Genomic DNA, 115,343 nt, shown 5'->3' on the forward strand with positions numbered 1-115,343 from the left:
ATTGTGGCAGCGTGTGTACTGGGCGGTTGGTGTTGGTGTGGTAAGCGCCGTGCTGCTGTATGCAGGTGGTCTGAATGCACTGCAAACCATGACCATTGCCTCGGCGCTGCCCTTCGCGGTGGTGCTGATGATTGCGCTGTTTGGCTTACTTAAAGCATTGCGGGTGGAAGCGTATAAGCGCGAGAGCCTGCAAGTACTGGCCGGTTCACCGCAACACTCCGATATTGACAAAAACTGGCGGGATCGACTGGAAAATATCGTCAGCTTTCCCGACGAGGACGCGGTCTATCGGTTCATGCATAAAACTGCCCTTCCGGCATTGAACGAGGTGGCAGATGAATTTTCCAATCAGGGCTTTAGCACCAGCGTAGATGACGAAGACGGGATAGTCCGCTTAACCATTACCCTTGGCAGCGACCCAGACTTTGTGTTTGCGGTACACAGAACACAAGCCGACCACCCGGAATTCGTGTTTTCTGACAAAGACGGCGCGCCAGATAAACCGCCGGCGACCTACTATCGCGCAGAGGTCCACCTGTCAGAAGGCGGTCAGAACTATGACATTATGGGCTGGTCCAAAATATCAGTGATTAACGACGTTATTGATCACTATCATAAGCATCAGCATTTTATTCACCTGCTGAAATAGCGGTTCATAAAATACGTTGATAGACGGAAGTAAAATGGGAAAAGAAGAAGAACTTTTGGTAGCTCTGCGGCGCGTTATTCGCGCCGTAGACTTGCGCAGCAAGCAATTAAGCAAGCACTTTGGGTTAACCGGTCCGCAGTTGCTGGTGATGCAGAATATTCAGGAGAAGCCTGGTATTATGGTCAGAGAAATTGCTGATAACATTAATCTGAGTCCGGCTACAATTACCAATATTCTTGATCGCCTGGAAGCCCGCGATTTGGCCAAACGTATTCGCAGTACGACGGACAAACGTAAAGTTGGCGTATTTTTAACGGAACGTGGAAAGGCGGCGGTACAGGACTCGCCCCGCCCGCTGCAGGAGCACTTTGTGGATCGCTTTCATCAGTTAAAGGAATGGGAGCAAAGCCAGATGGTCGCTACCATGCAGCGTATTGCCACTATGATGGACGCTGAGGATATTGATGCCTCGCCGTTTTTGGAGCTTGGCAGTATTTCAGAGAAAAACTCGTAATCGCTATTGTTTTGTCGGCGGACTGACCCGGTTTGGGCGGCCGCCGGTTACTTTATCAGCCCTCCCCTCTTCTTTGGCTTTTTCAGCCCGGCGCTTTCTCACTTCTTTGGGATCGGCAATCAGCGGGCGATAAATTTCTACCCGGTCACCGTCTTTCAGCACATCAGTACGCTTTGCTGTGCGAGACCAGACGCCTACCTTCGCGTTGGCAATATCACTGTCGGGATACAGTTCTGCAATATTAGAGGCATCGATGGCTGATTCGACTGTCGCGCCTTCACGCAACATCACTTCCACTATCGATTGTCTGGTTGGCAGCGCAAATGCCACTTCAACCCGAATCATGCCTTTGCTCATGCGTAAACCTGTTTAGCCCGTTCGGTAAATGCCGCAACCATACTACTAGCCAGACTGCTGAAGACTTTGCCAAAGGCCATTTCTGCAAGCTTGCTGCTAAATTCAAACTCAAGCTTTAGCTCAATTTTACAGGCTGACTCAGATAAAGAGGAAAAGGTCCAGCCACCCTGTAGCTGGCGAAACGGCCCTTCAATTAACTGCATATCAATGCGTTTGCCGGTCGTCAGTTCATTATGGGTAGTAAACCATTGTTTAAGCCCAGCTTTAGCGACCAGCAGTGACGCCCGCATCGAGGTATCGTCCTGCTTCAGCACTTTGCTGTCTGCGCAGCCAGGCAAAAATTCTGGGTAGGCTTCAACATTGTTGACCAAATCAAACATGGCTTCGGCACTGTGCGCGACCAGCGCACTGCGTTGGATACTTGGCATTGATTTCCCGAACTATTTCTACGACAGCGGCGAGTGTACCACAGAAAAAGCGACGGGCTAATATTGCATGATGCGCTTGAAAGCGGGCTAAACAGCCTTATATCAGCCGGTAGACGTGATCTGCAATTGCATGAATACACTACGCAACTACAGACATTTTCTTAGGTATCAGTATAATAGCGGGCATGAAAAAAAATAAATCGTCAAAAGCATCGACCGGCACTATCGCGCTGAACAAAAAAGCACGCCACGACTACTTCCTTGAGGATAAGTACGAGGCAGGTATGGCGTTACAGGGCTGGGAAATCAAAAGTATCCGCGAAGGTAAGGTGAACATTACCGATGCCTACGTCATCATTCAAAATGGTGAAGCTCTGTTGGTAGGCAGTCGTATTTCACCATTAACGCAGGCGTCAACGCACGTAATAAGCGAGCCGGAACGGGCGCGCAAACTGCTGCTGAATAAGCGTGAAATCGACAGACTGATGGGGGCCCGTGATCGCCAGGGGTATTCCATTGTGGCTACTGCCATGTACTGGAAAAAGTGCTGGGTAAAACTAGAAATTCATCTGGCCAAAGGTAAGCTTACTCACGATAAACGCGATACAGTGAAGGATCGTGACTGGAAGCGCCAGAAAGAACGGGTAATGAAGCACAGCGTATAATTAACCGCTGTGCTGTTTCTGCCCTTGGGCAAGATAGCGTTTGGTCAGTTTTCTGCGCTGCAGCATATCCAGAATAAGACTCCACCATGATGTGGGGGCACGCAACGTAGTAAGATCATTACCCAATCGCCGCAACTGTCGCCTGACCGTTGCCATATTTGCCAGCCCAGCCAGGGTCTTGTCCCGCCACTGGCATGCCGGAATATAGCCCGCATAAGTCCAGTTTTTACGCCATTTTTGCGCCAAATCCGGCGTGGTGGCAAGTGCGCTGGCCAGGCCAACCATGGTACAGCCCTGTTCAATCACCTGCTCGGCAACATCAGCCCGGCGGATCCCACCCGTTGTCATTACCGGCATCTCTGTGTGTGCGACCATTTTGCGGGCAAATGATAAGAAATACGCTTCGCGGGCAAGGCGTGACTCGTCAGCCGTATTACCCTGCATCGCCGGTGACTCATAGCTGCCACCGGATAACTCGACCATGTCGACGCCAAGTGCCTGAAGGCGTTCAACAACGGCAAGTGCGTCACTGAACTCAAACCCGCCACGCTGAAAATCGGCGCTGTTCAGCTTCACCATGACAATAAAATCGCGCGGGCACACTGCCCGGATCTGACTGATTACGTTGATAAGCAATCGCGCCCGGTTCATCAGCGAACCGCCCCACTCGTCCTGTCGCTGATTAGTCAGCGGCGATAAAAACTGGGTGAGCAAATAACCATGCGCTGCGTGTATTTCCACGCCATCAAAGCCCGCCTGCATTGCCTGTTTTGCACTGGCAACAAAACGCTGACAGACATCGTGAATATCTTCGCAGGTCATCGCCTTTGGCGTTGCAAACAACTTGGAGTGACGGCCCATAGACAAGGGTACGGCGGACGGTGCCAGGGCCTTACCCTGCATCGCCTTAAACACCTGTCGGCCGGGATGATTAAGCTGCATAACAGCAAGTGCGCCTTGCGACTTGATAATGCTTGCCCAGCGCTTAAACGGTGCAAGCGGTGTGTTAGCTTCCAGCGCAACTCCGCCAGGTCCGGTCATGGCCTGTTTATCAATCATCACATTGCCGGTAATGATCATACCAAGCCCGCCATGCGCCCAGTACCGATAAAGGCTGTAAAGTGCCTCACCCGGCAACGCACCGTCGGCCGCCATATTTTCTTCCATGGCAGCCTTCACAATCCGGTTTACAGCAGTTTTTCCGCCAGCAAAACTAAATGGCGAATAAAGAACGGAATCTTCGTGCATAGTGTCCATACAGAAAAGCAAAAATACCGCGCTACTGTAATAGACCTTGATGACAAATTCATCCTCAGATTAGCCTTCCTGCAATCCAGGGCCAATCTTTATGCCTCATTCGCGCCAAACATTGACATCTTGCCACTTGCAGTCTCTGGTTTTTCGGCGGCATTTTCATATAGTCCTGCAATGTGGGCCCTGATAACGCTTACCAGTGAGGTGCTATCGCAATAATTCTCAAAATACCTGCAGACGGTCCTGGGCTATACGGTAGCTGTAATGCACGGTAATGAAATTAAGGCCATGTCATTATGAAACATTTCATTAGATGGCCCCTTGATATGTGGCAAAATAACCATATCTATTTGATTGGTAAAAAGTGACGCTTTGCCAGACGCTTCTAAACTGACTGACGTTGTTTATAAGCTTCGTGCCGTTCGTGACTATTTGTGCGTAGCAAAAAGCACGATGTAACAAGTGAGTCCGTAAAGAGGCAGATGATAACGTCCATTCCTTAAGCAACCGAAGTAATCGCTGGTTGTGTGGGATTTATTAAGCGAGTAGAATGGCTTAAGTAATTCGTCGCCGGTTAAGCATTATCAGGTGGCGCAACCTGGAAACAGGTTTCCTCGGGGCTGATTAGGATTCGACAGGATCTAGGAAGCTGGAGGTGCATGCAGAGGTGCGGATTGCCTCTTAAAAAATCCGCTTTAAATAGTCGCAAACGACGAAAACTACGCACTAGCCGCTTAAAAACCGGTATAGGCCCTTCCACCACAGCTTTGTTTGCTAGCGTGGATTCGGAAGGTCATATAAGCAAACTAGCGAGGGAAACTCTCCTGAGGTTGAACCGCGAAATAGTATCAGGACCGCTATTAGGAATCCTGTTTGCCGGAGTCCGAAATAGTTAAATAAAAGACAAACTAAGCATGTAGTACCAAAAGTAGACATTTTCTGGACGCGGGTTCAAATCCCGCCAGCTCCACCAAACAACATACCCTGTGCCGCAAGGCATGGGGTTTTCTTTTTTGTAAGTAGCTCTCCCCTAAGCAAAACACAGTTGTTCGTAGTTATCTGCCATGTTTAGTGCAGCAGGCGACACTGAAAAAACTACGCTTTAACCGAATCACAAATCATCGCTGTGCTGAAATGAGTTTATATTGCGTAAGGCTCATATAGAGCGCTGTCATCACATTATCCGCACCTTCCTTAACGAAAAACGCTTGAGAACTGCATCATTAACGAAGACGTCGACGTTATTTCTGGTATAACTATATGTTGAACAACATTGGCTTAGGGCACATGTATGAACTACGAGTTAGAGGACGTAATCGATAACCTGAAGTATAGCGATATTCGCCCGAGTGAAATTCATGGGAACGGACTATTCGCAACAGACTCCATCCCTGAGGATACAGAACTTGGTCAACTGGATGGTCAGCTCATCCCGGAGACGCTTCATCATAAAATGCAGTTAACGCTGGAATGGAATGCAATTGAAGAAAACGTATTACTCGTCAGGCCTTACAGAACGAAATACAGTTATATCAATCATTCCCGCACGCCAAACCTCAAACTTGTCGGCATTCCATTACGGGTAATCACTACACGAGCTGTGAAAAGTGGAGAAGAGTTTACACTTGATTACCGGGAAGAAAAGCTCTCGAAAGAATATATAGATACAAAAGGAAAGTACTATTTATGATTGCCAAACAATTTCTTTTATGCTCTGTAGACATAAAAGAGAAAGGAGTCTGGGCCGAACTAGTAAATAGCTCAGAATCAATGGAAGAAAAAGATGTAGCGACACAGGAATGGCATCTTCGGAAGCAACAAAACGTTAATTTCTGTAAGCATGTTGTGAAGGAGGAAATGCAGTACAGGGACGCATTAGAAAAATCAAGAAACCTGGATCTTTTATGGAACGAGAATGTCGAAACCTGCGTTGATTTAAACAAATCATTCGCTGGATTTGATATTGTGAAACGAGAAACATCGTTAGTTGTTGATTATCATGGTAACTTCCTGTTCGTAATTTGTTATACGATTTCTTATCAGGACCTTAGTGTAAAGGAACTCGCCAAAGAAATTTTTAAGAATAGAGAGATCACTACCAACCTGGGCGATTCAGAGTGGCTTTACGCCTTTCAAGACCTCGTTAAAGAGGAGGTCTGCAAGTATGTTCATGCGATAACAAAGCAAACTAAGCTTCACAGTGACAACGTAATTCTTAATAATGACGCTGCGTTCCCTTTGTTGTTTGCGGACAGCGTTCAGGATGAAGATTTATCAGAACTTTTTCGTAATGAGGAAAGCTCTGAGCAACTAGCGAAAGGAAATGCCTTATCTGCTGACTTTACCAATTCATTTTTTCACGTTGGATGGAACTATACGCTGGCAGTTAATTTTCCCTATGATGTTCAGGAAAATGTTTTCGCTTTAATGACGAAAATGCAAATGAGCTATTACAAGTTTCGTTATTACAAAGAATATTTTAATGAAGTCTTCACAGACATATTGAAAAACTCAGAGGCAATCGACTCTCAAAGAGTAGACTTTTTTGACAAATTAAAATTGAACTACAAGGTCTTTTTAGCTAATTACTTCAAGTTTAAGTATGGGCTTTATCCAAAATACTGCCAGGTTATGGAAGGTGTTGAAAGACTATGGAACATAGACAAGGATACAGAGCTTTTAGAGAAAACATTCGAAGCGCAATCTGAATTTGTTAACAAGAAATACTCTGAAGCAAACCAGCGGCTGAATGACAAACAGAATCAAGCTTTAAACATTATCGCGCTATTACAGGTAGCGGCTTTTGTGAGTGTAATTTATGATTCTTTGGCATTTGAAGAGAAGTGGCCAAATGAATTCTACACCGTCCTGTCACTCATAAGCATTTCTGTAATTGCTGTCATTTCTTTGTACGTAAGTTTTGGATTAATCAGAAAAAGTAGAAAGAAATAAAGTATAAAGCGGCATATATGCAGTATTCGAAAAGGCTGTTTAACAGGTCTTACAAAAGCTCATTCCCGAAGCAGTTCTGATAAATGACAGCAGGCGGTATGTTTCGTCCCTGACTCAATGAGCCTTTGCAGACTTTCTTTTTAATACCTATTTTGAACCCTGCCAACAAAAAAAAGCCGCTTACCTCGCGGTAAACGGCTTCAGTCATAAACTCACTGGCTGTTTATTTTTTACTGCGGCGACGAAGTGCCAGTGCACCAAAGCCCATAACGAACAGCAATGCTGAAGCAGGCGCCGGAACCTGAGAATAACCAATGGCAGCCGTTCCCTGAACCGGGCTTGAACTGTCATAAATACCCAGACGGTATGTACCCGCATCCAGCCATGAGAACAACATTTCTCCAGGTTCATAGGCAACGTTGGCATTCGACCCTGTTGCACCACTTAAGGAAATCAGATTGCAGCCGCCATTAGTGCCTGAGATTGCAGTTTGCGCACTATGGCAAAATGTCGTGTCATTGGTCAGTCGCGTGAAACTTGTTCCATCAATAATGTCCAGCGTGAACCCCGTGACATCAGAGGCGTTGCCGCTGCTCAGGAACGAGTCCAGCGAAAGAGAAAACTGAGAGTTACTGGTGAAAAGCACACTCAGTGTGACCGGCGTACCCTGCCAGTCAAAAATAAACTGATTCGCATCAAGCGTAACAGACGCATTAGTCGAACCATAATCTTCCATGGTTGACGATATAATCGCGCCCTGAGCCAGGCCAGACACACCCAGCATAAATAAAGCAAGTATTCGGAATGACATATACTTCATATAAATCCCTTTTTAAGTCTTTTATTACAACGAAACTGGCTTTGGTATAAAAAGCCATCTTTTATTATCCACCATGGCTTCATGCAAAAACCAACCCAACTTATATATACCCACAAATATCAAATACTTAACGAGAATCTTTCTATAAAATCATCCTTATTTGTAAAAAATACTGACAGTATGACGCGCACTTATCATGCGTAGCTGAAGAAAAAATAAACGACCAGGTAAGTCGGCGACATACGTCAAACACGTACTGGCAAACGTTCAGGTGTACTGACGAGCCGGCGTCTGAAAGCGCAGACGTTTTCGCTTGCTGGCACAGTGAAGCTTCAGTAAAACGCTGTCTGCGAATACTGTAAAGTGTTGTAGGAGTGCAGGTAACACTGTGGGTGCCCGTGAAACAGTGCGGGGTATACACGTCACCTTAGTCAGGCGTAAAGAGCGGTAATACCATGCCGCCCTCCCCGCAGACAGCGGCAATGACTCACCAGCTAAAGCTTTCCTTTCGTCTTAACAGCCCGCGATGTCGGTTTTTCAGCAACTGGCACTATCTGTGCTACTACTATCTGCGCTACAGAGAATCTGTGCAAAAACTCCTCAACAAATGCACAAGCAGACTTATATTGCGCTTAAAACTCATCTCTCACTTTATTCAGGAGGCTATGTATGGAATCGGTAAGTGGTATAGGCAGGTTTACGCAAATCGACCCTGTCAGAAAAAACGCGACGCCCGAGCCCAACAAGGTATTTGAACTGGACAAGCTTGCAAATAAGGTTGAACCGCAGACAATAACCAATGACAGCACCGCTCTGCAGCAACAGCCTGGTCCCACGGTTACACCAAATAATAGCAGCGACATTGCTAAAATCGTGAACTCACAGGCGTCGTCGGTTAACCAGACTTACGGCCCTGACGCAGATCAGCGCAACGCCACACCGGGGTCGATTTTTACAACCCGCGCATAGTAAAGACCGGTATTTTCGACTGTCAGAAGTATGCCCGGTGGAGTGCCAGAGTGCATACCTTCGATGGCAGTCGTAATACCAAAGCCAGCCTCGCCTGACGGTACAAAACTGTTTATTTTTCAACCGTCATCGCGTACGGTAAATATTACTCTTCCAACTCACTGCTCAGGGAATGCAGCGTGTTACGACCACTCTTTTTACTGTTATTGCTCGTCAGCGCCACGGCTAACGCGGGCGACTGTGACACGCCGCTGGTTGTTGCCTACAACGGAGACTGGGGGCCCTACTTTTACAGCTACGGTCACGAGCAGTACGACGGCACAGACTATGAGTTGCTGCGCGACGTTGCGAATGCAATGGGCTGTGATCTGGCGGTATTGCCCATGAATGAAGTCCGCTCGTCCATCGAGCTGGAAAAAGGCAGTTACGATGTTTCTCTGGGCGCCACTTATACCAAAGAACGGCAACAAAGCTTTCATTTTTCGACGCCGTACCGTGATGAGCAAATCGGGCTGGTAATTTCCGCTGAAGCTGGGCACACGCCGGAAACCACCCTTGCCGATATACTGAGCAAGGGTGGAAAAGTCGGCATCAATATGTCCGGCTATTTTGGCAGCACGGTAGCGTTGCTTAAGGAGCAGTATCCCTCACAGTTTATTCACGAGTTTTCGCTTACAAAACGTGTCAGTCTGCTTTCACAAAAGACCGTCGACGCTATTGTCGATGATCGCCTGGCGCTATGTCTGGAACTGAGAAACGTGCCTTCTTTTTCAGCCATGCAGGAACGACAGAGCAGCAGTCAGGCCATGATCCTGAGCAACGAAATTCTCCATCACGATGCTATTCACTTTATGTTTAGTAAGCACACCACCGCTGCGGCTTTTGTCACCAGATTTAATAAACACTTATCGCAACAGCTCCAACACCAGGCCTCGGCGCCCGTCTGCCCCTGGGATGCATCCTAATCAGAGCGCTTAAAAGCACTCTGCGCTCGATGCCTTAAAGTAACACTATAAACTTTATTTAATCTTCTGAGGTAGAAAGCAGCGAGCCGTTCACAGAAGTGGGAAGTGCGTGTGAAAGACAGTGTCAGTGAAATATTAGGTAACCTGGATAACGATATTCAGGGTGAAAAGCTGAGTTTTGGCGAGCTGGTTGGCAAGTTTGAGGATCGCGGGTTTGGCCCACTGCTCCTTATTCCGTCACTGCTTGCCTTCCTGCCAACCGGCGCCATCCCCGGTGTCCCGTCATTGTGTGGTATCACGATTTTTCTGATTTGTATTCAGGTTGCCGTGAATAAAGACCATCCCTGGCTTCCCAAACGGCTTAAGCAGCAGGCTATTTCCCGCGAAAAGATTTTAACCGGCGTCGACAAGGCGCAGCCTTACGTTTCAAAGGTCGAGCATTACCTTCGTCCACGTGCCAGATGGTTAAGTTCAGCGCCACTGAAAAACCTTATTGCCATCTATTGCGGAGCCGCTGCGCTGTGCATGATCCCCCTGGAACTGTTACCGTTTGCCGCTGCCCTGCCTAGTTTTGCGCTGGCCATTACCGCGATTGGTATGACCAACCGTGATGGCTTGTTTATTGGTATCGGCATTGTGCTGCAACTTGGCACCGTGTATCTGGTAATGCAAGCTATGAATAGCCTGTAAGGCGTGCTTTTATATTCGCGCGTACTAAAAATGACCGGCAGACAAAAACTATAAACTTTTTTTAATCAATACCGGTATCAAGCAACGTGTAGCGAAAACAGCAGAGTAATTCTTTGAGACAACGAATCAGCGCAATGCTCGACAACCTTGGCGAAGAACTGACCGAAGACGACTTGCGATTTGGAGATTTGGTCAGGCGCTTTGAAAACCGGGGCTTTGGGCCACTGTTGCTGGTACCTGCGCTGATTACGCTGCTCCCCACCGGGGCCATACCCGGCGTTGCCTCGATGTGTGCAGTCACGCTTTTTATTCTGTGTATTCAGGTGGCTCTGGGCCGTCACAGCCCGTGGATACCCAAACGTCTGCAAAACCAGTCCATCCCAAAAGAAAAGCTGCTGACAGGCGTCGGCCATGCCCAGCCGTATATTTACCGGATGGAAAAACTGTTCCGCCCTCGGGGGATCTTTTTATCCGTTTCACCGGGTAAAAACCTGGTCGCGGTGTACTGCGGTGTCGCTGCGCTATGTATGATACCGCTGGAATTCGTTCCGTTTGCCGTTACCCTGCCCAGTCTGGCACTGGCTATTACCGCCATTGGCATGGCCAATCATGACGGGTTATTTATTTTTATCGGTATGATGCTGCAACTAGGCACAGCCTACCTGGTTGTGACAACACTTATTCTGTAGTGCGTTTTGCTGCCTGTACCAGGCGCTGCCATTCGTTGTCATTCACCGGCATGACAGACAAGCGATGGCCTTTTTTAACAAGCCCTACTTCAACAATATCGGGCATGGCTTTGATGGTTTTAAGCGGTAAAACTTCAGCAAACTTTTCTACAAACTTCACATCAACACGGTACCAGCGCGGTGACGCTTCGGAGGCTTTAGGATCGTAGTACGGGCTGTTGCTGTCAAACTGTACCGGGTCTGGGTACCCTTCCCTGACGACCTCTGCTATACCCGCAATACCCACCTGTTTACAGCTTGAATGGTAAATAAATACCTTGTCGCCGACCTGCACCTCATCGCGTAGAAAATTGCGCGCCTGATAGTTGCGAACGCCTTCCCAGGGCTCGGTCTGTCCGGACCGCGCGCGTAAGTCATCAATACTGAAGGTGTCAGGCTCAGTTTTAAACAGCCAGTTAGCCACAGGCTTTTCTCCTTTTCGGCATCAGGCGTACAGTGTATCAAAGGCGCCCTGCTGAACAATTAATGTGAGCTATTTTCGAAGCTCTGCTACACTACGCGCGATTTCTCCGCTATGTGAATGTTATGCACGCCACTATCAAAGCCGAACGCGGCCTTTTTTCTTACCCAAAATACTGGCCCCACTGCCTGGGCACCGCCCCCTTTTTACCCATGTCCCGGGAGGAAATGAATCAACTGGGCTGGGACAGCTGCGATGTTATTCTGGTCACCGGTGATGCCTATGTGGATCACCCCAGTTTTGGCATGGCCGTAGTAGGCCGGGTACTTGAAGCACACGGCTTTCGCGTGGGGATCATCAGCCAGCCGGACTGGACCAGCAAAGACGATTTCATGAAGCTGGGTAAACCCAACCTGTACTTTGGTGTGACCGCCGGCAACATGGACTCCATGATCAACCGCTACACTGCAGACAAAAAACTTCGTCATGACGACGCCTACACTCCAGGCAATGTAGGCGGTAAACGGCCAGATCGCGCAGTCACCGTCTATTCACAACGTTGCCGTGAAGCGTTTAAGGGCGTGCCTGTGATCTTAGGCGGTATTGAAGCCAGTCTGCGACGCATTGCTCACTATGATTACTGGAGCGAAAAAGTCAGACGTTATGTGCTGTTTGACGCAAAAGCCGACCTTTTGATGTTTGGCAATGCCGAACGCCCATTAGTCGAAATCACGCACCGGCTGGCTGCGGGAGAGGACATCAAAGACATTCACGATGTTCGCGGCACAGCGCTTATTGTCAAACAGGCGCTGCCTGAATGGCAGGGTGTCGATTCGACTTCGCTGGACAGACCGGGAAAAATCGACCCAATCCCCAGTCCGTATCAGGAACAACCCGACTGCGACAAAGCGGATCAATCCGGCAACGCCGATGATGGCAAACCTCAAGCCATCGTGGTACAGCCTGATAGTCGACGTAAACCCTGGGAAAATGTGTATGTAAAACTGCCTGCATTTGAAACCGTACGCGATAACAAAATGCTGTACGCCCATACGTCGCGTATTTTACACCAGGAAACCAATCCGGGCTGTGCCCGGGCGCTGATGCAGCGTCATGGCGACCGTCACTTGTGGGTTAATCCGCCGGCAATGCCGCTGGAAACCGAAGAAATGGATGCCGTATTTGATCTGCCCTATCAGCGGGTACCGCACCCAGCCTATGGCGATGCCAAAATTCCTGCCTACGACATGATCCGCTTCAGTGTGAATATTATGCGAGGCTGTTACGGTGGCTGCACATTCTGCTCAATTACCGAGCATGAAGGCCGGATCATTCAAAGCCGGTCTGAAGACTCAATCATTCGCGAAATTGAACAAATTCGCGATACGGTGCCCGGCTTTACCGGTGTTATCTCTGACCTGGGTGGCCCAACCGCAAACATGTACCGGCTGCGTTGTCAGAGCAAAAAAGCCGAAGCGACCTGCCGTCGCCCATCCTGTGTGTACCCCAGCATTTGTGCGCATATGGATACCGATCATAAACCCACTATCGATTTGTATCGTCGCGCCCGTGAACTGCCTGGGATCAAAAAAATCCTGATTGCTTCGGGTGTACGCTACGATCTCGCGGTGGAAGATCCGGACTATGTAAAAGAACTAGCCCTGCATCACGTGGGGGGTTACCTGAAAATTGCCCCCGAACATACCGAAGACGGGCCCTTGTCAAAAATGCTTAAGCCCGGCATGGGCAGCTATTACCGGTTCAAGGAACTGTTTGACCAATATTCGCAGGAAGCCGGTAAGAAGCAATACCTTATTCCTTATTTCATTGCTTCGCACCCGGGCACGACCGATGAAGATATGCTGAACCTGGCGATCTGGCTGAAGGAAAATAAATTTAAACTGGATCAGGTACAGAATTTCTATCCGTCGCCAATGGCGACCGCGACAACCATGTACCATACCGAAGTCGACGCCACCCGAAAGGTGAAAAAAGACAGTGACAGTGTGCCCTCGGCGAAAGGTGAAATACACCGGCGCCTGCACAAAGCTATGCTGCGCTACCACGATCCGAAGAACTTTGCACAGATCCGCGAGGCGCTGAAAAAAATGGGGCGCGAGGATTTAATTGGTCGCGGGCCACACCATCTGGTGCCACCACAAAGCGCAGACGAAAAGCGCCAGCAGGCACGTAAGGCAAAAGGCGGCGAAAAAGCATTAAGCAAGCATACCGGGCTTCCGCCCAACTTTCAGCGTCGGGGCAAACAAAACAGTAAGCCTGGACGCTCGTCCGGCAAGCCGTCAGCGGTAAAGCCAACTGCCAAGCGATGACAATGTGTGGCCGTCTTGCGCGGCCCCTGCGTCACTTAGCGTCAGGCTTTGGCGGCACTGCATTATTTTTGCTGTGCCATTTAAACACAACAAATACCAAAGGGCTGTCACCGGTATTTTTGACACCATGCGCATCCCATGGCGCAGCGTACAGCATGTCTCCGGCACTGGCGCTGAACGTCTCGCCCTCGACACTCCACTCGCCCTGCCCCTGCGTAATAAGCAAATATTCTTCATCTGCATGCTGATGTGGCGGATGGATCTGCTGGCCGGGCTCGATCACTGCCATACCGGTCAGTGTTTTATCAACACCGTAGGACGAGCCGGTAAAATAGCTGTAAAAGGCCCAGCCATCGCCTTTCTCTACTTCAGCCTCCGCCTGAGAGATAACCCCAGTCTCGATTGTTTCAGCCTGCGCAGAAATGCTCAGCAACGCCAGGCATAGTGTGCTTACCTTTATTACTTGGCTCATGGTTTTCACCGTTGTCAGACAGATTACTTTGCGCCCCTGCCAGTAAACGTTGCAGGGGCGTATCAAGGCCCGTTCAGGGTGTGCTGTTTTGCGCCTGTATTGCCGCAAAACTTTGATAATCTCTGGCCTTCAGCGCCTTTCTGCAACTCCAGATAACAAACACCAGCAAGGGAATATTCACCTGCAGCGCAGCCAGCGTCAGACTGTCACTGGTGTGCAGTACACTATAGCTGATCAGCAGGACAAGTACACTGGCACCGGCGATGGCCAGCCATACCGGCTTAGACAATCCTCTGAGTGCCACAGCAAATACCAGATTGAGTATCATCAATCCCCAGAAGCAGGCAACAAGCGACACGTCACTGACCATGCCAGCCAGCGCAGTCAGCCCAAGCGCGCTGATGCTTCCCCATACCGTGGCATGCCACAGGCGCGTCAGAACGGGAGGAAAGGCTTTCTTCGCCAACCAGATGTCTATGCCACTGACACACAATACGGTCAGCATTACTCCCAGCACAAAATACAGCAGTTTACCGGGAATACCGGCAAAATCGCCGAAGTGCAGCCGGTACATCGAATAAATTAACTGTTTGCCCCAGTGACCGTCTTTGTAGCCGGCATTGCCCAGAAAATTTCCCTGCGTATCGAAGCGATAATTCTCGGAATAAATCATCTTACCGGGTACCTGGGTGTAAATTTCAATCAATTGAGCCGGGCTGTTAACGTCATGAACGGTAATAAATATAGGGGGCTGGTCAGGTGCCAGTGTCTCTAACTGAGCCACCGCTTTTTGCAGATTTGGCGTCGCTACCGGCTGCGTCAGTTCAGGCTCAGGCGTAAATACCGTTTCCACTGCTGCCTGCCTGTTACCATCAAAATACAGTTGTGACATTAGCAGGATGATGAGACCGGCCATACCAAAATACGTGCCGGTAACCCCGATCATAAGGTGAAACGGCGCAGCCCACAGCCCGAAGCGGTTATGCAGGTCAATCTTATACTGCTGACGGTTACCACCACGGCGCAGCGTGAAGGCATCTTTTTTAATGCGTTTATGCGCTATTATGCCGGTCACAACCAGTGTACAGATAATTGCCCCGAGTGCACTGACCAGGATCATGCCCCAGCTATGCGGCAGATTAAGATACAAGTGAAGATCAACCAGCATCTTAGTGAACGGCGAACGCTCTTTTTCAATCAGATTGCCGTCGCTGTCTGCAAAATAGGCGACATCATCGTTTTCAACCACCAAACGCGGGATCCCGGAGGTAGGAAAAACAACGAACTCATGCTCGGTGGCCTCAGGATGACGTGCGCGGAACGCGGCCATCGCCTTTTCCACGGTTGCCGGGTCTACCTGCTCCATTTCTTCAATACCAGGCTGTTCCCAGCGCTCAAATTCTTTATGAAACACAGCCAGCGTGCCAGACAGGCACACAAGAAACAGCAATATGCCTAAAAACACACCGACCCAGCTATGGGCATTAAGTGCCGCTTGTTTAGTTGCTTTCTCCATATTAATTCAGTCCTGGCAGGTACAGTAAAAGCAGTGTGCTTATCACACTTAAACTCAGATAGATCAGCAGCGCCTTGCCCTTCGCTCCTGTCGCAAAATAATGGTAAGCCAGCAAGCCCCAAAGCAGAGGCTGCAATACAACGCCGGTTGCCAGCTGTCCGGTATCAGCAAAAGGCAGACGCAGACTAAACGCCATTGCCGTCAGCAGGCTGGTGATCATTAACCCGGGCAGTGCCACCAGGGTATGGCCTAAATGAGTGGCGGTTTGCCTTGCCGTTACTTTTATCTGTCGGGGTGATGGCTGGTTTTTAGGTGCAGGCAGGCGGCTTTGGTTGAGGCCGATAAATGGCCATACCAGCAGACCGGGTAAACACAAGGCGTACACCAGACCGAACTCCCAGCCCTGACTGTATGACCAGAGTACACAGGAGACAATAAAAAGTGCGATGCTCAGATACAGAAACGCCGGCGCCTGCTGGCGCCAGCTTCTGTAAAGGCTCGCAATAGCCGCCAGGGATATCCCTGACGCAAGGAGAAGCGATACCATGTTTTACTCCGGTTAAAAAGCGTAGGTCACGCTGGCATTAACCGTACGGCTCAGGCCCGGGAAACAATCGCCTCGGGCCAGACAGGAAGTCAGGTACTCCTTGTCGGTCACATTACGTACGTTTAACTGCAAATCCAGGTTATCATTAAGCGTATACCCTACCATGATATCTCCCAGCGTATAGTCTGGCGTTTCATAGCGTACGGTGGCATTTTCAGATACACTTTCGCCCACATAACGCACACCGCCGCCCAGGCGCAGACCTGCAACCTGCCGCGGTGACCAGGTCAGCCACAGTGAAGCATTACTATCAGGTTGCGCTGACAGTCTGTAGCCATTGGGATCTTCAGCATCAATGGTAGATGCAGCAAACTGAGCGGTGACAGTACCCAGATCGACACGTCCCTCCAGTTCAAACCCGCTTAATGTGGATTTACCCTGTTGCTGTGCGGCTTCTGCAGGCAGGCTGTTTGGATTTGGCAGGTTGGAAATTTCAATATCATAATAGGCCAGCGTCAGGTAACCTGGCACCGCCTGCATTTCATATTTCAGACCCGCTTCGTACTGCCTGGCTTCTTCCGGATCAAGCTGCTCGCCCGTGCGGGTAACGCCCACCACAGTTTCAAAGGATTCAGCATAGCTGACATACGGTGAGAAGCCATTGCCCAGCTGATACAGCACGCCAGCTGAATACGAGGTCTGAGAGTCTTCCTGCGTACTGCTGCCATTATCATTGTCAACCCGATCATGGCGCAGACCCAGTGTGAATCGCCAGTTATCAATACTGATATGATCAGAAAGATACAGCCCGGTGTCCTTCACTGTTTGCTCAGGCTGGTCGTTGTACATAGCATCAAAGACGCTTTGCTCAGGTGCGCCGGGATACTGAGGATTGGCCAGATCCAACGCGTAGTCAAAGTCTCCGGAAAGGGCGCCACCACCAAAATAATAGGCGGAGTTGGCATCTGTATCGACATTCTGATATTGCGCGCCTGCCAACACTTCGTGTTCCAGTGCGCCAGTGGTGAAGGCTTTCATCAGGCGTACATCAAACGCATGCTGATTAAAGGTATTATCTGCCTGATAAAAGGTTCGGGGGGCTACCGTGTCTGAGGCAACGACCTGCTGGCCAATATAGGCATTTAAGTAACGTGAGCCACCGGTAAAGGTGGGCCAGGCCTGATGATAGTCCGCTTCGCCATCACGCCATAGTGCGGTGAATGACAGAGAGGTCGAGGCGTTGAAGATATGTTCACCCAGTACCGTGACCTGGTTTGACTGAGTATCAAACTTATTAAAGCCGGGTTCACCGGCATACACATTCTGATCCGGAAGATAGCTACCATCAGACAGCGGTTCGAGCGTCCCTTCAACGGGAATAAACTGTGCGGCGGTATCACTTTCTGTATCCTGAAACAAACCAATGACAGTGAGTGTTGTATTGTCCGTTGGCATGTATGTCATCGACGGCATCAGGACTTTGGTATCATCGGTTACATAGTCAACCTGGGTGTCGGCGTCACGGTAAACACCAACAAAGCGCCCCAGCACGCTGCCGTCTTCGCTCAGTGCACCGTTTATGTCGACATTCGCCTGAGCGCGGCTGAACGTCCCGTATTGCAGCATCACTTCACTGCCCTGTCCGGCTTTGGGCGTTTTAGACACGTAATTCATAATTCCGCCCGGAGACCCCTGCCCGTATAACACGGAAGCCGGACCTTTCAGCAGTTCGACCTGCTCCATCGTATACACTTCTGCACGGGTTGAATTATAGCTGCCAAACAATTCCTGAATAGAGTCGCGATAGCGGGGGATGCTCAAGCCTCGTGACGATACCGAATCGACACGCGTTGCAAACCCATAGGTTTCGCCTGTAACACCGGCCATATAGGTCGCAGTCTGAGACAGGTTGAGCGCACCCTTGGTACGAATATCCAGATCTGTTTCAATTGATAATGTTCGCGCCAGTTCAACAATAGGAGTATTGGTTTTAGTCGCCCCAAACGGGCTGCGTTTACCAACAATTTCTACTTTTTCAATGGCTTTTTCGTCGGCGTCCTTGTCAGATTGCGCGTTGGCAGGCAAAGCGATCGCAGCAGTAATGGCTGCACTTAACAGAGTTTTTCCGAAAGTCATAGTGTGCGTTTTTCGTTTGTTGTTGAGTCATCGCACTGTACTCTACCAAACACAAACACAATTGTTAATAGTAATTGTTATCATTTGCGCATCTTAATTGATGATTAATAACCTTTGTCATTTTTCTTAACGCACCCTAAGGCGATGCCTTGTACCTTTATATCAGGATGTACGCTTACGCTCTAAAGTTGATGATGTTGCCGTAAAATAACCCTGTTTATGGCAAGGTATTTTAAGACGGAGCGTCACCTACAAAAAAGCCAGCTCTAAACTGAGCTGGCTTTTTTCAGTCACCTTCGGATTCAGGCCGCCTGTGTTTCTTCCTCAGGCTCTGCCACTTCATGACTGAGCAGATATTCAAACGCTGCCAGGGAGGCTTTCGAGCCCTCACCCATCGACACAACAATCTGCTTGTACGGCACTGTTGTCACATCACCAGCGGCAAAAATTCCTGGCTCAGACGTATGACATTTCTCGTCAATAATAATTTCACCGTATTGCGACAGTTCAACCACGTCTTTCACGAACTGGCTGTTCGGCACCAGACCAATCTGAACAAAGACCCCTGCAACCTCGACGGTATGCTGTTTGTTGGTGGCCCTGTCCTGATACTCAATGGCGTTGACTTTACCGTCCTCTGCCAGGATCTGGCTGGTTGCGGCGTTTTTGATAATGGTAATATTATCACGCTTTTCAGCCTGCTCGATAAGGACCTTATCGGCTTTCAGGTCAGGCATAAACTCAAATACCGTAACCGACTTAACAATACCGGCAAGGTCAAGCGCCGCTTCAATACCTGAGTTACCGCCTCCGATTACGGCGACATCTTTGCCTTTAAAGAACGGCCCGTCACAGTGTGGACAATACGCCACCCCATTGCCGACGTTCTCTCTTTCACCGGGCACGCCCAGTTCCCGCCAGCGCGCACCCGTTGCCAGGATCACTGACCGGCTGCGGATCTCTTCGCCAGAGCTGAGCGTAATTGTTTTCACATTACCCTGTTCGATATTATCGACCCGAACGTGCTCTTTAAGCGTGATGTCATAATCGTTCATGTGTTCCATCAGATTGCCAACCAGTTCCGGTCCGGTCGTTTTTGGAACAGAAATCAGGTTTTCAATGCCCATCGTGTCTTTTACCTGACCGCCAAAGCGATCAGCAACTACTGTCACTTTAAGACCTTTACGGGCGCTGTAGATTGCCGACGCCACACCAGCAGGGCCGCCGCCAATGACCGTCACGTCCTGCATTGGCAGTGACTGGCCTTTGTTTGCTTCTTTAAGAGAAGGATCATGTTCAATCAGTTTATCAATCAGCATGGCCGCATCGACCTTGCCGTTAGCGAACAGCTCACCATTCAGGTAGACACTTGGTACACCCTGTATGTCCCGTTCTTCCACCACATTCTGATACAGTCCACCATCGATCATTTCGGTGGTGATGTTGGGATTCAGTAACGCAAACTGATTCAGCGCCTGCACAACATCCGGACAATTGTGGCAGCTTAAACTGATAAAGACTTCAAAGTTCAGCTCGTCTTTTACGCCTTCAACGATCCCGCGAAGACTTTCATCAATTTTCAGTTCGGTCCCTGACGCGTGCAATAATGCAAGCACCAGAGAGTTAAATTCATGTCCACCAGGAATGCCTGAGAATCGGATCCCGGTATCCTGTCCATCAGCTTCCAGCAGGAAGCTGACCGCACTGCGCAGCAGTCCGTCTGTGTCACGCTCCTCCACCTTAATTTTATCGCTGACACCTGCAATGTCGGACAGAAACGACACAAGCTCTTCACGCTTGCTATGCTCACCGGTCTGTACGACAAAGGTTACGGTTTTCTGCATCGATTCAGCATAGCCTTTCAATGCCTGTAATATTTCTTTAGTTAACACGGTTATTCTGCCTTTTCATCGAGATTCAGGAAAAGAGAGTGGCAGCTGCCACTCTCGGCGGATACAGCAACGTGTGATGCTTAAATTTTACCTACCAGGTCCAGTGAAGGTGCCAGTGTTTCTTCACCTTCTTTCCACTTCGCCGGGCATACTTCACCTGGGTGCTCCGCTACATATTGTGCAGCTTTAATTTTGCGTACCAGGTCATCTGCGTCACGGCCAATGCCTTCTGCAGTGATTTCCATGGCCTGTACAATGCCATCCGGGTCGACAACAAATGTTGCACGGTCGGCAAGTCCCATGTTTTCACGCATGCAGTCGAAGTTGCGGGTAATTTCGCCTGTTGGGTCACCAATCATCGCAAACTTGATTTTGCCGATTGTGTCAGACGTTTCATGCCATGCTGCGTGGGTGAAGTGTGTATCAGTAGACACTGAAAATACTTCTACGCCTCGTGACTGAAGCTCTTCATACTTATCCGCAATGTCACCCAGTTCGGTAGGACATACAAACGTAAAGTCAGCAGGATAGAATACGAATACTGACCACTTACCTTTAATGTCTTCATTGCTGACTTCGATGAACTCACCATCTTTGAAAGCCGTCGCTTTGAAGGGTTTAATTGCAGTGTTAATCAATGCCATGTTAGATCTCCATTTTGAAGTTTTCAGTGAGATTGACGGTGACCGTCAAACTCCCTTGGTTACGAAGAATGTTGCCAAGCGGTTTGCATTGGGTTAATTCGCCGCCTCTTGAAACTGGAATAATAATAACGAAGCACAGGCAGGTTGGATAATTGGTATTGTTGAATCATTTAATCACAAATACCAATCAATAATAATTGATCGAGCGACAAATATGATTAAAAGCGCAACATACCCTGCCATCGCCAGCCACTTTTACATCGAACCCGCTACACTTATCAGGGAAGGTACGAAAGGCGACGGCCATTGCCCGCGCAACCTGCCTAGCGACTACGCACTTCAGGATTCGCTGAGGGATAACAGACTTATTCGCATTTTCTCTGTTGAAGAGTAAAAACCAGGAGACCGACGCCCATGACAAACCGCGCCAGCTTGCTCAAACGTGTCATCAGCAGTACTGACGGTATTCCGCCTTCGGTAAAACTCAGTAAGCATCTGAAGATGGCAGGCAGTCCCTTCGTTTTTTTTCGTGGCACCGCCCCGCTGTATTATCAGGATCTGGCTGATGGCACACTTACCGTGCCAGATGGCTTATGCCGCCTGCCCTTAACCAGTATCATGGGCGATTGTCACGCCTCAAACTTTGGTTTTCTGACAGAAGAAGGGTCGCATGGCGATACCATTATTTTTGCGCCTAATGATTTTGATGATGCCTGTGTTGGCTATGCCCAGTGGGATTTAATCCGGTTTTTGGTGTCACTGTATCTGGTGCAGGACCATTGCCAGGGGGTGCAGGAACAACGCTACCCGCTGGACAGCCCTAACCCTGCCAAACCAGCAATTACCACCACGCAGACAGATGCAGCCATGCAGGCCTTCCTGTCTGCCTACAACACGGTTTGTAATGACGTTATCAGCGACCCGGCCACGCTATACCAGGCTCTCGACAAACCGGCGACGGGTAAGCTGGCCAAGCACTATAGAAAAGCGGTAAGACGGGCTGCAGGCGGGTCTGACTTCACCACCAAAAGTGCGCTGGCTAAAGCAGTACATATGCGCGAGGACGGCCTGTCATTTCGTCATATACCGGATAAACTTGTGCCGCTGCCGGCATCACAATATAAAGCGCTGCATGGCGCGTTTTCACCCTACATGGACGATGCCGTGGTCGATATAATCGCGCGCAAGCAGGCGGGTACGGGATCAGTTAATCTTGAACGCTATTATTTTCTGGTGGGTCCGGCAAAACCGCATAATGAAGACAGCTTTGCGCACTGTCATATTGTTGAGGTCAAGCAGCAGCGTGAAGCAGCCCCCCTGGCCTGTTTCTCAGACCTGAACCCGGTTAACCGGCTGAATCCTGCGCATCTTACAGCACGCTGCCAACGCCGCATGCAACGACGGCCCGATCTGCTTCTTGACGAAGTGGAATGGCAGGAAAAACACTGGTTAATCCGCTCCCGTCACCACGCCAAAGTCGGCCTGGATCCAGAGGATGTAGGGATTGGTAATAAAGCAGTCGATGGTGGCTTTGCCGCGTTTGCGACCTGGTGTGGACAGGCACTTGCGCTTGCCCACTGCCGTGGTGACAGACGCTCTACCCGTTTCGCTTCGCACGTGGCCGAATTATTACCTGATTGCCAGAGCCCATTAATTGAGACCGCCAGCACGTATGCGCAACAGGTCATTGATGATCATCAGTGGTTTGTTGAATCTTTGCGCAGCACTAAACCAGCTTAACTGCGCGGGTATCCTCGTCGTTGCTGGCCTCAATTTCCACACCCAGCATGCGCGTATACTGGTCCCGCTTCTCCGCCTGCAGGTCGGACAGTCTCGCATGGTGCAGGGTCGTTGCGGCTTTACTGGCATTGGAGAGCTGACTGGCACTTAAGGTGTCTTTTTCAGACAATTTAACCAGCACTTTCAACAGACTGAGCGCAATTTGCTTATCATCCGGGGCCAGGGTCAATGCCTGCTGCAGGTTGTTATAAGCAGGTACTACACGGTTCTCTTTATAATTGGCCGTCGCCATGGCCTTGAGCTCTTTGGTGGTGAACTGAATCTCTGTGCGCTCAATCGACTCCTGTTTCAGGTACTCGTCCACCACCTGTGAGGAGAACGTGTCGCCGGCAACCTGTTTACACAATTCATCAAGAATGCGGATACTATGCTCACGCATGCCCAGTTCATGGAAAGCCTTCATTTTGTCAAGGTTATCTTCCATTGACAGGCCGCCGACCACCGGCCGTTTGGCTTTCATTATGGCCTCGGCCCCTTTCTTATCTTCTTTAATACACAGTAGCCGGGCCCGGATAATGTCAAACTGTTCCCTAAGCTGCTTGTCGGTTCCTTTGCGGCTTTTCAGATCTTCGATTTCATACTCGGCACGCTTGACCAGTTTGGTCACATCGGCATCAGAGGAGGCCGTGGCCATATCGACCATCGAGCGGATCACGTTTAACGACAGTTCCGGCGAATCATGAATAGAGTTTTTGGCATATCTGGCCATGTTCTGAACGGCATTGAGCTGCCCCTGTTTATCATGATTCAGACGGGCCAGATCCCATAGACGCTTATTACGCTCTATGTTTCGCGGGGCCAGCTTACTGGCCTCTTTTACCTGCTCATAGGCAAGATCAAACTGCTCTTTTTCGATGTAATACTGCGCCAGCAAATCATAGGTAAGAAAGCGGGTATCGCTGCGCTGAAGCAAATCTTCAAGCAAAGACTCTGCCTCTTCCAGTTTATCCTGACGAAGCAATGACCGCGCCAGACCAATATGCACCCAGGCATGGTCCATCGACGCCAGCAATTCACTAAAGTACTTTTGAGCAGACTCGAATTCACGCAGGTTAAGCAGACAATCGCCAATAATGCGTTTGAAGCGGCCATGAAACTCACTCAGCGATTTATCCTGCAGCTTTCTCTCCGCCTGATAAATCGCAGCCGCATAATCGCGGTTAGCCACACAATGCTCCAGCTTGTGCAGCTGATGGCGCACTTCAATCATATAGTTAAGCCGATCTTCAATGCGCTTGCGATCCAGCGGTTTCACCCAGAAATCATGCGGCTGAAGCTCGACAATACAGTTAACCAGTTCGGCAGAGGTTTCCGCACTTAAAAAAATAACGGTGGTTTGCTCGGTAATGTGATTAAGGTGTTTTAACTCTTCAAGTAAATGAAAGCCATCGCGGTCATGACTGACGTTGAAAGCGATAAGCACAAAGTCAAACGTACGCGATTCACATAACCTCACCGCATGGTAAGCATTTAATGCGGAGCTTACATGTCGAATTCCAATTTCCTGCAGAGCTGCTCCCACGATTTCATGCACGAGCGCCTGATTGTCAATAACCAGCACATTGATGTCTTCGCGTGGTGTAGGGGCGGGAATACTGTCTACCATTATTAACTACCACTTCCTTATTTGCGCTTGTTTTAGCTTACATCCTTAACCCGTTGCGTAACGTCATATAACGTTACTCAGCCAGAATAACCGTATCATGGCGACAACTTACCGGAAATAATAGCATTAGACCGGCAGCCCATGCTACTAGCGCGGCGGATCCACCCTGCCCGGCCGGGTAGTATTCAGCCTGAACCAGGTCGCCACCGATTCCCGTGTCTTGCGGGCAGGTTTAACTTCGTGGGGAAAACGCTCGCTTAAAAAAATCACAAGCGTACCTCGTCGCGGTAGTACAGCTGTGCCCTCGCAATCAGCATCGTCAGCATACAGAACCAGTTCGCCACCATCTGCCAGTTGCCAGTCTGCATTGAGGTACGTCACCATCGACAGCACTCTGTTATCCTGACCACGAAAAGCATCATAGTGGCGCTTGTAAAAAGCCCCGCTTTCAAAACGGGCGAAATGGCTTTCTACGGAAAATAATCCCATGAACAGTTGCTGATTCAGAAAGTCCTTAAGTGACTCACAAAAACCAAGCCATTGCTGACCTTCCGGCATTGAGCCGTCAATCCAGCATATTTCATCACGGCGGATCCGCTGGTCGTGCTGAAAATCCTGTTTACGTCCTATGCCGGCCTGTTCAAATGCCGAGTCCAGCATGCTGTACTGACATCGCTCAAGGCTGTTGATAAGGCTGTCAGGCAATGCATCTGGCAGGATGGCATAGCCTTTATTTACCAGATCATCGGCAATTCGCGTGAATAAAAACGTCAGTGCACCATTGTCGTCACCTGCGCCTGACTGAATAGCAGTTCCCATAAAATTAAAGCTGGAGTAAACTTTTCGGTGGCGTTTTATACCCATGATAGGGTGACAGCGCAATATAAATTCGTCGTTTTAAACCAAAGTAGCATAAATGTCCCGGCCAGAGCGTGAGATGTGAATTCTGAGGGTGTCATACGAGACGACGTGACGTTTGTATAAACTGACGTTAAATTAGATCTTCTTTAAAACAAATCAGCCGGTTAGTTCGTATTAGGATAGACTAATTCGCATCTTCCCCTATTCCAATAAACGCATTGTGAGGTAGTGTTCTTCATGAGTCAGGATCAAACAGTTGTAGAAGAAACCGAACATCACCTGGAGCTTCGTAATCTGAGACTTGATGATTACGACGACGTAAAAGGCCTGATGGATCGGGTTTATGCTAATGTCGGCGGCGCCTGGCCCTATAAAAATTTCAAGGCACAGGTGGCCACGTTTTCCGACGGTCAAATCTGTATTGAAGACAAAGGCAAGGTGGTCGCCTTTGCGATATCGGTGATCGTTGACTACGAGCAGTTTGGAGACAAGCACAGTTACGATGAAATTACCGGCGACGCTTACCTCACCACCCACGATCCGAACGGAGACGTGCTGTATGGTGTTGAGGTGATTGTCTGCCCTGATTACCGGGGGCTTCGGTTAGGCAGACGCCTCTATGAAGCACGCAAAGAGTTGTGCCGCAACCTCAATCTGAAGTCAATTATGGCTGGCGGCCGCATTCCGAATTACGGCGATTATGCCGATAAATTAACGCCCTATGAATACATTGAGCAGGTGAAATCGAAGGATATCTATGACCCTATACTGACTTTCCAGCTGTCCAACGGCTTTGAAGTAAAGCAGGTCTTACATGCCTACCTGCCGGAGGATAAGGCTTCAAAAGGCTATGCAACGTTACTGCAATGGCACAACATCTATTACGAGCCAGGCAGCCCGTCTCTGATTAGCGGCAAGAAATCCAGTGCCCGAATTGGCTGTGTACAGTGGCAAATGCGTTATTTTAACAATGTGGAAGAACTGCTTCAGCAGGCCGAATACTTCGTTGATGCGCTGTCCGATTATAACTGTGACGTAGCACTGTTCCCTGAGTTCTTTAATGCCCCGCTGATGGGCCTCAGCCCCGAAGAGTCATCCATTGACGCAATCTGGCATCTGGCATCTTATACCGATGAGATCCTGACCGCGATGTCACACCTGGCGGTGTCGTACAACATCAATATCATTGCGGGTTCGATGCCAGTGGTAGAAGACGATGAGCTTTACAATGTCAGCTATATCTGTAAACGGGATGGCACCATTGAAAGCCAGTATAAACTTCACCCAACACCGCATGAGAAAAAAGACTGGATCATGAAAGGCGGACACAGCCTGAAAGCGTTTGATACCGACTTCGGAAAAATTGGCGTACTCATTTGTTATGACGTCGAGTTTCCTGAACTTTCCCGAATCCAGGCCGATCAGGAAATGCAAATTTTGTTTGTGCCGTTCTGGACAGATACCAAGAATGGCTACCTGCGGGTGCGTCGCTGTGCCCAGGCCCGGGCCATCGAAAATGAATGCTACGTTGCAATTGCCGGCAGTGTGGGTAACCTGCCGAAGGTTGACAATGTGGATATTCAGTACGGTCAGACGGCTGTATTTTCACCGTCAGACTTTGCCTTCCCACACGACGCCATCGTCTCAGAAACCACACCAAATACTGAGATGACGTTAATCGTTGATCTGGATTTGGATAAACTTACCCGGTTACAGAATGAAGGGTCGGTAAGAAACTATCTGGACAGACGACGCGACCTGTACCGTGTGGAATGGTTAGGCAATGACTAATGGCGCCAAGTGCTGATACCGGCAATGAATGCGATGGGTAGTGTTGGTATTCGCTTTCATTTAGCGGTAACATCGCATCAGAAGGTGTGCGCGGGTCACTGACCGGCGCTGGCAAAAGGCCTGGCCACCTTCTGGTGCGCTAAGCCAGACAAAACAGATAAGAGAGAATATGGCAGACAATCAAAACTCTGATGACCTTCCCACTATTAAGCTGGATGAGGAAGATCGTCGCGCTTATCAAAAAGCCAAACAACCGGCATCGGGTAAGAAAAACAAACCTGCATCAGACGACAATACAAAAACGTCATCAGGCGGCAAAGGTGCCTGGCTGTTTATCATTGCACTGCTGGCCGTTGCTGCATGCGGCGGATGCTACTACCTGTATACCCTGCTGCAACAACAGCAGGCCAGTGCTCAGCAGGCCGAGAAACGTATTGCACAGCTCGAGCGACGGTTATCCGCAACCGGTGAAGAAATTGGTGAGTCGACCGTCGCCCTGCAGGTCAAAGTTAACGATCTGGGCGCTAAAACAGAGGAACTGTGGGAGCAGATGGACAAGCTCTGGGCATCGGCCTGGCGACGTAACCAAAAAGAAATTGCCGACCTGGGTGACCGGGTAACCAGTGTTCAAAACAGCCTTAAAGGCAATATCAGTGAGGTATCACAGGATGTGTCAGCGCAGGCCAAGCAGCTTTCATCAGTTAAAAATCAGTTGGCCACTACCGCCGATGATTTACTTGGGCTAAATGTTCAGCTGGAACAGGCTCAGGCTGACAAACAAAGCAACGCGCGGACAGTGAAAAACCTTAATGATAAGATTTCAGTGCTGGAGCAGCGCAATAATGCACTATCCGGCCGTATCAGCAAGCTGGAACGTGAATTGCGGGAAATGGCTACCAAGGTCGTCAGTGGTTCTTCCTCGCCGGCAAATTCTTCGAGTCCGGCCCCCGACGCTGGTCAGGGCACCGGGCAGTAATATCTGTCAGAGGCACCGTGCAACGTCACCGTGCCTCTATTGAATGTCCTGTAGCGTTCAGAAAACCAGGCTTACCGCCAGTGCCAGTACAAAGGCGGTAGATCCAAGCAGGGTTTCCATTACGGTCCAGGTTTTTAACGTGGTTTTCTCATCCATTTCCAGTAACCGTGAAACCAGCCAGAAACCCGAATCATTAAAATGTGATAATACCGTCGCCCCACCGGCAATCGCAATTACGATACAGCAGATGTCCACTGGCGATAGTCCGGAGACAGATGAAACGACCGGCGCCATTAATGCTGCCGTAGTCGTTAGCGCTACCGTGGCCGAGCCCTGCGCTATCCGTAAGCAAACTGACATCACAAACGCAGCAACAATAACGGGGAGTCCGGTATCCATCAGCATTTGAGCGAATGCATCGCCAATCCCCGCAGCGCGTAATACGCCGCCAAACATGCCGCCGGCCCCGGTTACCAGGATCACCGCACAAAGAGGGCCCAGTGCGTCGTTACACAGTGTTTCGTAATCCTTACGGGAAAACTGGCTGCGCAGCAGAACAAACGCCAGCAGTAATGTCAGTAGCAGCGCTACAGGTGTTTTCCCTATTATCCTGACCATGGCCCAGGTGTCCGACTCGCTGCCAAGCAGACCCGCTACCTGCAGGGTATTCACTACCGTATCAAAGCAAATCAGCCCAAAGGGTAAAACCAACACCGCCAGCACCGTGCTAAAGGCGGGCGTTGCATGGTCTTCGTCGTCACTACGCTTATCGTCGGTAAACCATGCAGGCAATGATAAAAACCACTGTTTCCCGGCATACATACCATACAGATAACTGCCAATAAACCAGGTGGGCAGCGCTATCGCGCCGCCGATGAGCAACAGTAAACCAATGTCGGCACCCAGCAAATCTGCCGCGGCAACCGGACCTGGATGTGGCGGCACAAACGCGTGCATAACGGCGAACGCGCCGGCAGCAGGCAGAACTGTCAGCAGCGTTGACTGTTTCAGACGCCGCGCGACGCTTAGCAAGATAGGCATCATGACAATCAGTCCGGCATCAAAGAATATCGGAAACCCAAATAAGAGTGACGTTATACCCAGTGCCAGTGGCGCACGTCGTAAACCACAAAAGGCAATCATACGCTGCGCCAGCACATCGGCACCGCCACTGACCTCCAGTATTTTTCCAAGCATACCGCCAAGGCCAACCAGTAAGGCCACCGCGGCCAATGTGCTGCCAAACCCTTCAAGCATAACGTCCAGTACATTAGCTGGTGCGATTCCTGTCAGCAGTGCGGTAACGAGGCTGACGATGATAAGTGCAATTAACGCATGAATACGGACTGCGATGATGAGCACCATCAGCAACATGATCATGGCAAAGCCCGTCGACAAAAGCATTATCGGATCGGATTGCGTAGCAATTGTGTTCATATGATGTCGTTTTTAAACTGTTTATGTATCTGGCTATGCGTCAACGCAGAGCAGGTGTTTGACCGTTAGTCGCGATAGACGAGCCCTTAAGTACGCATTCGTTGCGTTAGCATTCCTGACTATGGCGGCGGATTGCCCGCGCAATCTGCCTTGCGACTACGCGCGTCATGGCTCAATGCGTGATGATAGACTTCTGCGCATCTTCACTATAATGTTATGCGTAACATTCAAAAGAACATCTTTTTACTGATAAGGCAAGTGACAACGTTCTATGGCACAGGAGAAAAAAGCAGCTCAGGCGAGGTGTATTATTGTCATGGGCGTAAGTGGCTCGGGTAAAAGTACTGTCGCACAACATCTGGCTGACAGCCTTGATGCACACTTTATTGATGGCGATGATCTGCACCCGGCTGACAATATAAGAAAAATGGCGGCGGGTGAGGCACTGACCGATCAGGACCGGGTACCCTGGCTGGCACGAATCCAGCAACACATTGGCCAGTCTCTGGCTTGCCAGCAATCCATTGTGGTCGTCTGTTCAGCGCTTAAAAAACAGTACAGGGATACCTTTCGCCAGCATACTGCAGCGCTTACCTTCGTTTTTCTGGACGGGAGTTTTGATGTGATTGCACAGCGAATGAGGGCCCGAGAAAATCATTTTATGAAAGTCGACATGCTGAACAGTCAGTTCGCTACCCTTGAGCGCCCAGATGCGTTCGAACAGGATGTTATTGCAATAGATGTACGCGAGCCCGTCAAGGTCATCGTGAAGCAGCTAGAAAGCCGTCTGGCTTTTTCGGCTGTCTGAGCTGCACTGACAACAAGCCTCCACTGAAAAAGAAAACCAGTATTAACAATGTTGTCGGTGACCGGCCTTTCTCCCGGTGGCGTTTACTGTTTAAACAAATTTCCGGCTCGCCGGCGCAACGCGCTATGACATACGAAACTATCAAAGCCCCCTTATTATTGGTCATTTAATCTATTTACTGTAAAACGCTATCCCTTGTATTACTCGTAAAATAGCTGGGGAAATCCGGGATTGGCAACGGGGCATTTGCAGGGCGTGTCACTACTGCCGGTTTAATTCAGCCCCGCGCATAGGCATTACATCTATATCGTCAAACACAGCTTCTATACGTAGTGCGTCATAGGTGGCTTTATCCCTGCCATCCAAACCAATCAGCAGCACGCTGGCATCACGTAGCCTGCGTCTGATTGCCTGTGCGGACAGACTGGGCGCACTGTCAGGGTAGCTAAGCACTCCGTCGCGGGTGAGGATCTGCAGGGTCAGCTTTCTTTCCTTCACCTGCACCTCGGCTTGTCGTATCTTGGTTAATAATTCAGACGCCTGCGACTGCGTGTCTGCCCGCACCAGCAACACACGGTACTGCCACTGATACTGACTCAGTGCCGCGTGAGCCTGCAAGCCCGGCACGCTGAACAGGATAAATAAACCTATAAATACGATACGCTTCATAGGGGCTTTATACGTTTACACGCCATACTGGATTGACCGGAGCTTAGATTTCGAACCATGGAACTACGACACTTAGTTATTTTTACCCTGCTATGCACGTCGATGTGCTGGCATGCACTGGCAAAAACCAGCGCAGACAGCTCAATCAGTGCGCCTCATATTCAGGTATCGCTGGTCAGCGAGGATTCCGCTCTGGTACCGGGAACCACACAGCTCGTGGGCGTGCGCATCGAGCCAGACCCTCACTGGCATACGTACTGGCAAAACCCGGGAGACAGTGGCGAGGCACCGAAAATCACATGGCAACAAACTGACGGAATGTCTTTTGGTGAGATCCAGTGGCCATTACCCCAGGCTATCCGTGTCGCTCATCTGGTCAATTACGGATACGCCGATGCACACTTGCTGATGGTGCCGGTCACAGTTGATAAGCAAATTCAGCCAGGTGGCGAGAGAACACTGACCGCAGACCTGTCCTACCTGGTGTGCAAGGAAAACTGCATTCCCGGCTGGGCAACACTGTCACTGACGTTGCCTGTTGCGTCTGACAGCGCGCCGTCAGCATCCGCCCAACTATTTACCAAGGCGCGGGAAGCGCTGCCTGCTGCAGACACCCTGCCAGCAGCATTTGAAGTAACAGACAGTCACATTGCCGTAAGCGTGAATGGTCTAAGCTCTGAAGACTGGACCCTGTTTCCTCTGCGATCGGACGTGGCCAGTCACAGCAGTAATCAGCAAATTCTGTATGAAAATGGTCAGCTACACGCGCTCATTCAGCAGTCGGACTATTTTACCGGTGCGCAAGATACGCTTGAGTTTCTTATCAGTGATGGAACGCAAGGCTATTACCTGAAGGCTCGGCCTGCTGCACCAATTGACAGCGTGACTGGCAGTGAAACGCTGGGTGTCTCCGACCTGGCTATTTATGCCGGTATGGCCCTGCTCGGCGGGCTGATCTTAAATATTATGCCCTGCGTGCTTCCTATACTTAGCATCAAAGCATTATCGCTGCAGCAGCACGCTAAGCCAGGTCATCACTGGGCCTATTTACTGGGAATTCTGGTCTGCTTTAACGCTTTTACGGTGACCATAATAAGCCTTCAGGTGTCAGGGCAGCAACTGGGCTGGGGCTTTCATTTACAGTCGCCGCTGGTCATTGCCGCGCTGGCGTTCTTATTTACTTTTATCGGGCTCAGCCTGCTTGATGTCGTGGCGGTGGGGCCGGGGCTTTCTGGTATGGGGCAAAGCCTGGTGAGCGGCAATAACCATCGCAGTCATTTCTTTACCGGCGTACTGGCCGTGATTGTTGCGAGCCCCTGCACGGCACCGTTTATGGCAGCGGCACTTGGCGTGGCACTGGTGCAGCCCCCGGTCATTGCACTTTTCATTTTTAATGCGCTGGCGGTTGGTTTCGCCTTACCTATGATGCTGCTGTTTATTTTTCCGTCGCTGCGTAAAAAACTACCCGCCCCAGGCCCCTGGATGAACGTATTTAAACAGGCCCTGGCCTTTCCGATGTTTGCCACCGCAGCCTGGCTGTGCTGGGTATATGCTGGCCAGGCGGGTACATCAGCGCAGTTTGTGCTTTTGTGTGCACTGCTCGGCTTTGCATTTTTACTGTGGCTGAAAGCAACGCTGCCTGACAAATTAACGGTAACCGTGCTCAGTGTGTCCGGCTGTCTGGCTATTTTCAGCCTAATCACTGTACTGTCATTACAGCCGCCCACAAAAGTAGATAAAGAGTCTGCAAGCAGCACGCCATACACTGCACAAACCCTGGCGTCACTGCGGGCAAAAGACCAGGTCGTACTGGTGAATATGACGGCCGACTGGTGCATTACCTGCAAGGTCAATGAGCAGGTCGCACTGAGTACCCGCAAAGTACAGGACGTGCTCGCCAGCGACAATATCCATTACCTGGTTGGCGACTGGACCAATAAAAACGATGAGATTTATACCTATCTCAAACAGTATGAACGCGCAGGCGTGCCGTTGTATGTGGTCTATGGCCCGGACAACTTCGTAAAAGTGTTACCCCAGGTATTAACCCCAGACATTGTCGTAACAGCAATTAATCAGGCTTTACAGGAGCAAAACCATGCATCGTAAACTCTTATCAGGACTCGCTGTGGCAGGTATTTTATCCACCCAGGCGGTGGCGGGCAGTGTAAATGAGCCGGCCCCCGCGTTCAGTTTGCAAAACTCCTACGGTGAGACAGTCTCGTTGTCGGAATTTGAAGGTAAGCACGTGATACTTGAATGGACGAATCACGAGTGCCCGTATGTTAAAAAGCATTATGGCGCAGACAATATGCAGGCGCTACAGCGCACCTACACCGACGAGGATGTGGTGTGGCTGACCATCATCTCATCGGCGCCCGGCAAACAGGGTCATGTCAGCGCTCAAACCGCAAATGAACTTACCGACTCGCGGGAGGCGGCGCCCACCCATGTGTTGTTTGATCCTGATGGCGACGTGGGCAGGATGTACAAAGCGAAAACCACGCCGCACATGTACATTGTCGATCCCAAGGGCACTCTGCAGTATGCCGGCGCCATCGACAGCATTAAGTCAGCAAACCCGGCGGATATTCCCAACGCCGTCAATTACGTAACCTCAGGCATGGACGCGCTGGCAGCAGGCAGCGATCCGAACCCTGAGCTGACCGCACCTTATGGCTGTTCGATAAAGTATAAAAGCTAACGACGCAGAGTTGGGCAGACGCACCTTTTCGTCGTCCCTGCCCTATCTTCGCGAAAGTCTGCAATTTACCTAAGACTTCTCTGACGTAATAAGCTTCAGCGCCGCTCGTCTTTACAGGATTCCATCACGACGAAGTATTTGTTTACAACTCATCAAGCTCTTCGAAATGTTCTTGCTCAGATGCTCAGACAATTGAAGCTAATGAAGATGTTGCGAATGTCTCAAACGGTGCTGGTGGTTCCGGTGGAGGCGAAGGTGTCAATGATGGGGATAGCGGCTCAACCTACATGCCCGGATCCGGCGGAGGTGGTAGCGGAACTGAGTGGTGCATAGTGGACGACAAAGGTACGATTCAGTCTAGTTGGATGGAGTGAATAAGAGGTATATTTTCATGAAAAAAGCCGTTGGTGTTACATTGATAATAGTAATGATTGCGTTGTTACTTTGGCCTGACCAGAAAAGTACTCAAAGTTATCTCATAAATTTTATTGAGCACGAAAATCACTTCTATGATTTACAAAACATTGCTTGTGAAAAGTATCTGAAAAAAAAGGGGTATTATAAGGAGGTGCCCGAAAACGTTCAGGATCCAAGCCTGCGAGGGGGTCTTGAAAAGATTGGCGCAAGGAATATTTTTGTCAAGCAAGTTGATCAAGGCTGCACTATTGAGTTGAAGATGGCGGGTACTGGATTTGCAGGGTCTGGGTATTCTTATCAATATAGATTTAACCCAGAGTCACGCAGCAATGGTATCTCCTCTGTTAATGCAGAAAGTTTCACCTCTGATGACTTTACATATGACATTAAGTTAAGTGGCAACTGGTATTTCACTTTCAAAAAAACGTAGAGTAACTTTTACGTAGTGCCTTTTCACTTTACTAGTCCTGAAATACGTTGACACTTACTTTCACTTAAAACGCTCGGTGAACTTCATCGGGCGTTTTGTATTTTAGTACTAAGTGAGGTCGCCTGCCTGTAAGTCATTTCGCCTTTTTCTACCTGCTCAACAACAGCCAGTTTGAAGGCGAGAGAATAATCCCGCTGAGTTCGCTTACTAATTGGTTCCATAACACTCACCTAATTAAATCGGAAAAGTGTAAACGCTGTTTACGGGCATAAAAAAAGCGCCCGATGGGCGCTTTTTTCGAAACCTGTATTGCTTAGCGACGGATACCAAGACGCTTGATAAGGTCAAGATAACGCTGAGCATTTTTGCCTTTCAGGTAGTCCAGCAGCTTACGACGCTGACTAACCATGCGCAGCAGACCACGACGAGAGTGGTGATCTTTCTTGTGATCAGAGAAGTGAGACTGCAGCTTGTTGATGTTAAACGTCAACAGGGCAATCTGTACTTCCGGTGAACCTGAATCACCTTCTTTTACGCCGAACTCAGAAATGACGTTCGCGGTTTCTTCTTTCGTTAGTGACATACTAATCTCCTTAAATAATTAGTCGCGCCGATCACTAATTCAGCCCGACTGGAAAGAGCGCGTATTATAACGACGCCACAGCATTTGACAAGGACAAACTTGGCCGCGGCTTGTTTAATAGACGACTCGCCGCTTTGGATTCAGAAATGGCCCGCGATCATGCCGCTCTGCCGGCTGATCTTTGGGTGTCTCGACAGCTTCCCCTACTCCCAAAAATACGGTTGAATCAGCATCAATTGTGTATACCCGGTAAGGGGCGCCGCATTTCAGTGTATTACCGTCGTCATCCAGCGTTTCCACGCTTTGACCGTTGTCGAAGCGTTGCCGCTGCGCGTCGTTTATGGTTACCCGTGGCAACCGGGTAACCGCGGTGTCCATGGGCAGTAACAGTTCGTCAAGGGCAGCGAAATCACCGTCCTCTGCCTGTTCCGACAGCGCAATAAGGCTATCAATGCTCACCATTTTGTCTGCCGGATAATCAGCCACCTGGGTACGGTGCAGTTTAGACACAAACGCGCCACAACCAAGTTGCTGACCGATATCATCCACCAGTGAACGTATATAGGTGCCCTTGCTGCAGTGCACACGCATGTCGACTTCCGGCAAGGCAATACGCGTAATTTCCAGCGCAAAAATGGTGATATCGCGTGCTTCACGCTCAACCTCAATCCCCTGACGTGCATAGAAATACAGCGGTTTTCCCTGATGTTTTAAGGCAGAAAACATTGACGGGACTTGCTTGCTGTCACCAATATAACTTTCACAGGCCTGCTTAACCTGTTCATCAGTCACGTCGACCTTTTCTTCAGCCACCACTTCACCGTCTGCATCAGAGGTAGTGGTTCTTACTCCCAGCGTTGCAGTGACGTCATAACTTTTGTCAGCATCCAGCAAAAACTGCGAGAACTTGGTGGCTTCACCCAGACATAAAGGCAACATGCCACTGGCCAGCGGATCCAATGCACCGGTGTGCCCGGCTTTTTGCGCCTTATATAACCAGCGCACCTTCTGCAGTAACTGATTGGATGAACCACCTAACGGTTTATCCAGCAACACAATGCCGTTAATTGCACGGCCTTTACGACGTCTCGCCATTTACTCCTGCTCGTCCGTATCGGTGTCGCCTCGTCGCTTTTCATCACGGGCAACGGTTTCTGAGACCAGGTTTGAAATGCGCATACCTTCTGAGATAGACGCGTCCTGAAAGAAGTGCAGGTGCGGCACCGCGCGCATACGAATGCGCTTAGCCAGCAGTCCGCGAATAAAGCCGTTATATTCTTCCAGCTTCTCGACTTCCTGTTTACCGATATCGTCATCTTCACCGTAAATGGTGACAAAGATTTTGGCATGGGCCAGATCCCGTGACACATCGACATCGGATACCGTAATAAGCGGAAGGCTTCCAACCCGGTGTTTGTATTCATTTTGCAGAATGCTCGCGACTTCTTTGTGAATTTGCTGAGCCACTCTGTCTGTACGTGAGAATTCACGTGCCATATTGTGCTCCTTACTGCCTGCTTCCTGTATACACAATGAAGCAGTGTCAGACAGACAAAAACGGGGGCGCGTGCCCCCGTTTGAAAATGTTTATATCGCCTTTTACGGCTGGTAAACGTTATGGTTCGAGCTGACGCTTAACCTCAACCACGTCAAAGACCTCGATCTGATCGCCGACCTTAACGTCATTATAGTTCTTAACGCCGATACCGCACTCCATGCCTTTCTTGACATCCTGTACGTCGTCTTTGTAACGGCGCAGTGATTCCAGCTCACCTTCGTAGATAACCACGTTATCACGCAGAACACGGATTGGCTTGCTGCGCTTAATGACACCTTCGGTGACCATACAGCCTGCAATCGCGCCCAGCTTCGGCGACTTAAAGACGTCACGGACTTCAGCCAGACCAATGATTTCCTGTTTAAATTCAGGTTCAAGCATACCACTCATGGCGGCACGTACTTCATCAATCAGGTTGTAGATAACGCTGTAATAACGCAGATCCACTTCTTCGGCTTCCAGTACGCGACGCGCTGACGCATCGGCACGGACGTTAAAGCCCAGCACGATAGCGCCGGATGCCGCTGCCAGTGTTGCGTCGGTTTCGGTAATTCCACCAACACCACTACCAATGATGTTAATTTTCACCTCATCGGTCGACAGCTTAGACAGTGATTCCGCAATCGCTTCCACAGAACCCTGAACGTCGGCTTTCAGAACAATGTTCAGTTCACTGACGTCACCGGCAGTCATGTCAGCAAACATGTTCTCCAGTTTCGCCTTCTGCTGACGGGCCAGTTTCAGTTCACGTTTTTTCTGATGACGCTTAGCAGCAACTTCACGGGCTTTACGCTCGTCTTTTACAACCGCAGCGTCTTCACCGGCAACCGGCACACCAGACAGGCCTAACACCTCGACCGGGGTTGACGGGCCAGCGGTTTTAATTTCCTTACCGGTTTCATCACGCATGGCACGGACACGGCCGTACTCTTCGCCACACAGCAGAATATCACCACTGTTAAGCTGCCCTTCCTGGACCAGTACCGAAGCAACCGGGCCACGGCCTTTGTCCAGACGTGACTCAATCACGATACCGCGCGCAGGACCTTCAGAAATCGCTTTTAAGTCAAGAACTTCAGCTTGCAGGTTGATAGCTTCCAGCAATTCATCAATGCCCATACCGGTTTTTGCCGAGACATTCACAAACTGGTGCTCACCGCCCCACTCTTCAGAGATAACTTCCATTTGCGATAATTCAGTTTTAACGCGTTCCGGATCAGCCGACTCTTTATCCATTTTGTTGACCGCAACAATCAGCGGTACACCGGCAGCACGGCTGTGCTGAATCGCTTCTTTGGTTTGCGGCATCACACCGTCATCGGCAGCCACTACCAGTACCACGATATCAGTGGCGTTAGCACCACGGGCCCGCATAGCGGTAAAGGCCGCGTGTCCCGGTGTATCTAAGAAGGTAACTTCTTCACCGCTTTCGGTAGACACCTTGTAGGCACCGATATGCTGGGTTATCCCACCTGCTTCACCGTCGGCAACTTTGGCCCGGCGAATATGATCCAGTAGCGATGTTTTACCATGGTCAACGTGACCCATGATGGTCACGACCGGTGCGCGGTCGGCTTTCTCACCGCTGGTGTTCTCAGCCAGCAGTTCGTCTTCCAGCGCGTTGTCGTTAACCAGTTCGTATTTGTGGCCCATTTCTTCTACCACGAGTACCGCGGTGTCCTGGTCCAGAACCTGGTTGATTGTCGCCATCTCACCCATTTTCATCATGGTTTTGATAACGGCGTTTGATTTTACTGCCATACGACTGGCAAGTTCACCAACCGTAATGGTTGCGCCAATTCTTACGACGCGCTCAACTGGCTGCGCCGGTTTCTTAAAGCTTTGCTTCAAATGTTCTCCCGCATTTTTCTTGGACTTCTTGCGCCGTCTTGAAGAGCGTTCGACCTGCATGTCTTCTTCATCTTCAGCTTCCTGCGCATAGCGATTTGAATGCAGGTGGACCTCTTCGGCCTCGGCCTTTTTGCGGCGCTCCTCTTCTTCTTTCCAGCGACGCTCATTTTCTTCTGCCAGTTTACGTGCTTCGTCCGCCGCTTTTTTGGCTTCCTCTTCCAGTTTCTTGTGCGCTTCCTGTTCCTGCGCCTTACGCAGTTTTTCCTCTTCCTGACGTGCCTTTTCCTGTTCCGCCCGCTCTTCTTCGGTCAGTTCAGGTTCATCAGCTTTTCGCGCCTCAGCTTCTTTTTTAGCCTGTTCAGCACGCTTCGCACGTTCTTCTTCAGCCGCTTTTCTGGCTTCCTCGGCTTTTCTGGCTTTTTCCTCGGCCGCACGTTTCGCTTCCTGTGCCGCCTTTTCTTCGGCTTCGCGCTTAGCCTGCGCCTCTTCTTCCAGACGCTTGGCTTCTTCCTCGGCGGCTTTCTGCTCTTCTATATCCGTACGTTTAACGTAGGTACGCTTCTTACGTACTTCAACCTTAACCGACTTAGACTTACCGACATTTAATGTGCTGGTTGTCTTGCGTTTCAGTGTCATACGCTTTGGCTCACCAGAGCCTGTGCTGCCATGCTGCTTACTTAAGTGATCCAGCAGTTGTTTTTTCTCGTCTTCACTGACGTTATCACTGGCCTGCTTGGTAATACCGGCATCTTTAAACTGGCCCAACAGCCGGTCAACGGTCGTTCCAATGTCACTGGCGAGCTTTTCAATCGATACTTCTGCCATTACGTGTATATCCCCCTGTTGACCTTATTCTTCGTTAAACCAGACAATGTTTCGGGCCGCCATGATCAGCGCGCCTGCTTTCTCTTCATCCAGTTCATCAATGTCACTAATATCATCGGTGCCCTGCTCTGCCAGCTCTTCCAGGTCTTTAATTCCCCGGCTTGCCAGCACGTAGGCAACGTGCTTGCTCATACCGTCAAGGTTGAGCAAGGCTTCTGAAGGCTCAGCGCCCTCCAGGCTCTCTTCTGTCGCCAGTGCGCGTGTGGTCAGGAAGTCACGGGCGCGGGTGCGCAGCTCTTCCACCATATCTTCGTCCAGGCCGTCAATCGCCAGCAGTTCGTTCACCGGCACATACGCCACTTCTTCCAGCGTTGAGAACCCTTCGTCGGCCAGCACTTCGGCAAATTCCTGATCGATGTCCAGGCCTTCCATAAACAGGCTAAGCACTTTAGACGTTTCTTCTTCATGCTTGGCGTTCAGATCATCGATGGTCATCACGTTCAGTTCCCAGCCGGTAAGCTGACTGGCAAGACGAACGTTCTGGCCATTACGGCCAATGGCCTGCGCCAGATTATCGGCTTCAACGGCGACATCCATCATGTGGCTGTCTTCGTCAACCACAATAGAGGCCACTTCAGCGGGTGCCATAGCGTTAATTACAAACTGCGCCGGGTTTTCATCCCACAACACAATATCTACACGCTCACCGCCCAGTTCACCGGATACCGCCTGTACCCGTGAGCCTCGCATGCCTACGCAGGCACCCACAGGATCGAGACGTTTATCGTTGGTTTTCACGGCAATTTTAGCCCGTGAGCCCGGGTCACGTGCCGCCGACTTAATTTCCAGTGTTTCCTCAGCAATTTCCGGCACTTCCAGGCGGAACAGTTCGACCAACATGTCCGGATGTGTACGGCTGACAAATAGCTGTGCACCCCGCGCTTCAGGACGAATTACATACAGCAGGCCGCGTACCCGGTCACCAGGACGGAACGTCTCGCGGGGTAACATATCATCACGATATATCACACCTTCAGCATTGTTCCCCAAATCGACAATAACGTTATCGCGGTTAACCTTTTTAACTGTTCCGGTCACCAGATCGCCAACGCGGTCTTCATACTCGGCAACCATTTGCGCACGTTCTGCTTCACGCACTTTCTGAACGATAACCTGCTTGGCCGTTTGCGTTGTGATGCGGTCAAAAGCGATCGACTCGATCTGCTCTTCTACATAATCACCGGCTTCAATTTCTGGCTCTTCAACCTGCGCTGCGGACAATGTCAGCTCAGCGTACGGGTTTTCCTGCTCTTGATCATCCGGGATGACCAGCCAGCGACGGAACGTATCAAAATCGCCCGTTGTTCTGTCGATGCTGACACGCACTTCGATGTCACCGACATTTTTCTTTTTGGTGGCACTGGCAATAGCGTATTCCAGCGCTTCAAAAATCTTCTCACGGGGCACTTGTTTTTCATTTGAAACGGCTTCCGCCACTAACAAAATTTCTTTATTCATCTCTGCCTCACTCAAGCTTTCAACGTTGAAAGCGTTGCTGTTCCATCAGTCAAATGTGGGAACAACGTTAGCTTTTTCGATATTCGCCACAGCTAACTGGAACTGCTGGCCATCCACTTCTACGCTGACGACGCCATCGTCGCACGCCAGCAAGGTTCCTTTATAATTACGCCGGTTATCCATTGGCATCGCCAGACGTATCTGTACCTCTTCGCCCACGGCTTTTTGGAAATGCGCTTCCTTAAAGAGTGGTCGGTCCATGCCCGGTGAGGACACTTCGAGGTTGTATTCAGTGCTTATCGGATCTTCTACGTCCAGAATCGCGCTGACCTGATGACTGACGTCGGCGCAGTCGTCCACGGAAATGCCATTTTCGTGATCAATGAACACCCGCAATATAGAATGTTTGCCCGCGCGAACATATTCTATGCCGACCAGCTCAAACCCCAGCGCTTCTACGCCCGGCTCAAGCATCTCGGTCAGTTTTTCTTCAAGTCTTGCCAATCCAAACCTCCAGAAACGAAAAAAGGGCCTCAAAGCCCAACAAAATGCCCTGATACAGACTGTGGCACAGCCATGCACAAGGACAACAAAAAGCCCCGTACTAGCGGGGCTTTTTGTAATAATCAGAACTCATCGTTGTCTCGCTTCGACAACGTGCAAACTACTGAGTAAAAAACCACCGGCTGGTGAGAGTCTGCAACCTGCAACGCGTTACTTTCCATTTCTTTAAGAGGGAGCCCGCATTGCGATATCGCGCATTATACTGTCTGCATGAACAATACGCAACTTACCCACGCAGGGAATTTTTCAGGACACTGTCCGCTCTCATGTTCCTTTGGTTACGATTAAGGCTCTTCCTGCCAGCGTTGCTTAATTGCAAGGATCTCTGCCAGATTTTCTTCCAGCAAGGTGATCAGCTTAGGTTCGAAGTGTTTGCCCTGCTGGTCTTTCATAAAGGCAATGGTCTCTTCCACAGACCAGGCTTCCTTATAGGGGCGCTTACTGGTTAACGCATCGAACACATCGGCCACGGCGACAATGCGGCCTTCAATGGGGATATCTTCGCCTGCCAGACCGTTTGGATAACCCGAGCCGTCCCATTTTTCATGGTGCGTCAGCGCCACAGACTTGGCGATTACCAATAGATCAGAGTCACACTCGCCAATAATTTCTGCACCGATATCCGGATGCGTTTTCATGATGGCAAATTCTTCTTCGGTCAGCTTTGCCGGCTTCAGCATGATGCTGTCCGGGATCCCGATTTTGCCAATATCATGCATGGGTGCGGCATGTAACAGAATGTCTGCCTGCTCTTCGCTAAAGCCATAAGCCAGCGCCAGAACTCTGGAATAATGGCTCATACGCAGCACATGCATACCGGTTTCGTTATCTTTATATTCAGCCGCACGACCCAGTCGCTGGACCACCTGCAGGCGGGTGCGTTTAAGCTCTTCCGACTGAACCAGAGACAAATGTGTTTTTACCCGCGCTTTTACGACTGCCGGTGAGATTGGCTTGGTAATATAATCCACGCCGCCAGCATTAAAGCCTTCAGCTTCCTCATGCTCATCGGTCAATGCGGTGATAAAAATTACCGGAATATGCCGGGTGGAGTCGGCTGACTTTAGTTTGCGACACGTTTCAAAACCTGTCATGCCGGGCATCATCACATCCAGTAATATCAAATCCGGGCTTTGTTCGTTGGCAAGGCGAATAGCCTCTTCGCCATTTTTTGCAAAAACCAGTTCGTAGTCACTCACCAGCAACTGACGTAATACCCGCAGATTCACCGGTTCGTCATCAACCAGTAACAGCGTTGGCGAGGAAAGTGTTCGTAACATATCTAATCCTGACTCGTAGCTAATTCATTCAGCAACGCTTCCAGCTTCGCAGTGGCTCGTTCAAATTCAAAGTCATCAATGTCCATGATGATAGCGGACACTTGCTGGCTGTATGCACCTGCCTGAACATCCGCCAGTGTCGCAATAATGTCGTCATCCAGGCGGTTGTCTCTTACACTTTTCTGCAGGGCAAGCAGCATCGCTGTCAGCTGCTTCCTGTCAGTCTGCTGCTCTGTCTTTGCGTTATCCTGATCGTCTGCTTCTATGTATTCTTTGATGTGAGTGATGGCGTGACTGATTTCATCCAGCCGGGATGACACGACTTCGCCGTTGTCGGCTTCTGACTCAATACGCCGCAGTACACGCATCAGCGCAGGCAGACAAAGATTTCCCGACACGCCTTTAAGACCATGGCTGAGTACACGAATTGTTTCAGTATCACTGTTGGCAAACGCGGCCTTTAGCTCATTCAGCTTCCCGGTCTGTTGAATAAAGCGCGCCACCTCCTGCTGGTACATCTGCTTACTGCCCCATAACAGCGCCCCTTTCTCTTCATCAATATGCTGACAAGCCCCCGTCTCACCACTCACATCGGCTTCCTGCTGTGCCAGCATGGACACATCCAGCTCTAACACCCGTGCGATTTCCCGGGTCAACAGGGCAAAGTCGACCGGTTTGTTGGCAAAGCCTTCCATGCCTGCATCTTCTGCCGCCTGCCGATCCTGCATCAGAACGCTTGCCGTCAGCGCAATAATTGGCAACGCAGGCAGATTGTGCTGAGCTTCATACTCGCGACGATGACGGGCGGCTTCCAGACCATCCATCGTCGGCATTTGCAGATCCATTAAAACAAGCTCTGCATCTGACTGACGCATCTCTTTCAGCGCTTCAACGCCGTCGCTGGCCGTGATCACAGTGTGTCCGTGTCGCGTTAACAGAATTTTCAGCAACTGCACATTTTGCTCAATATCATCGACAACCAGAATCGTCATGGGCGGCAGGCTGACAATCGTCGTTTGTTCTTCTTCCTGCGGTGCTTCGGTCACTTTCAGCGGTAGCCGGAAACTAAAGGTGCTGCCTTCTCCAATTTCACTACTGCAATAGATTTCGCCCCCCATCAGCTCCACCAGTTGCTTGGAAATGGTCGTTCCCAGGCCAGTGCCGCCAAATTTTCGGCTCATGGATGCGTCAGCCTGCGAGAACGCATCAAATACTTTCGCGCTTTGTTCTGACGTCATACCAATCCCGGTATCATTTACGTCAAACACCACATCGTTGCCATCGGGGTAGACATGCACGAATACCTTTCCTTCCGAGGTAAATTTCACCGCATTGCCAATTAAGTTATTGAGTACCTGGCGGATTCGCTCAGGCACGCCTCGGTAAGCCTGCGCTAACGACGCGTCCAGCGCCATTTCCAGATCGATGCCTTTGCGTTTTGCTTCCAGCCAGAACGTAGAAATCACCATATCGACTTCGTTACTTAGTACAAAATCGCGGTACTCCAGATCCAGCTTGCCTTTTTCAAGCTTGGCACTGTCAAGAATATCGTTAAGCAGATGCAACAGAGAACGGGCAGACCGGTTTATGGTATTGAGGTGTTCCTTCGTCTGAGGTGGTTGTGCTTCGGCCAGCAGCAGGTCACTAAAACCAATAATTGCATTCATCGGCGTTCTGATTTCATGGCTCATGTTTGCCAGGAAGGTAGAGCGTGCTGCCGCGGCATTTTCTGCCCGATCTTTCGCCTCTTTCAGCTCTTCTTCCATATCGCGGCGTTCACTGATATCCATCATAAACCCGTCCAGCCACTGAATGTCACCTTGCTCGTCTTTGGCGTAGGTCCCGTATTCGCGGATCCAGCGAACATTTTTCTGCCGGTCAATAATGCGGTATTCCAGAGTAAATGAATTACCGCTCTTGGCCCTTGCAGCCTGCTCAATTAAAGCAACATCTTCGGGGTGAAACAGATCCTCAAAACTGACGGTCGGATCAGGCAAACAGAAGTCACTGGCGGGATAGCCGGTAATGGCCTCCGTCGCGTCACTGATAAAAACCATGGGCCAGCCTTCCTCGTTCAGGCAACGATAGGCGATGCCAGGGATATTGCTGATAAAGGCGCGAAATTTCGCTTCACTCTCACGTATCGCTCTTTCCATTTCAATACGCTGACGAATATCGGCGATAAACACGACAAATAACGGCTCTTTGCCTGCAGCAGAGTATCCAACCCCCACCCGCACCGGGATATGGACGCCAGCTTTATTAATAACTTCTACGTCGCGGCTGGTCCCCACAACTTCCTTGAAGGCAGAATCAGAAGAACGCGAGAAAAAGGCCTTGCTGTAAATGTGATGCCGCTCTTCAGGAATGATGCTCAGCACACTCATCCCAATAAGCTCTTGTGAGGTGTATCCCAGTATACTGGCAACGGCAGGGTTGGCAGACACAATTTTTGCCCGGTTATTCACTGTAATAACGCCATCCACGGCAGTATCCATGATTGCCCGCTGGGTTTGTTCACTTTCCATAGCCCGTTGCGTCATATCTTTGTACTTGAACAGTAACGTCACGCCAAGCACCATCGCGATAATAATAACGGTAAATGCGGCCACGCCGATGGCCAGATAGGCTGAGATCTCTGCCGGTTGTGCGGAAAGTTCCAGCCCGGGGGGTTTAACAAATCGCGCAGCAGCCATACCGGTGTAATGCATCCCGGCAATGGCCAGCCCCATAACAATACTGGCGACAAGGTTAATCTGACGGGCGCTGGCACGCCCCAGGCTGGCCAGCCCAAACTTGATCCATAACGCAATCATCGCCAGCACCACGGCCACCACGATCGACAGCAAAAATAACGGAATGCTGTAACGTAACAGCGGCGCCATTTCCATAGCGGCCATGCCGGTATAGTGCATTGTGCCTATGCCTGCGCCCACCAGAATACCGCTAAAAAAAATGTCCAGGCCTGATGGTCTGGCTTTCGTTAGTTGGTAAAGTGCAACCCAGGCAGCGGCAATACCCGGTAGGGCAGACAGTGCAGTGATGCCAAAATCGTAGGTGACCGGCGTACACAGCGCGAATGCCAGCATGCCGAGAAAATGCATCGACCAAATGCCGCCACCTAAGGCCAGACCGCCAGCCGTTAACAACGTGCGCTTTCGAACCAGACTGGGCGTTGTTGACGCGAGACTGGCAACATTAAAGCCCATAAACGAGGCAAATATCGCAATAATTAATGATAAGGAAACAAGGAAGGGATCAAAATTACCTGTCATTAAAACAGCGGTGTCAGGGATATTAAAATAGTCTGATAGCATAGTTAGATATTGTAATTACTAAAAACGACGACCAAGGCCCCTGCTACTATCCATTCGCTGAATAACAAGATCCTGTAAAGCAGTTAACACCAGGTACAGTCACTCTGTAAGCGCTCTTTTTAAAGCGACTGACCTGCATTGGAATTCCACTTTGACCTAAAAGGCAGATAACTTCAAATACAATACTATAAAGAGCAGAATTTTCACGGTGGCGGCCATGATGATAATTTAACCACGAGGCCAGACCACCCGCCACGGTGATGCTGATGAGAATTATCAACAGACTTATCAACTATTTCTGTGGATAACTGATCCGGCCAGCCTCATACCAATCATGTTATAAACAGCACTACCTAAAGGGCGATGCGCTGAAACTCTGTCCACCACGATGACGGCCCTGAATTGCGCTGCATGCATTTTCGTAAGGTACCAGCCCGCCCACATACAGCTCCCACTCCTGATGAGTGAGCGGCTGGACAACTTTGTGACATATGCTTTTTTTCCAGTGCGACACATCCAAATCCCAGATCATGATCTTGCCATCTGCACTGCCACTCACCAGCGTATAGTCATGTGGAGAAAAAGACAGGCTTGTCACCCGTTCAGTATGCGCTGTCAGTTTGGGACCAATTTGACGGCGCGACTGAGTGTCTCTTAACGCTATACGCTTATCATTTCCACCGGTTGCGACAAGCGTACCATCCATGCTGAACGAAAGTGTATTTATCGCACCGTCATGACCCGTTATTGGTGCTCCTATGGGGGCTGAGCGCTCAGCGTCCCAGAACGTCAGGACGCCTTCCTCATTCCCGGAAACCAGAACATGACTGGCATTTGGGTTAAATGCAATTGCCGTTACTGGCGTCGAGTTCCCACGCAGAATACCTGACTTTTTTGCAGCCCCCTCATTGATATCCCACAAAAAGATTTGTGTATCCTCAGAGGCAGAGGCCAGCGTCTGACTGTCAGCGCTAAACGCCAGGTCGAGAATGGGTCCCTGATGACCCACTAATGTTGTAAGGTGCCTTGCGGGGTCACGTTGCCAGAGATGAACCTCTGCGTTTCTGTCGCCCACTGCGATAAATCGGTTGTCGGGGCTGTACGCCAGGCTGCTAATAACACTGGGATACATATTAATCGGTTCGGCAACCGGCGCCAGGGTCCCCACATCGTAGCGCACTATCTCGTGTTCACTTTTAAGAAAGGCCAGTTGCTGACCATCGCGGCTGAGCGCCAGATATTTACTCATGCTACCCGCTATCTGGTGTGGCTCAGTTTCATTATCGACACCACATACCATCACATCATTATTAATGCTGGCAGTGACGAGCATCGATCCATTCTGCGCAAAGCCAATACTGTTTATCGGGCTGTTCTGGCTGCAATAATGCTGCCTGTGCGGGTAGTCTGAATCGCTGACCCAGATGACAATCGAACCATCATGGCCGGCGGTACTGAATGTCTTGCCATCGGGCGCCATGGCGACATTTGTTACCTGCTCAGTATGACCCAGAAGTGGTTCCCCGAGCTTTTCTCCCGTTTTCACCAGCCACCGGTTAATTTTTCGATCCCAACCTCCAGTGATCAATACCCTGTCTTCAGGACCAAATATCGCTGACGTTATTCCCATCCCTGCTTCGGATGCAACATCATAGCGCAACGCTTTTTGCTCAAGATCCCATACCCGCAGGCTGCCGTCGCTGCCCGCTGAGGCTAGATAGCGCGAGTTGTGACTAAAACTCACATCTGTGACCCAGCCCTGGTGGCCCGTAAGAATGGGCCCTGAACGTGTGCGAGCGGCCACATCCCAAAGCTCCACTGCGCCATTTTCACGTCCTATCGCCAGCCAGGCTCCATTGGCACTAAATTCAACGCTTGACGCCCACCCGCCAGGAGCAAGAGGCAACTCAGTTAAGGGTTGCAGAGTAAAGGCGTCCCAAATGATCGCCCGACCATCCCAGCCAGAAGTCACAAATGACCTGCCATCGGGCGCAAAGTCGACCCCTACTACCCAGTCGTTATGCGCTGTTAACGACGCCGACGTTTGTGGCCCGTCCGGCGACGCCGAATGTAACGGCCAGACAATGACGGTATCATCTGTTCCCGCAGAAATAAGCAATCTGCCATCAGGGCTGAATGCAAGCGTCAAAACACTGCCCTCATGGCCAACAAGCGGGGCGCGAGCCTGTGTCATGGTAAGCAGGTCCCACAACAGTATTTCACCATTATCCAGTGCGGCAGCCAGCCAGGCTCCATCCTGACTGTATGCAATATTCATTACTGCAGACTCCGTCGCTAACACAGACTTTATTGACCGGGTTGCCAGTAATGTTGTCAACGTGGCACTGCTCGCTTCGACTGTTGGCGCAAAATTATGCGCCTGTACCCCGGCGAGCAACATGCTGACACGCAGGCTTTTATCACTGTCAAATAAGCTGCCTGCCTGCGTCGAAAGCTGTCTTGAAAGTGCCACTAGTGACAGGTCTTCTGCTTTTTTTTGCGCTTTCCACGCGGTAACTGCAATACTTGCAAAAGCCGTTACAAGTGCCACCATCAGCGCTGTCAGTAGTCTAAGCCGGTTAATACGTCGTTGGTGCTGGCGTTGTGTTAATTGAAAAAGATCAATGTCTATGAGCCCGGCAATAAGTTTTAACAACGCCAGATTTTTGCCATCTCTCCCCTCACGTACATCCGCTGCAATAGGCTCTGCCCGTTCTGATAATAACTGCCTGTCTGCGTCAACACAGTAGCGCACTGCCGGAGGAAAACATTCCTGGTCGGCATGTTTTTGCGCCGAATCCAGTGTGGATGTACGCGTTGTCTTTCGTTTTATCAATGCCTCACTGGTATCACTGGCGCGACGAAGGGGATGTGCTCCGCGCCCAGGACGTTGGTTGTGCGCTTCACTGACCGCGGGCTCTCCGTCGACAATCAGACATAAAACGCGGTCTTCCCGTCCCAGTGCTTTAAATATACACACTTCCTGGTTTACCCAATCCGACTGTGCCGCGTCTGGCGAGCAGATAACAATGAGGTAGCGTGACGCAGTGAGTGCCCGGGTAATATGATCGCCAAGCTTTGCGGCTGAGGGCAACTCTTCGCGATCTTTGAACACCGGAAAAAGCGTTTTTGGCAGAGTAAAATTTGTTTCTTTTCTGAGGCTTTTGGGAATAACAAACTTTTCCAGCGAACGATGCAGCCAGTCCGCCCAGCTGGAATCAGCATGACTGTAACTTATAAACGCATAGTATTTGTAATCGTCGGCGTTCATATACAAAAGTCGAAAAAGCAGACGTGATTTTAGTGTGCGTCAAATATGATTTTCACTGCATCATCGGCCGTTTTCTCATACATATAACCAATCGAATCGCTGCGTTCAGAAACCATACTTTTCACTGCACTTTCGTCAGACAGTCTTTTCGGTGGACGCCCTTTGCCCGTAAAGACAAGACGCGACCAGTGGGCTCTGAGCTGCGCAGGCGTCTTTTTTACTACTTTGGCGTAAAAATCATGCGTAATTGCCATGCCTTTTGGCAAATCCAGCGGCTTTACAGGTTCGCCCGATGGAAAGCGGCTTGTTCGTCCAAGGTAAATATCTCCGATCAGATCACTGGACAGGGAATCCGCCTTATTCTGGTTGTTAACAATAACCACGATTTTTTCAGAATACGCAGCAAAGGAACAAACGGTGAGCAGACTAAGTATCACTAGCAATGGTAAACGTTTTAACATAACGGGTCCTTAAATTAGTAAACAAAGCTGAGCGCAACACTGTACAGATTGATATGCTGCGGCACCGGTTGTCCGTTTTTCTGTAAATACAACGAGCCGCCAGGCTCAATTCTTTCAAACTGAGTTTTAATCGCGAGATTTTCCAGAATGTCATAACGCAGGCCAATACACCGCGTGCTGCCATCTGTCGCTATTGGACCAAATAAGCTGGTTAGCGTGGCAGTGAGTGGCGCAAGGGGACCGGCTGCAGGATAACCGGACAGAGGCAGTTCACTTTTGTTCTGACTGTCAGAATAAAACGCATAGGGCGTCCATTTTCCGAAATTATAACCGCCCAAAATGTAATAGGCGTCAGTATCAGATACATTCATATTGATGTTCCACCGTCTCTGAACATACTCTGCTGAGAACGAGAACCTATAGCCGGTATAGTGGACATCTACCGACCGGATAATTAATTTTCCGACATTGCTTATCTCATCTGCAAGCACTCCAAATTCGGGGTAAGTGCCTGCCACCGAACTCAGCGCATCTGCCAGTGCCAGCACGTCAGGCGCATCGACGCGCATTGTCCCTTGCAAATAGCCCGCTCCGCCGGACCATTCCCCACTCCTCCAGGAAAAGCGTAACCCATAGCTGTCTTTAAGCTCATACGCTGTGCGCTCGATGCCATTGTTATAAATGTTGAAGTCACGCTGTCCTGCTAGCGCCTGGATCGTTAAGTAGGTTTTGCCTGCATCCGTATTGAAAATCACATCAATGCCATCGAGGCCTGGGAACGGTACCAGCGAATAGACGTCATGTGGCATACGTACAGGTAAAAAGGCAAAGTCGACATTTGAATAGTCAGATGCTGTAAACGTAGGAAATACCGTTCTACCTAAACGAAATTTCAAATTTTCACGTGGTCTGTATGTGAGATAAGCCCATTCAATTGACGGCGAGTAGGTGTCATCGCTGTTCAGTTCAGCCAGCGCCTGAATGGTTGCTGAAAAGGTATCTGATGGCGCATAACTAAGCTGCGTTCCAATCTTGCTGTCATTTTCAAATGACCAGTTCTCACCAGCCCCTGTGGGCAGCGCAACTCTGCTGCGAAACAAGATCTCATCGCTTGAGCTTTTCGCCAGTCCCACGGTGCCAAAAAAAGAGGCTTCTACCGGCAGGTTTGCTATAGCGAAACTGTTGCATGTGAAAGTTAAAAGCCCGGCCCCACAGAAACACATTAGTTTTGTTAGCATACGCAGATGTACCATGCACAGAATTTTACGAAAGCCAGCTACACCCCTCGAAAATTCTCAGAGAGATCTATTTTTATTAGTAATCGCCAGAATTCTCTACGACATGACTACAACAATAAGGCTGTCTGAAAAACCTGAACATTTAATGCACCTTATATGACCAGACAGGTTAATAACAGACACGCCTCAATCAGCACAAGCGACTTAAACGCAATAAAAAACCAACGTCAGCGATGAGCCAACACAATAAAGGTGAATGTCGAATTGGCAGCCAATACCCTTGGCCAATTGATTCCCTGTTCAAAAAGTATACTAAGGACAAAAATCCGTCAATTTTATATCACGTAAACTTAGCCAGTTAATGACGAAACCGTTTACATGCCCATGTTCTTTGCACAGAGACAGACGCCATCGCCGCTTCTGCAATCAACAATGACAATAAATGCGTGACAGTTCATCCGTATGCTGAAATGGCCTGGGCTTGTGATGGATTGGTTAAACGTCTGACGTGCAGGACTGTGTCAAACAGAGACACGGTATTGAACAAAAAAAACCTCAGCGATTGCTGAGGTTTTTGGTGTGGTTGCGGGAGCTGGATTTGAACCAACGACCTTCGGGTTATGAGCCCGACGAGCTACCAGACTGCTCCATCCCGCGTCTGAACTGGTATTTTGCCTGATAAAATCAGACCATCTTAAATGTGGTTGCGGGAGCTGGATTTGAACCAACGACCTTCGGGTTATGAGCCCGACGAGCTACCAGACTGCTCCATCCCGCGTCTGAATTCTGTTTGAGAAAGCGGCTTCTGTGTGGCTGCCTCTCAATGTGGTGCGTATTATACATAGCAATTGCACCTTGGCAAGAGCCCAGAAGCGGTATATTTCACTTTTTTGACCGCTTGCTGGATTCTTGTCCAATCGTGTTTAATTTGACTGATATTTCTCCATTTTTTCAGCCAGTTTAAAGTCCAGTTCACTCAACCCGCCTACATCATGTGTGGTCAGGCTTACCTCTACCTTATTATAGACATTGAACCACTCTGGGTGGTGCTTTAATTTTTCTGCCCAAATGGCCATTTGTGACATCCAGCCAAACGCCCAGATAAAGCTCTTGAATTTAAAGGTTTTAGAAATTTTATCGCCTTCCCGTTGCCAGGCGACGCCATCTTCTACCATTTGATTAAGGGTGGTAAGCGCAGCCTCTACCTGCTCGTCTGTCATTTTCTCAGTCATTGTTATCCTCACTCTGAAGTGTATTGATTTATGCTGTACCAACCCTTTACGAATTGCCACCCTATGCAGATTACTGCCATTCGGGTCGCAGTAATCACACGTTTACAAAAAAGCCCGGCAAGTGCCGGGCTCGACTGTCTGATTGATAATGACTTAGAACTCAACAGCTAGCCGTGCATAGATCTGACGGCCGCGAGGATCATGCACTTTGGAGTCAAAGCCGCTGTTGGTGAAGACCTGAGGCGGCTCTTCATCGAACAAATTGATGCCCCCCAGGGTCAGGACATAGCTTTGCTGAGTGTCAAACAGGCTACCAAGATCAATATTGTATTGTGCATCCACAGTGACATAGCTGTCTATTTCCATAAACCCGTCTGGGCATCCCTCTTCATTCAGGGAGCCGTCCGCACAGTTCTGATCATCATCATAGGAGGAGATATAGCGCACAAACAGGTTAGCTGCGTGAATATCATTGTACCAGTTCAGCCCAAAATTCATGCGCAGCTCTGGCGACGACGTGCCAATATTATTGAAGTTGCGGCGTCCCGCGCCATCAATATCGCCAGCCTGTGGGTCCGCCAAATCGTATTTGGTAATGTAGGTACCCTGTAATGACGGTGTAAAGGTGCCCATACCGGTCTCAATTTTGTAGCTTGAGACAAAATCAATACCTGAGGTTTCCAGTGAGCTGGCATTCACAAAGGTATTGAATACCTGTACCAGCGGTCCGGTTTCGGGATCCCCTGCCCTCACAACGCGAGCAGGATCAGTTGGGTTCGCAGTCAACACGGCCTGCGCATTTTCCTGAATAATCAGATCCTCAAACTCAAAGTTCCAGTAGTCCAGTTCAATGGAAAAATCCCGAACCGGCTCATAGGACAAGCCAACGTTCCACGCTGTGGACTCTTCTGGCTTCAAATCGTCGTTACCACTGGTCCTGACCGCAGCGAAAGCAGTGGCCCGCTGAACAGGATCGGTTAATTCCTGCAAACTGGTTGAACCGCCCGAACTTAAGAATACCGTGGGGGCCCGGAAAGACGTGGAAACAGAACCACGCAACGAAAGCTCATCACTGACCTGATAGGTCATGGCCAGTTTTGGATCCAGCGTATTGCCAATGCTGCCGCCGTAGTCTTCAAAACGTGCCGCAATTTGTACATCCCAGTTTTCGGTCACAGGCAGCGCCAGCTCTGCAAACAGTGCCCAGACTTCAATTTCGCCACTGATATCCGGGTTGCCGATGACAAAGGTGAAGCTGTCCTGATTGGCCAGCGCATCATAATCCTGACTCAGCTCGTTTCTTCGGTACTGTGCACCAATAGCGAGCCCCGCGTATCCGGCATCCATTTCGAAGGCGTCAAACGAGGTCAGCGCTTCAATGACTTCCAGATCGGCTTTGGAGTCGATCACTTCCTCTGCGGTAAACGAGTCGACCACATACTGCGAGTTTGGCGCGGTCGTGTAAGAAGTAGCAAAGGGATTAAAATACTCACAGGCTCCCTCACCTGGCGTACCTGATACGGGATTACAGTCGGCACCACCTAAACCGTTCAGGGCCAGCTGAAACTCAGTATTCAGAACATCGGGTACCCGGAATAAGAAGTCGTTGGTGGCACGGGTGTAATTAACTTCCCAGAAACCCGCGTCCAGTTCACCAGTCAGGCTGGTACTGAAACGCACGGTATCAGACTCGGTGTTAGCCGGGTCTCCAGGGAACCCGTTACCCTCGGCTCTGCCAAAAAATGCTGCCGGCTGGCCAAAGGGGTTCTGCGGGTGTGTTGTCGGCACAATGGGTGAGGTCAGGATAGGAAAGCTCGGTGCCCCTCCCCGCTCAGCCCGGTTGCGGGCCATACCAAACTCGGCGCGCCAGGTGAGAGTATCTGACAACTCATACACGGCACTGGTAAACATGTTTAAGCGCGACTCATCAGGCACATAGGAATAAAAAGGGCCGAAGTCAAAGCCACACAACCCGACGTCAAGACCGGGAATGGTGCCACTGGGCGCCCGAATATCGGGATAGCCGCCAAACTGCTCACAGCCATAAGGGTCAATGATAGGAACACCCGGTAACGTCGGTAAGAAGTAGGTACCCGGATTGCCCAGCGCACTGGTGTCATCTTCAGGGCGGCTTAAGCGCCTATCGGATATGAATAAAGGCGATCGGTTAGTATAACTAACCGCCGCCATCACATTGCCGTTGTCGCCGGACATTCCCCACAGCCCCTGCAATACATATTCTTTATTATCCCCATGCGCACCGTCCTGGTAGTCCATGGTGATCATGGCCCCCTCGTAGTTACGCCTGGTAATAAAGTTAACCACGCCCGCCACTGCATCTGAGCCGTAAAGTGCTGACGCGCCATCTTTCACAACTTCCATGCGATCTATGGCAATCATAGGAACCAGTGAACTGGTATCGACAAAATTCAGTCCTTCATTGGTTTGCTGTGCCGTTACTACCTGGCGCCGGTTGTTGAGTAACACCAGTGTTGATGCCACTCCCAGGCCGCGCAGGTTGATGTTGGATGTACCGGCTGTGGCATTTTGAGTAAAGGCATCAGGATTATTCTCTGCCCCGGTATTAATGGTCAGTGTTTGCGTGATATCGGCTATGTTTTTTGCGCCTATGGCGTCAATGGCAACACTGTCAACCACCGCAAGTGGCGACGGAGAATCGAAGTTTTCACTTCGTCTGACAAAGCTACCGGTCACCAGAATAAGCTCAACATCCTGCGAGGACGGCTTGTCTTCATCGTCACTAGTCTGAGCAAAAACAGGGAGAGTCGTAGAGAACAAAACGGAACTGATTAGCGCAGCCAGCGCTTTTTTACGCGTTTTCATCATGTGTTTTCCAGTTGTGTACCCACCACCTTCATCACCTTATGCAAGGCTCTGAGCGTGGTCAGGCTGTGTGCATTATTTTTATGAGGCGACTACACCCTGCCTACCTAAAGAAGGCGATAAACATGTCCGCTACCTTCCCTAGGTAGTATGGCCGATTCCTTTTTTTTGTAAATTTTTTGTAAATAATATGTTTACATTAATTTTACACATGGTCTGACCAGTTCCGTTCTATGCCCGTGTGAAAACGGCGGCTGCCTGGAAGCAAGCGTAAGCACCAGTTTTTCAGTGCAAAAGTGCGCTGATAGCAAAAAAAGACCGTATAAGCGACGGAAACCTTTTTGCCCGGTCGACTGAAAGTGTTATGGAGGGACTATGGAGCTACCAAAACTAAATGAAGTATATGCGCTGATTTCGGACAAGCTGGAAACATGGCTGGAAACCGGTATCAAGCATTTACCGAACTTAGTGGTTGCATTCTTAATTGCCATTATCTTTGGCATTGCCGCCAAACTGGTGGGACATGCGGTACGCCGGGTAATGCGTCGTACATTCGAGTCAACGCAGATAGCTGATTTGCTTACATCCTTCATCAAAATCACTATCGTCATTGCCGGTATCTTTATCGCATTAGATTTTGTTGGCCTTCGTGGCACGGTTACCTCATTACTAGCTGGCGCGGGGATTGTCGGACTGGCCATCGGCTTTGCTTTTCAGGATATGACCGAAAACCTGATTGCCGGTATCGCCATGGGCATAAGAAAGCCATTTCAGATTGGCGATGTCATAGAGGCCGAGGGTGTATTTGGTAAAGTCGAAAGTATCAATCTCAGGAATACGCTGGTCGAAACATTTTTCGGGCAGCGGGAAATCATTCCTAATAAGATCCTGTTTCGTAACATCCTGACCAATTATTCCGCATTGGGCAAACGGCGGATAGAAGTACCGGTGGGCATTTCCTATGCCGATGATCCAGCAAAAGCGGCTGATGTGATCACCGAAGCAATAAACGAGAAGGACTATGTCATCAATAAGGACGACACATCCGTGTTTGCGGCCGGCTTCGGCGATTCGAGTGTTAATTTACTGGTATGGTTCTGGATTGACTACCCCGGTCAGCAGGGCTTTATGTCAGCCCGCCATGATGCGGTTCTTACAGTTAAAAAAGTGCTTGAAGAAAACGACATCCTTATTCCTTTTCCAATCAGAACTCTGGATTTTGCCGCCAAAGGCGGTGAAAAGCTCGATACCATGCTGTCTACGCTTAAAGGCAGTAGTAAAGAACGTAAAACGGAAAATACATCCGGCCAGAATAGCTCGGGCGACCAAAGTAGCGACAATTCCAGCGATTAGCATTGATACTGGTCGCAAACAATAACCTTCAAAGGAGAACATTATGCAATTTTTATTAAACTCTAAACTGATGCGCACATCTTTCGCCGCGCTTTTACTGGCCTTTTTCGCGTCTGTAGCGGGAGGCTGTGCCACTATGGAAGGCGCAGGCAAAGACATTCAGTCTGCGGGAGAAGCGTTAGAGGATGAAGCGGAAGAGGCCTCGAATTAAGCAGTAACAGCGCTTAGTAACACCACCAGGGCTGCCAAAGGCAGCCTTTTTTATGGGCATAAACCGTATTTGCTATACGCTGTCGTGGCTATTTAGGAATAACCAGCATTAAAAAGGTGCCGGCCATCGCCAGTTTTTCTGCATCACGTAATTCACATTCAGCGGCTATTTTATATAGGTGCCCTGCACGCTTCTGATGAATAGACGTTACCCTAAATGAAAAGCGAATCGCATCATTGCATCGAACCGGCTCCAGAAATCGCAGACTGTCTACCCCATAGTTGATGACCGAGGCTATCTGTGGCGAATCGGCCACCACGCTGTCAAAGGCTTTCGGCATTAGCGACGCAGTGAAAAAACCATGGGCAATAGTAGTACCGAACGGACTTTCCTGCTCACAGCGCTGCGGATCGGTGTGGATCCACTGATGATCGTTGGTCGCCTCCGCAAACTGGTCAATACTGTGTTGCGTGATGTCGTGCCACTCACGCTGCTGCAATTCATCACCTACTTCCAACTGCAGGAGTGTTTTCATAATTCCGGTCCTGTAACATTCTGATAATGACAAAGGTACTATTAGATGGTTGAATAATTCAATAAAGATTTAATAATATAAACTTATTGAAAAAGCGACATGTGTCGCACCAGTCATTAATGGGAATTACTATGAATCTCAACCGCATAGATTTAAATTTATTTGCAGTTTTCGATGCAATCTATACGGCGGGCAGCCTGACAAAAGCTGCTGATGTACTTTGTATCACGCAGCCCGCTGTCAGTAATTCTCTGGCCCGTTTGCGGGAAATGCTTAACGACCCTCTTTTTGTCAGAACAGGGCATTCAATGACGCCCACGCCGGTTGCTCAGAATATCATAGTCCCTGCACGTCAGGCGTTATCACTGCTACGCAAAAGTGTGCAGGAGAGCCAGAAGTTTGACCCCCTGTCAGCGGAAAAAGCATTTAACTTTGCCAGCCGCGATCTGCTGGAGGTGGTTATTCTTCCGCGCCTGATGGCAAAGCTGCAGACTAAAGCGCCCAATATTCAGTTAACTAACTATGAAATTGCCCGTAGTCAGGTGGTCTCTGCAATGGCAAGCGGCACTCTGGACTTTTTTGCCGATGCGTCAGCATTCACTGACCCACATTTGCGCAAAGAAAAAATCGCGCAGGACCGTTTGGTCGTTATGGCACGAAAAAATCATCCGGCACTCAAGCAAGGGCTGGATCTGCCCACCTTTTTGCAGCTGGGGCATATTAATGTGTCGCACCGCAAATCGGGGGCTGGCCCTATTGATATAGCGCTGGACAAGCTCGGCAAGAAACGAAAGGAAGTCATGCGGGGTCAGCACTTTCTCACTGTACCCAGTGCCATTGCCAAAACCGACCTGGTCGCCTGTTTACCTTATCACCTGGCCAAACATTACGACCTGGCTATCTACGAGCTACCATTCGACCTTCCCCCGGTAGAGTATTTCCTTTACTGGCATGTCAGTGCCGATCATGACAGCGCACACCGCTGGATGCGCGATTTAATTATGGAAGTCGCTCACGCTTACCGGCCTCACTAGCGAGGATATAAGTACTCCTTCCTAAGATATGAAAACGTATACTTAAGTATTATCACAAGGCTATTCCTCTCACGTTAGTTAGGGTTTAATGCATCTCGTTCAAAGACATCCAACTTAACTTTTGAGGAATTAACCATGTTGAAAATTGTTAAAACTTCTCTGCTTTTCGCTGCTCTGGGTATTTCTGGCGTAGCTAACGCAAACATCAATGAAGCACTTGCGAATATCTGTACTATCGTTCAGGCCGACGACAAAGGTGAACTGCGCAAGAAAATGCGTATGGTTCAGTCAGACTTCCGTCTGAAACTGCATGATTACTACAGCGGTATCTCATGTGACGGTAACAGCCTTATCCGTACTGCGGTACTGAATAACGCCGTGGAAACCGGCACACTGATGGTTAAGAAAATGCCAAGTCGTGATCTGCAGGCGCCAGAAGCAGACGGCAAAACGCTGCAAGCCTGGATTGCAGAGCAGGGCCAGCAAGGCAGCCCTATTGCTGCGGAACTTAAAGGCCGCATCTAACCCCAATTTTCACCATGTGAAACCTTTTTCAACATGGTTGCAGATACGCTCTGCACTCCAAAGGCGGCCTTCGGGTCGCCTTTCCTTTTGTCCAGCTTCTCACTGTCAACTGCGTCCCTCACCAATACAGACGATAACGAAGCTATTAAGCATTGTGCGACTGAAGCTGGCTACGTTTTCCACGCTTCAAAGCTTTGTCTGCCCCCCTCTTTGCGCCGAATTACGACACCGGTTCCTCACTTTTTTGTGCTGCAAACAGGACTACGCCAATAGCAGGTCGGGGCGTGCAGTTTTTCATGTCAACGCTTTTAAATTAGCGAATGCGGGCTCTGGTGGGCGATGATGCTCATCAGCAATATGCGTCCGCACACTCTGTGATATGCAGGCCTGAGCGACGCCTCCGATCACAAAATAATACGTGTAGGCGCTTAGGGTATAAATAAATATAACAGTGTATCGGGCAGCATGTTTTTTATACAAAAGTATTAGGCTTTAATAGTTCACAAGTTAACCAGTTCACTTAACCAGAAGGAAATTAACCATGTTGAAAATTGTTAAAACTTCTATTGCTGTAACGATTGCTTCTTTGTCTTTTGCTAACGTTGCTAATGCCGGAATCGAAGACGACCTGGCGAATATTTGTCACATCGTCCAGGCCGATGACAAAGGCGAGTTACGTAAGAAAATGCGTCGTGTACAAACCGATTACCGCCTCAAGCTGCACGATTACTACACAGGTATTTCTTGTGGCGGCAACAGCCTGATTCGTACCGCAGTACTGAGCAACGCAGTTGAAACCGGCACGCTACTGGTGAAAAAAATGCCTAGCCGCGACCTGGAGAAGCCAGAGTCTGACGGTAAAACACTGCAGGCATGGATTGCTGAGCAAGGGCACCAGAGCAGCCCTATCGCAGCGGAGTTAGACGACCGTATTTAAAAATAAAAATTCACCATGTGAACCTATTTCAACATGGTAGCGGAGCACGCTCCGCCCTCGTGGCTCCGAAAGGAGCCACACCCTTCCTCCCCCTTTCAGTATAGCTTTTTATACATCGCAGTAATCCAGAGCGTCGATCTGCCCTGTTAACGGGTGACTAATTCGCCACATTTGGCCTCATGGTGGGGACAAACACAGAAAGTAAGGTGTGTATACTGTCGCACGTTCGGTTTTGTCTTATTATTTGCTGCCAGGCAACAACCGCTCACACCAGTAATAGTGAAGCCCTTTTTAGATCACGTTAGTCGCTACTACCTATGTGCGTGAGCAGATGCTGCGCAACCCAGTCTGGCTGCTCCCGGTGTAACCAGTGCGTCGCATGACGATGTCTTATCACGGTCAGATCACTTACCCAGTCTTCCAGGCACGTGAGAACAGCTTCATCAAAAGCGTCATCCTGACAGCCCCATAACACCTGCACAGGCACTGTCAGCGTGAGCGATGGAATACGGATCGCATCTGCCTGAGCTTTTGTTACAGGAACACCCTGAGGCATGGCCCGGTAGTAGGCCAGCATCGCATCCAGCTTATCGGTATCTGACCAGTTACTGACAAGCCGTTTTGCGTAGGCGTCACCGTTAAGGTTAAGGCTATCGCCCATAATACGTTTAAGCAGCCTGAAATCTCTGCCAGCCAGTTCCTGTGCCATACCCGGCTGATTCAGCGTATTAATGTACAGGCTTTTTTGCTGCTGACGCGGATTGGTTTTAAGCTCCCGTACAAAGGTGCTGGGATGGGCAGCGTTGATGATGGTCAGCGTGCTGATGCTGTCACTATAAAACCCGGCCAGCGGCCAGGCCAGTGCGCCGCCCCAGTCATGGCCTACCAGGTGCACGGGCACTGTCGCAACCTTTTGAATAAACTTATTAAGCCGTGCGCACAGTGGCCCCACCTCATAGTCGCTGTCACTGGCAAGCGGCGCCGACTCACCAAAGCCAGGCAAGTCCGGGATCACAATGTGCAGGTTGTCTGGCAGATGGGATATAACCGGCAGCCAGGCCTGCGCGCATTCTGGAAAGCCATGCAGCAAGACAACGACCGGCGCGCCGGCGGTGGTGGCCTGACGCTGCAGATAGTGAATATTCTGTCCGTCAATCGTGCATGTTAATTCGTCGATACCCATCACCTGTTATACATAAAAACCAGCCATAACCGATGCTGGCCGGCTATGACTGGCTATTTCAGTACTTACTCTGGCGCGAACATGCTCTCAGACATGCCCATCAGATTATCTGAGCCAGACTGAATAGCTGATACCAGCGAGCGGGTGCGGGTCAGAATGCGATCAAAATAGAAGCCACAGGTTTGCAGCTTGGCATTGTAAAAATCACTTTCTGTTGCGCCGTTATCCAGCGCCTGCTGTGCTTTAACTGCCATTTTCAGCCAGAAATACGCCACGGTGACGTAGCCTGAGTACATCAGATAATCAACAGCCGCCGCACCAAGCTCTTCAGGGTTACCGGCTGCCGATTTACCAATATCCTGAGTTAGCTGCTGCCATTCATCCAGATGCGAATTCAGCGCATTAGTCCAGGCACTGAACTGTGGCTGACCACGTAATTGCTCGGTAAAGTCCCGGACCTCCTGCACAAACACATTCAGCAGTTCACCTTTCGAGCCCAGGACCTTGCGGGCCAGCAGATCAATGGCCTGGATCCCGGTAGTCCCCTCGTACATAGTACAAATGCGGGTATCTCTGGCAAGCTGCTCCATTCCCCATTCTTTAATGTAGCCATGTCCGCCGTATACCTGCATGCCGTAACTGGTGGTTTCCTGCGCTGTTTCGGTCAGAAAGGCTTTTACAATCGGCGTCAGCAATGCCAGCTTAGCGTCAGCGGTTTGTCTGGCCGCCTCATCCTGACTGTACAGCGTCACATCGACCTGCTGCATGCAGTAACAAGACAGTGCGCGGTTGCCTTCCGCAAACGCTTTCTGGGTGAGCAGCATACGCCTGACATCCGGATGAACAATAATGGGATCGGCCGGGCTGTCCGGCTTTTTCACGCCACTAAGTGAACGAAACTGTGTACGGTCTTTGGCATAGCGAAGCGCGCCCTGAAAGGCCGCTTCTGAGGCTGCCAGCCCTTCTACACCGGTACCAATCCGCGCTTTGTTCATAAAAGTGAACATGCAGTTCAGACCACGATTTGGCTCGCCAATCAAATAGCCTTTGGCGCCATCAAAGTTGATCACGCAGGTGGCGCTGGCCTTGATCCCCATCTTATGTTCGATACTGCCGCAGTGAACGGCATTGCGATCCTGGATTTCACCGGCTTCTGACACATTGAACTTAGGTACAACAAACAAAGAAATTCCCTTGGTGCCCTGCGGTGCATCCGGCAGGCGCGCCAGCACGATGTGGACAATATTATCTGATAAATCGTGCTCACCGGCAGAGATAAAGATCTTTGTGCCGGTCAGGCTGTAACTGCCATCATCATTAGGCTCTGCACGGCATTTCAGCATGCCTAAGTCCGAGCCGCAGTGCGCTTCGGTGAGACACATTGTGCCAGTCCAGGTGCCTTCGATAAGCTTTGGCAGAAACCGCTGTTGCTGTTCTTCACTGCCGTGTGCCAGCAATGTTGACATACAGCCCTGACTCAGCCCCGGGTACATCGCCCAGGAGTGATTGGCGCCGGAAAACCACTCTGCAATGCTTGACGCCAGCGAGTACGGCAACGCCTGGCCACCAAACTCTTCTGGCTGCGCCATGCCTGTCCAGCCACCCTCAACGTATTGCTGATAGGCTTCCTTAAAGCCGGCCGGCGTCGTAACCACACCGTCGTCCCACTTACACCCTTCTTCATCACCAGAAGCATTGATGGGCGCAAGACTGTTTTCAGCAAATTTTGCTGCTTCGGAAAAAATGGCGGTCACCAGATCTTCGGCTACCTCGTCGAAGCCCAGTGTCTGATAGTGAGCCTGATAGTCAAGCAACTCCTGGGTTACAAACAGAGTGTCGCGTTGTGGTGCTTTATAATCTTGCATACTCTTACCTATATCACTTCAAAGAGACCGGCGGCACCCATGCCACCACCGATACACATGGTACAAACAACGTATTTGGCGTTGCGTCGTTTGCCTTCAATCAGTGCGTGCCCGACCATGCGGGCGCCACTCATACCGTAAGGGTGGCCAATTGAAATTGCGCCGCCGTTTACATTCATTAACTCATTGGGGATCCCCAGTTTGTCGCGGCAATACAATACCTGTACGGCGAACGCTTCATTGAGCTCCCACAGACCAATATCCTCAATGCCCAGCCCGTGTTGTCTGAGCAATTTAGGAATAGCGAATACCGGTCCGATCCCCATTTCATCAGGTTCACAGCCCGCCACAGCGATACCCCGGTAGATCCCCAGTGGCTGACATGACTGACTGGCCGCCACATGACTGTCCATCAGAACGCAGGCGCTGGCACCATCGGATAACTGACTGGCATTGCCCGCCGTGATACAGCCACCTTCAATCACCGGGAACAGGCCCTTAAGCCCTTCCAGTGAGGTTTCCGGCCGGTTCCCTTCATCCTGACTTAACGTCACCGTTTGCTCGGTTTTTTCGCCGGAGGCCTTGTCGACGACAACTTTGACCGCCTCAATGGGTACAATCTCCTCATCAAAGCGTCCCGCCTGCTGCGCCGCAGCGGTGCGCATCTGGCTCTGATAGCCATAGTCATCCTGACTGTCACGGCTGATGTTATACCGGTTTGCTACCACTTCTGCGGTTTTAAGCATTGGCATGTAAATATCCGGATGACGGGCGACAAGGGCCGGATCAGTGGCCCGGTACATGTTCATATGTTCATTCTGGACCAAAGAGATGCAATCCAGGCCGCCGGCGACCATCACATCGGCTTCGCTGGTCTGAATATGTTTAGCTGCAGTAGCAATGGCATACATGCCTGAACTGCACTGGCGGTCAAGCGTCATACCCGCCACACTGACAGGCAGCCCGCCAGCAAGCGCAGCAAGGCGCCCGATATTCATACTGCCGGTGCCCTGTGTCAGGGCACAGCCCATGATCACGTCGTCAACGCTGTCAGGGTCTACGCCTGCCCGGCTGACCGCGTGTTTGATGGCATGCCCTCCCAGAGACGGCCCAGGCAGGTTATTCAGCGCCCCTTTGTAGGCACGGCCAATGGGTGTTCTTGCTGTGCTGACGATGACTGCATCACGCATGAGACTGCTCCTTCTGATAGGCGCCAAATGTCTTGTTTTCTGCCGCCAGTTTCTTCACCAGATCACTGGCGGTTAACCACATGCTGCCGTATTCGCCACATGCTTTCTGGTAATGTTCAAGCCGTTCAAGAAGCGTTGCAGGCCCGATTTCATCGGCATAGTGCATCGGCCCGCCCCGGTATACCGGGAAGCCATACCCATACACATAAATGACATCAATATCGCTGGGCTTGTCGGCAATACCCTCTTCCAGGATCTGCGCGCCTTCATTGATCAGGGTATACAGGCAGCGCACCAGAATTTCCTCATCAGAAATATCCTCTCGCTGCGCAATGCCCAGACGCTGCGCTTCTTCTCTGGCAATATCCAGCACGGCGGGATCAGGAATCGGTACGCGGCTTCCCTCCTCATACAGGTACACGCCTTTTCCGGCTTTAAGCCCTACCCGCCCCTGTTCAACCAGCCGGTCCGAGACCACGGCATAGCTGGGATCATGGGCAATCGCTTGTTGCCGTGACTGACGGACAAAGTAACCAATATCCAGGCCTGCCATATCACCCATAGTGAAGGGCCCCATTGGCATGCCAAAGTCAGTGATGACACGGTCAATGCGCTCCGGCGTAGCGCCTTCCAGAAGTAGCCGGTTTGCCTCACGGGCATAGGGCTCCAGCATCCGGTTGCCAACAAAGCCAAAGCACACGCCAACCAGTACCGGCACTTTTTTGATACGTTTAGCCATCTGCATACAGGATTTAATGACATCTGCACTGGTGTCACTGGTTTTCACCACTTCCAGCAGCTTCATTACATTCGCTGGCGAAAAGAAATGCAGACCAATGACATCGGAAGGCCTCGACGTTACTGCGGCAATCTGATTAATATCCAGTGTTGAGGTATTGGTCGCCAGAATCGCACCGCGCTTGCATACAGCATCCATTTGTTCAAATACCGCCTGCTTGACTTCCAGTTTTTCGAACACGGCCTCAATCACTAAATCAGCGTCATTGATGGCTGACATATCCGTCGCTGGCGACAGCATGGCCATACGCTGTTCTACATCCCCTTCGGAGATTCGTCCCTTACGCATAGAGCTTTCATAATTTTTACGGATCACCGACAGGCCTTTATCCAGCGCCGACTGCTCACGCTCGACCAGCGTCACCGGTATGCCGGCATTCGCAAAGTTCATGGCAATACCGCCGCCCATGGTACCGGCACCAATCACAGCAACACTTTTGATAGCGCGTGTCTCGGTTGTTTTATCGAAATCACTGACATGCGAGGCCGCGCGTTCCGCGAAGAAAAAGTGCTGTTGTGCCCGCGCCTGAGGGGTGTCCATGCAGGCCATAAATAGTTCCTGCTCGCGTTTCAGGCCTTGCGCAAATGGCAGTGTAAAAGCAGCCTTCACTGCCTCGATACATTGAGCAGGGGCAAAAAATCCTTTCATTTTCTTTTCTACGCCGGTCTGATACTGCTCAAACACCGCCTGAGTTTGCTGATCCATCGACAGTGAGTTTTCACAGGTAGGACGCACATCACTGGCTGACAACGTACCAATATAGTCACTGACGATATCGGCAAGGTGCTGCTGATTGTCAGCGAGTTTGTCAAACACCCCCTTCAGTTCTAGCACTGGCCGTGGTTTACCGGTCACGATCATCTCCAGCGCTGTCACTGCACTGGCCAGACGCGGCAGACGCTGTGTACCACCAGCACCAGGCAAAATCCCCAGGTTGACTTCCGGTAGCCCCACTTTATTGTCTGCCACCGAAATTCGGTAATGACAGGCCAGCGCAAGCTCCAGGCCGCCGCCAAAGGCAGGACCTGGAAGTACTGCCACCACTGGCTTTGGCGCCTGCTCGATGGCATTGAGCACATCCGGTAACATGGGCGACTGGGGCGCGTCGGAAAACTCACTGATATCCGCACCGGCACTGAACATCGGAAGTGCCGACGTGATCACTATTGCAGTAACAGACGCATCGTTTACCGCCTGTTCAAGGTTTTCCTGCAACTGTGTTCTGACGGCGAGGGATAAGGCATTGACCGGTGCATTATTCAGCGTAAAGGTGGCAATACCGTTTTCAACCCGATAACTAACCAGTACCTGTGATTCTGTCATTGTTCTGTTCCAATTTTGCACACTGACGATGATGTTAGGGCAGCCTTATGAATCAGCCAAGTTTATTGGCTTTATAGACACCCATTAAAATATTTGATACTTACCCACCCCCTTATCGATCCTGCGATGTACCGCCTTTGCTTCTCTGTAGCGCAGTTCACAATGTTGACAGCGTTTGAATTGAGTGCTTTTTTGACAACACTCCGTTGTCTGCGCTGCGTCTCTGGCGGGCAACCGGGACACTGCTGACGATATCCGTCTGCAAATTCGCATAACTATGAGGGCCCGACATGGACGCGTTACTTAACTTTCACAATCAGGTGGTTATTATTACTGGCGCCGCCAATGGCTTTGGCAGGCTGCTCGCCCATGAACTGGCGACCCGTGGTGCCAGACTGGTACTCAGTGACATCGACGAGGAAAACCTGAAACGCTGTAAAGACGAGCTTGCAACACACACGCAGGTGGTCTCTGTCAGTGGCAGTGTGGCCGATGAGGCATTAGCCCGGACACTGGTTGAAACTGCGCAGTCTCAGTTTGGCCAGCTGGATATCGCGGTCAATAATGCCGGTATTGCGCATACGCCCGGCCCAACGCACGAAATGACCGAAGACATTATTGATACGCAAATGGCGGTGAATCTCAAGGGGGTGATGTTTGGCATGAAGTATCAAATCCCTGCCATGCTGGCGAACGGCCGGGGGCATGTATTAAATGTCAGCTCACTGGCCGGACTGGGTGGTGCCCCCAAAGGCGCCGCCTATGCAGCCGCTAAACATGCGGTGGTTGGCGTAACACGCACAGCCGCGGTGGAATACGGCCGCAAAAATGTGCGCGTAAATGCCATCTGCCCGTTTTACAGTCCCACCAATATCCTGGATATGGACGGGTACACGTCTAAAGAAGCCCGTGACCAGCTGGCAGCTGGCTGCCCCATGAAACGTCTGGCACAGCCACAGGAAGTCGTCAATGCCATGGTATTGATGCTCTCTCCTTTAAACTCCTACATGAACGGTCAGAGCATCGCTGTGGATGGTGGCGTGACTGCGTGGTAACACTGAGGGCTGACGTGCCGTCACGGAAGCCTGTACTGAGGTCTGCTGCGTATAAAAAAATATACCCTTGTATAGGAAAGACTCTGGAAAATCGGGCTCAGCTTGTTTTAATAAAGATGAACAAACAAGCAAGCCGACTGAGGGAGCAGCATTGCTCCCGAGGTTTATTATGATGATAAAAACATTATTTCTTACCCTAACACTCAGTCTTACCGGCGCCGCGTTTGCAACCGAGCACCCGGTAACCGATGCTAAGCAGCAAAGCGTGCAGAAAAAACTGCGTCAGGGAAATGCCGCAACGTCTGTGATGACCCTGTCGGAACGCCGTCCTTCACAAGTACAGGACGTCGAAGTGAATACACTCGCGCACCGGGCATTGCCAAACACCCAGCACTAATCTGTCAGACACAACCAGCCCGAATGGCTGATATTGCCTCCGGGTCATGATTAATGTCACATTGTTTATGAAAAAAGTCGCTCAGGGGGTAAGCACCATTTTGCCTTTCACCTGGCGGTTCATGACTTTTTCCAGTGCCTGAGTTGCCTTAGCAAGCGGCAGCGCTTCATCTACCACCACTTTCACCTGGCCCTGCAAATACCAGGTAAATAGCTCTTTCATATTATCCGCAAACACTGCCGGTTCGTGTTTCGTGAAGGATCCCCAGAATACCCCAACCACTGAATAGCCCTTGACCAGCGCCAGGTTAACCGGAAACTTCGGTATTTCACCACTGGCAAAGCCGACCACCAGCAAACGACCTCCCCAGGCCATACTGCGACTGCAGGCCTCAAAGGCATCGCCGCCCACACATTCATACACCACATCTGCGCCACGCCCCTGCGTGATCTCTTTAAGGGTTTCCTTTAAGTCCTGCTGCTGATAGTTGATCAGAATGTCTGCCCCATGCTCCTTCGCCAGGTCCAGTTTTTCCTGTGTGGAGCACACGGCGATCACGTTAGCGCCCATCGCCTTACCGATTTGCACAGCCGCAAGACCCGTTCCGCCAGCAGCGCCGGTCACCACCAGCGTTTCGCCCTGCGCGAGTTTCGCACGCTGTTTTAACGCATGATGCGCAGTGGCATGCGCCGTCACAAGTGCAGCCGCTTCTGTGGCCGGGATACCATCTGGCAGCGGCATCACCTGTCTGGCAGAGACGCCCATCTTCTCGGCGTAGCCTCCCAGGCTATTTACCGCAATAACACGCTGACCTTCCTTCAGATGCGTGACCTCTTCACCAATCTCACTCACGGTACCGGCAACTTCGCTACCAGGAATAAAGGGGAAGTCCGGCTGCATCTGATATAAACCCTGAACCAGCAGGCCATCGGGAAAATTAACGCCCGATGCTTCAATATCAATGACTACCTCGCCTTTTTTCGCAGACGGGTCGGGCATATCGTCGTAAGTCAGCTGCGAGATTGGGCCAAATTCTTTACAAACTATTGCTTTCATTGCATCTCCGTAGCATTTAATTGCGTTTCAGACACGCCTGACACGCGCACCGGTGTTTAGCTTCGTCATATGCATGACACCGGCGCCTGCATCCTTATGGCTGCTCACTAATCAGGTCATTAGCCATCGCTGCCAGCGGTTTAACCATCGCCCCAAGCTCCATGGCTTTACTGCTGGACGCATTCCCATCATGCGCTCGCTTTACCACGCCCTGAAGGATCGCCGCCAGTCGGAAGAAACTGAACGCCAGATAGAATGTCCAGTTATCAATTTTTTCAATACCGCGACGTTTGCAGTAGGCTTCTACGTATGCCTGCTCAGATGGGATCCCCAACGATGCACGGTCAAGTCCGCCAAGACCTGGTGCCAGCGACAGCGTAGTGGGCAGTCGCAACTGCATGCACTGGTATGCCAGATCGGCATAGGGATGCCCCAGCGTCGACAGCTCCCAGTCGAGCACAGCAATGATCGAGGGCATCGACTCACTACTGAAAATCATATTGTCCAGACGAAAGTCGCCGTGCACCAGCGAGACCTGCCCGTCATCCTCAGGCAAATGCTCATCCAGAAACGTGATCAGTGTTTCTATTTCCTCAATGCGTTCAAGCTCCGACGCCCGGTATTGCTGTGTCCAGCGAGACAATTGCCGGGCAAAGTAATTACCACTCTTGCCATAGTCCGACAAACCAGCCTGTTCAATATCAACATTGTGCAGTGCGGCCAGCACCTGGTTCATCTGATCATACATGTGAGCCCGGACATCCGGACCAGCGACATTTGGCAAGGCACTTTTCCAGTAAATGTCACCCTCAACGTATTCCATGATGTAAAACATGCTGCCCAGCACATCTGTATCCTTACACAGGTGGATAACCCGGGGTACAGGCACGTCACTGCTTTTTAGTGCCGCCATCACCCGGTACTCGCGATCAACAGCATGGGCAGATTTCAACAGCTTGCCCGGAGGTTGTCGGCGCAGTACATACAGGCCATTGGTGGTGGTCAGCAGAAAAGTAGGATTCGACTGCCCGCCGCTAAACTTCTCTGCACCGGTGACATTACCCAGCTCCGGGCAGTGTTCACTCAGATAAGGCTGTAATGCGGTAATCTCCAGTTGGTGGGTGGTCACAGTGCCTCCTTCGTTGAATAAGTTTCAGCGATACGGTTTTTGCCCAGTTGCATCATATGCACCTGATCCGGGCCGTCGGCCAGCCGGACGGTTCTTGCATACGCATACATCGCCGCCAGCGGTGAGTCCTGACTGGTGCCGAGCGCGCCATGCATCTGAATGGCCTCATCAATGACCTGACAGGCCATGCGGGGCGCAACAATCTTGATTGCCGCAATCAAATCCCTGGCAATTTTATTACCGTAACGATCCATTCGGTCGGCTGCTTTAAGCGTAAGCAGGCGCGACTGTTCTATATCACAGTACATGTTAGCAATACTCTCACGGACCGACTGCTGTGCGCTCAGTGGCTTACCAAACGCCTCTCGATCAGCCACCCTACGACAGGCTAAATCCAGTGCACGCTGGGCACAGCCAATCAGACGCATGCAGTGATGGATGCGGCCTGGACCAAGGCGTCCCTGGGCAATTTCAAAACCGCGCCCTTCTCCCAGGATCAGATTGTCAGCCGGTACCCTGACATTATCAAATACCACTTCGGCGTGGCCCACCGGCTCGTCCAGATAGCCCATCGCCGCCATTGGCCTGACTACCGTCACACCATCTGTGTCCATGGGTACCAGGATCTGCGACTGCTGCTGATGGCGGGCCGCCGAGGGATCGGTTTTCCCCATCACAATCATAATCTTACAGTTTTCGTTCATGGCACCACTGGTATACCATTTACGGCCGTTGATGACATACTCATCGCCATCCCGCCGAATGGATGTTTCAATGTTGGTGGCATCACTGGACGCCACAGCGGGCTCCGTCATAGCAAACGCTGAGCGTATCTCACCATTTAGCAGCGGCTCCAGCCATTGCGCTTTTTGTTCTTCACTGCCATATTTTGCCAGTACTTCCATATTGCCGGTATCAGGCGCACTGCAATTAAAAATTTCAGCGCTGAAGGGAATTCGGCCCATCACTTCACAAAGCGGTGCGTATTCGAGGTTACTCAGCCCGGCACCGTAGGGTTTATATTCCTCCGGCAGAAACAGGTTCCATAGCCCCGCGTCACGCGCTTTCTGTTTCAGCGCCTCCATCATTTGCGGTGTTCGCCAGCGTGTGTCGCTGCTTGCCACGGCATCGGTGTAAGACTGTTCAATGGGGTACACTTCTTCCTGCATAAAGTCGTTTAAGCGTGACAATAATGCGTTGGTGGTTTCATTATATTCAAAGTTCATACAGGTTCCCTGTTAGCTGTAGGTAATGGCGTGTTGCCGATCGGGATGTTCAAAATGGGCGATGTTGTTGAAGCTGCTCAGGTAGTGCCCGCTTTTCGTGACCAGACATTCACTCACGCTGGCATTACGAATTTGCAAATTGATATTCACGACAGACTCGGCCGGATAGCCAAGAATATGTTTAAGCAGCATTGCGATAACGCCGCCAGATGTGACCACTAACACATGTTGCGCACCGCTATGACTGATGGCATGCAGGGCTTCCCCCACACGCGTTTCAAATGCCGCCCAGGATTCATTCGTGTCGTTTAGCACCAGCTCGTTGCTGGCCCAGGCCAGCATGCCGCGTTTGAGCAGCCGGTAATAGTCTTTTGCCGTTGCATTACTCCCCGGCGCAGCGTCTGGGTTGGCGTTGACATAGGCATTGACGACCGCCATAAAGTCAAACTCGTTGAGCTGGGGCAGCCGCTCTGCAGCCGGCAGGTTCGACAGCCTTGAACCGATCCCCTCAGCCGTTTCCCGGTGCCGTAGCAAGGTACCGGTTATCAGGCGATCCATCTTCAGACCGCGCTCTGCAAAATACTGGCCCAGGTATGCCGACTGCACCCCACCGAGCTCGCTCAGCTTATCGTAGTTGGCTTTGCCAAATGACGCCTGGCCATGCCGGACTAAATACAATGTTGTCATCGCAAACCTACATGTAAGTGAATTGTAAAAGGGTAGAGAATACCGCCAGATATGTTTAATTATTAATATGAATACAGGTAAATCATAAAAAACTATGTTGCTCTGATGCCCTGTGAACTGACGATAACGCGCAAAATCCTGCGACAAATGCATGCCGGACAGGTGCACAAATCCGTTGATTAAGGCACACTGCTACTGTCACACAGGACGTAAAAGAACAACAACAGGTATTGTTATGACACGCCAGATATTGCGCAGCGGCTTCACGTTAATGATTATTGGCGTAAGCCTGGGCGGTCAGGCTGATGAAACTTCTACCTCAGATGTGTCGCTTGAACATATTGAGGTGCGGGCTCAAAAATCTGTGCAGCCGCTGCAGTCTGTGCCACTTGCGGTGACAGCGCTGGACAGCGACTGGATTGACCGAACGGTCGCGCTGGATATTTTTGACACCACGGCTTACGTGCCTGGCTTTGCTGCCATGCAAAACCAGAGCGCAACTAACTCCAGTTTTTCTATTCGGGGTATTGGCACCACAGCGCAAAACTATGGCTTTGAATCTTCGGTTGGCCTGTATGTCAACGGTGTGTACCGGCGTCGTCAGAACGCTCTGATCAATGATTTTATCGACATCGCGCGCATTGAGATCCTCAAAGGCCCTCAGGCTACCTTGTTTGGCAAAAACACGCCCGCCGGTGCTGTTACTCTGGAATCCCGGCGGCCTGTGCATGGCGAACGCGACGGATTTGTCGCACTGACCACAGGTAGCGACGATCTGCTAAGACTGTCCGGCGCGGCCAGTCACACACTGATTGATGATGCTTTGAGTGTTAGGGCAGCCGGGTTTACTGCGCAGCGCGACGGCTATATTGATGAACAGCAATCCGGCGTTACCCTGAATAACCGCGACCGCTCAGGGGCTACCCTGCAACTCTATTACACGCCCACCAGCGATGTCTCTGTGCGTGTCATTGCCGACTATGCCGAACTGGATGAGCGCTGTTGTGGCGCACTGACCTGGCAGGATAACCGTCAGGCGCGGGATATTGAGGGGAAGCTGGGTACTGATGCGCTGTTAATGCAGCCGCCTTTTAATGCAACGCTGTATACCCGTGATGACTTTTATGACTATCGCACATCATTATCGCAGGCTCCCCGTTCGACACTTAAGGACAAAGGCCTGTCGGTGCAACTGGACTACACCTTCAGTCCGCTCTGGTCACTACGCAGTATCACTGCACACCGTTCTCTGGACGCATACGATCGCATTGATAGCGACTTTTCTGATGCAAGACTGCTTGAGGCCACGAATGATGCGCAGCAGCATGCGTTTTCTCAGGAACTGCAGTTTCATTATCAGACAGACAGCCACCGCGGCATTGTTGGCGCATTTTATTACTCACAAAATCTGGATTTAACCTTTGATACCACAACACAATCGCAGTTTCCGGCATTTTTCCGGGCCTCAGCCAGTGAACTGGTGCCACTGCCCGAGGCCATTAATACCCTGTCTGGCCTGAGTAACGGCATCATTGCACCGGCGGCACCCGCCACGCCCGCGGATACTGCGTTTAAACATACGGCACTGCAGCAGCAAGAAAGTCTGGCGCTGTTTGGACAAAATGACTGGTCTGTCACACCGGCACTCACACTCAGCACCGGTCTGCGGTACACCCGGGAAGACAAGTCGCTCACGGCCCGGTTTACGGAACAGGGGCCGGGTATTTCGGGGCTTACCGTTGATCGAGGTGCATGGCCAAATCCGCTTGCTGCCTCTCAGGGGCTGATACAAATCGCAGGCGCACTGGGCAGCGGGCAACCGCCGCCGTCAGACGCGTTACGTGACATAGCGCCCTTTCAGCGTGCGGGCTGGGGCTATTACTTTCTGGGCTCGGCGGCCGTGCTGCCACGGCCAGATCTTGACGAATCGATGCGTGATGAACAGCTCACGGGCAGCCTCAAGCTTGCCTATCAGACCAATCCTGATACGTTGCTGTATGCGTCACTGGCCACGGGCTATAAAGCCGGCGGAATCAATACCGACAGGATTGCGCCTCAGTTTGACCCTGTGTTTGACGCTGAAAAAGCGCGAACGCTGGAGCTTGGCATAAAACGCGACTGGCCATCCAATGCGCTACGCACCAATATTGCACTGTATCGTACCTGGGTGGATGACTTTCAGGCCACAACATTTACGGGCAGCGGCTTTAACCTCCAGAACGCCGGCAGCATCGATGTCAAAGGCGCCGAACTGGAACTCACCTGGCTGCCCTGGCAGCATACCGAGGTGCAGTTAGCGGCAGCGCGCGTGCTGGCGCAGTTTAGCTCGTTTGAGCGTGGCACCTGTCGCATCGACTATCAATGGCATACGGGCCTGCCCGACCCGGGTCAGTCAGTGTCCGGCCTGCCTTATTGTTCACGCAGTGGTGATCGTGTCGGTTTCGAGCCTGAAACCACGCTCAGCGTTACCGCTACACGCCACTTCGCACTTGGTAGATTTCCCGGCGCAGTCAGCCTGGATTATCAGTACAGCGGTGACGTTATGCTGGATGACACTAACGACCCCCTTAAACACGCACCGTCTTATAGCCTGGTCAATCTGCGCTTACACCTGAGCCTGCCAGAGTGGAATACCTACGTTACGCTGTGGGGGCGAAATATTTTTGATGAAGACTATGTAGCCCGCAGCGCCTTTTCGGTGCCAGTACAGACCGGCAAGATTATGGCGTACCCAGGCCGGCCTGTTTCCTACGGCATTGATATTCACAGTCGCTTCTAGGGAAGATAAACGAAAAAAAGGACTGGCCGGTCTGACGCCAGTTCGCGTGATCCGCTCAGAGCGCACGCACCCAGCGCGGCGCGCTACAAACCTCCACTAAGTGAGGCACCATTGCGTTTATACAGCACTGCATGACATTCGGCTATCACCGACAGGGCAATGCTTTCCGGCAGTTCACCGCCTATATTGAGGCCAGCCGGGCTGTACAGCCGCCCATCGACGTCCGCCTCTGATACACCGGCCAGGGCCAGTATTTCCCGTCGGCGATGTGGCGGGCCAAGCATCGCGATATACCTTACCGACGTATCTGCCAGCGCCGCCAGGGCGCTGGCATCAACATCACGATGATGGGACATCAGTACCGCGGCATGCACGCCCTGCCCGCGCACCCATTTTTTAAGGACGTCTGTATCGCGGCCCTCAACAAAGGTCACGCCGCTCAATGCTTTTGCGCTATGCTGTTTGCCAGGTCGCGGATCCCAGACACTAAGCTTCCAGCCAAGGTTTTGCGCACAATTCGCCACATCACCGGCATCCAGCCCGGCGCCTACGAGCAGCAGATGTACCACCGGCGCATAGCGACACACCAGCAGTCCGTCCTGTCCGGCTGTGCCACTGAACGTGGCCGGTGATAAGGCCAGCTCATCCGATTGAGGATACTGCAGCGCGGCCGAGACTGACCCGGTCAACGACAACTGCCAGTCGCAAACCTGCCCATCCTCCAGCGCCGCTAACAGCGCGTCGAGTTGCAGGTAGTGATTAGCCTGCGAGACTGGCAGCAGCGCGACATGGACTACCCCGCCACATCCCACACCAAGCTGAAAGGCAATGTCATGTTCATCCTCATCGTCATACGTGGCAAAACGTGGCGAGCCATCAGTCATCACACGCCGGGCTTTTTTATGGATATCCGTTTCCAGACAACCGCCGCTTAACACACCCAGTTGATCTTCGTTATCGCTGATAAGCATCATTGCACCGGCCTTGCGATAACAGGAACCTTCTGTTTTATAAATCACACCTAAGACCCATTGCCGGGTTTGCTTTAGCGGTTGCCACTGACGCAGCATATGTAACAAATGATTGTGCATGGCGATGTATTCTGACCTTGTTTACAGAAGTTATGGGGGTTGCCTGAACACATTCGTAGCGACCGGCGCGTATGATGATTCAGACCTTTCAGGTTGCGTGCTTTGCAGCACAGTGACAATTTCTTCGGCCCAAAGCCGGTAGCCCTTTACACCCGGGTGGAAGCCATCACTGGCCATCATGCTTGCAGTATCGTTGCCTGGTAAGGCTGCAACGGCGACCTTATCATGCCTGGCGGCAAAAGTGGTCAGTGCCGCATTCAGTTGTCTGGCATGGTCGCCAAGAAGCCGGTTTAAGGGGGACGGCAACGCCGGAAAGTCCTGCATTGGCGGCACCAGACTAAAAATAAGCTGCCTGACCCCGAAGCGCTTACCGGCCAGTTCATAAATCGTACTGACATCACGCAACCATTGCTTCACCGACCTGAATGCCACAACGTCATTAACGCCAACACTGCATACCATTACATCCACGTGTGACACGGGCAATTTACTAAGAGAATGCGCAACGTCGCTGGCGCAATACCCGGTGTGCGCATGGCACTGCCAGTCAACCTGATACTGTGTTGCTAACAATGCACTGAGCTGCCCGCTCAGTGCATCACGCTGGGATGCTACGCCTACCCCCGCGCCAGCTGAGTCACCGATTATCCACAATGACAACGGTGGCCCACTGCCGGCGATCCCCGAGCGCGGTCCTGCCGCCTCCGGAAGTTTTGGGGTATCTCTTCTTACCCGTCTTCCCTGCATCATCAGTAACGGAAACAACAATACCGCCATTAATCTGCTTCGCATTGCTTTTTCCTGATAAAAATTACCGACTCTTTGAACGAGATCAAGTTTCGCAAACCGGTTTTCCCTTACGCTTATCTCACAGACAGGATGAGATTCACTATGACACAGCCAGACTATTTCGCCACCTCGCTATTACGCAAATATAATATCAACGGGCCGCGGTATACTTCCTACCCTACTGCGCTTGAGTTTACCGGGAATTGTCCGCCAGACCTTCTGTCCCAGGCTGCGCAGGCATCAGGACGGGATTTATCACTGTACGTGCATCTGCCTTTCTGTCACTCACTATGCTACTACTGCGGCTGTTCAAAAATCATTACCCGGCATCAGGACAAAGCCGATGAATATCTGGATTATCTGACGAAGGAAGCGCGCCAGCAACGCCACATTGGGCAACACAGGCCAGTCCGACAATTGCACCTTGGCGGCGGCTCACCCAGCTTTCTGACGTCCGAACAGCACACCCGACTTATTGCAATATTGCAGGAGAATTTTACCTTCAGTGATGATGCGGTACTGAGTATTGAGCTGGACCCTCGTAACGTGACAAAGGCCTACATCAGGTGTCTGCAGAAGCTGGGGTATACCCGTGCGAGTTTTGGTGTGCAGGATGTTAACTATAATGTTCAGCAGGCTATAAACCGGGTCCAGAGCACGCAACATATCGCCGAGCTGACCGAACATGCGCGGGCAAGCGGCTTTACGTCGATTAATCTGGATCTGATTTACGGCCTGCCCCACCAAAACTGTGAAACATTCGCCACAACACTTGCTGCAGCAAAAGCCCTGCGGCCTGACAGAATATCACTGTTCAGCTATGCCCACCTGCCTGAGCGATTTGCCGCGCAGCGTAAAATAAAAGACGAGTGGCTGCCACCCGCACCACTGAAACTGGCGCTTATGAAACAAGCCATCAGTAGCCTGACGGACGCCGGCTACGTGATGATAGGCATGGACCACTTTGCCCTGCCCGAAGACGATCTCGCCATCGCACGTGACAAAGGCCAGTTACACCGTAACTTTCAGGGCTACACCACGGGGAATGAACTCGATTTGCTGGGCCTGGGTGTCACTGCCATCAGTGCAGTCGGCAATGCCTACGGACAAAATCCAAAACAGCTGAAAGACTACTACCTCGCCCTGGATCACGGCAAGCCGGTGATCAGTAAAGGGGTCGCACTTAGCAAGGATGATGAACTACGCCGTGCAATAATAATGTCACTGATGTGCAATTTGCATCTTGATATAGAAGAACTGGAAACACGCTTTAATGTCGACTTTTTCCGCTATTTTCAGGATGAGCTGCAGCAGTTTGACCGCTTTGTCAAAGACGGCATTGCCCGGATAGACCGGCACCAAATCACCATCAGCGAACACGCCCGCCTCATCATCCGGGTGATTTGCATGAGCTTTGATGCCTACCTTAGTCACACCCACAAAATGATGCGCTACTCGCGGGTTATTTAGGCAGGATGCGGATAGTGTATTGTTAGTCAGGCAGTCTGATAACGCGGCATTGTTCTGCTTTTACGTTATCCATTAACACAGTTTAAACCGGGCTGTTACGGCATCACCGGCTGTCAGCCCTAAACGATCCCGCGACAGGTGACTAATGATGGCATACAGCGTCGTGTCTCCCTGACGCAGGGTAACCCTCAGCTCGGCATCGCTTAACGTATCCATACTCACAATTTGGCAGGCGAACGCATTGACAAGCGTTGACTGATTGACATCCATTTTATCCAGGCTGACCTGACGGGCATCGACAACAAGCCGGACGTGCTCTTCGAAAGACGCGCGGCTGTGCGCATACAGTACCTGCCCTTCGCACAAAAAGCGGTGGTACGGATAGCGGGGATCGGGGTCTGTCGCCTTCCCCTCAAGCAGCGACAGGCATGGCACGAGTGATGTTTCTGTCGCATAGTGCCCGAGAACCCGCGCTACCTGACCGGCGCACACCAGGCTCCCCGCCTCAAGTAGCGCAAGCTCATCGGCGTACAGGGCCAAATCACTGATATCATGGGAGACCAGCACCACCTGCAACTGTGTTTTTGTCGCATACTGTTTTAACCCGCTAATAATGGCCCGTCGTGTCGCACTGTCAATGGCCCCCATGCCCTCGTCAATCAATAAGATATCCGGCTGACTGGCAAGCGCCCGGGCCAGCGCAACACGCTGAGCTTCGCCGCTGGATAACGACACAGCCGCCCTGCCAAGCAGGTGTTCACAATGGCAAAGCGCGGTATACGTGGTCAGCGAGGCACCAGAGTCAGCACTGTACTGACGCGCAAGAATAAGGTTTTCTTCAACACTAAGGTGGGGGAACAGACACGGCTCGCTGAATACCATCATGATCCGTGGTGATGACCGCCTATACGAGCTAACATTTACCTGTGCGCACTTCTCCAGACCAGCCAGAGCACGCAACAAAGTCGTCTTGCCGGCGCCGGAAGGACCGGTAAGACCTAGCAATACCGATTGCGCCGAAAATGCAGCCGTGGCCTCCAATGGCGGACGACCCTGTGTGTTTAACCTGACCTTGAATTCCACGCGTCACGTCCTTTTCGGTTTAGCCGGTAGAGCAGGCTCATCAGTATCAGTGAGAAGATCAGTAGCCCAATGGCCAGTTGGTGTGCCTGGCCGTAATTCAGTGACTCGACATGGTCGTACAATGAAATCGACAGCACCTGTGTTTCGCCGGGAATATTGCCTCCAATCATCAGCACGACACCGAACTCGCCTAACGTATGCGCAAAGGCAAGTCCCAGTGCAGTGATGATATGCGGCTTCACCATTGGCAAAATCACCCGGCGTATCTGCGCCGTACGCGATAATCCCAGCATACCCGCGGTTTCAAGATATTTAATATCTAGCTGCACGAAGCCTGCATATAGTGGCTGAACGGCAAAAGGCAGTGAATAAATGACCGAGCCAATCACCAGACCCGCAAACGAAAATGCGAGCTGGCCACCGGTAAGGCTTTCCCAGCCACTACCCAGCCAGCTCTGAGGAGAGAACGCCAGCAGCAGATAAAAGCCAAGCACAGTGGGTGGCAACACCAGTGGCAACGCAATCACCGCCTGTACTATCGGTTTCGCCGGATGTTGCCACTTCGCCAGCCACCAGGCCAGTGGCGTTGCTATGATCATCAGGATGAGGCTACTGATAACTGCCAGTTTGAGGGTCAGCCAGATAGCTGTCCAGTCGCCGCTCATTCGCGTGTCCCGGTGCGCTGATAGCCCCACTGGGGTAACTGCGTCTGCACCTCATCCGACAACAGGTAGTCTACAAACGCGTTCGCGGCGGCTTTATCTGCTCCGGTTGCCGTAATTGCAAGTTGCTGCACAATTGGCTGATGCAGTTCGTCTGACAACTGCACCGCTCCCGGCTCACCCTTAATCAGAGACCAGGCCAGCAAGGCGTGATCGACATTGCCCGACTGATAGAACTGGTACACCTGCAGCACGTTATTGCCATACACCAGCGCCCCGCTTACGTGCTGCCATAACACCAGTGACGTTAACGCCTGTCTGGCCGCCTCACCGTACGGAGCCAGCCTGGGGTTGGCAATCGCCAGACGTGTCGTGGGTGCAAGCGCAAATGTTTTTAACGTCTCCACATCAGGCGACGCATTGCTTCGCTGAATATACCCCAGTCGCCCGATGGCATAGGTAACGACATCTGATGCGTTTACCCGGCCATCCTCAAGAAGTTGCTGAGGCCGCGATGAATCAGCGGACAAAAACACATCGATATCCGCGCCATGATTAATTTGCGCATACAAGGTGCCGCTCGACGCTTTACTCACAATGACACGGTTACCGGTTTTCTCATTGTACGCTGTCGCAAATTGCTCAAGTGGCTTTGCAAAATTGGCCGCCACCGCCACTTTTAGCGTGTCTGCAAGACCTGCTGACGGTATCAGGAGAAACGACAAAAGAACGCTTAGCGAACAAAGACGATAGTTCATCGCAGTGTATCCAGTGTCAGGCAGATCATAGGTGTGGTGTTCCCAGCCCTGCGCTTCGCGCTAAAAAAGAAAAAGTAAAAAGTAAAAAGGTGGATGTTCATGGCAGCACGGGCAGTCATGGTTACTCACTGGTGCGCGTCCAGCGCATGGCGGCGGCTTCATCAAGGTGTTTTGCGGCCACCCATTTCCCTGTACCGCCGACAAGCTCTTTCTTCCACAGCGGCACCGACTGTTTCAGTATGTCCATCGTAAAGCAGGCACCATCAAAGGCGGCCTGCCGGTGTGCGGCAACGCATCCTACCCAGACAATCTGCTCGTGATTCAGAATACGACCTACGCGATGAACGATGCCTGCACTGATGAGGGAAAACCGGGACATTGCCTGACTGGCAAGCTCATCAAGTACCCGTTCGGTCATACCTGGGTAGTGTTCCAGTTCGATACCGCCAATGGCCCCGTCATCATTCATATCGCGAACCAGTCCGGTGAACGTGACAATAGCGCCAGCTTTACCCGCCGGCGCCTCCTGTCGCAGCCGGTCATACAACGCCTGATGAGAAAAGTCGCTGCGACAGATTGCCGTAAACATTCAGCCTCCGGTCACCGGTGGTAAAATCGCCACTTCATCATTGTCATTTAAGGTATGTGACGGGGTGACAATAGACTGGTTACACGCCATCAGCACGGGATCGGAAAAAATCTCCTGCCATTTGCTGTCCTGCTGCTTCAGCGATTCGCACAGTGACGCCATATCTGCGCCGTCATTAAGCGACACAGTAATGTCTTCATTTCCCATAATCTCACGAATTTGTGCAAAACTTTTTACGGTTACCTGCATTCAGTTCTCCTCTTGATTGCGTTTCCAGTGACCATGTTTACCGCCGTGCTTTTCCAGCACTCTGACGGCGTCTATACGCATGCCAGGATCGATGGCTTTACACATATCGAAAAGGGTTAGCAGTGCAATATTCACCCCGGTTAATGCTTCCATCTCTACACCGGTTTTGCCTGCCAGCTTACAGTAGCAGCGCACGCCAATGCGGCTGTTCTGCGTATCGGTATGAAAGCTGATGTCCACCTTCGATAAAGCCAGCGGATGACACAGCGGTATAAGCTCAGCACACCGTTTGGCGCCCTGGATCCCTGCTACCCTGGCAACCGCGTACACATCGCCTTTGGCGACATGGCCTTCACTGATTTTTTTGAGCACATCGGCAGAAACGACCAGATACCCTTCTGCCGTAGCCTCGCGCATCGTGACATCTTTGCCACTGACATCCACCATATTGGCGTTGCCCTTCTCATCAAGATGGCTAAAGTCGGCCATCAGGCTTTCTCCCCTGTCAGATGCGCAACAAAATTACAGGGGCGAAAATCTGCGTCCAGCTGACTGGCTATAATACGAGTCCATCCGGTCCGGCACGCACCGGTTGAGCCAGGCAGACAAAATATGACGGTATGATTGGCAAAGCCTGCCAGCGCTCGTGACTGAATGGTGGCGGTGCCGATTTCTTCATAACTCAGCTGCCGAAACAGCTCACCAAAGCCATCAACCTGTTTGTCAAACAATACGCCCAGCGCCTCTGGCGTTGAGTCTCGTCCGGTAAAGCCGGTTCCCCCGGTCACCAGCACGGCCTGTACTGCCGGGTCGGCGATCCATGACGACACAATGGCGCGTTGTTCATAGATATCGTCTTTCGCTATTTTCCGATCAACTAAGCGGTGTCCGGCTTCCTGCAATGCATCGGCAAGATAGTCTCCCGACTTGTCGGTTTCTCGCGTGCGTGTATCAGACACTGTTAACACGGCAACGCCCAGTGGCGCACTGACCTTACTCATACTTTTCCTTCTGCTTATGCTTAGTTATTGATCGTCAGGGCTGTTACCCGCCCCCCGATATGTTACAAACAAAGACACCCATACACTTGCTTACTTTGTTAAAGTACTGATATCCGTGCATCTGTCAACGTCCCTGAGGATTGGGACGTCACAGTAAGAAATCAAGGAACGCGCCGTTGAACACGTCTACGCTCAGCCATTCACAGCTTATGCGCTATAACCGTCATATCGTCCTGCCGCAGGTTGACTTGGACGGTCAGGAACTGATTGCCAGAGCGCGAATAGCCGTGGTTGGTGTCGGCGGTCTTGGCAATGCCGCGGCGATGTCTCTTACGGGAAGTGGCGTGGGTCATCTTACCTTGATTGATAACGATTGCGTTGAAGACACAAACCTGCCCCGGCAGCTCTTGTTTTCGCAGCAAAGCGTGGGAGAAAACAAGGCCACGGCGGCACGTGATGCACTGCGCCCCCTTAATCCTGACGCACAGTTCACCTGTATCGATGGCGCACTGACGGGTGATGATGCGCTTTCTCTGCTGGCCGGGCATGATGTGGTGCTCGACTGCACCGATAACAAGGCGACCCGTCTGGCAGTCAATGCGGCCTGTGTCAGGCACCAGACGCCGCTGGTAAGTGGCGCGGCCATTCGTTTTGAAGGCCAGCTGTTTGTTGGCCACCCTGTTTGCCCGCCCTGCTACCACTGCCTGGGCGAATTATTTTCAGAGCAGCAGCTTAGCTGTACAGAGGCCGGCATTTTTTCGCCGGTGGCAGGCATTATTGGCACCTATCAGGCCATGCTGGCCCTGCAAATCATTATTGGCACAGGCGACATTCCTTATGGAAAGCTGATGTGTTTCGATGCCTTAGAGCATCAGTGGCAGTCATTCAGCGTGCCACGGTCGCCAGCCTGCCCGCTCTGCACAAATCGATAACGAGGCACCTGGGGCTGTTGACCTTTGCGGTGCACTTTTGCAGCAGTCTGTGTATCATTTAGGCAAGGCGACTGTTTGCAGGTCTAGTGGGCCTAAATCAAAAACAGTCAACGCAGTATAAATGATACACAGGCGCTGCCCGAAGGGGTCGTCATGAAAGCATTTTTACTCTTTGTCTCAGCCCTTTGACTTAGTACCACCAGATCCCCAGTGCTGTTTCGCGATTAAAAATGCTTTCATAGAAACCAAATGTGTACAGCAAAGGTCAACAGGCCCATACTATGAGTAAAATCCATTCTCTGCGAAAGACACACCTGCCCGTTGCGCAAAACGCCTCGGGACGCAACCTTAACGTCCCTGTTTACCACATCAAAGGCAGCCAACCCGGTCCTCGCGTTTATATTCAAAGCTCCATTCATGGTGCGGAAGTACAGGGTAATGTGGTTATTTACCACCTGTTACAACAATTACAGGACCAGGCTATTTGCGGTGAGATAGTGCTGGTACCCAACTGCAACCCGGTGGGCACCAACATAAAAGCCGGTGAATACACACTGGGCCGCTTCGATCCGGTCAACGGGACGAACTGGAACCGAGGCTACTACTATGATGAGCAGGCGGTACACCGTTTCGCAGATACCGTGTCGGCTGATGACAGTACTGACGCCATCAAAACGGCATTCCGGCAGTATCAGGCTGACCATATCGCCGAAAAGCTGGCCAACCCGTGGGGGCTGGGGCTGGCCCAGCAATTAAACCTCAGGCTTCAGCAGATGGCGGTTGACGCTGATATCGTGCTGGATCTGCACAACGGGCCTGTGTCTACCCGACACATTTATATTCCTGACTATGCCCGGCATGCGGCCATGGACTTTAACATCCCCCACTGTATCTTTATTCCTAATGTATTTGCCGGTGCACTGGATGAAGCCTGTTTTTGTCCGTGGTGGACACTCACCGATGCACTGCGCGACCGTCTCGGCGTGGAGCACAATTTTTCTGTCGAGGCCTTTACCCTTGAAATGGGCAGCCAGGAAGTGATTCATTTCGGGGAAGGACGCATTGATGCGCACAGTATTCTGGCCTACCTGAACCGGCGCGGCGTACTTGCCGACTGCGAGATTACGCCTGACTCGATGACACGTGTGGGTGTCTCACTGAGTGACTATAAAACCCTGTACACTGACTGGGGCGGCATGGTCGAATACCTGGCCAGGCCTGGCGACGTTGTGCAAAAAGGTCAGCCGCTGGCGAATATCCTGAATATTGATGAGCTGGACAATGCACGCGGCCATCAGCAACTTCTGGCGCCCTGCGATCTGATCCCGATCCTGCATTTTCCTTCTGCTTCGGTATTAAGTGGTACGCAGCTGTACAAAGTCTTTACCCACTACCACACGCTCAGCGAATAGGCAGCCCGGAAGGGCTGCCTGTGTGGCCTCATGTCTTATTTAAATTGGCGAGCCCGGTGGCAGCAGTTTAATACTGAACCCGCCTTTCCACTCGCCGGTTTCCAGATAGGCGTCCAGCCAGTCTTCCAGTGTACGATGACCGTTGATGTCGTCGTTATCGTCCAGCCAGTCGGCAAAGTGGCGGATTTCAGTGTTCAGCGCTAACTGCACCTCCGGCGCCAGTGCCGGATCCTGTGCCGCCTGAATAAGCCCGGTCAGTGCCACCAGTTGCAGACGCGCGGTCAGACTGTCCTGTTGATCATTGCGATACCAGTGGGTGTCCATGATGGCGCGTGCCAGTTGCCCGACATCAGGCAGATCGCTAATTCTGTCACTTTGCCACTGCAGACGGTTCAGCCGCTCAGGGATCAGCAGTAAAGATAACGCATGACCGGCAGCCGCTTCTGCCATACTCAGCGGATCCAGCACCCTACTCATACGACCATTGAAATGTTCCCGCGTGACATCGTTGCCAAACGCCGTTGGGGGAATAAGCGAAAACAAGGCATCCGGCAAAGACAGGTAGGCCGGTGTGGTAGCCCGGATAAGCTGCTGCATGGCACGCTGCTGGCGGTCGGCGCTAACCGGAGCCTGTCCACGGGGCGTGGCATAATCCCCTTTGCGCTCGTAGTGGTAGTTCACGCCCCCTACTTGTTTGGCTACTGCTTCTAACTGATAGCGATGCAGCAGGTAAACCGGAACCAGCGCATCTTCCAGCGAAGACAGCGCAGTGCCGGATGGCAATGTATTCATCCCCAGATTATTCAGTGCCAGTTCGCGCACACTGCTTAAATGCGCAAACTCATCAAGAGGGTCACTGCCGTTATCCCACATATGCCCGCTTGCCGACGCATGATGGGCCGAGCGGGTATCACTGTCGGTTTTGAATTTAAGCCCCTCTTGCCGGGCGCGGGTAATAATTTTCGTCAGACCTTCGCGCTCCTCAGCCTCACTTGCAAACTGCTGATAGCCGTAGGCAATGGCATGCTTATCCCAGGCGCCCATGCCGGTGTCATAGGCGTCGTTCAGGCGTATTTTGCCATTTTCAATAGTCAGTTTAGGGTGCGGATAATCCATTACCGACGCCCGGCCGTTCTCGCTGGCCGCAAAATTATGGGCAATACCCAGTGTGTGGCCGACTTCATGGGCGGACAACTGACGAATACGGGCCAGAGCCATGGCCTTTTGTTCACTGGTCTGCGCGTTATCCTCTGAAAACGGGCTGGTCAGCCCGAGTGCAATCAGATAGTCCTGCCGGACCCGCAGTGAGCCTAGCGTTACATGGCCTTTAATGATTTCGCCGGTACGCGGATCGACCACAGATGCCCCGTAAGACCAGCCACGGGTCGCGCGGTGTACCCACTGTATGACGTTATAGCGCACGTCCATCGGATCAGCGCCTTGTGGCAGCACTTTTACCTGAAAGGCATTGTCATAACCAATCGCTGAAAATGCGTCGTTCCACCAGCTCGCCCCGTCTTTCAGGGCACTGAACACCGGCTCCGGAATACCCGGATCCAGATAATAAATAATCGGCTCTACCGCCTCACTCGAAGGTGCCGAGGGAGAGACTTTGCTTAACCGGTGGCGCATGATGTAACGCTGTTCTGTTGCTGCATCAATCGCCGTTGCGTAATCAAAATAGCGAAACTTCCAAAACCCGGAGTACGGGTGAAACTGACGCTGCTCATAACCTGGCTCTGGCAGCGCCACAAAAGAATGGTGCAGGTGAACTGTCAGTGAAGCGGGATCCGGGGTTACCTGGCGGACGAAGGAACCTGGGTTACTGCCACGAAAGGTCACCATGGCCTCCAGCTCGGTATTTTTCTCAAACCCGCGCGAACGTTTTAAAAAGACCCCGCTGCGCGATGGATCGGCGGCATAGTCCCCCTGCTCCGTATCACTTAAACGCCCTGCAATGTCATGAATGTCACTGAATAAGAAGTCTGTGTAATTGATAAGCACACTGTCCTCACTTTCAGCCACAATCTCAAAGCCGGCAATCACCGAATCGGCAAACGCTTCATCCAGGCTCTGACGTTCCGCCAGATTGTCCGTCTCTGCGCGGTAGGTGGTATTGTGCTGCGTCAGCATGATTTTGTTACCAAACCGTTCAAAGCTTACCAGCCGGGTGTCGCCCAGTTGCCCCCGGTCGAGGCCAATATCATTTGATCCCACGCCATACGGCAGGCTGCTTTGAAACAACATCTTCTGCCCGGTGTTGTTGATCTGCAAATACAGACTGTCGCCGGATTTATCATAATAAAAGGGAACAAAACCGTCTGTTTCTGACATGGTCTCAGTGAAGGTTTTAATATCTGGCAGGGTGGCCCAGGCCTGGGTGGCCAGCAAAAGCAATACCCATAGGCAGTGTCGCATTAGATCAGTCCTTATCAGTAAATCATAACCCTGCTTACGCTACCCAATAGCAGACACAAAGGAAAGCATCCTGTTTATTTCCGCTGTACACCACCAGGAGTCGCCGCTGAGTCTGCTTGATCTGCATCAACGCGCCTGACAGCGAACCTGTTACGCTTAACGAACAGACGAAATACAAGCCCCAACAAGCTGGCCGCAAAGGAGATTTTTGTGTGACACTACCTGCGCTTTATCAGGTGCCTGCTTCCCATGTTAAGACACCCATTTTTAAGACCCGCTTGCCGGTGTTTCGGATCGAGATACGCCGCGCGGCAAACCTTGCGATAGCTGAACGGCCGGTTTTTGGCTGTCAGCTCACGCTGTCCTCGCGCTGGCCTGTACAAACTGAATTTATCCTCACGCCCGGCCATACACTGGGCTGGCTGGATCATAACCGGCTGGACCACCTGCGCGTGAAAGCCCATGCTGCTGAAAAGTGCCTGTCCCTGCCGCCGCTATCGTCATTGCTGCATGCAGATGATGGTTGTCTGCAGGCGCGGATACCACTGGGTGTTTATCTGTTAAGTGACGATATTTCGTTAATGAAGCAGCAAGGCGTGGCCCTGCTTCGCCCGCTGTAACGGCGCTACGGCGCTGACACTTCGCTGCCATGAATTCGCTGTCTGAGCCCTGAAAAGCGCGCATCCTGGCTGGTCACCATTTTCACAAATGCGGCCTGATGCGCCAGGATCAGACACTGCTCTTTGGCCCGGGTCAGCCCCGTATACAATAGTCCACGGTGATAGAGCGCTGCGGCCTGTTCTGAGTCAGTCGTTGCCAGCACCATGATTACCCGCGCAAACTCAGATCCCTGTGACTTATGAATGGTCATGGCAAACGCGGTGTCTACATCCGGCAGGCGGGACAGGTTGAAAGCGCGAAGTCCCCCCTCTGCCCGCTCAAACCAGGCTTTCAACTGCCCGCGACCGTCCGGCCAGATTACCCCTACATCGCCATTAAACAGGTTTTGCGCGTAATGGTTTCGCGTCACCATCACCGCCCTGCCCTGATAATGCGGCCCAACACGGTGTGACGCCCTGTTGCTAACCACCGACTCCAGCAGCGCATTGAGTTGCCCTACGCCATAGGGCCCCCGCCTGACCGGGGTCAGCCAGCGACAGTGATTAATCGCGGCCAGCGCCTGCTGCGGTGACTGCGCTGAAAAAACCGGACTGAGACTGTCTCTGGCCAGTGCAGTGAGTGTCGTTAATGCCGTGAGCGGTGCCACGCTAACCGCCTGCTCAGGAAATACCTCAGGCGGCGTATCCAGCTGTGCCATTTGTTGCCAGGCATCATCAGCTTCACCAGCCTGTACGGCGCGCGCGGTTGCGGCCAGTTTACCGCCAAAGCGCTGACTCACATGCAGACTGTGTACCCACTTCACAGCCTTAGGATCGGTGGCAAGCAGGGGTAAATGCGGGCACAACCGGGCAATGCCTGCACGACTGTCAGGGTGCACCCCGGCCGTGTCATTGTGTGTCTGTGACGCTGCGTGGATAAGCGCGTCAAGCACATTACCGGATTCCACTGCGGGCAACTGATCCGCATCGCCGACCAGGTACAGCCGGGCATGCTCAGGCAGCGCTCTTAACAGCCTCGCCATCATTGCCAGGTCGATCATGGATGCTTCATCCACAATCAGTACGTCCAGCGCCAGCGTATTCTCTTCATGATAGCGGGTTTGCACACCATACTGGTTTACCCCCAGCAGGCGGTGCAGCGTGGCAGCTTCATCAGGCACATGTGTTTTAAGCTGCCCCAGTCGCGTATCTTCCATGCCCGCCAGCGTATTTGCCACCGACTCTTTGAGGCGCTGCGCGGCTTTGCCGGTCGGTGCCGCCAGCTGAATGGTCAGCGGCGTCTCACTCATCGCCTGCAAGGCCAGCATAAGCCGGGTCACCGTATAGGTTTTACCGGTTCCCGGTCCGCCGTTGATAATACAGAATGGCTGGCTAAGACTGCCAGCCACTGCTACCTGCTGCCAGTCCTGCACGGTGTGCGGTGTACAGTCAAACAGTGCTGGCCATACCGACTGACAGCGCGCCAGCGCCTGCTCACTGAGAGGCTGAGCATGGCTTCGGGCGCGGACCGCACTCACTACATCCTGCTCAAAGGTATAGTAACGCTGCATATACAGCAGGCCCTGTTCAAACACCAGAGCCTCGCTCGTACGCATGTCGCCCAGCGCTTTCTCGGTCAGTTCGGTTAACGCAGACACATCGGGAAAACGCCAGTCGTCGTTGTCCTCCCACACTGGCCTGCGATTCGCGATCATCGCAAGATCCAGACAAGTATGCCCCTGACGAACAAACAGTGACAACGACATCAGCACCTGCTTCCAGATTGTTGCCTCATTCTCGCTCAGGCTATCCACCCTGAAGGCGTTAGCAAAATACCCATCAATGGCTTCGGTCCCCGGACGTAGCGACAGATTACCGTTCATGTCGTGGCCTCCTGCTGTTCTGTGCTGGCAAAAAGCCCATCCAGCGTCGCCAACATGTCCGCTGAAATAGATGTATAGAACACGCCTTCCAGGTTATCGTTTGACGCGGCCATGCCACGCAGATACAGGTAGTAAACCCCGCCAAAATGATGTTCAGGGTCATACTCTGGCAATGTTTGCTGCAGGTAGCGGTGCAGCGCCAGGGAATAAATCAGGTACTGCAAGTCGTAAAGGTGTTGCTGATTATTCTGACACAATGACGCTGGCAAATAGTCAGCATAGGTATCGCCCAGCCAGGTTGACTTATAATCGGCGACGTAATACCGCCCTTCGGACTCAAAAATAAGATCGATAAAGCCATGCATCATGCCTTCCAGCGCGCGTTGCCCGACGTCCGTCACCGGCACGGGGTCACACAGTGAAGCCAGGCTACTACGGTGACTGGCCAGCAGCGCATGCAGACGGCGCTGTGAGAGCCCTTCAACCGGAAAATAAAATTCGGCTTCTCGCAGCGTAGCCTGTTCCGGCAGTGACTTAAGCGTCAGGCTGCCAGTCGAGGTCAGCGGCGCGGCAAGTACATCGTCCAGCCACTGATTAAGCGGTGCAAACGCTTCATCTGACAGCCCGAAGCGGGTTGCAGGGCCCGCCATTGCAGTCTGCCAGTCAGGCTGCTGAAAATCTGCCAGCTCCAGAATATCATGCAACAGGTTCCCGGCCCGTGCGCCTTTTTCAAAGGTAAACCGAAACGCGGGCGTTGAATCATGATCGGTTGCCGATGGCACCAGCAATGGCGCATCCAGCGCCTCGGCATCACGTACAGTTTGTTTACCGCCGGTTTGCTGGCGTGCCAGCATTGAGAAGGAATACAGGCGCCAGGCATCATCCACTGAGCCGCCAAATGTTGACAACGCAGGCTGCTGTGTCTGATGCGGGGTAATGCGACCACGCACAGTGGCGTCACTGGCGCTGAATGTGATTTGCGCAGAATGGTGATGCCCTTCAGCAACCATGTTTGCTACCGCATCCTGCATGTCGTCTGCGCCTGAACCCGTGTAGCCAAGGGCGCGTGCCAGCGGGCTGCGCTGGTGTTCAGAAAAGGGCGCCATACCGATATAGCAGCGGTGCGCAGCACGTGTTACCGCGACATACAACAGGCGCATTGCCTCTGCATCTCCCTCTGCCTGAACCCGGGATACTGCATCGAAGCTGCGGCCAAGCTGAAGGACTAGTTCGCCTTTATCGTGATCAAAATACTGAAACTGTTGCGCGGCTTTGTTACCTGCCTTGGCAGGATCCCGGTAGTCATTTCCAAAAGGAATAAACACAATCGGATATTCAAGCCCTTTGGAGCCATGTTGTGTGACTATCTGAATCAATGTGTCATCACTTTCCAGGCGCTGAATTAACTCATCCGCCTGCTGGGGTTCAGCGAGCTGACGATGCAGCCACAGCAGCAGCTGATCCGGGCGTGCATGTGCCGCTGCCTCACGCCCTAACACCTCTGCCAGGTGCAGATAGTTGGTCAGTTCGCGCTCCACGTCCTTGCTGCCCGGCTGATAACGATGCTGCATCAGATACAAAATGACACTCATACAGCCACGCTGCAGCCACATCTGTCGAAGCAGGGCGACAAGCTCCATCAGCTCATCCCACAGAATATCGTCATCCTGGTGCAGCAGGTCCACAACCTGCTGGTGCGTAAAGCCCAGCAGCGGACTTGCCAGACAGGCGTTAAGTGTAGATGCAGAATCTGCATGCCAGATCCCGTCCAGCACCCGGAAGCAGTCCTCGGCCTGCATCGAGCCAAACAAACTGCGCTTATTACTTAAAAACACGGCCCCCAATCCGACATCCTGCAGTGCCCGCTGCATGATCCCGGCCTCGGTGGCACTGCGCACCAGAATGGCGATATCACTGGGCAACACTGCACGCTCGCCAAGTTTCGCGTCCTGAAACAACCGATGTATTTCCTGACCCACCCAGCAACTGAGCATTTGCTGCATCTGCGCTTTGGTTATGTCATCTTCCGGAATAAGCTGCAGGTAGGTCATGGCTGCACGGTCATTATCGCTATCGCTAAGCGGTGTGGCCGCGGCCTTCGCCCCGGACGTGGCTTTGACCTGCTGATAATCAATCCCATAGCCAAACACATCGGCGGCAGGCTCTGAGACCGGGGCGCCGTGAAAGAGCCGGTTATAGGCAGATACCATATCGGCCACTGACCGCCAGTTGGTGTCCATAACCCAGCGATGATCCGCCTCCCGCCCTGCTTTTAAGTAGGTAAAGATATCGCCGCCCCTGAACCCGTAAATCGCCTGTTTAGGGTCGCCAATCATCATCAGCACTTCGCGGCCTTCGCCTTTTGGGTAAACAGCATCGACAATGGCATATTGCGCAGCATCGGTGTCCTGAAATTCATCAATCAGCGCCGCAGGGAAACGCTGCCGCAAGGTCTCTGCGACAACCGAGTCGGCGTTCGTGGCCTGCTCTGCTAGCTGGCGGATAAGATCATCAAAGTCAATCAGGTTTCGCTGCGTTTTGTGGCGCTGCACGTGCGCGCGTATGTAACTGAATGCATCGGCAATCAGAGTCATCGCCGGGCCCTGTTCCAGAGCTTCATCGCGGGCCTTGAGTATTTTTCCGTGTGCCTTGCTGACATCTTCAAAAAGTTCTTTAAGCGGGGCAAACAGGGCTTTAATTTCATCCTTGCCGCGGTAACGGTTACCATTTATAAACTGCTTTGCTGCTGGTGGAGGCGTGATAGCGACCGCCTCTGACAAATAGTTGATGAGGATTGCCCATTCTTCACTGCGCACCGCCTGGTCTTTATGGTTTGTCACCAGCGTTGTCAGGATCGTCGCTTCGTTATCCAGTAATGCGGTGCGCAGGTTGTGAAAACGCTCAGCAAACTGCGCCGACAGGCTGTCCTGCTGTCTGCTGGCATCCTGTTCAATGGTAGCGGGGTCCGGCACCTGCGGCGTGAGATGGCCGCGCATAGCATGACCAAAAGTATCCAGCAGTTGCGAGGGCACATGCCAGCCCTGCGCCGCTAACAGCGCATAGGCATTATCGTCATGCGACACCGCGCGGATCCAGTCCTGTGCGGCCTGCCGGTAGAGTTCTGCCGTATCGGTTTCAAGGGTTAACTGCATGGCCGCGCCGGACTCAAAGGACAACAGGTTCAGCACATGCTGACAAAACCCGTGAATAGTAAAAACAGCCGCTTCATCCATTTCCAGTTGTGCGGCTTTAAGCATGGTCAGTGAACGTGCCGGATCGCCAGAGGCATAGAGCGCACTGTAAACCGGATCCTGCTCTTCGGGTGTGCCACCATCCAGCCGCGTCTCCCAGTAGGCCACTGCGTCACTCAGGGTGACGGCCAGACGGCCGCGTATCTCTTCGGTGGCCGCCTTGGTGAAGGTCATTACCAGAATTTGCTGCACGCTGAGTGACTTTTCCAGCATCAGCCGCAGATAGAGACGCGTAATGTTGAAGGTTTTTCCGGTGCCGGCGCTGGCCTCAATAAGGTGGCGCCCCCACAGCGGCAGTTCGGCAACATTGAGGTGTGAAGTCTGCGTCATACTTTTTTATCCTTAACGGCAAAGGCTAATGGACGCAATGCACCGTCCAGTTTTGCCAGCGGCACGTCGTTCAGGGTCAGGCCCTGCGGAAAGAACCAGCGTAAATAGGTGTCGTTATCCATGGCAGATGACAGCGGCGAACTGGCCAGCAACCAGTCCGAGAACGCGTTTTCCATTGCCATCGTGTCCGCTGCCTCACTCAGCGACATATCACCCGCTGCTTTAGTCAGCTTTACAGCGAGAGAGGCGAACGCTGGCGTGGGCGAGCGCAGGCAGGTTAGCGCCAGATCTTCCAGTGCCAGTAATATTTGTTGTGCCTGGTCGTGACTGAACGGATGCCAGGCGGCTTGTCTTATCTGATGTTTACCCTGCTGCCAGCGCGGATAGAAGCAATGCAGAGGCCGCGCATCATCGTTCACTGCCAGACACAGCGCCGTAACAAACTGCGTGACCTGACGCCGCGCGTTCTGGCTGCCCACATGGCTTAATACCCAGGCGTGGCTACCTTCGAAGACCTGCGCACTAAAACGCAATTGCTGCCCCTGCCACTCAAACGTCTGCGGTTCTGCATCATGCACACCCATGGCGCTTTTCAGGTCGCCCGCCGCCGCCTGCCAGTCTTCCAGCAACGGCTCTGTCAGTGGTGTGAGTGGCAGCTCACCGCTTAGCCTGGCCTGCTGTAACAGAGTATCGCGCTCATGTTCACTGACATCTGGAGCGGACAGGGCTGACATCAGCTGGTAACGGGTAAGTGCAGATTCAGTAAAGGGCTCGTTATTATCCAGGGTTGTTTCTGTCTGCTCCAAATACACGCCCAGTGTGCGGGTAGAAAATGCTTTAAGCGGATGCTCCAGCCAGCGCGCCAGCTGTTCGGCGGTGAGGGTATCGTCATTGACTGAATCAAGCACCGGCAATGCCGGTTGTTGCTGCACGGAACGTTGCTCTGAAATAGCCTGAGATAACCGGAACCAGCCTGCCTCATAACTGTTTGACGGGGCTGTAAAACCAGCCTGACTGAAGGGGTGCAGCGCCGCTGTACAGTGCAGTGAATTCAGGGGCACACCATACTGCCCGGTCAGAGTCTGCATGAACTCCCGCAGTACCAGTGACGGCTGGCGCTCACTGTTATCTTTGTCACTATTACCCTGATAACTCAGATACAGGTTTTCCCTGGCCGAAATCAGGGCTTCCAGAAACAGGTAGCGATCTTCGAGTCGCCGCGATCGATCGCCACGACGATGTACACCCTGCCCCATTAAATCGATACTCATGGGCACCGACTGACGGGGAAACTCTCCGTCGTTTAGCCCCAGAATACACACCTTACCGAAAGGAATACTACGCATAGGGAGCATGGAACAGAACGTCACCTGACCGGTCATAAAATGGTTACCGGCATCAGGGGAGGAAAACTGACGCACCAGAATATCCCGTACCTGCGCCAGTGTCAGTTGTGCCTCATAGCCTGCTTCTGAACAATGTTCCTGCAGCTGCGCCGTTGCCCGGCCCAGGCTCTCCCACACATCCTGTTGCTCCGAATCGGGCGCAAAGCAGCTTTCTTTTAAAGTCGTCAGATAGGTATGCCACTGCGCCGCCGTGCGCGGCGCCGACAACGCCTGCGTATGCTGACTGAGCGTATCAATGACCCAGATAAGTTTACCCAGCACCACCCCATGCTGACCTTCAACATCCGGCACAGTCAGAATGTCATTGTGGATCACCGCTTCGTCACGACATACCATACCTATTAATAGTCGCCGCAGGCCCCACCACCAGCTGAACTCCTGACGATCGGTCGCGTCATCTGTCATTGCACGTTTATGATCACCACTAAGTCCCCAGTGAACATGCGCCTGTTCCAGCCAGAAACTCATCAGTTCGACATCTTCGTGGGACAGCGAGAAACGACGCTGCATTGCATCAAGGCGCAGGTAATCAAGGATCTCCACCACCCCGAAGCGACTGTCCGGTAATGACAACAGGCTGATAAAGGCCGCCACCAGTGGCTGCGCATCAAGTGGACTTCTGTCGGCAATCGAACAGGGGATCCGTGGTGGCTGTGTACTGCCAGGCGATGCTGTGCCAACCCGGTGAAACACCGCATCAATGAGCGGTGCATATTTCTCAATGGCCGGGCACATCACCACAATGTCAGACGGCCGGCGACGGCTGTCTTCACTGAGCCATGCCAGCAAATTGTCATGCAGCACCTGGACTTCTCTTAGTCCGTTATGGCTACTGACAATTTCAATACTGTTGTCGCTGGCGCTAGGCGAATAGGCACGGGGTGGCGTGGCGTCAAGAATGTCTGCCTGTACAGCCTGCAACAACGATGAAGGTGGTGTCGCCTGCATGGGTTCAGCAACATCAAAGGCACTGATCTCAAAGGTATCAAGGGTCGTCAGAAGATTGAAGAAATCCCGGCCTTGCTGACCCAGATTCCCCAGAAACGGATTTCCCTGTTCGTCTTCAAGCCAGGCATCTATACCCTGCTGTCGCAGGGCACGTGCCTGCGCCTTATCACTTTGCGCATCTCCCCAGTAATTGACACTGGGGTTTAAGTGAAACACGTGCACGTCGGTATGCACCGACAGCGCATCGATGAAGCTGATCAGTTGTGGCGCCATGGTGTTAATTGCAAAAACAATAATGCGATCAGGCAGGTTATGCAGCCCTTCCCCCTGCTGCAGGGCGGTAACAGCTCGCTGGTGCAGTGACGCGGGATGATCAGGGACCTGCTTCACCAGCTCTCGCCACAACTGTGCCTGCCAGCGCTCCATATCAAACCCGGTTTGTTGATCGTTTCCTTTTTCCCAGCCGGCCAGCCAGTCAGGGCGATACAACAGATATTGCTCGAACACATCGGCCAGAGCCGTGGCCAGTTGCAGGCGCTGTACGGACTGTTCCGACTCAGTGCCACGGACCGACACGTAGGCACGCAGCGGTTTAGCCGTCTCTGAGTCAATAAACGACGGGGCTTGCAGCAAGGCATCGATTCGCCATACCAGCACCTCGCGGCGATAAGGTGACTGGGCGGGAATGGCGTCATCCCCCAGGATCAACCGTGCCGTATTCCACATAAACCGCACGGGCAGTGGAAAGGCAAGATTCATAGCAATGCCCTGCTCCTGGGCCAGTGCCATACTCAGCCAGTGCTGCATCCCCGGACTTTCGACCAGTATCGTATCAGCATGGAAGACGGGGGCAGGCTGCTGCCTGAGCAATGCACAAAGTAAGAAGCTCAGGTGCTCGAGCTTGTTGGACGGATACAGTGCAAGCAAGCTGGAATTTCCCTATACATATAACGTGATAAGTTATGGTAAGGGATTTTGACGCTGAGGTGCAAAGTAAGCAGAAGAAAAAAACCCATACAGAACCTCAGGACACGAAAAATCTGTATGGGTAAAGTTAAGTACGAGTCGTTAACAACATCAGCCTGGCGTTGCCTGGCACCGGACTGTGTTAGCGCTAGCGATTCGTGCAGTTAACACAGTCTGGATAGCAGCTTCAGTGCCAACATTTAAAGTCTTTTAAATTCATACAGATAGAGTTATTGGGATAAGCCAGCGAGCAGTCATCCGTGGCAACGTTGGTGCAGTTGCACCATTGCGTGGCGCGCCCGCACGCACACAACATTGACCGCTAGCCGTGCGCCGCATACCTTTCCCGCTTTTCGCCATTCCGGTACACTTAGCGGTTATCAACCGCTCTGTACAACGTTAGGAATTCTGATGCTGAACCAACAACAGCTGGCGACCATGCTGGCTCTCCAGAACAAAATGAACAGCAAAGTCAATGAAAGCTGGCTGACAGCAGGCTATGGCTTTTTACGCGCCGCCATGGTTGAGTCAGTCGAAGCGATAGAACATCATGGCTGGAAATGGTGGAAAGCGCAGAATAAAGATCTGGCCCAGTTACAGATGGAACTGGTGGATATATGGCACTTTGCATTGTCGGCCAGCATTATCGATTACAAGGGCGATGTGTCTGCCGCCGCCAGTGCAATAGCTGCGCAACTTGCCCAGTCACAGACGCACGTGGTCTTTGACGGGGTAGATTACTATCCCGGCAAACAAACGCTGCTTGATAACCTCGAACTGATGGCAGGACTTTGTGCGGCCAAGCGCTTTAGCGTGCCGTTATTCATGCTGATTGTTGAACAGTGTGAGATGAGCACTGACGAATTATTTCGTCAGTACGTCGGTAAAAATGTACTTAATTTCTTCAGGCAGGACCACGGCTATAAGTCAGGCAGCTACCTGAAAGTCTGGCAGGGTCGTGAAGACAACGAGCACCTGGTTGAGGTGCTTGAAAGTCTCAGCAGCGACGATGCAAATTACAGTGATGCCGTTTATGCCGGGTTAAAAGCACGCTATCCCACACAGTAAATACCGATAGCGTACCCGGGATCAGTCACGGGTTGTCGTATTTACTCGCCATTTCTTCGTACTCGCGACAAGCGGGGGTTGATGCGCTGGAGTCCAGTGCGTCGCAACCCTGCTCAGTCATCGACCGCATGCAGGCTGCGGCACTGTCTCTGATGTCCTCGTACCCGTCAACCTCAAATTGACGGGTCATTTTTTTGCACATGCCTTTTACCATGCCTTCAATCATTTGCTGCATATTGGCATCGGTGTTTTCAGCCTCCATTGATGCCAGCGTACATTCTTTTAGATGCTGACACAGCCCCTGCGCAGCCTCATCAAATGCGTCATCAGCGTTCGCGCAGTTTGCATACATCAGCGCCCCGGCCGCCAGTACGCTTACGGTGTACCATCGTCGCATTACTGCCTCCTTTCTTGTTTACCTGAACAGGTTGTCGGCACAGCCTTAACAGGTTCCCGCCTCGTCACTGTTACGCGTTTACCCACACGATACGGTCAGAATAAGATCCCTGAATCACGTCATTGAACCGCTCTTCAAGTATATGCCGCTTCACTTTAAGCGTAGGCGTTAATAAATCATTTTCAATGCTCCACTCGCTATCCATAATAATTACCCTGTCGAGCACCTGATGACTTTCCAGGCGGGCATTGATAGTCTCGTACGTGCGAAGCAGGCTCTTTTCAACCGATTGCTTGTCCTGCTTTGCAGCGTCCTCGCTAAGGACCAGCAGTGCGATAGGCTGCGGGAGGTTATTACCGGTCACACAAACCTGCTCAACCATGGGATTTTCCATGAACTTAGCCTCAATGGGAGCGGGGGCCACGTATTTGCCTTTGGCCGTTTTAAAGATGTCCTTCAAACGGCCCGTGATTTTAATGTAGCCTTCACTGTCCTTTTCGCCCTTATCACCCGTGCGTAAGTAGCCGTCATCGGTAAACACTTCTTGTGTTTTCTCCGGCTCCAGATAATACTCCTTCATATTACACGGCGCTTTTACCTGAATTTCGCCTTCCTCAGAAGTGCGTATGTCTACACCATCATAGGCTTTACCAATGTAGCCAATTTTATCTTCACGGAACGGCACACTTGCGGTGCCGTAAGCGGAGTTTTCGGTCATTCCCCAGCCTTCAGAGATATTGATGCCAATGCGGTGGAACCATTCAATGACAGCAGGCGCCAGCGGCGCTGAGCCACTGGCCCAAAGCCGGGCATTATTGAGCCCCAGCCCTTCACGGATCTTTTTGCTGACAAGTCCCCGGACAATCGGAATTTTAAGCAGCGTATCGAGCTTTTTCTGCGGCATTTTGGCCAGTATGCCCATCTGGAACTTGGTCCACAGTCGCGGCACCGAAATAAACAGCGTCGGCTGACAGGCTTTAACATCCCGCTGAAAGGTGTCCAGCGATTCCACAAAATAGATTTGACCACCGCCATAAAAGCTTGCCAGCTCAACCAGCACTCGTTCAGTGATATGCGCCAGAGGCAGATAGCTCAGAACCCGGTCACTGGCGTCGACTTTAAGCTGATTGAGAGAGCGTTGCGCTGCCCAGCAAATTGAATAATAGGTGTGCACCACGCCTTTTGGCTTGCCGGTACTGCCTGAGGTATAAATGATGGTCATTGTCCCGTCCATCGACGGTACAGGCGAGTCGGCCAGAGGCTCACAGTCGATGAATTGTTGCCACTGCTGCGTCGTTTCAATGCCCGGATAGGGAAATGCAACCGTGTGATAGTGATCTGGGACCGCCTCGACCTGCTCTTTGGTGTTGTCGAGCTTACCAATAAACAGAACCTTAACGTCTGCATGCTGCAGGACATACTGGATCGTATCGGCACCGGCCGTTGCAAAAATAGGGACGCTGACATGCCCTGCCATCATGATCCCTAAATCTGTAATAAACCACTCTGCACAGTTTTTGGAGAGAATACCGATGCGGCTGCCCGCTTCCAGATCCATTGACTTAAGACGGGCCGCGACCTGCCGCGCCTGCCGACCAACGTCAGCCCAGGTAAACGGGCGATATTCACCATCGATGGGCTGAGTCAGGTATACATCATCCGGACGTGACTGTTCCCACTTGTACAGCATTGAAAGCGGGGATTGAATGTCTTGATTAGCTTGGCTCATGTCTCGCGGCATATTGGTCTCGTGTTTGATTACTGTAGCGTATATTTACAAGTAATTCACAGTCTTATAATAACTCGAAGAAGCTTGTCAACTTGGCAGTTATGTAAATACCGGACAACACCTTAAAGTCGCCGCGTGTTGCGGTGTGAGCCGCTATTCATTTTGCTTATAAGTATGGCTCATTAAACCTGATAGCTGCGCTTGTTATGCTGGTAAAATCTTCCAATTGGGCTTATACCTAGGAAGATACTTGCGCACAGCAGAGGGTACATGGTGTGATAAACAGGGTGACAACAGCACAAACAGGCAGCAACCAATGAAACTAAAAATTAATGGCAAAACCCACGAGTTCAGCGGCGATACAGCAATGCCGTTGCTGTGGTTTTTACGTGACGAGCTACAATTGACCGGTACTAAATACGGATGCGGCATGGCGCTGTGTGGCGCCTGTACCGTTCATGTCGACGGCGAGCCCATGCGCGCCTGTCAGCTACCCATATCAGCCACTGAGGGCAAATCGGTAACGACCATCGAAGGGCTGGATACTCAGCACGAACATCCGTTGCAAGTGGCGTGGGCCGAGCACAATGTGCCTCAGTGTGGTTACTGTCAGAGTGGTCAGATAATGCAGGCGGCATCATTACTGGCAAAAAACGCCGCCCCCACGGATGAGGAAATCGATAATCACATGTCGGGGAATATATGTCGGTGTGGCACCTACCCGCGTATTCGAAATGCAATCAAGTCGGCAGCAAAGGGAGAGTAGCCATGAAGCAGTCGATTAACAGCGCACGCCGCGACTTCCTGAAAAAATCCTCCGTATCAGCCGGATTTGGACTCAGTGTTTCTCTGCTTGGCTTTCCCGCTCTGGTCGCAGCAGATAATTCGAGCCCAGCCGGGTTGTCACCCAATGTGTTTGTTGAGTTTGATAGCGACGGGACGTTAATAGTCACCTGCCATCGCTCCGAAATGGGGCAGCAAATCCGTACAGCCATCGCGCAAATCGTTGCCGACGAACTGGATGCTGACTGGTCCCGTGTCAGTGTGACACAGGCCAAAGGCGACCCAAAATATGGCAGCCAGAATACAGACGGGTCGCGCAGTGTCCGGCGTAATTTCGACCGCTTACGTGAAGCGGGTGCCACGGCTGCGCTGATGCTAAAGCAAGCCGCTGCACGAGGCTGGAATGTCAGCGTCGATGACTGTATCTGTAAAGACCATGGCGTTGTGCATACCGTCAGTAATAACCGGGTCGACTTTGCAGAGTTACTTGGCGTTGCCGCAACATTACCGGTGCCGGATGCCGATACACTGACACTAAAACCACGATCGCGCTGGAAGTACATCGGCAAAGGCACGCAGAGTGTAGACATGCACAAAGTGGTAAGCGGTAATACCACCTTTGGTCAGGATGTACAGCTTGATGGCATGCTTGTTGCGATTATTCAGCGTCCGCCCGTGATGTTTACCACACCTGATTCGGTCGATGAGAGCGCAGCCCGCAAAGTGAGTGGCGTGGTGGATGTCATCCGCATGCCCGATGCCTCGGCGCCCGCAATGTTTAATCCGCTCGGCGGTGTGGCTGTTGTGGCAAACAACACCTGGGCAGCCATGCAGGGTACAAAGGCACTGAACATCACCTGGACAAGCAACGAACACAGCAGCTATGACTCAGAAAGTTATAAAGCGTCGCTTATCACCACAGCTGAAAAACCCGGCGAGACAGTGCGAACGCGCGGCCAGGCAGAAAAAGTTATTCGTGAAGCCGACAACGTAATATCGGCGACCTATTACGCACCATTGCTCTCACAGGCGCCGATGGAACCGCCCGCTGCCACTGCACGGATTGACGGCGATAACGTTGAGGTTTGGGCATGTACGCAAACGCCCCAGTCTACCCGACAGAACGTGGCCGCCGCGCTAAAGGTCCCCGAAGAAAATGTGACCGTACATGTGACCTTGCTGGGCGGCGGATTTGGCCGAAAATCAAAACCTGACTTTTCTGTCGAAGCTGCCATACTCGCGCAAAAAACCGGTAAGCCGGTTAAAGTGGTGTGGCGTCGTGAAGACGACATTCAGCACGGTTACTATCATAGTGTCAGCGCCCAGCACATACAGGCAGTACAGTCTGAGTCAGGGAAAACCCTTGCCTGGCGGCACAATACTGTATTTCCGACGATTTCATCTACCTTCAGTGATAAAGCCAACAAACCCAGCAATGGCGAGTTGCGTTTAGGCTTTATTGATAACCCATTCGATATTGAACATATGCTGCTGGAACGTGGAGAAGCACAAAACCATGTAAGAATCGGCTGGCTTCGCAGTGTTGCCAATGTCTACCATGCGTTTGCTATCCATAGCTTTGCCGACGAACTGGCCCACGCTGCCGGTCAGGACAGCCGTGATTACCTGCTGTCTCTGATTGGTGAATCAAGGCATATCGATCTGGCAAAAGAGGGGGCAGAATATGACAATTATGGCGATCCTCTGGATAAATACCCGATTGACACAGCAAGACTGAAAAATGTCATCAACCGTGTCACTGATATGGCTGACTGGGACGCCCGCAAGAAGCAAAAGCGGATGTTGGGACTGGCAGCGCATCGCTCCTTTTTAAGCTACGCGGCCATCGTCGTAGAAGTGGTCGTGAATGACAGTGGCGAATGGCATATTCCCAATGCTTACATCAGTCTGGATGCAGGAACGGTGGTAAATCCTGAGCATGTGCGCGCGCAGTGCGAAGGCGGCATGATCTATGGGTTGAGTTGTGCAATCGGTGAGATTACCGCAAGTGAAGGGGCAATTAATCAAACCAACTTTCACAACTATCAGGTTGCCCGCATACAACATGCGCCGCACAATATTGAAGTGGATATTGTTGACAGCGAAGCGCCCCCAGCAGGCGTGGGTGAACCCCCTACCCCGCCGTTTGCGCCAGCGCTGGCCAATGCCCTTTTTGCTGCAACAGGAAAGCGGCTGCGGTCGCTGCCCATTCCTTTAACCCTGCCCAGCGAACAGGCATAACATAACAGCTGACACGGCGCATTTGCGCCGTGTTGTGCGCTACCAGTGTTTTTTCAGCAATGCCGGAACTTGCGCTGCAGGCACTGGACGCGAGTAATGGTAACCCTGATGCAAATAGCAGCCACGACTTTTCAGGTAGTCCACATGCTCTGAATACTCCACGCCTTCAGCCACACTGTCCATGTTGAGATTTTTAGCCAGATTAATGGTGGTTTCCACCAGCGCATCATTGGCGTTTCCTGGCGCTACATCCTGAACAAAGCTCTTATCAATCTTCAGCACTGATAACGGATAACGCTTGAGGTAACTCAGCGACGAATAGCCGGTGCCAAAATCATCCAGTGCCAGCACAAAGCCTGCATCGACAAACCGGCGAATCTGACGATAGGCGTTGTCAGTATCGCCCATCAGTACGCCTTCAGTGATTTCAAATCGAATTGCCCGTTTGGGCAGGTTATACTCTTTTAACAGAGCGATCAGGGCATCAATATCAAACTCTGTATTGAAGTGCAGCGGAGACAGGTTAATCGACACATAGCCGGTATAGCCGTCGGCATACCAGGTACACATATCATTGATGGCACGCAAAAAAGCATCGCGGGTAACAGCAACGATATGCTTAAGCTCTTCCAGAATAGGGATAAAGCTGTCGGGATAAATGGCTTCGCCATTAAATTCACAGCGTAACAGCAGTTCTACGCCCTCAGTCCTGCCTGTCTGTGTATTCACAATGGGCTGATAGTGATTGAAAAACGCATTCTCTGCAAACGCTTGTTTAACTTTGTTTTCAAGCATCAGACGATGACGCGCTCTGGCATTCATATCATCGGTAAAGTACGTAAAGCTGTTTTGCACATCACTTTTTGCAGCGTACATTGCAACGTCTGCGTGCTTTATCAGCTCTCCCGGCTCGCTGCCGTTATCGGGGTAATACGCGATGCCGATGCTGCATGAGACACGCAATGTCTCATTTCCTAATGCAATCGGCGTTTCAACTGCCTCCACCAGAGACGCGGCAAATCGCCCTAATTCATCAGACGCACCGGCATCCTCAATCACAATGACAAACTCATCACCGCCAAGGCGGGCAACCGTGCCGGTATCCGGTGTTAAATTCTGCATGCGGTTGGCGACTACACGTAACAGACGGTCACCAAAATCATGGCCGAGTGTATCGTTAATCCCTTTGAACCGGTCAAGATCGACAAACAGCACCGCAACCCTGGACCTGTGCGACCGTGCAGAGACTATGGCATGCTCCAGCCGATCCAGCAGTAAGCTGCGGTTCACAAGCCCTGTCAGGCTGTCGTAATTAGCAACTTTTCTCAGTTTCTGCTCTGCACTTTTTTGCTCGGAAATATCAGATACTACCAGCAGGTAGTGATCAATCCTGTCACTGTCGCCAATCGCCGTGATATCGATCAGGACATTGTATTCGCGGCCGTCACGTCCCTCAACAACCCCCTCATCTTTCCAGAACTCCCCTGCCCTGATCTCACTTAAGCGCCCTGAGAGCATGTTGACGAGCTTAGGATAGCGGGCATACAAGCGTCGTATCTGACGCACCAGACTTTCTGTTTTATTAACACCAAAAATACGCTCGAATGCCGGGTTAGCGGCTACAGGACGTTTGTTCTTATCAAAAATGATGACCCAGTCACGAGTATGCTGAAACGCATCATAAAACAGGGTTACCTGCTCTTTGGCACGCTTGAGCCGGTTAATGTATTGCTGACGCGAGTAAAAGTAGATGGCTAAAACAATCAGAAAAATCGTTGCATAGACTGTATAGGCTAATGGCGAGCGCAGCGGCGCATATGGCATTTTCAGTGTAATCTCAGCGGGCAGCATACTGAATGGAAGCCCCTGACCTGCAGGAGCGACAACAAACCGATAATCGCCAGGTTGCAGCGTACCAAAAGTAATGCGGGGGTTGGTGGTCACACCTTTGGTGACCACCTGACCATTCCGATACAGGGTGTATTCAAAACTAAGGCTCTTATTTGCACCAGTCAGCAATGGCGTAAAGTATATCGACAGGCCGTAGTCATCATGCTGAAGTGCAATATGCTCACCGCTCAGGCTGCGTTTTGGCAGCGACAGTGTTCGGCTGTCCAGGGAAATATCAGTGATTGCCATTTCCCTCGTGACCAGACTGTTGGCATCGTTTTCCCGTTTTAGTGCTTCTGGCTCAAAAATAATTAACCCCTGTGTTGAGCCATACGCCAGTCGTCCGTCGGACAGCGCTTCTTCTGAGGCCTCATTGAACTCCGTTACTGACAACTCCCGTCCGTACGAATAATTTCGCATCGTCTTTTGGCTCGGCGAATAGCTGTGCAGGCCCTTATGTGAGCTAAACCAGAGATCACCGTCACGGTCGAGCTGCAAACTGTAGAGGATATTGGTCGACAGCAGATTTTGATCATGCAGATGGTAAAGCGGCTCAAAGGAATCGGCATTCAATCCGACAACGCCATAGCCCGGAAAAGAAAGCCATAACGTGCCCTGTTTATCAACTACCCAGGCCGAAATAGACGCCTGTGACCGGCGCTGCGTCTCAGAAAACCGGTATACCAGGGTGTGTTCCATGGTTTCAGTATCAAACAGCCACAGACCGCCAAGCATAGCCAGAAACATCTGATTGTCGTGATAAGGCGAGACGCCAAGGAATGCAGACGAAAATGCCGGGTCAAAGACTTTTTCACTCAGAGGAAGCGGTGTCACTGAGGCATCGCGTGGATCATACCGGTAGAATGCATCCGAAATAAAGTACAGCCGGCCTTTGTCATCAAGCGCAGAGCCCGCGTTCCATGCCGTAAATACATCGGCATTAGTGCCTTCGTTAACAGGTGGCACACGCAGCTTTCCGGTTTGCATATCAAACTGACGGATCCCGGCATAGGTTTGCAAATACAGTGTTTCAGCAGGGCCCGGCAAAATATACTCGATAACCGCCTCATTCTCCGAAATGCGCTTATCGTCAGTCGTGATATATGATGTCGTCGTTTTCTCACTCAGGTTATAGCGGTTTAAGCCGTTTTCCGTGCCTACCCAGAGTGTCTCGGGATCACTCTGGTGCGTCGAATACACCACCTCATTACTGAGGCTGGAAGCCCGATCAGTTCTGCTGCGCTGTACCATTTCTATCAATGCACTCTTAACACCAAAGTACAGCGCCCCACCATAAACACTGCTAAGCCACAGGTTACCCAGCGCATCAGCTTCCAGTGCATAAATAGTTTTATTGGAGAGCGTGGTCCTGCCATTATTTGGCTCAAGAATGTGAACATCCTGCCACTCTCCATCCGTACCCTGTTCAAGCTGAACCAGACCTTTGTTAGTACCCAGCCAGAAACCATCAGGGGAAACCTGTTCCATTTCCCAGACATTGCGCTGCGCAACAATACGTTTTATGGGTGAGTCGCCACCGTTTTTCAGGTAGTCAAGGAGTGCTGCTTTGGGGCTCATAAACAGGCCATTTACGGTGCCAATCCAAATGCGCTCCTGCACATCTTCCAGGAGAAATTTTACGTTTACATTGTCGATATCGGCGTCAATATCGACTAAGTGATCCACCTTTTGCGACGGAAAGCCTGGCGATGTCTGATCAACGGCCAGCAAGCCATGAGTTGTTGCCACGAGCACATAGTCGCCAGTCTGGATGGCATAGCGTATTCCTGTTGCTTTGCCTATCATCTCCTTTGGTAGCGAAAACAACACCTGCTGCTCAAGTGAATCAGAATGGATCTTCACGATCTGTTGATACAGTGCTACGTACATCCAGCCATCGTCTCCTAGCTGAAGGCTGTTGGCATACTGGATCCAGTTTTTGTCATCAAAGTATGGGGTACTGATTACCTGCTGACTTTTTGCGGTCTCAAAGTCATAGCGAAATATCCCATTGGCATAGGTGCTGATCCAAAGGCTATCGCCCTCAACGACATGCAGACTTATAATGCTGGAGTTTAAAAACAGGTCATCCGGCCCGGCTACCTCCATAACGCGATAACCATCCCACCGCGCAAGCCCGCCATCTGTTGCTATCCACACAAACCCGTCACCATCAATGGCGATGTCATTGACGATGTCCTGCGGCAAGCCGTTTTGTGTGGAAACAGACTGGAATATCGGGTTAGCCAGCTGTGGCGCGGCGGTTGCCAAATGCCCACACAGCACAAAAATCAGCACAGTAAGAGATCGAAAAATATTCATTGTTATTTTAGTTATTACTACCGCTTTATTGACGCGCTTCTCCTAAAGCACGCCACTATACCTTATCAGTGGTCCGGATCCATTTTACCAACCTCATCTATGCCTAACATATCAGTAAATTTGCGTGTCCGAGTGTTTTTTCCGGACAAAACCGACCAGTTCCAGAATTAAATAACAAACCAGCATCAGCACGACAATATTGTTCAGATTAATGATGGCAGCACGGTAGAAAGCGCCAAGTATGTTAGTTTCCAATAACATTCTGTCTATGTAGCGGCTTAGCTGGATAAGTGCGTACATTGCGTACGACCCCGCCACAGCCTTAACCAGCCAGTCTGCACGTAGTTTAAACAACCTGATTAATCTGAATAAGACAAATATGATAAGGATATCGGTAACGGCAAAGCTCATATACCAGAAAAAATTTATAAGGTGAGCAGGTAGCGTGCCGTCTATCTCTCCAACATATAGTTCAATCCCCTGATGGAGCATTTCCATAAAAAACTGGACAAAAAGCACTACGCTGAACACGGTCACTTTCTGAGCAAACAGGGAGTAGACGACCAGAACAACCATCAGGGTAAATGCTGAGACAGGTATAAATTCAAATATCATAATCCAATTGCCTCCTAGCGCTTTGGCTTTTCGCTGCCCGGTGCAGGCCTTATAGCAGGAAACAGGGCCATTGCGGCGACCTGATTGATGCACCACGCCACTGTTGCTGACAAACAGATAAACACCAGAGCTACATTGAGTCCCCGCAAAGACAGCGAATATACGTCAGCCATCATATCGCTTTATATTGCAATGCTGTCGATATACCGAACTGCCTGAATGACTGAAAAAGCACTGGGGTGGAGCATATTCATCCTTACCGTGTCAGATTCAGGCGCTTGTCTGCCAGGCACATGACCGCTACTGCGAACATATTTGTGAGAGCGAAAATAACATACCGGAACAGATTATGTGCGAAGGTAAATGCTTCTGAACGGAAAGGTCGGGCAACAGAGAGACGATGGCCCTCAGCGCAAACAGCATGATAAAGTCGGAACTTAAGTCAACACCATTCTCATAGCCTGCCGCCGCAGACTTAAAGTGCCCGGAAGTTTGAAACCACACTTTCAATGACTGTTTTAAACACATATCCGAACAGCAGTATTGCTATTACAATATTGGCAAAGGGGATCCCTTCGCGGTAAATAATTGCCATCAATTCAGAGTCAATGGTAAGACGCTCTACAAGTCTTACGATCTGTAGCACCCCCAAAGAAAAGTATATCCCAATCAATGCCTTACTGACAATTTCCAACTGAATATTAGTTTGTTTACTCCAGAACAGAATCATACCGACGAAGATAAAATCAGTCAGCCCAAACGTTAGATACCATGCATAGTATGTGAAACTAGCAAGCTGAGGTGTGTTAAACAAACTTACAAAAAGGTACTCAACCCCGAGGTGAACTGCATTAAGTGCGAATATTGCGACAAAAACAAAAGAAAACGATGTGAATTTCTTTACACAGAACAAATAAATAGCCAACGCTGCAGTATAAAGCAGCGTTGGCATAGGAATGGAGTTAAGTACTTCTGCCATTAATCCTCTTTTTTCGACTTAGGCTTCTCTGGTTCAAAGCCACCACCGTTTTCATGCGTACTCACCATACAAACAAGAGGAGCAAATGCACAAACTTCGTCAATAAACGATGTTGACGACACTTTCTCTGCTTCCGAAGCAACGGTTGAGCCAGATAGTACAGTTATAGCACTGAAGAGGGCAAGTTTGATACCTTTTTTCATGATGATTCCTTTTATTCGGGTTAAAAAACTGTCCTTTAGAACAGGTTAATTTCCCTATCGGCACATCTGTCAGGTGCTGAAGTAAAAAAGGAATAAAATTACATTTCATTGACCGGCACTCTGCCGGTGATTACTGTATTTCGCTTTATACTAGGCTGCGGCGCCAGCCGATAAAGGTCGCCGTTCAGCCCCACGTAATGTTTTACCACGCCGGTCTCTCTGGCAATAAGCGCATGGGCCTGCAAATGCTCGGGCTCACCATGAACAGGAATTGCGATTTCAGGTTTCACCCATTGATACATCAGCTTTAATTCTTCGGCGCACGGATGGCCACTGGCATGCAGTGGCAAGGCTGAGTCCTCACTCTGAATTACCTCGATATTGCGTGCCGAGAGCGCCTTTACCAGTTTTTCCACGTCTGCTTCATTCCCTGGTATTATGATTGACGAAAAGATGACACAGTCCCCCTTATCAAGGGTAAGCTGTGGGTGAGTATCATGGGCTATTCTGGCGAGAGCGGCGCGCGATTCGCCCTGGCTTCCGGTTACTACTGCCAGTACTTCCCCGGCAGGCAGGTAGCCAATATGCGAGGGCTCTACCAGTGTCAGTTCGTTTGGCCAGTAACCTTGCTGACGCGCGATGCTTACCATATTCTGTAATGAGCGCCCATACAGTGCCATATACCGTCCTGTTTTTTGGGCTATTCGCGCAAGACTTATCAAGCGGGCAATATTGCTGCCAAAGCAGGTAACCACTACCCTGCCCTGTTTAGACCGGATGGTTGAGAGTAGCCCGTCAAAACAATTTCGCTCAGAGACTGAAAACCCCGGACGCGTTGCATTCGTCGAATCGCCCACCAGCGCCAGGATATTGGCTTCGCCCAGAGAGCGGTATAGCTGCGCATCGAAAGGCTTTCCGGTTACCGGACTCGCATCAATTTTCCAGTCTGCGGTATGCAGCACGTTGCCGACAGGTGTTTTAACCAACAGCGCGTTAGGCTCTGGAATAGAATGCGTGATTGCCAGCCAGGTCACGCTGAATGCGCCAATCTGACAGCTATCACCGGGGCTAATTTCAATCACAGGCACCTTGTTTATCAGGCCTTTTTGTACCAGTTTCCGCCGCAGCACTTCTGCAGTAAACGGGGTGGTATATACCGGGCAGCGTAGCCGTTGCCACAGGTAAGGCACGGCGCCTATGTGATCCTCGTGGGCATGGGTGATGATCATGCCGCACAAATGCTCTTTTTGCTGGGCAATAAAATCCGGACTCGCGGCAACAACAGAATAGCGGTGCGCTGATGATGTTTCAGCAGGCTGCCGGTAGGCGGGAGTCAAAGGCTCATCAAATGAAACGCCGCAATCTACCATCAGCCAGCAACCATCATGCCCGTATAAATTCATATTCATACCAATCTCACCAGTCCCCCCTAACGGAAGAAACCAGAGATCCTGTGGGCCGGGAATGAGTGAGGTAATACGCAACTCCTTTCAGTGCAAAATTAAACTAACAAACAGCATGCGCTGACCTTCTCACAAACATGATGAATGTTTATAGTATATTTAACCCTGAAAACATGACGTTGCCCACAGCAATTTAAAAAAAATATTGATGCAGATCATTAGGGAAGAGCTAACGCAGCGAATGCGTGCTTCAGGACTCGATGAGTGATGATAGACGTATTCGCATCTTCCCTTAAGTGGTCCCGGTTTAATCCCCCAGCCAGAGGAAGGGTTTATGACACACTCGCTTTCAGATCAGGAATGCCGGCTCATTGGTGTACTAATGGAAAAGTCAGTAACCACACCAGAACAATATCCTCTCACGGTGAATGCACTGACCACCGGGTGTAATCAAAAAAGTAACCGTAATCCGGTCACTGCATTCAGTGAAGAAACCGTACGTAACCTCATCGCAACCCTGGAAAAGAAGCGGTTAATCACCTTGTCTTCAGGTTTCGGAAGCCGGGTAGATAAGATCTCTCACCGTTTTTGTAACACAGAGTTCAGTGATCTAAAATTCAGTGAACGCCAGTTCGCAGTCGTCACAGAGCTGCTGTTACGTGGTCCGCAGACGCAGGGGGAATTACGTGGGCGCTGCCAGAGACTCGCAGACTTCGATAGCGTGGCAGACGTAGAAAAAACCATGCAGGATTTGCTGAGCTGGGAGCCCTATCCGCTCATCGCGCCACTGCCGCGCGAAGCAGGCAAACGGGAAACGCGCTATACCCATTGTTTTTCAACAGGCTCACACGCTTCCTTAACAGAACCAGAAGAAGAGCGACCGGCCCCTCCTCCGGCACAAGCAGATGCGCAAACCGAGCTTGACGCTCTCAAAGCCACTGTTATGGCATTGGAAAAGCGAATTGAAGCACTCGAAGCCAGGCAGTCCTAATCACCGGGCTGTCTGCATCAGTCGTGATGCAGCTGTGCGTTAAGCTGATCAATCACCTCGGCCCACTCCGCATCATCATCCAGGGCACTTTGCAGAAACGTCTTTTGCGACTCGTTCCAAAATGGCGCCTGCTCAATATGCCGCGAAGGGTTCATGCCCCGATGCTCCTCAATAAAGGCATCAATTGCAGCGTCAGAGTTGTCCAGTCCCAACTGACCAAAGAGGTCCTGCATGGTAGGTTGTTCGGTAAACATCGTTGTTTCTCCTGCGACGGGCCCTAAGCAACAGGCTATAGGGAATTTGCGAATAGATGTTTAGGTTTAACGCGGTGCCCGACGACTAAGATCATCAACCACCCGTTCGTGCACAGTGCTAACGCGGATTTTCAGTCCTCAGACATGCATCGCGAGTCTGACGCAGGGGCTGGCAGAAGATGCTCAGCCCCACTGAGTGCGTACGCGCCTGTGCACTAAGAAACGACGCTGCCGGCCTATGCCTTGGTGAGCTGCTGTGCAAAATCTTCTGGGTCCAGCACTTCGCCGTCTTCACCTGGCAAAGGACAAACCATAACCATCAGATCATCCTGCAACATGCCGCCTGTCCATTTTTCCAGCCAGTCTTTCAGGCTAATCGCAAGCGGCTCACAATGCGCCCATTCGTCGGTTGCCCACAATGCTGCCAGATCGCCCTGAGGCCAGACCGGTACGCCTTCTTCGTCTTCTGTTGTCAGCATTACACAGCCATGTTCGTCGGTGAGGATCCACACCGACTGTTGTTCGCGAATGCGGGCAAGGGATTTATCAACGCGGGACTGTGCAGTCCCGCTGAGCCATTGTTCATCAACCATTATTCATCCTCTTTGGTTACCACTGGTAAGGCGTTCACCTGTTTGAGCTCTTCTTCAAGCAAGGCCGGATCGCCCACCACTACCAGCGACATTGTACTGAGATCGAGATAGTCTGACGCGACTTTTGACACCGACGCTGCATCAACGTCATTCACCATCGAGATATAGTTAGTCAGGCGACTACGCGGGAGTCCATTAACATCAAGGCTGATTAACTGAGAAATCAGCCCTGTACGAGACGAGTTACGCAATACAAACAGGCCTGACATATAATTTTTAACGCCATCCAGCTCCCATGCAGGCGGTGGCGTCTGTTGCACTCCCCTGATTTCAGAAATAATTTCATTTAACGCTTCCCCAGTACTCGGCGCGTCAATATCCGCAGCTTCAAACCACACAGATACGCCCTTATAGCTGTACAGCGAGCTTCTTGGTGAGTAGGTATAACCTTTGTCTTCCCGAATATTCTGCGTTATGCGGCTGGAAAACATGCCGCCCAGCAAGGTGTTAGTCACCTGTAGCGGAATGTAGTCTTCATCTGACATTGGTATCGTGCGTTGCCCAAGTCTTACTGTCGTCTGCACCGCTCCGGGCCGCTCTACCTTCAGTAGCGCGGGGACCGGCACAGCAGGCATCGGCAGCGTGTTTTTATCGGTATCACCGGCAATCATGACACTAAAATCATCCTCAATTTTTGACTTCAGTGCGTTGGCATCAAAGCGTCCGGCCACGTACAGGTGCGCGTTTCCGGCCACTAACTGACTGCGGGCGAATTTTATGATGTCTTCCTGCGTGATTTTTTGCAGCGCAGACTGTGTGGGGTACACCACCCCATACGGGTGATCCGGGTACATGTGCGTATAAAAAGCCTGCATAGACTGGCCTTGTGGGCGTGACTGAGAAACCTGAATTTCCCGCCAGTGATTCGCAACCGCCCGCTCAAGCGATGCTTTCGGAAATGTCGACGTCGTCACCAGCTCCGCCATTAACTGTGCCGCCGGCTGCGCAAATTCAGACAGGACATCCATTGACAGGTAACTTGAATTCATACTGACAGACGTTTCAATTTGCCCGCCCATTGACGAGGCACGCCGTGCCAGTTCTCCCGCCGAGGCGGCTTTTGTTCCCTGACTGAGTAACTCAAAGGTTAAATCTGAAATATGTGGCGTCTCGCCGTCATCGGCGTTACCTGTGGCAAATTGCAATACCAGTGTCGTTTTAGGTGTACTTCCGTACGGAATAAATGTCACTGACAGACCGTTGTCCAGTTGAAATGTCTGCGTATCCGGCAAGGTAAAGTTCTTTGCCTGAGCAGGCTTTGGCGGCGTAGACGGAAACGAAGCCGCTGTAGCCACACCAGGTGCGCTTAACGTAAACAGCAGTGCTGCAAACAAACCGCCTTTTACTCGCGTGTTAAATGACCCTCTCATTGTGCTTCTCCCTGCGTGTTTTCCGTTGAACGTTGTGAATCAGTCAGAACAGTAAACAGAGTCCGCTTTTCAGGGACCAGGTAGGTGTTTGCCGTTTGCTGGATCATTGCCGGTGTTATTCGTTCAAAGGCAGCCTCAATGTCATTTATTCGCGACGGCGCGTCATCAAACAGCGCAAATGTCGCTAATAAATCCAGTTTGCCGACGCCATAAAAACCATCAATTGTGTCGTACAATGAAGAACGCAATTTGGTTTTCGCTCGTGCAAGCGTCGCTGGCGATACGGGCTTATTCTGTAATACCGATACCGCGTCATCTATCACCCGTGTAATGGCTTTTTCATCGACGGATTCCTCATGAATTAAGCTCGCCGACCACAACATTGGTCCATTGTAGTTAAACATATTCCCAAGCAGGTTGATGCCACCTGACACGTTACTGGTAATGCCCTGCTCCTCCACCAGCGCCTGATGAAGCAGACTGTCATCACCTTGCAACAGGATCTGATCAATCAGGCCCATGGCATAATAGGCGTCGCTATTTTTCGGGGGCATTCGGTAGGCAACCGAATACGCTGGCTTTGGCGCCAGTGGGTCGACTCTGGATGCTTTTCGCTGCGCTGTCTGAGGTTGTTCACTAATATCCGGCAACGCTGGCACATCGCCACGCGGAATATCACCAAAGTACTTGCGAACCCAGTCCATGGTCTGTGCAACATCCAGGTCGCCTACCACAACAAACACGGCATTATTCGGTGTGTAGTAGCGATCGAAAAATGCGTCTACATCGTCCAGTGTCGCGGCATCAAGATCATCCAGTTCGCCGTAAAAATTGTGCGAGTTATACCAGTTGTCAAACGCGTGTTGTGGCAAATCCAGCCACGGGAAGCCGCCATAGGGCTGATTGAGTACATTAACTTTTACTTCATTTTTTACCACGCCCTGCTGATTGGTTAGCTCAGCCTGTGTGATATTCAACCCGCGCATACGATCGGCTTCTACCCATACAAACGTTTCCAGTACATGAGAAGGCAGAATTTCGAAGTAATTGGTGAAATCAAATCGCGTGGAACCGTTATTGATGCCGCCATTACCGTTTACCAGTTTATCAAACTCCCCTTTTGGCAGATTCTGAGAGCCCTGAAACATCATATGTTCAAACAGGTGCGCAAAACCGGTACGGTCTTTTGGCTCGATACGAAAGCCGATATTATAATATACGCCCACTGCAACGATTGGCGCTGTGTCATCCGGCGACAACACCACCTTTAGTCCGTTATCGAGAGTTTCGTAATGTACCGGCACATTCAGACTCATCGCCGCCGGCGCCTCTTTCTGTGTTTCATCCTTTGTGGTGCTGGCATCGTTGGCTGACTGACACCCTGTCAGCAGCACCAGTGCACTCACCAATCCGTAAACTACCTTCATTCGCTAATTTCCTTTTTACTTTTTACTTTTTTACTTTATTAAGGTACGCACTGTACGTACATCATATTATATAGTTTAAGTTGGTTAACGGGGCGTAGCCTGCTGAGCAATAAAGCTGTCGATAATGCTTTTCAGACTTTCTCGCCTTACTGACTTCATGGTATGCAAATAAACGTTGATCACTGCGTCTTCCAGTGTACAAATATGCCTGAGATCGTCGCTCCCGTCAGAATGCGCCTTACACGCTTCCGGCAGCACGACAAAGCCGCCTTCTTTACGCAGCGTCGCCAGCGCCAGATGCAACGAATTCGTTCTGAGTTTGGCTTCCTTTAACTGAGGCTGGTTTGTTAGCAACACATCTCTGGCCCGGGCGCCCCAGTCAATTGCAATGAATTCGTCGCTGGTAGCCTCCCCATTGCGGTCAACCGCATACAGCGCAAGGGGGGAAGAAAGCACAACATGGCTGTCTACTTCTTCTGATTTAAGCGGCTCACTGGAAAAGGCCAGATCAATAACACGCTCATGCAGTTGACGTGATAACGCCTCCAGCGTCAGGACTTCGGCTTTGACTGACCAGTCCGGAAAGTGCTGATGAAGATGGGTCAGTGAATCAGAAAGCAACAATTCACTGGCGACCTGTGTCGCGCCAACCATGACCTGCTCTGATGAGGTGTCAAGCAGTTCCTGGCGAGCCAGTTGCAGGGTAGAACACAACTGCTTTGCGAAAGGTAACAGCTTTTCGCCGGATTGCGTGAGCTGAATGCTATTACGCTGACGAACGAATAACGTAGTGTGAAAGTATTCTTCGAGCAACTTAATGCGGGCACTTACCGCGGACTGCGTAAGATAGAGGTTCTCAGCCGCTTTGCCGAAATGTCGGGTATTAACGACTTCAATAAAGGTAGTT

General features: G+C 51.2%; 97 protein-coding genes, 2 tRNA genes and 1 other RNA gene (2 of these 100 cut by a window edge). 35 read left to right on the top strand and 65 right to left on the bottom strand.

The genetic code is table 11. The features are described 5' to 3' along the window. Together IE054_RS12215 and IE054_RS12220 are read left to right on the top strand one after the other, a co-directional pair. Positions 1–649: the final stretch of a BCCT family transporter gene (locus IE054_RS12215; RefSeq protein ID WP_189406748.1), read on the top strand. 1,322 nt of this gene lie to the left of the window's left edge; 649 of the gene's 1,971 nt are visible here — the last part of the coding sequence; its start codon lies off the left edge, out of view; its stop codon occupies positions 647–649. Positions 650–683: 34 nt separating this feature from the next. Next, entirely contained in the window at positions 684–1,163 is a 480-nt protein-coding gene (locus IE054_RS12220) for a MarR family winged helix-turn-helix transcriptional regulator (RefSeq protein ID WP_189406749.1), read from the top strand. Between the two features lie 3 nt (positions 1,164–1,166). On the opposite strand, the gene IE054_RS12225 is transcribed toward IE054_RS12220, so the two are convergent. Both IE054_RS12225 and IE054_RS12230 read right to left on the bottom strand, forming a co-directional pair. Continuing rightward, positions 1,167–1,520, bottom strand: a complete 354-nt coding sequence (locus tag IE054_RS12225) for an RnfH family protein (protein WP_189406750.1) — start codon at positions 1,518–1,520, stop codon at positions 1,167–1,169. After that, the gene (locus tag IE054_RS12230) at positions 1,517–1,948 is read right to left on the bottom strand and encodes a type II toxin-antitoxin system RatA family toxin (RefSeq protein ID WP_189406752.1); all 432 of its coding nucleotides are present in this window, start codon (positions 1,946–1,948) and stop codon (positions 1,517–1,519) included. Before IE054_RS12230 ends, IE054_RS12225 begins: the two co-directional genes overlap by 4 nt. 185 nt (positions 1,949–2,133) lie before the next feature. Here IE054_RS12230 and smpB point away from each other — a divergent pair, with 185 nt between their 5' ends. Next, on the top strand, positions 2,134–2,613 hold the full coding sequence (smpB, locus tag IE054_RS12235) for an SsrA-binding protein SmpB (protein WP_189406753.1): 480 nt from the start codon (positions 2,134–2,136) through the stop codon (positions 2,611–2,613). On the opposite strand, the gene IE054_RS12240 is transcribed toward smpB, so the two are convergent. Next, positions 2,614–3,861, bottom strand: coding sequence for an NADH:flavin oxidoreductase/NADH oxidase family protein (locus IE054_RS12240; RefSeq protein ID WP_189406755.1), 1,248 nt, complete (start codon positions 3,859–3,861; stop codon positions 2,614–2,616). It abuts the gene before it with no gap. Positions 3,862–4,483: 622 nt separating this feature from the next. Here IE054_RS12240 and ssrA point away from each other — a divergent pair. From ssrA to IE054_RS12255, 3 genes are all read left to right on the top strand, one after another. Next, positions 4,484–4,840, top strand: a transfer-messenger RNA (tmRNA) gene (gene ssrA / locus IE054_RS12245). 318 nt (positions 4,841–5,158) lie between these two features. Further along, positions 5,159–5,557: an SET domain-containing protein-lysine N-methyltransferase gene (locus tag IE054_RS12250; RefSeq protein ID WP_189406756.1), complete on the top strand. Its 399-nt coding sequence runs from the start codon at positions 5,159–5,161 to the stop codon at positions 5,555–5,557. After that, positions 5,554–6,819 (top strand): hypothetical protein, encoded by a 1,266-nt coding sequence (locus IE054_RS12255; protein ID WP_189406757.1) that lies wholly within the window; start codon positions 5,554–5,556, stop codon positions 6,817–6,819. The genes IE054_RS12250 and IE054_RS12255 overlap by 4 nt, the downstream gene beginning before the upstream one ends. Before the next feature lie 223 nt (positions 6,820–7,042). On the opposite strand, the gene IE054_RS12260 is transcribed toward IE054_RS12255, so the two are convergent. Continuing rightward, entirely contained in the window at positions 7,043–7,639 is a 597-nt protein-coding gene (locus tag IE054_RS12260; RefSeq protein ID WP_189406758.1) for a PEP-CTERM sorting domain-containing protein, read from the bottom strand. Between the two features lie 669 nt (positions 7,640–8,308). Here IE054_RS12260 and IE054_RS12265 point away from each other — a divergent pair. The 4 genes from IE054_RS12265 to IE054_RS12280 all read left to right on the top strand — a co-directional run bounded on the left by IE054_RS12265 (position 8,309) and on the right by IE054_RS12280 (position 10,952). Continuing rightward, entirely contained in the window at positions 8,309–8,608 is a 300-nt protein-coding gene (locus IE054_RS12265) for a hypothetical protein (protein WP_189406759.1), read from the top strand. Between the two features lie 179 nt (positions 8,609–8,787). Continuing rightward, the gene (locus tag IE054_RS12270; RefSeq protein ID WP_189406760.1) at positions 8,788–9,573 is read left to right on the top strand and encodes a substrate-binding periplasmic protein; all 786 of its coding nucleotides are present in this window, start codon (positions 8,788–8,790) and stop codon (positions 9,571–9,573) included. Positions 9,574–9,684: 111 nt separating this feature from the next. Next, entirely contained in the window at positions 9,685–10,263 is a 579-nt protein-coding gene (locus tag IE054_RS12275; protein WP_189406761.1) for an exopolysaccharide biosynthesis protein, read from the top strand. A gap of 113 nt (positions 10,264–10,376) precedes the next feature. Next, positions 10,377–10,952, top strand: coding sequence for an exopolysaccharide biosynthesis protein (locus IE054_RS12280; RefSeq protein WP_229805123.1), 576 nt, complete (start codon positions 10,377–10,379; stop codon positions 10,950–10,952). Here IE054_RS12280 and IE054_RS12285 read toward each other — a convergent pair. After that, positions 10,942–11,415 carry an EVE domain-containing protein gene (locus IE054_RS12285; RefSeq protein ID WP_189406762.1) on the bottom strand — a complete coding sequence of 158 codons (474 nt, stop codon included), beginning with the start codon at positions 11,413–11,415 and terminating at the stop codon, positions 10,942–10,944. The two genes, IE054_RS12280 and IE054_RS12285, sit on opposite strands and share 11 nt — an antisense overlap. Before the next feature lie 122 nt (positions 11,416–11,537). Between IE054_RS12285 and IE054_RS12290 the strand changes: the two genes are divergently transcribed. Then, positions 11,538–13,742, top strand: a complete 2,205-nt coding sequence (locus IE054_RS12290; RefSeq protein ID WP_189406763.1) for a YgiQ family radical SAM protein — start codon at positions 11,538–11,540, stop codon at positions 13,740–13,742. 31 nt (positions 13,743–13,773) lie between these two features. Here IE054_RS12290 and IE054_RS12295 read toward each other — a convergent pair whose 3' ends face one another. The 6 genes from IE054_RS12295 to ahpC all read right to left on the bottom strand — a co-directional run bounded on the left by IE054_RS12295 (position 13,774) and on the right by ahpC (position 20,943). Next, the gene (locus IE054_RS12295) at positions 13,774–14,214 is read right to left on the bottom strand and encodes a cupin domain-containing protein (RefSeq protein ID WP_189406765.1); all 441 of its coding nucleotides are present in this window, start codon (positions 14,212–14,214) and stop codon (positions 13,774–13,776) included. A 73-nt stretch (positions 14,215–14,287) separates the two neighbouring features. Then, the gene (locus IE054_RS12300; RefSeq protein WP_189406766.1) at positions 14,288–15,730 is read right to left on the bottom strand and encodes a PepSY-associated TM helix domain-containing protein; all 1,443 of its coding nucleotides are present in this window, start codon (positions 15,728–15,730) and stop codon (positions 14,288–14,290) included. Between the two features lies 1 nt (position 15,731). After that, the gene (locus tag IE054_RS12305) at positions 15,732–16,277 is read right to left on the bottom strand and encodes a hypothetical protein (RefSeq protein ID WP_189406767.1); all 546 of its coding nucleotides are present in this window, start codon (positions 16,275–16,277) and stop codon (positions 15,732–15,734) included. 12 nt (positions 16,278–16,289) lie between these two features. Next, the gene (locus IE054_RS12310; RefSeq protein WP_189406768.1) at positions 16,290–18,413 is read right to left on the bottom strand and encodes a TonB-dependent siderophore receptor; all 2,124 of its coding nucleotides are present in this window, start codon (positions 18,411–18,413) and stop codon (positions 16,290–16,292) included. A 302-nt stretch (positions 18,414–18,715) separates the two neighbouring features. Continuing rightward, positions 18,716–20,305, bottom strand: a complete 1,590-nt coding sequence (ahpF, locus tag IE054_RS12315) for an alkyl hydroperoxide reductase subunit F (protein ID WP_189406770.1) — start codon at positions 20,303–20,305, stop codon at positions 18,716–18,718. 80 nt (positions 20,306–20,385) lie between these two features. Continuing rightward, entirely contained in the window at positions 20,386–20,943 is a 558-nt protein-coding gene (gene ahpC, locus IE054_RS12320; RefSeq protein WP_444541877.1) for an alkyl hydroperoxide reductase subunit C, read from the bottom strand. Between the two features lie 220 nt (positions 20,944–21,163). Between ahpC and IE054_RS12325 the strand changes: the two genes are divergently transcribed. Further along, positions 21,164–21,343 (top strand): hypothetical protein, encoded by a 180-nt coding sequence (locus IE054_RS12325; protein ID WP_189406772.1) that lies wholly within the window; start codon positions 21,164–21,166, stop codon positions 21,341–21,343. A 20-nt stretch (positions 21,344–21,363) separates the two neighbouring features. After that, a complete protein-coding gene (locus IE054_RS12330; RefSeq protein WP_229805124.1) occupies positions 21,364–22,689 on the top strand; it encodes a DUF2252 family protein in 1,326 nt (441 codons plus the stop codon). On the opposite strand, the gene IE054_RS12335 is transcribed toward IE054_RS12330, so the two are convergent. Together IE054_RS12335 and IE054_RS12340 are read right to left on the bottom strand one after the other, a co-directional pair. After that, a complete protein-coding gene (locus tag IE054_RS12335; RefSeq protein ID WP_189406773.1) occupies positions 22,676–24,355 on the bottom strand; it encodes a response regulator in 1,680 nt (559 codons plus the stop codon). The two genes, IE054_RS12330 and IE054_RS12335, sit on opposite strands and share 14 nt — an antisense overlap. A gap of 147 nt (positions 24,356–24,502) precedes the next feature. Further along, entirely contained in the window at positions 24,503–25,174 is a 672-nt protein-coding gene (locus tag IE054_RS12340) for a 2OG-Fe(II) oxygenase (RefSeq protein ID WP_189406776.1), read from the bottom strand. Positions 25,175–25,453: 279 nt separating this feature from the next. Here IE054_RS12340 and IE054_RS12345 point away from each other — a divergent pair, with 279 nt between their 5' ends. After that, the gene (locus tag IE054_RS12345) at positions 25,454–27,007 is read left to right on the top strand and encodes a carbon-nitrogen hydrolase family protein (protein ID WP_189406777.1); all 1,554 of its coding nucleotides are present in this window, start codon (positions 25,454–25,456) and stop codon (positions 27,005–27,007) included. 169 nt (positions 27,008–27,176) lie between these two features. Continuing rightward, complete coding sequence (locus IE054_RS12350) at positions 27,177–27,983, top strand: coiled-coil domain-containing protein (protein ID WP_189406778.1); 807 nt, start codon at positions 27,177–27,179, stop codon at positions 27,981–27,983. A gap of 57 nt (positions 27,984–28,040) precedes the next feature. Here IE054_RS12350 and IE054_RS12355 read toward each other — a convergent pair whose 3' ends face one another. After that, on the bottom strand, positions 28,041–29,420 hold the full coding sequence (locus IE054_RS12355; protein ID WP_189406779.1) for a GntP family permease: 1,380 nt from the start codon (positions 29,418–29,420) through the stop codon (positions 28,041–28,043). 271 nt (positions 29,421–29,691) lie between these two features. Between IE054_RS12355 and IE054_RS12360 the strand changes: the two genes are divergently transcribed. Next, the gene (locus IE054_RS12360; RefSeq protein ID WP_189406780.1) at positions 29,692–30,228 is read left to right on the top strand and encodes a gluconokinase; all 537 of its coding nucleotides are present in this window, start codon (positions 29,692–29,694) and stop codon (positions 30,226–30,228) included. A gap of 261 nt (positions 30,229–30,489) precedes the next feature. Here the strand turns inward: IE054_RS12360 and IE054_RS12365 are convergent, their stop codons facing one another. Further along, complete coding sequence (locus IE054_RS12365; RefSeq protein WP_189406781.1) at positions 30,490–30,897, bottom strand: DUF4174 domain-containing protein; 408 nt, start codon at positions 30,895–30,897, stop codon at positions 30,490–30,492. Positions 30,898–30,954: 57 nt separating this feature from the next. On the opposite strand from IE054_RS12365, the gene IE054_RS12370 reads away from it, so the two are divergent. The 3 genes from IE054_RS12370 (at position 30,955) to IE054_RS12380 (ending at position 34,448) form a co-directional block, all read left to right on the top strand. Further along, positions 30,955–33,006, top strand: a complete 2,052-nt coding sequence (locus IE054_RS12370) for a protein-disulfide reductase DsbD family protein (RefSeq protein WP_189406783.1) — start codon at positions 30,955–30,957, stop codon at positions 33,004–33,006. Further along, positions 32,996–33,601, top strand: a complete 606-nt coding sequence (locus IE054_RS12375; protein WP_189406785.1) for a redoxin domain-containing protein — start codon at positions 32,996–32,998, stop codon at positions 33,599–33,601. Before IE054_RS12370 ends, IE054_RS12375 begins: the two co-directional genes overlap by 11 nt. A gap of 391 nt (positions 33,602–33,992) precedes the next feature. After that, positions 33,993–34,448, top strand: a complete 456-nt coding sequence (locus IE054_RS12380) for a hypothetical protein (protein WP_189406787.1) — start codon at positions 33,993–33,995, stop codon at positions 34,446–34,448. Positions 34,449–34,531: 83 nt separating this feature from the next. On the opposite strand, the gene IE054_RS12385 is transcribed toward IE054_RS12380, so the two are convergent. The 16 genes from IE054_RS12385 to IE054_RS12460 form a co-directional block, all read right to left on the bottom strand. Next, on the bottom strand, positions 34,532–34,669 hold the full coding sequence (locus IE054_RS12385) for a hypothetical protein (protein ID WP_189407039.1): 138 nt from the start codon (positions 34,667–34,669) through the stop codon (positions 34,532–34,534). Positions 34,670–34,761: 92 nt separating this feature from the next. Next, positions 34,762–35,031, bottom strand: coding sequence for a 30S ribosomal protein S15 (gene rpsO / locus IE054_RS12390; protein ID WP_189406789.1), 270 nt, complete (start codon positions 35,029–35,031; stop codon positions 34,762–34,764). 114 nt (positions 35,032–35,145) lie between these two features. Next, positions 35,146–36,126, bottom strand: coding sequence for a tRNA pseudouridine(55) synthase TruB (gene truB / locus IE054_RS12395; protein WP_189406792.1), 981 nt, complete (start codon positions 36,124–36,126; stop codon positions 35,146–35,148). Next, positions 36,127–36,528 carry a 30S ribosome-binding factor RbfA gene (rbfA, locus tag IE054_RS12400; protein WP_189406794.1) on the bottom strand — a complete coding sequence of 134 codons (402 nt, stop codon included), beginning with the start codon at positions 36,526–36,528 and terminating at the stop codon, positions 36,127–36,129. A gap of 118 nt (positions 36,529–36,646) precedes the next feature. After that, positions 36,647–39,265, bottom strand: coding sequence for a translation initiation factor IF-2 (infB, locus tag IE054_RS12405; protein ID WP_189406796.1), 2,619 nt, complete (start codon positions 39,263–39,265; stop codon positions 36,647–36,649). A 24-nt stretch (positions 39,266–39,289) separates the two neighbouring features. Continuing rightward, on the bottom strand, positions 39,290–40,783 hold the full coding sequence (gene nusA, locus IE054_RS12410) for a transcription termination factor NusA (protein WP_189406799.1): 1,494 nt from the start codon (positions 40,781–40,783) through the stop codon (positions 39,290–39,292). A 45-nt stretch (positions 40,784–40,828) separates the two neighbouring features. After that, complete coding sequence (rimP, locus tag IE054_RS12415; protein ID WP_189406802.1) at positions 40,829–41,287, bottom strand: ribosome maturation factor RimP; 459 nt, start codon at positions 41,285–41,287, stop codon at positions 40,829–40,831. A 344-nt stretch (positions 41,288–41,631) separates the two neighbouring features. After that, positions 41,632–42,627, bottom strand: a complete 996-nt coding sequence (locus IE054_RS12420) for a response regulator (protein ID WP_189406804.1) — start codon at positions 42,625–42,627, stop codon at positions 41,632–41,634. A 2-nt stretch (positions 42,628–42,629) separates the two neighbouring features. Beyond that, a complete protein-coding gene (locus IE054_RS12425) occupies positions 42,630–45,902 on the bottom strand; it encodes an MHYT domain-containing protein (RefSeq protein ID WP_229805125.1) in 3,273 nt (1,090 codons plus the stop codon). Between the two features lie 391 nt (positions 45,903–46,293). Next, complete coding sequence (locus IE054_RS12430; protein ID WP_189406808.1) at positions 46,294–49,215, bottom strand: TIR domain-containing protein; 2,922 nt, start codon at positions 49,213–49,215, stop codon at positions 46,294–46,296. 29 nt (positions 49,216–49,244) lie between these two features. Next, positions 49,245–49,676: a type 2 periplasmic-binding domain-containing protein gene (locus tag IE054_RS12435; RefSeq protein WP_189406811.1), complete on the bottom strand. Its 432-nt coding sequence runs from the start codon at positions 49,674–49,676 to the stop codon at positions 49,245–49,247. 14 nt (positions 49,677–49,690) lie between these two features. Further along, positions 49,691–50,776, bottom strand: coding sequence for a hypothetical protein (locus IE054_RS12440; protein ID WP_189406813.1), 1,086 nt, complete (start codon positions 50,774–50,776; stop codon positions 49,691–49,693). A gap of 718 nt (positions 50,777–51,494) precedes the next feature. Next, positions 51,495–51,571, bottom strand: a tRNA-Met gene (locus tag IE054_RS12445). A gap of 44 nt (positions 51,572–51,615) precedes the next feature. Continuing rightward, a tRNA-Met gene (locus tag IE054_RS12450) sits at positions 51,616–51,692 on the bottom strand. A gap of 145 nt (positions 51,693–51,837) precedes the next feature. Beyond that, on the bottom strand, positions 51,838–52,146 hold the full coding sequence (locus IE054_RS12455; RefSeq protein ID WP_189406815.1) for a 4a-hydroxytetrahydrobiopterin dehydratase: 309 nt from the start codon (positions 52,144–52,146) through the stop codon (positions 51,838–51,840). 153 nt (positions 52,147–52,299) lie between these two features. Continuing rightward, positions 52,300–54,990: a TonB-dependent receptor plug domain-containing protein gene (locus IE054_RS12460; protein ID WP_189407027.1), complete on the bottom strand. Its 2,691-nt coding sequence runs from the start codon at positions 54,988–54,990 to the stop codon at positions 52,300–52,302. A gap of 375 nt (positions 54,991–55,365) precedes the next feature. On the opposite strand from IE054_RS12460, the gene IE054_RS12465 reads away from it, so the two are divergent. Both IE054_RS12465 and IE054_RS12470 read left to right on the top strand, forming a co-directional pair. Beyond that, complete coding sequence (locus IE054_RS12465; RefSeq protein ID WP_189406817.1) at positions 55,366–56,343, top strand: mechanosensitive ion channel family protein; 978 nt, start codon at positions 55,366–55,368, stop codon at positions 56,341–56,343. A 43-nt stretch (positions 56,344–56,386) separates the two neighbouring features. Beyond that, entirely contained in the window at positions 56,387–56,554 is a 168-nt protein-coding gene (locus tag IE054_RS12470; RefSeq protein WP_229805126.1) for an entericidin A/B family lipoprotein, read from the top strand. A gap of 88 nt (positions 56,555–56,642) precedes the next feature. Here the strand turns inward: IE054_RS12470 and IE054_RS12475 are convergent, their stop codons facing one another. Continuing rightward, complete coding sequence (locus IE054_RS12475) at positions 56,643–57,089, bottom strand: MaoC/PaaZ C-terminal domain-containing protein (RefSeq protein WP_189406820.1); 447 nt, start codon at positions 57,087–57,089, stop codon at positions 56,643–56,645. Between the two features lie 131 nt (positions 57,090–57,220). Between IE054_RS12475 and IE054_RS12480 the strand changes: the two genes are divergently transcribed. From IE054_RS12480 to IE054_RS12490, 3 genes are all read left to right on the top strand, one after another. Then, entirely contained in the window at positions 57,221–58,123 is a 903-nt protein-coding gene (locus tag IE054_RS12480; RefSeq protein WP_189406822.1) for a LysR family transcriptional regulator, read from the top strand. 135 nt (positions 58,124–58,258) lie between these two features. After that, a complete protein-coding gene (locus IE054_RS12485) occupies positions 58,259–58,648 on the top strand; it encodes a DUF3718 domain-containing protein (protein ID WP_189406824.1) in 390 nt (129 codons plus the stop codon). Between the two features lie 541 nt (positions 58,649–59,189). Then, on the top strand, positions 59,190–59,585 hold the full coding sequence (locus tag IE054_RS12490; RefSeq protein WP_189406827.1) for a DUF3718 domain-containing protein: 396 nt from the start codon (positions 59,190–59,192) through the stop codon (positions 59,583–59,585). Positions 59,586–59,886: 301 nt separating this feature from the next. Here IE054_RS12490 and IE054_RS12495 read toward each other — a convergent pair whose 3' ends face one another. The 4 genes from IE054_RS12495 to IE054_RS12510 all read right to left on the bottom strand — a co-directional run bounded on the left by IE054_RS12495 (position 59,887) and on the right by IE054_RS12510 (position 65,945). Beyond that, the gene (locus IE054_RS12495) at positions 59,887–60,768 is read right to left on the bottom strand and encodes an alpha/beta fold hydrolase (RefSeq protein ID WP_229805127.1); all 882 of its coding nucleotides are present in this window, start codon (positions 60,766–60,768) and stop codon (positions 59,887–59,889) included. 65 nt (positions 60,769–60,833) lie between these two features. After that, positions 60,834–62,633 carry an acyl-CoA dehydrogenase C-terminal domain-containing protein gene (locus IE054_RS12500; protein ID WP_189406832.1) on the bottom strand — a complete coding sequence of 600 codons (1,800 nt, stop codon included), beginning with the start codon at positions 62,631–62,633 and terminating at the stop codon, positions 60,834–60,836. Between the two features lie 8 nt (positions 62,634–62,641). Next, positions 62,642–63,823 carry an acetyl-CoA C-acyltransferase gene (locus tag IE054_RS12505; protein ID WP_189406834.1) on the bottom strand — a complete coding sequence of 394 codons (1,182 nt, stop codon included), beginning with the start codon at positions 63,821–63,823 and terminating at the stop codon, positions 62,642–62,644. After that, positions 63,816–65,945, bottom strand: coding sequence for a 3-hydroxyacyl-CoA dehydrogenase NAD-binding domain-containing protein (locus IE054_RS12510; RefSeq protein ID WP_189406837.1), 2,130 nt, complete (start codon positions 65,943–65,945; stop codon positions 63,816–63,818). Before IE054_RS12510 ends, IE054_RS12505 begins: the two co-directional genes overlap by 8 nt. A 290-nt stretch (positions 65,946–66,235) precedes the next feature. Between IE054_RS12510 and IE054_RS12515 the strand changes: the two genes are divergently transcribed. Together IE054_RS12515 and IE054_RS12520 are read left to right on the top strand one after the other, a co-directional pair. Beyond that, positions 66,236–67,000, top strand: coding sequence for an SDR family NAD(P)-dependent oxidoreductase (locus IE054_RS12515; protein ID WP_189406839.1), 765 nt, complete (start codon positions 66,236–66,238; stop codon positions 66,998–67,000). 169 nt (positions 67,001–67,169) lie between these two features. Continuing rightward, positions 67,170–67,397 (top strand): hypothetical protein, encoded by a 228-nt coding sequence (locus IE054_RS12520; protein WP_189406840.1) that lies wholly within the window; start codon positions 67,170–67,172, stop codon positions 67,395–67,397. Between the two features lie 81 nt (positions 67,398–67,478). Here IE054_RS12520 and IE054_RS12525 read toward each other — a convergent pair whose 3' ends face one another. The 4 genes from IE054_RS12525 to IE054_RS12540 form a co-directional block, all read right to left on the bottom strand. Next, positions 67,479–68,453: an NADPH:quinone oxidoreductase family protein gene (locus IE054_RS12525; RefSeq protein WP_189406843.1), complete on the bottom strand. Its 975-nt coding sequence runs from the start codon at positions 68,451–68,453 to the stop codon at positions 67,479–67,481. Positions 68,454–68,547: 94 nt separating this feature from the next. Continuing rightward, entirely contained in the window at positions 68,548–69,582 is a 1,035-nt protein-coding gene (locus IE054_RS12530; RefSeq protein ID WP_189406845.1) for a phosphotransferase family protein, read from the bottom strand. Beyond that, the gene (locus IE054_RS12535) at positions 69,579–70,808 is read right to left on the bottom strand and encodes an acyl-CoA dehydrogenase family protein (RefSeq protein WP_189406847.1); all 1,230 of its coding nucleotides are present in this window, start codon (positions 70,806–70,808) and stop codon (positions 69,579–69,581) included. Before IE054_RS12535 ends, IE054_RS12530 begins: the two co-directional genes overlap by 4 nt. 12 nt (positions 70,809–70,820) lie before the next feature. Beyond that, a complete protein-coding gene (locus IE054_RS12540; RefSeq protein WP_189406849.1) occupies positions 70,821–71,495 on the bottom strand; it encodes a histidine phosphatase family protein in 675 nt (224 codons plus the stop codon). 235 nt (positions 71,496–71,730) lie between these two features. Between IE054_RS12540 and IE054_RS12545 the strand changes: the two genes are divergently transcribed. Beyond that, positions 71,731–74,274 carry a TonB-dependent receptor gene (locus IE054_RS12545; RefSeq protein ID WP_229805128.1) on the top strand — a complete coding sequence of 848 codons (2,544 nt, stop codon included), beginning with the start codon at positions 71,731–71,733 and terminating at the stop codon, positions 74,272–74,274. Positions 74,275–74,357: 83 nt separating this feature from the next. On the opposite strand, the gene IE054_RS12550 is transcribed toward IE054_RS12545, so the two are convergent. Then, positions 74,358–75,365 carry an XdhC family protein gene (locus tag IE054_RS12550; RefSeq protein WP_189406854.1) on the bottom strand — a complete coding sequence of 336 codons (1,008 nt, stop codon included), beginning with the start codon at positions 75,363–75,365 and terminating at the stop codon, positions 74,358–74,360. Positions 75,366–75,395: 30 nt separating this feature from the next. Further along, complete coding sequence (locus IE054_RS12555) at positions 75,396–76,157, bottom strand: SGNH/GDSL hydrolase family protein (RefSeq protein ID WP_189406856.1); 762 nt, start codon at positions 76,155–76,157, stop codon at positions 75,396–75,398. Positions 76,158–76,256: 99 nt separating this feature from the next. On the opposite strand from IE054_RS12555, the gene hemN reads away from it, so the two are divergent. After that, positions 76,257–77,624: an oxygen-independent coproporphyrinogen III oxidase gene (gene hemN / locus IE054_RS12560; protein ID WP_189406858.1), complete on the top strand. Its 1,368-nt coding sequence runs from the start codon at positions 76,257–76,259 to the stop codon at positions 77,622–77,624. A 72-nt stretch (positions 77,625–77,696) separates the two neighbouring features. Here hemN and IE054_RS12565 read toward each other — a convergent pair whose 3' ends face one another. From IE054_RS12565 to moaB, 7 genes are all read right to left on the bottom strand, one after another. After that, on the bottom strand, positions 77,697–78,707 hold the full coding sequence (locus IE054_RS12565; protein ID WP_189406862.1) for an ATP-binding cassette domain-containing protein: 1,011 nt from the start codon (positions 78,705–78,707) through the stop codon (positions 77,697–77,699). After that, positions 78,686–79,372: a molybdate ABC transporter permease subunit gene (gene modB, locus IE054_RS12570; RefSeq protein WP_189406864.1), complete on the bottom strand. Its 687-nt coding sequence runs from the start codon at positions 79,370–79,372 to the stop codon at positions 78,686–78,688. Before modB ends, IE054_RS12565 begins: the two co-directional genes overlap by 22 nt. After that, positions 79,369–80,127 (bottom strand): molybdate ABC transporter substrate-binding protein, encoded by a 759-nt coding sequence (gene modA / locus IE054_RS12575; protein WP_189406867.1) that lies wholly within the window; start codon positions 80,125–80,127, stop codon positions 79,369–79,371. The genes modB and modA overlap by 4 nt, the downstream gene beginning before the upstream one ends. Positions 80,128–80,248: 121 nt before the next feature. Continuing rightward, positions 80,249–80,716: a molybdenum cofactor biosynthesis protein MoaE gene (locus IE054_RS12580; RefSeq protein ID WP_189406869.1), complete on the bottom strand. Its 468-nt coding sequence runs from the start codon at positions 80,714–80,716 to the stop codon at positions 80,249–80,251. Next, on the bottom strand, positions 80,717–80,965 hold the full coding sequence (locus IE054_RS12585; protein ID WP_189406873.1) for a MoaD/ThiS family protein: 249 nt from the start codon (positions 80,963–80,965) through the stop codon (positions 80,717–80,719). It abuts the gene before it with no gap. Continuing rightward, entirely contained in the window at positions 80,966–81,454 is a 489-nt protein-coding gene (gene moaC / locus IE054_RS12590) for a cyclic pyranopterin monophosphate synthase MoaC (RefSeq protein ID WP_189406874.1), read from the bottom strand. Continuing rightward, positions 81,454–81,966, bottom strand: a complete 513-nt coding sequence (gene moaB / locus IE054_RS12595; protein WP_189406876.1) for a molybdenum cofactor biosynthesis protein B — start codon at positions 81,964–81,966, stop codon at positions 81,454–81,456. The genes moaC and moaB overlap by 1 nt, the downstream gene beginning before the upstream one ends. A 176-nt stretch (positions 81,967–82,142) precedes the next feature. On the opposite strand from moaB, the gene IE054_RS12600 reads away from it, so the two are divergent. Next, positions 82,143–82,898 carry a HesA/MoeB/ThiF family protein gene (locus IE054_RS12600; protein ID WP_229805129.1) on the top strand — a complete coding sequence of 252 codons (756 nt, stop codon included), beginning with the start codon at positions 82,143–82,145 and terminating at the stop codon, positions 82,896–82,898. Between the two features lie 281 nt (positions 82,899–83,179). Next, positions 83,180–84,310 (top strand): M14 family metallopeptidase, encoded by a 1,131-nt coding sequence (locus IE054_RS12605; protein ID WP_189406879.1) that lies wholly within the window; start codon positions 83,180–83,182, stop codon positions 84,308–84,310. Between the two features lie 39 nt (positions 84,311–84,349). Here IE054_RS12605 and IE054_RS12610 read toward each other — a convergent pair whose 3' ends face one another. Beyond that, positions 84,350–86,728: a zinc-dependent metalloprotease gene (locus IE054_RS12610; RefSeq protein ID WP_189406881.1), complete on the bottom strand. Its 2,379-nt coding sequence runs from the start codon at positions 86,726–86,728 to the stop codon at positions 84,350–84,352. A 212-nt stretch (positions 86,729–86,940) separates the two neighbouring features. Here IE054_RS12610 and IE054_RS12615 point away from each other — a divergent pair, with 212 nt between their 5' ends. Next, complete coding sequence (locus IE054_RS12615; protein ID WP_189406883.1) at positions 86,941–87,348, top strand: hypothetical protein; 408 nt, start codon at positions 86,941–86,943, stop codon at positions 87,346–87,348. Between the two features lie 5 nt (positions 87,349–87,353). On the opposite strand, the gene recD is transcribed toward IE054_RS12615, so the two are convergent. The 3 genes from recD to recC are packed head-to-tail and all read right to left on the bottom strand — an operon-like array spanning position 87,354 to position 96,072. Then, a complete protein-coding gene (gene recD / locus IE054_RS12620; protein WP_189406885.1) occupies positions 87,354–89,210 on the bottom strand; it encodes an exodeoxyribonuclease V subunit alpha in 1,857 nt (618 codons plus the stop codon). Further along, positions 89,207–92,791, bottom strand: coding sequence for an exodeoxyribonuclease V subunit beta (gene recB, locus IE054_RS12625; RefSeq protein WP_189406887.1), 3,585 nt, complete (start codon positions 92,789–92,791; stop codon positions 89,207–89,209). The genes recD and recB overlap by 4 nt, the downstream gene beginning before the upstream one ends. Next, positions 92,788–96,072: an exodeoxyribonuclease V subunit gamma gene (gene recC / locus IE054_RS12630; protein WP_189406889.1), complete on the bottom strand. Its 3,285-nt coding sequence runs from the start codon at positions 96,070–96,072 to the stop codon at positions 92,788–92,790. Before recC ends, recB begins: the two co-directional genes overlap by 4 nt. 450 nt (positions 96,073–96,522) lie before the next feature. Between recC and IE054_RS12635 the strand changes: the two genes are divergently transcribed. Further along, entirely contained in the window at positions 96,523–97,179 is a 657-nt protein-coding gene (locus IE054_RS12635) for a dUTP diphosphatase (protein ID WP_189406891.1), read from the top strand. A 25-nt stretch (positions 97,180–97,204) separates the two neighbouring features. Here IE054_RS12635 and IE054_RS12640 read toward each other — a convergent pair whose 3' ends face one another. Both IE054_RS12640 and IE054_RS12645 read right to left on the bottom strand, forming a co-directional pair. Beyond that, the gene (locus IE054_RS12640) at positions 97,205–97,576 is read right to left on the bottom strand and encodes a hypothetical protein (protein ID WP_189406895.1); all 372 of its coding nucleotides are present in this window, start codon (positions 97,574–97,576) and stop codon (positions 97,205–97,207) included. A 70-nt stretch (positions 97,577–97,646) separates the two neighbouring features. Further along, positions 97,647–99,317 (bottom strand): AMP-binding protein, encoded by a 1,671-nt coding sequence (locus IE054_RS12645; protein ID WP_189406897.1) that lies wholly within the window; start codon positions 99,315–99,317, stop codon positions 97,647–97,649. A 304-nt stretch (positions 99,318–99,621) separates the two neighbouring features. On the opposite strand from IE054_RS12645, the gene IE054_RS12650 reads away from it, so the two are divergent. Continuing rightward, the gene (locus IE054_RS12650) at positions 99,622–100,071 is read left to right on the top strand and encodes a (2Fe-2S)-binding protein (protein WP_189406899.1); all 450 of its coding nucleotides are present in this window, start codon (positions 99,622–99,624) and stop codon (positions 100,069–100,071) included. A 2-nt stretch (positions 100,072–100,073) separates the two neighbouring features. Further along, positions 100,074–102,329 carry a xanthine dehydrogenase family protein molybdopterin-binding subunit gene (locus IE054_RS12655; RefSeq protein WP_189406902.1) on the top strand — a complete coding sequence of 752 codons (2,256 nt, stop codon included), beginning with the start codon at positions 100,074–100,076 and terminating at the stop codon, positions 102,327–102,329. 39 nt (positions 102,330–102,368) lie between these two features. On the opposite strand, the gene IE054_RS12660 is transcribed toward IE054_RS12655, so the two are convergent. From IE054_RS12660 to IE054_RS12680, 5 genes are all read right to left on the bottom strand, one after another. Next, positions 102,369–106,541 (bottom strand): EAL domain-containing protein, encoded by a 4,173-nt coding sequence (locus IE054_RS12660; protein ID WP_189406903.1) that lies wholly within the window; start codon positions 106,539–106,541, stop codon positions 102,369–102,371. Positions 106,542–106,652: 111 nt separating this feature from the next. Next, positions 106,653–107,156 (bottom strand): hypothetical protein, encoded by a 504-nt coding sequence (locus IE054_RS12665; protein ID WP_189406906.1) that lies wholly within the window; start codon positions 107,154–107,156, stop codon positions 106,653–106,655. A 475-nt stretch (positions 107,157–107,631) separates the two neighbouring features. Then, positions 107,632–108,135, bottom strand: coding sequence for a hypothetical protein (locus IE054_RS12670; RefSeq protein ID WP_189406908.1), 504 nt, complete (start codon positions 108,133–108,135; stop codon positions 107,632–107,634). Beyond that, on the bottom strand, positions 108,135–108,338 hold the full coding sequence (locus IE054_RS12675) for a hypothetical protein (protein ID WP_189406910.1): 204 nt from the start codon (positions 108,336–108,338) through the stop codon (positions 108,135–108,137). Before IE054_RS12675 ends, IE054_RS12670 begins: the two co-directional genes overlap by 1 nt. A 98-nt stretch (positions 108,339–108,436) precedes the next feature. Then, positions 108,437–109,747: a ribonuclease J gene (locus tag IE054_RS12680; protein ID WP_189406912.1), complete on the bottom strand. Its 1,311-nt coding sequence runs from the start codon at positions 109,745–109,747 to the stop codon at positions 108,437–108,439. A gap of 328 nt (positions 109,748–110,075) precedes the next feature. Between IE054_RS12680 and IE054_RS12685 the strand changes: the two genes are divergently transcribed. Next, positions 110,076–110,732 carry a YceH family protein gene (locus tag IE054_RS12685; RefSeq protein WP_189406914.1) on the top strand — a complete coding sequence of 219 codons (657 nt, stop codon included), beginning with the start codon at positions 110,076–110,078 and terminating at the stop codon, positions 110,730–110,732. Positions 110,733–110,749: 17 nt separating this feature from the next. Here the strand turns inward: IE054_RS12685 and IE054_RS12690 are convergent, their stop codons facing one another. From IE054_RS12690 to IE054_RS12710, 5 genes are all read right to left on the bottom strand, one after another. Further along, the gene (locus tag IE054_RS12690; protein WP_189406916.1) at positions 110,750–110,986 is read right to left on the bottom strand and encodes a DUF2789 domain-containing protein; all 237 of its coding nucleotides are present in this window, start codon (positions 110,984–110,986) and stop codon (positions 110,750–110,752) included. A gap of 236 nt (positions 110,987–111,222) precedes the next feature. Next, positions 111,223–111,579: a DUF2750 domain-containing protein gene (locus IE054_RS12695; protein ID WP_189406917.1), complete on the bottom strand. Its 357-nt coding sequence runs from the start codon at positions 111,577–111,579 to the stop codon at positions 111,223–111,225. Further along, on the bottom strand, positions 111,579–113,009 hold the full coding sequence (locus IE054_RS12700; protein WP_189406919.1) for a M16 family metallopeptidase: 1,431 nt from the start codon (positions 113,007–113,009) through the stop codon (positions 111,579–111,581). Before IE054_RS12700 ends, IE054_RS12695 begins: the two co-directional genes overlap by 1 nt. After that, positions 113,006–114,436, bottom strand: coding sequence for a M16 family metallopeptidase (locus tag IE054_RS12705; RefSeq protein WP_189406921.1), 1,431 nt, complete (start codon positions 114,434–114,436; stop codon positions 113,006–113,008). Before IE054_RS12705 ends, IE054_RS12700 begins: the two co-directional genes overlap by 4 nt. An 84-nt stretch (positions 114,437–114,520) precedes the next feature. Next, on the bottom strand, positions 114,521–115,343 hold the 3' portion of the coding sequence (locus IE054_RS12710; RefSeq protein WP_189406924.1) for a LysR family transcriptional regulator. 17 nt of this gene lie beyond the right edge of the window; only the last 823 of its 840 coding nucleotides appear in the window; its start codon lies beyond the right edge, outside the window; it ends in the stop codon at positions 114,521–114,523.

This window comes from Alteromonas halophila (assembly GCF_014651815.1).
Classification (GTDB): domain Bacteria; phylum Pseudomonadota; class Gammaproteobacteria; order Enterobacterales; family Alteromonadaceae; genus Alteromonas; species Alteromonas halophila.

What these genes read in the sequence shown, in the direction of transcription:
- IE054_RS12220 (WP_189406749.1), top strand. Translation starts at nt 684, where the DNA reads ATGGGAAAAGAAGAAGAACTTTTGGTAGCTCTGCGGCGCGTTATTCGC.
- IE054_RS12225 (WP_189406750.1), bottom strand. Translation starts at nt 1,520, where the DNA reads ATGAGCAAAGGCATGATTCGGGTTGAAGTGGCATTTGCGCTGCCAACC.
- IE054_RS12230 (WP_189406752.1), bottom strand. Translation starts at nt 1,948, where the DNA reads ATGCCAAGTATCCAACGCAGTGCGCTGGTCGCGCACAGTGCCGAAGCC.
- smpB (WP_189406753.1), top strand. Translation starts at nt 2,134, where the DNA reads ATGAAAAAAAATAAATCGTCAAAAGCATCGACCGGCACTATCGCGCTG.
- IE054_RS12240 (WP_189406755.1), bottom strand. Translation starts at nt 3,861, where the DNA reads ATGCACGAAGATTCCGTTCTTTATTCGCCATTTAGTTTTGCTGGCGGA.
- IE054_RS12250 (WP_189406756.1), top strand. Translation starts at nt 5,159, where the DNA reads ATGAACTACGAGTTAGAGGACGTAATCGATAACCTGAAGTATAGCGAT.
- IE054_RS12255 (WP_189406757.1), top strand. Translation starts at nt 5,554, where the DNA reads ATGATTGCCAAACAATTTCTTTTATGCTCTGTAGACATAAAAGAGAAA.
- IE054_RS12260 (WP_189406758.1), bottom strand. Translation starts at nt 7,639, where the DNA reads ATGAAGTATATGTCATTCCGAATACTTGCTTTATTTATGCTGGGTGTG.
- IE054_RS12265 (WP_189406759.1), top strand. Translation starts at nt 8,309, where the DNA reads ATGGAATCGGTAAGTGGTATAGGCAGGTTTACGCAAATCGACCCTGTC.
- IE054_RS12290 (WP_189406763.1), top strand. Translation starts at nt 11,538, where the DNA reads ATGCACGCCACTATCAAAGCCGAACGCGGCCTTTTTTCTTACCCAAAA.
- IE054_RS12295 (WP_189406765.1), bottom strand. Translation starts at nt 14,214, where the DNA reads ATGAGCCAAGTAATAAAGGTAAGCACACTATGCCTGGCGTTGCTGAGC.
- IE054_RS12300 (WP_189406766.1), bottom strand. Translation starts at nt 15,730, where the DNA reads ATGGAGAAAGCAACTAAACAAGCGGCACTTAATGCCCATAGCTGGGTC.
- IE054_RS12305 (WP_189406767.1), bottom strand. Translation starts at nt 16,277, where the DNA reads ATGGTATCGCTTCTCCTTGCGTCAGGGATATCCCTGGCGGCTATTGCG.
- IE054_RS12310 (WP_189406768.1), bottom strand. Translation starts at nt 18,413, where the DNA reads ATGACTTTCGGAAAAACTCTGTTAAGTGCAGCCATTACTGCTGCGATC.
- IE054_RS12325 (WP_189406772.1), top strand. Translation starts at nt 21,164, where the DNA reads ATGATTAAAAGCGCAACATACCCTGCCATCGCCAGCCACTTTTACATC.
- IE054_RS12330 (WP_229805124.1), top strand. Translation starts at nt 21,364, where the DNA reads ATGACAAACCGCGCCAGCTTGCTCAAACGTGTCATCAGCAGTACTGAC.
- IE054_RS12335 (WP_189406773.1), bottom strand. Translation starts at nt 24,355, where the DNA reads ATGGTAGACAGTATTCCCGCCCCTACACCACGCGAAGACATCAATGTG.
- IE054_RS12340 (WP_189406776.1), bottom strand. Translation starts at nt 25,174, where the DNA reads ATGGGAACTGCTATTCAGTCAGGCGCAGGTGACGACAATGGTGCACTG.
- IE054_RS12345 (WP_189406777.1), top strand. Translation starts at nt 25,454, where the DNA reads ATGAGTCAGGATCAAACAGTTGTAGAAGAAACCGAACATCACCTGGAG.
- IE054_RS12350 (WP_189406778.1), top strand. Translation starts at nt 27,177, where the DNA reads ATGGCAGACAATCAAAACTCTGATGACCTTCCCACTATTAAGCTGGAT.
- IE054_RS12355 (WP_189406779.1), bottom strand. Translation starts at nt 29,420, where the DNA reads ATGAACACAATTGCTACGCAATCCGATCCGATAATGCTTTTGTCGACG.
- IE054_RS12360 (WP_189406780.1), top strand. Translation starts at nt 29,692, where the DNA reads ATGGCACAGGAGAAAAAAGCAGCTCAGGCGAGGTGTATTATTGTCATG.
- IE054_RS12365 (WP_189406781.1), bottom strand. Translation starts at nt 30,897, where the DNA reads ATGAAGCGTATCGTATTTATAGGTTTATTTATCCTGTTCAGCGTGCCG.
- IE054_RS12370 (WP_189406783.1), top strand. Translation starts at nt 30,955, where the DNA reads ATGGAACTACGACACTTAGTTATTTTTACCCTGCTATGCACGTCGATG.
- IE054_RS12375 (WP_189406785.1), top strand. Translation starts at nt 32,996, where the DNA reads ATGCATCGTAAACTCTTATCAGGACTCGCTGTGGCAGGTATTTTATCC.
- IE054_RS12380 (WP_189406787.1), top strand. Translation starts at nt 33,993, where the DNA reads ATGAAAAAAGCCGTTGGTGTTACATTGATAATAGTAATGATTGCGTTG.
- IE054_RS12385 (WP_189407039.1), bottom strand. Translation starts at nt 34,669, where the DNA reads ATGGAACCAATTAGTAAGCGAACTCAGCGGGATTATTCTCTCGCCTTC.
- rpsO (WP_189406789.1), bottom strand. Translation starts at nt 35,031, where the DNA reads ATGTCACTAACGAAAGAAGAAACCGCGAACGTCATTTCTGAGTTCGGC.
- truB (WP_189406792.1), bottom strand. Translation starts at nt 36,126, where the DNA reads ATGGCGAGACGTCGTAAAGGCCGTGCAATTAACGGCATTGTGTTGCTG.
- rbfA (WP_189406794.1), bottom strand. Translation starts at nt 36,528, where the DNA reads ATGGCACGTGAATTCTCACGTACAGACAGAGTGGCTCAGCAAATTCAC.
- infB (WP_189406796.1), bottom strand. Translation starts at nt 39,265, where the DNA reads ATGGCAGAAGTATCGATTGAAAAGCTCGCCAGTGACATTGGAACGACC.
- nusA (WP_189406799.1), bottom strand. Translation starts at nt 40,783, where the DNA reads ATGAATAAAGAAATTTTGTTAGTGGCGGAAGCCGTTTCAAATGAAAAA.
- IE054_RS12420 (WP_189406804.1), bottom strand. Translation starts at nt 42,627, where the DNA reads ATGTTACGAACACTTTCCTCGCCAACGCTGTTACTGGTTGATGACGAA.
- IE054_RS12425 (WP_229805125.1), bottom strand. Translation starts at nt 45,902, where the DNA reads ATGACAGGTAATTTTGATCCCTTCCTTGTTTCCTTATCATTAATTATT.
- IE054_RS12430 (WP_189406808.1), bottom strand. Translation starts at nt 49,215, where the DNA reads ATGAACGCCGACGATTACAAATACTATGCGTTTATAAGTTACAGTCAT.
- IE054_RS12435 (WP_189406811.1), bottom strand. Translation starts at nt 49,676, where the DNA reads ATGTTAAAACGTTTACCATTGCTAGTGATACTTAGTCTGCTCACCGTT.
- IE054_RS12455 (WP_189406815.1), bottom strand. Translation starts at nt 52,146, where the DNA reads ATGACTGAGAAAATGACAGACGAGCAGGTAGAGGCTGCGCTTACCACC.
- IE054_RS12460 (WP_189407027.1), bottom strand. Translation starts at nt 54,990, where the DNA reads ATGAAAACGCGTAAAAAAGCGCTGGCTGCGCTAATCAGTTCCGTTTTG.
- IE054_RS12465 (WP_189406817.1), top strand. Translation starts at nt 55,366, where the DNA reads ATGGAGCTACCAAAACTAAATGAAGTATATGCGCTGATTTCGGACAAG.
- IE054_RS12470 (WP_229805126.1), top strand. Translation starts at nt 56,387, where the DNA reads ATGCAATTTTTATTAAACTCTAAACTGATGCGCACATCTTTCGCCGCG.
- IE054_RS12475 (WP_189406820.1), bottom strand. Translation starts at nt 57,089, where the DNA reads ATGAAAACACTCCTGCAGTTGGAAGTAGGTGATGAATTGCAGCAGCGT.
- IE054_RS12480 (WP_189406822.1), top strand. Translation starts at nt 57,221, where the DNA reads ATGAATCTCAACCGCATAGATTTAAATTTATTTGCAGTTTTCGATGCA.
- IE054_RS12485 (WP_189406824.1), top strand. Translation starts at nt 58,259, where the DNA reads ATGTTGAAAATTGTTAAAACTTCTCTGCTTTTCGCTGCTCTGGGTATT.
- IE054_RS12490 (WP_189406827.1), top strand. Translation starts at nt 59,190, where the DNA reads ATGTTGAAAATTGTTAAAACTTCTATTGCTGTAACGATTGCTTCTTTG.
- IE054_RS12495 (WP_229805127.1), bottom strand. Translation starts at nt 60,768, where the DNA reads ATGGGTATCGACGAATTAACATGCACGATTGACGGACAGAATATTCAC.
- IE054_RS12500 (WP_189406832.1), bottom strand. Translation starts at nt 62,633, where the DNA reads ATGCAAGATTATAAAGCACCACAACGCGACACTCTGTTTGTAACCCAG.
- IE054_RS12505 (WP_189406834.1), bottom strand. Translation starts at nt 63,823, where the DNA reads ATGCGTGATGCAGTCATCGTCAGCACAGCAAGAACACCCATTGGCCGT.
- IE054_RS12510 (WP_189406837.1), bottom strand. Translation starts at nt 65,945, where the DNA reads ATGACAGAATCACAGGTACTGGTTAGTTATCGGGTTGAAAACGGTATT.
- IE054_RS12515 (WP_189406839.1), top strand. Translation starts at nt 66,236, where the DNA reads ATGGACGCGTTACTTAACTTTCACAATCAGGTGGTTATTATTACTGGC.
- IE054_RS12520 (WP_189406840.1), top strand. Translation starts at nt 67,170, where the DNA reads ATGATGATAAAAACATTATTTCTTACCCTAACACTCAGTCTTACCGGC.
- IE054_RS12525 (WP_189406843.1), bottom strand. Translation starts at nt 68,453, where the DNA reads ATGAAAGCAATAGTTTGTAAAGAATTTGGCCCAATCTCGCAGCTGACT.
- IE054_RS12535 (WP_189406847.1), bottom strand. Translation starts at nt 70,808, where the DNA reads ATGAACTTTGAATATAATGAAACCACCAACGCATTATTGTCACGCTTA.
- IE054_RS12540 (WP_189406849.1), bottom strand. Translation starts at nt 71,495, where the DNA reads ATGACAACATTGTATTTAGTCCGGCATGGCCAGGCGTCATTTGGCAAA.
- IE054_RS12545 (WP_229805128.1), top strand. Translation starts at nt 71,731, where the DNA reads ATGACACGCCAGATATTGCGCAGCGGCTTCACGTTAATGATTATTGGC.
- IE054_RS12550 (WP_189406854.1), bottom strand. Translation starts at nt 75,365, where the DNA reads ATGCACAATCATTTGTTACATATGCTGCGTCAGTGGCAACCGCTAAAG.
- IE054_RS12555 (WP_189406856.1), bottom strand. Translation starts at nt 76,157, where the DNA reads ATGCGAAGCAGATTAATGGCGGTATTGTTGTTTCCGTTACTGATGATG.
- hemN (WP_189406858.1), top strand. Translation starts at nt 76,257, where the DNA reads ATGACACAGCCAGACTATTTCGCCACCTCGCTATTACGCAAATATAAT.
- modB (WP_189406864.1), bottom strand. Translation starts at nt 79,372, where the DNA reads ATGAGCGGCGACTGGACAGCTATCTGGCTGACCCTCAAACTGGCAGTT.
- modA (WP_189406867.1), bottom strand. Translation starts at nt 80,127, where the DNA reads ATGAACTATCGTCTTTGTTCGCTAAGCGTTCTTTTGTCGTTTCTCCTG.
- IE054_RS12580 (WP_189406869.1), bottom strand. Translation starts at nt 80,716, where the DNA reads ATGTTTACGGCAATCTGTCGCAGCGACTTTTCTCATCAGGCGTTGTAT.
- IE054_RS12585 (WP_189406873.1), bottom strand. Translation starts at nt 80,965, where the DNA reads ATGCAGGTAACCGTAAAAAGTTTTGCACAAATTCGTGAGATTATGGGA.
- moaC (WP_189406874.1), bottom strand. Translation starts at nt 81,454, where the DNA reads ATGGCCGACTTTAGCCATCTTGATGAGAAGGGCAACGCCAATATGGTG.
- moaB (WP_189406876.1), bottom strand. Translation starts at nt 81,966, where the DNA reads ATGAGTAAGGTCAGTGCGCCACTGGGCGTTGCCGTGTTAACAGTGTCT.
- IE054_RS12605 (WP_189406879.1), top strand. Translation starts at nt 83,180, where the DNA reads ATGAGTAAAATCCATTCTCTGCGAAAGACACACCTGCCCGTTGCGCAA.
- IE054_RS12610 (WP_189406881.1), bottom strand. Translation starts at nt 86,728, where the DNA reads ATGCGACACTGCCTATGGGTATTGCTTTTGCTGGCCACCCAGGCCTGG.
- recD (WP_189406885.1), bottom strand. Translation starts at nt 89,210, where the DNA reads ATGAACGGTAATCTGTCGCTACGTCCGGGGACCGAAGCCATTGATGGG.
- recB (WP_189406887.1), bottom strand. Translation starts at nt 92,791, where the DNA reads ATGACGCAGACTTCACACCTCAATGTTGCCGAACTGCCGCTGTGGGGG.
- IE054_RS12635 (WP_189406891.1), top strand. Translation starts at nt 96,523, where the DNA reads ATGCTGAACCAACAACAGCTGGCGACCATGCTGGCTCTCCAGAACAAA.
- IE054_RS12640 (WP_189406895.1), bottom strand. Translation starts at nt 97,576, where the DNA reads ATGCGACGATGGTACACCGTAAGCGTACTGGCGGCCGGGGCGCTGATG.
- IE054_RS12645 (WP_189406897.1), bottom strand. Translation starts at nt 99,317, where the DNA reads ATGCCGCGAGACATGAGCCAAGCTAATCAAGACATTCAATCCCCGCTT.
- IE054_RS12650 (WP_189406899.1), top strand. Translation starts at nt 99,622, where the DNA reads ATGAAACTAAAAATTAATGGCAAAACCCACGAGTTCAGCGGCGATACA.
- IE054_RS12655 (WP_189406902.1), top strand. Translation starts at nt 100,074, where the DNA reads ATGAAGCAGTCGATTAACAGCGCACGCCGCGACTTCCTGAAAAAATCC.
- IE054_RS12660 (WP_189406903.1), bottom strand. Translation starts at nt 106,541, where the DNA reads ATGAATATTTTTCGATCTCTTACTGTGCTGATTTTTGTGCTGTGTGGG.
- IE054_RS12665 (WP_189406906.1), bottom strand. Translation starts at nt 107,156, where the DNA reads ATGATATTTGAATTTATACCTGTCTCAGCATTTACCCTGATGGTTGTT.
- IE054_RS12670 (WP_189406908.1), bottom strand. Translation starts at nt 108,135, where the DNA reads ATGGCAGAAGTACTTAACTCCATTCCTATGCCAACGCTGCTTTATACT.
- IE054_RS12675 (WP_189406910.1), bottom strand. Translation starts at nt 108,338, where the DNA reads ATGAAAAAAGGTATCAAACTTGCCCTCTTCAGTGCTATAACTGTACTA.
- IE054_RS12680 (WP_189406912.1), bottom strand. Translation starts at nt 109,747, where the DNA reads ATGAATATGAATTTATACGGGCATGATGGTTGCTGGCTGATGGTAGAT.
- IE054_RS12685 (WP_189406914.1), top strand. Translation starts at nt 110,076, where the DNA reads ATGACACACTCGCTTTCAGATCAGGAATGCCGGCTCATTGGTGTACTA.
- IE054_RS12690 (WP_189406916.1), bottom strand. Translation starts at nt 110,986, where the DNA reads ATGTTTACCGAACAACCTACCATGCAGGACCTCTTTGGTCAGTTGGGA.
- IE054_RS12695 (WP_189406917.1), bottom strand. Translation starts at nt 111,579, where the DNA reads ATGGTTGATGAACAATGGCTCAGCGGGACTGCACAGTCCCGCGTTGAT.
- IE054_RS12700 (WP_189406919.1), bottom strand. Translation starts at nt 113,009, where the DNA reads ATGAGAGGGTCATTTAACACGCGAGTAAAAGGCGGTTTGTTTGCAGCA.
- IE054_RS12705 (WP_189406921.1), bottom strand. Translation starts at nt 114,436, where the DNA reads ATGAAGGTAGTTTACGGATTGGTGAGTGCACTGGTGCTGCTGACAGGG.